Source organism: Pseudolabrys sp. (genome assembly GCF_035943735.1).
Classification (GTDB): Bacteria; Pseudomonadota; Alphaproteobacteria; order Rhizobiales; family Xanthobacteraceae; genus Pseudolabrys.
On record NZ_DASZBV010000005.1, the window covers coordinates 109,967 to 222,494 of the forward strand.

Here is a 112,528-nt window from a genome sequence, read left to right on the forward strand (position 1 = left end):
GGGACGAGCCCGGCCATACAATCGGCAGTTAGTGCGCCGCCGGTGCGTTCACCGCTTCGGGCCCCACGGACCGCCAACGCCACCGCCAAGCGGCGGCTGACCCGGCAGGAACGGCTTGCCGGCGCTTTGCCCGGGCTCTGCGCCCCAGGGCCCTTGCGGCGCATTGCCCTGCTGCGGTTCGGGGCCCCACGGACCTTCCTGCGGGCCGCTTTCGATCTGGCCTTGCGGCGGCGGCGCGTCGAGCGCCAGCGGTCCCGGATCGTGGCCGCCGGCAAATTTCACCAGCGCCGCGCAGCGAGCATCGATCGACGGATGCGTGTCGAAGACGTTGGCGAAGCCGACGCGCGGATTGTCGATGCACATCTCCATGACCGCGGAATTGGCGCGCGCCAGCTCGCCGCGGCCCTCGATCTTGCGCAACGCGGTGATCATGGCGTCCGGGTTCTTGGTCAGCTCGACCGAGCCGGAATCGGCGAGGTATTCGCGCTGCCGCGACAGCGCGAAACGAATGACGATGGCGAGGACCCACGCGACCACGACCAGCGCGATGGCGATGATGATGGCGACGGCCGCGCCGCCGCCTTTGCGGTCGCCATCGTCGCGCGAGCGGCGGCCGCCGAAACCGCCGTAGAAGCTTGCCTGGAAGAACAAGCGGAAGATCATCTCGCCGAAGAAGGAGATGGCGCCGGCCATCACCACGGCGATCACCAGCATGCGCACGTCGCCGTTGCGGATGTGGGTGAGCTCGTGGCCGAGCACGGCCTCGAGCTCCTGATCGTTGAGCGCGTCGATCAGGCCGCGCGTCACCGTGATCGAGTACTGCTTCGGATTGAGGCCGGTGGCGAAGGCGTTGAGCGCGTCGTCGTCGGCAATGCGCAGGGTCGGCATGGTGATGCCGCGCGAGATGCAGAGGTTCTCGAGCAGGTTATAGAGCCGCGGCTCCTCGGTGCGTGTGACCGGATGCGCGCCGGTCACCATGTCGATCATCGCCTGATGGAATTTGTAGGCGATCAAGATCCAGACGATCGCGCCGATCGTGGCGAAAGGCGCCGCCTTGACGAAGTCGTAGACCGCCGCGCGCATGAGGGTGTCGATCGGCGCGTCGGGGATCGAGAACGCTTCCGCCACCAGCGCGCCGGCATAGACCAGCACGTAGACGAGCAGGAACAGCCCGATCAGCAGCGCGACCGAGCGGCGCTTGTTCGACTGGATGTGCGTGTAGAGACCGTAGGCGGCCATGGTTCAGGCTTTCACGAGCGCCCTCATGGTTCGAGACCATGAGGGCTCATGAGAGGAGAACTCATCCTGAGGAGGCCGCGTAGCGGCCGTCTTGAAGGATGAGGTCGTAGCTCATCAGAACTTTACGCTCGGCGCCTGATCGAGCGCGGCGCGCTGCTCGCCGAGATCGAAGAAGGTCTTGGCATGGAAGCCGAACATGCCGGCGAACAGAGCAGCCGGGAACTGCTGGATGCCGGTGTTGTACTCCTGCACGGCGCTGTTGAAGAACCGGCGCGAGGCGGCGAGCTTGTTCTCGATGTCGGTCAATTCCATCTGCAACTGCTGGAAGTTCTGGTTCGCCTTGAGGTCGGGATAGGCCTCGGCGACGGCGAAGAGCTGCCGCAGGGCGCCAGTCAGCATGTTTTCGGCGGCGACCTTCTGCTCGACGCCCGGCGCGGCGACGGCGGCGTTACGCGCCTGCACCACGGCCTCGAGCGTGCCGCGCTCGTGCGCGGCGTAGCCTTTCACCGTCTCCACCAGGTTCGGAATGAGGTCGTGGCGCTGCTTGAGCTGCACGTCGATGTCGGCGAAGGCCTGATCGGTGCGCTGCCGCATGGCGACGAGGCCGTTGTAGACGCTGATCGCCCAGATGACGATCACGACGATGACGCCGAGAACGATCCAGCCGGTGACGGACATGAGAAGGGCTCCCAACTCGCGGGTTCGAGTGACGGAAAGGAACCTAGCTCAGATGAGTGGTAATGCGCTATCGACAAACGATTGCGTGGCGGCCTCCGCAGAAGTCCTTGAACGCACGCAAGAAAAAAGGCCCCGAGCCGAAGCTCGGGGCCCTTTCGCCAGACGGCTATTCGGGGGGTAAGGGGGGAGCCGCCCGACTAACTGATCGTGCGGATAACCCCACCGGGACCCGTTGGTTCCTGCCGGTTCGCAAAAATCCGGAATTATTTTGGCGACTTTTGTCGTGTCGGGAGGCGGGCTTTGGAACCCGCCTCAGCTCGCTTCGCGGAAGCGCACCGCGGCTTCGAGGTCGACCGAGACGAGCTGCGACACGCCGCGTTCGGCCATGGTCACGCCGTAGAGCCGGTTCATGCGCGCCATGGTGATCGGGTTATGAGTAATGATCACGAAGCGCGTCTCGGTCGACCGGGTCATCTCGTCGAGCAGGTCGCAGAAGCGCTCGACGTTGTGGTCGTCGAGCGGCGCGTCCACCTCGTCCAGCACGCAGATCGGCGCCGGGTTGGTGAGGAACACCGCGAAGATGAGCGCCATGGCGGTCAGGGCCTGCTCGCCGCCCGAGAGCAGCGACAGCGTCGCCGGCTTCTTGCCGGGCGGACGGGCGAGGATCTCGAGACCGGCCTCGAGCGGGTCCTCGCTCTCGATCAGCTGCAACTCGGCGGTACCGCCGCCGAACAGCTGCGTGAACAGATGCTGGAAGTGCTTGTTCACCTGCTGGAAGGATTCGAGCAGCCGCTCGCGCGCCTCGCGGTTGAGGCTCTGGATGCCCTGGCGCAGCTTCGAGATCGCCTGCACGAGATCGTCGCGCTCGGCGGTGAGCGAGGTGTGCTGCGCCTCGACTTCCGTCAGCTCTTCCTCGGCGCGCAGGTTGACGGCGCCCAGACGCTCGCGCTCGCGGCGCAGCCGCTCGAGCGTCGCTTCGGTCTCGGCGAGATCGGGCAGGGCGTCTTCGGGTTTCAGCTCGGCCATCTCCGCGACATTGGCCGGCTCGGTCTCCAGCATGTCGTGGATCTCGCGCGCAATGTCGGTGAGGCGGCGCTTGGCGGCCTCGTGCCGCTCCTCGGCGCGCGCCAGCTCCTCGCGCGCATGGCTCGCCGCTTCCAGCGCGGCGCGGGCATCGCGATCGGCCTCGGCCTGGGCGTTCTCCGCCGCCTGCAGCCGGTCGGCGCAGGCGCGGCGGTCGGCTTCGGCCAACTGCACTTCGCTGATCAGTGCGTCGCGCTTCTCGGCGAACTGCTGCGGCGCGTTCTCCAGCTCGGCGCGGGCGGCCCGCGCCTCGGCGCTGCGGCTCTCGAGCGTCGCAATCTGGGCGGTGGCGCCGTCGCGGCGCTGCATCGAGGCGGTCTTGTCGGCCTCGAGCGCCTTGAGGCGGCGGTCGGCGAGCTCGGCCTCACGCACGATCGCCTGCTGTTCGGCGCGCACGTCGGCGAGAACGGCGCGCCTGCCGGTGATGTCCTCGCGGACGGTGGTGAGTTCGGCTTCGAGATCGGCGGCGGGCGCGAGCGCGGCGAGGGCAGCTTCCGCCTCGGCGCGGGCGCCGGCGGCCTCGTCGCGCGTGGTGGTGAGGCGCGTGCGCGCTTCTTCCAGCGCCGACACGCGCGCGGCATTGCGGTTGGCTTCGCGCTCGGCCGCTTCGTGCTTGTCGCGGGCGGCATTGAGCTCGCGCTGGCGCTCGCGCGCAGCATTGCGTGCCTCGGTCTCGGCCGTCGCGGCGGTGCGCAGCGTACCTTCGGCGGCTTCCTTCTGCTGACGCGCGCCATCGAGCTCAGCGCGGGCCAACTGCAACTCGGATTCGATCTCGGCGAGGCGGGCGCGCTCGGCCAGCCGACGGGCAGCCCCCGACGGCGCATGCGCGGCGGCGGCGAAGCCGTCCCAGCGCCACAGATCGCCTTCGGCGGAGACGAGGCGCTGGCCAGGCTTGAGCAGCGGCACCAGCCGCACCGCCTCGGCGCGGTCGACGACGCCGATCTGGCTCAAACGCCGGGTCAGTTCGGCCGGCGCCTGCACGTGCTTCGACAGCGGTTCGACGCCTTCCGGCAGCGCCGGATCGGTGGGATCGATGGCCGAGCCCATCCAGCGCATCGGCGCCGACGGATCGGCCGGCGCGTCGAGATCGTCGCCCAGCGCGGCGCCGAGCGCCTTCTCGTAGCCCTTGCCGACCGAGATGTGGTCCATCACCGGCGGCCACAGGTTCTTGGTTTCGACCGCCAGCACCTTGGACAAGGTCTTGGCTTCGGTCTCGAGCCGCTGTACGCGGCGCTCGGCCTCGGCGAGCGGGTTGCGCGCGGCCTCCAGTTTCGCCCGCGCGGCGGCGTGCGCGATCTCGGCGTCGACCGCCGCAGTCTCGGCGGCAGCGACCGCCTGCTGCACGGCCTCGACCGCGGCGGCGAGCGCCGCGAGGTCGGGACCGTCGGTGCCTTTAAGGCCTTCGAGTTCGCGCTCGATGCCGGCGATCTCGTTGTCGGCGCGGGCGGCGCGCGCGCTGTGATCGCGCACCGCGCCTTCGAGCTGGTTGCGCTGCGCGGTCAGCGCCGCGAGCTTCGACGTGATCTCGGAGAAGATCTTCTCGGCGGCGGTCAGCGCCTGATCGGCTTCCGCCACCTTGACGTCGACGCCGGAGCGGCGGCCGGCATTGGCGTGTGCTTCCGCGCGGATCGTCTCTTCCTCGGCGACGATGCGGGCGATGGCGGCGTCCGCGTCGGCGGCGAGCTGACGCTCGCGCTCGCTGTCGGCGGCGAACTGGATGAGCCGCTTGTCGAGCTCGGCGATACGGTCCCTGGCGCGCTGCTCCTCGCGATCGAGATCGGCGAGCGCCAGATTGAGACGATGCAGCGCGGCGCCGGCGGCGGCTTCGGCCTCGCGCAGCTCCGGCAGGGACGTGGCGGCAAGCGCCTGCCGCTTCGAGGCTTCGACCTCGGCCTCGGTGCGCGCGGCGACCTCGCGCACGCACAGATCCTTGGCCGTCTCGGCCTCGGTGACCTCGATCGCCGCCGCGGTCCACCGCAGGTGATAGAGTGTGGCCTCTGCCTTGCGCACCTGCGCCGATACGGTGCGATAGCGCACCGCCTGCCGCGCCTGCTTCTTCAAGGCGTCCATCTGCGCGGCGAGCTGGCCGATGACGTCCTCGGCGCGCAGCAGGTTGGCTTCCGCAGCCTTGAGCCGCAACTCGGCCTCGTGGCGGCGGGCGTGCAGGCCGGAAATGCCGGCGGCTTCTTCCAGCACGCGGCGGCGCTGCTCGGGCTTGGCCTGGATGATCTCGCCGATGCGGCCCTGATGCACCAGCGCCGGCGAACGCGCGCCGGTCGAGGCGTCGGCGAACAGGATCTGGACGTCGCGGGCGCGCACGTCGCGGCCGTTGATGCGATAGTTGGAGCCTGACTCGCGCTCGATGCGGCGCGCGATCTCCAGCATATCGGTGTCGTTGAAGGCCGCCGGCGCGCCGCGATCGGCATTGTCGATCGTCATTGCAACTTCGGCGTTGTTGCGCGCCGGGCGCGAGGTGTTGCCGGAGAAGATCACGTCGTCCATCGACGATGCGCGCATGGACTTGTAGGACGACTCGCCCATGACCCAGCGCAGCGCTTCGACGAGATTGGACTTGCCGCAGCCGTTCGGACCCACCACGCCGGTGAGGCCGGGCTCGATCAGGAAATCGGTCGGTTCCACGAACGACTTGAAGCCGAGGAGGCGCAGCCGGGTGAGCTTCATACGTCTACTTCTCTTGAATCGTCTGGCGGGCTCCGGCGGGAAACGGCCGGAGGCGGTGCCGCACGTCGCAGTGAACAGAAGTGCGTGCTTTTCCGGCCTTGGCCGGTTGCACGGCTATCGCTGTACCGCATTGCCCGGGAGAATGAACAGCCCGCAGGCCGTCGGCAACAGCGGCGCACGAATCGCACGTGGTTTTCCAGATATTTCCGGGAGAGAGGCGGCGAAATTGCGGCGGTAGCGGGCGGGGGCGCTTGAAAACGCTGGAAAATGGGCGAAAACGCGTACCGCGGGCGGCTGCCCAGGCTAATTGCAAATCGCGACGGGAATAATGCTTGGGATAGCGCTCCGGCCGGCTTGCGTTGGCCGACACCAGGAGCCTCGGTGCGAGTCGATCACCGTGCCTGTCCGACGCGAAGATCTGCCACAGGCACTGCCGACTCCCTCTCCCCGTTGGGGAGAGGGTTGGGGTGAGGGGGGTCCGACTCTTGTGCTTTGTAACCCCTCACCCGCCGCACTTCGTGCGGCGGCCTCTCCCAATGGGAGAGGCGAAGCGAGTGTGCGGAGACGCCGGAAGCGACTCAGCCCTTCTTCGCGACCAGCGGGTCGATGATCTTGGCCATGTCGTCGATCGTGACGGCGCCGACCGTGCGCTTGCCGTTGATGAAGAAGGTCGGCGTCGAGTCGACCTGGAATTCCTTGATGCCGCGCTGGCGCACGTCCTCGATGCCGGTCAGGAGCTTCTGGTTCGCGAGGCACTCGTCGAATGACTTCTCGGTGAAGCCGGCCTGCTTGGCGATCGCCATCAGCGGCGGGATCGGCTTCTCGACCGCCCATGTCTGCTGCTGCGCGAACATCGTGTCGATCATCGCGTAATACTTCGCCGAGTCGAGTTCGCCGGCGCAGCGCGCCAGCATGAAGGCGGCGGCGGCGAGATTGTCGAGCGGGAATTCGCGGAAGATGTAGCGCACCTTGCCGGTGTCGATGTAGCGCTTCTTCAGTTCCGGGAACGTGGTCTCCTGGAAATGGGCGCAATGCGGGCAGGTCATCGAGGCGTATTCGACGATGGTCACCGGCGCGTCGGCCTTGCCCATGACCATGTCGGGCAGCGCGCCCGGCTTCATCAGGTCCGACATCGGCACCTGCTCCGGCGGCGCCGCGGCGGCGAAGGAGAACGGGATGGCGCTGAGCATCGTCGAGGCCAGCATCACCGCGGCGGTATGCCGGCAGAAGTCGCGTCGGTTGATCTGCAAGGAGAACTCCTGAAATACGGGGCCCGGTTCCGGTCGCCTTTGCCCTAGCTGGACTGGACAATTGTGGCAATGGCGGGCCGCTCCGCCAAGGTGGCCGGCCGCCTCACTTTCGTTTGATGGCGGCGCCGAGCCGGCCGAGCGCCTCGCGCAGCGGCTCGTCCTTGATGTCGGGCAAGGTTTCGGCGACCTGCGCGACGGCCACCGGATCGAGCGTAGGACGCCGGGCAGGCGCAACGCGCCGGCGCAGCGGCGCCTGGCGGAGCGCGATGCGGCCGATCGCCTGCCAGCCGAAGAAGCGGTTCACCCGTTCCAGGATGACGGCCGATTGATGCTGGATTTCCAGCGCCGCCGGACCTTCGACCCGGAGGATGAGGGTGGCGGGGTCCGGCTGCTCCTCGCGTCCGGTCGGGCGCGGCCAGTTGATCTTCAAGGGCTCGCTCGAGGCGGCGATCTCACGCCCGACGATGTCGGCCCAGCGCGACAGGATCTCGGCCGAGGCGAAACCTTGCGTCTTCAGCACGCCCGATAGGGTTGGTGCCAGAAGTTCGGACAGCGGCCGGGGAAAACTGCGGGCGGGCTTGCTCATGCTGGGGCCAATCGTGTCATCGTCGGCGCATGACCGTAGCAGCCCGTTCGTCTGCGCGAAAGAAAGGCCTCGACGCGCCCGATCCCGCGGCGCTGCTCGCCTGGTACGACCGTCACGCGCGCGTGCTGCCGTGGCGGGCGCGGCGTGGCGCGCGCACCGCGCCGTACCGCGTCTGGCTGTCGGAGATCATGCTGCAGCAGACGACCGTGAAGGCGGTTGCACCCTATTACGCGCGGTTCCTCGACAAGTGGCCGACGGTCGAAGCGCTCGCCGCCGCCACGCTCGACGACGTGCTGCGCGCCTGGGCCGGGCTCGGCTATTACGCCCGTGCGCGCAATCTGCACGCCTGCGCGATAGCAGTGGTCGAACGGCACGGCGGCGTGTTCCCTGAAACGCTCGACGATCTGCGGGCGCTGCCCGGTATCGGCGACTACACCGCGGCGGCGGTCGCCGCGATTGCCTTCGACGCGCCGGCGGTGCCGGTCGATGGCAATGTCGAGCGCGTGGTGACGCGGCTCTACGCCGTCGAAGAGGAATTGCCGGCGGCGAAGCCGCGTATCAAGGAACTGGCGGCGTCGCTGCTGCCGCCGCGCCGCGCCGGCGATTTCGCGCAGGCCTTGATGGATCTCGGCGCCACCATCTGTACGCCGAAGAAGCCCGCCTGCGTACTGTGCCCGTGGAGCGAGGCCTGTGTTGCCCGCGCGCGCGGCGGGCAGGAGCTTTACCCGCGCAAGGCGCCGAAGCGGGAAGGGCGGCTGCGCCGCGGCTGCGCCTTCGTTGCGCTGCGCGCCGATGGCTCGGTGCTGCTGCGCACGCGGCCGGACAAGGGCCTGCTGGCAAAGATGACGGAAGTGCCGGGTAGCGCCTGGACGCACGATTTCAATGTTGCGGACGCGGAGGACGCTGCGCCGCTCGCGGCCAAATGGCGCCGCCTGCGCGGCGTGGTGCGCCACGTGTTCACGCATTTCCCGCTGGAGCTGACCGTATTCGTGGCGCAAGTGCCACGCGCGACGAAAGCGCCAAAGGGCGCGCGCTGGGTCAAGCTCGACGCCGCCGGCGACGAGGCGCTGCCGAACGTCATGCGCAAGGTGCTTGCGCATGCGCTCGACAGCGCGCCGTCAGAGTAAGTCTCAGATCGCCGGGATGCCGGCCGCGGCGACGAGCACCGCGTTCTCCGCCTGCTCGATACGGCCGGGCCGCTTCGCCTGGCGCTTCTTCTGCGCGGCCAGCGCCTTTTTGTTGATCTTGCGCACCGCGATGCCGCTGAGCTTCTTGTCGGTCGCCTTCTCCTCCTTGAGGTTCATGGCGAGCAGCTTGGCGACCGAGGTGTGCCCGAGCAGCTTCGCCCAGGCGACCAAAGTGCCGTATCGCGTCATCTCGTAGTGTTCGACCGCCTGCGCCGCCGCGATCAGCGCCGCGTTGAGCACCACCTTGTCGTCGATCTCGCCGGCGATCTCGTTGGCCTCGTCGATGATGCCGTCGATGGCCGGGCACTTCGTGCCCTGCGGCTTCTGCTTCAGCGCCTTGAAGGCGCGGTCGAGGCGTTTGATCTGCCCCTTGGTCTGGCGCAGGTGCATGTTGAAGCTCTTCTTGAGCTCGGCATCGGACGCCTTTGCCACCATGTCCGGCAGCGCCTTCGCGATCTGATGTTCGGCGTAATAGATGTCCTGCAGTGTGTGCAGGAACAGGTCGTCGATGCTCTGGATGTCGGGTGAGAACCAGCCCATGTGTCGCCTCCTGGAAGTTCCGCTGCAGCTTTAAGCCGGAAGCCCGGCACGGGTTCCCAAGGGGCGCGAAGATCGCTAGGGAAATGACGACCCGTTTGTCTTTCGACACAGAGGAAACGCATGAGCATCCAGCGGATCGAGCCCGGCGCCCGCATGAGCAAGGCCGTGGTGCATGGCGACACCGTCTATCTCGCCGGTATCGTCGCCGACGCCGCCAAGGGCAAGAGCGTCACCGAGCAGACCAGGGACATTCTCGGCCAGATCGACGGCCTGCTGGCCAAGGCCGGCAGCGACAAGTCGAAGGTGCTGACGGCCACCATCTACATCACCGACATGGCGAATTTCGCCGAGATGAACGCGGTGTGGGACAAGTGGGTGTCGGCCGGCAATACGCCGGCGCGCGCCACCGTCGAGGCCGGCCTCGCCGCCGCCGACTACAAGGTCGAGATCATGGTGGTGGCGGCCAAGTGACCGCTTGCGGTCATCCCCGCGAAAGCGGGGATGACGATAGCTGTTGACGCGGAGCGGGTATCTCCATGACGTTCGATTTTGCCCCGCTGGTGCCGGCCGGCGCACCGCCGCCGGCGGCGCGCTGGACCGGCTCGGCGAAGTTCAACTTCACCGGCGGCAACAACGATGCCGACGCCGTGCCGCTCGACGGCCTGATGGCGGCGGCACAGGCGGTGCTGGCGCGCGAGGGCCGCTCGCTGTCGCATTACGGCCTGGCGAGCGGGCCGCAGGGCTATCGGCCGCTGCGCGACTTCCTCGCCGCGAAGTTGAAGCGCGACGCCGGCATGGCGTGCACGGCCGACGATATCCTCATCGTCTCCGGCTCGCTGCAGGCGCTCGACCTGGTCAACGGCGCGCTGTTGGGGCGCGGCGACACGGTGATCTGCGAGCGCGACAATTATCAGGGCACGCTGACGCGCTATCAGCGTCTCGGCGTCACCGCCGTCGGCATCCCGCTCGATGAGCACGGGATGCGCATCGACGCGCTGGAAGCGGCGCTTGCCGAATTGAAGCGCCAGGGCGTGCGGCCGAAGTTCATCTACACCATCCCGACGGTGCAGAACCCGACCGGGACGATCCTGCCCAAGGAGCGCCGCGTCGCGCTGCTGAAGCTCGCCGACGAGTACGGCGTGCCGATCGTCGAGGACGACTGCTACGCCGACCTGATCTGGAGCGGCAACCGGCCGCCCGCGCTCTACGCCATGGGCAAATCCGAAAACGTGATCCACATCGGTTCGTTCTCGAAGTCGATCGCGCCGGCGCTGCGCGTCGGCTTCATCGTCGCGCCGTGGAGCATCATGTCGCGCATGCTGGCGCTGAAGACCGACGCCGGCTCCGGCGCGCTCGAACAGATGGTGCTCGCCGAATACTGCCGCGACAATTTCGCGACGCACGTGCCACAGCTGCGCGTCGCGCTGCGCAAGAAGCTCGACACCTTGATGGAGGCGCTGAACGAGCAGTTCGGCACCGCGGCCGAGTTCGCCGAACCGGAAGGCGGCATCTTCCTGTGGGTGAAACTGCCGGACCAGGTCGACACGCTGGCGCTCTATCAGAAGGCGCTCGCCGCCGGCGTCGCCATTAATCCCGGCCCGGAATGGTCGACGGACAGGGTGCATTCGAAGAGCCGCATGCGGCTGTGCTTCGCCAGCCCCTCGCAGGCCGAGATCCGCGAGGGCATCGCCGTGCTCGCCGACATCTGCCGCAAGGAATTCGGCGTGCCGGAGCGCAGCGCCAACGTCGCACGGGCAAAGGGCTGACCCATGACCGCGCAGCCGGGCATTCTCGCGATCTGGAACGACGTCAATCCCGGCCGCGAGGCCGATTTCGATCGCTGGTTTCAGACCGAGCATCTGGTCGAGCGGCTCGGCGTGCCGGGCTTCCTCTACGGCAGGCGCCATGAGGCGATTTCGGGCGCCAATCGTTATTTCAATTTGTATGTCGTCGAAGGCCCCGAGGTGCTGACCTCGAAGGCCTATCTCGAACGCCTCGACAATCCGACGCCGATGACGCGGATGGTCATGTCCGAGGTGTTCATCAACATGAACCGCACCATCTGCCGGCGCGTGGCGCGACGTGGCGACTTCCGCGGCAGCTACGCCGTGACGGTGCGCTTCAACGAAGCGGCGGACGAAGCCGCGTTGGTGGCGTTGATGGACGATCTGGTCAGGGACCCCGCTATCGCGTCTGCTGAATTGTGGGTCGCTGCCGAGGCGGGCGGCCCGGTGTCGATGGAAGAGAAGCTGCGCGGCGGCGACAGGAAGATCAAAGCCTGCCTGATGATCGACACGCTGCGGCAGCAGCCGGCGGAAGCGCTCGGCGCGCGCATGGCGAAGGTCTTCCCGCAGGCCGAGGTCGGCGTCTACCGCGTGCTGTGCCAACTCGGCCGCGGTCTGGGAGACTGAGGTATGGATGAGCTCAAGCCGTTCGCCGAGCGGATCGCCGCGTGTCTGATCGCGCGGAAGGAGACGATCGCCATCGCCGAGTCCTCCACCGGCGGCCTGATCGCGGCGGCGCTGCTGGCGCTGCCTGGCGCGTCCGCGTTCTTCCTCGGCGGCGCCGTCGTCTACACCAAGGCGTCGCGTTCGGCGCTGCTCGGCATCGGCGACGCCGAGATGCAGGGGCTGCGGCCGTCGACGGAAGCCTATTCCTTGCTGATCGCGGGCCGCATCCGTGAGCGGCTTGGCGCCAGCTGGGGCATCGGCGAGACCGGCGCGGCGGGGCCGACCGGCAACCGTTACGGCGATGCGGTGGGCCACACCTGCATCGCGGTGTCAGGTCCCATCCAGCGCGCCATCACGCTCGAGACCGGCAGCGCCGACCGCCGCGCCAACATGGATGCGTTTGCGAAAAGGGCGCTGGAGCTGATCGCCGAGGTGGTGGCCAGATAGAGCTTCAGGCCTCTTGCGACCATTCAAGGAAGCCGTGCTCGTCCCATATGGTCAGTTGCTGCTGCAACTTCGGCAGCTTGGATGGGCGGAATACAACTATTTCAAAACTTCGATCGTCGGTGCCCGGATTGACCAGTCCGTAGGCGGCGATGCCCGACACCATTGACGCGACACTCGTTGAAGGCACGTGATCTTTGAATTGAACGATGAGGCGCAAGGCGGCCTCCTCACGAATTTCTAGCTACTCCGCCGCCTCGCTCATCTCCGAGCGCACCTGGGCGCGGAAGGCGTCGATGGGCGTGAGACCCTTGTCGGTCTCGACGTGCCAGAAGGTCCAGCCGTTGCAGGCGTCCAGGCCTTGAGCCAGCGCGCCAATGCGGTGGATCGAGCCGACCTTCTCGCCGAATGACAGCGCGCCGTCGGCGCGCACCAGCGCCTTGTGGCGCTTCTTGGCATCGGTCAGCCGCGCGCCGGGCGTCACCAGCCCGCGTTCGATCAGCGCCGAGAACGGAACGCGCGGCGCCTCGCGCGCGGTGACGAAGGGCGCGATCGACGGCGCTTCGAGCTGTTGCGTCGCGTCGATGCGCTTCTGCGCCTCTCTGGCGTATTTCGTCTCGCGCTCGAAGCCGATGAAGCGCCGGCCGAGATGCTTGGCGACCGATCCGGTGGTGCCGGTCCCGGAGAAGGGATCGAGCACGAGGTCATCGACGCGCGACGACGACAGGATGACGCGGGCGAGCAGCGCTTCCGGCTTCTGCGTCGGATGCAGCTTCTTGCCGTCGCCGCCCTTGAGCCGCTCGTCGCCGGTGCACAAGGGAAGCGTCCAGTCGGAACGGACCTGGATGTCCTCGTTGCCGGCCTTGAGCAGTTCGTAGTTGAACGTGTAGCCCTTGCCGCCCGGCTCGCGCGACGCCCAGATCAGGGTCTCGTGCGCATTGGTGAAGCGGCGGCCGCGGAAATTCGGCATCGGGTTGGTCTTGCGCCAGATGACGTCGTTGAGGATCCAGAAGCCGAGATCCTGCATCATCGCGCCGACGCGGAAGATGTTGTGATAGCTGCCGATCACCCAGATCGTGCCGGATGGCTTGAGCACACGCCGGGCGGCCAGCAACCAGGCGCGGGTGAAGTCATCGTAATCCTTGAAGCTCGCGAACTTGTCCCAGTCGTCGGTGACGGCGTCGACGTGCGAATCGTCGGGGCGCTTGAGATCGCTGGCGAGCTGGAGATTGTAGGGCGGGTCGGCGAAGACGAGATCGACGCTCGCCGCCGGCAATTTCGACATCTCGGCGACGCAATCGCCGACGACGATGCGATGCGAGGGAGTGCTGGAAACTCCACGGGGCGCCCGTGAGGGCGCCCCGCGACGCGACACAACCATGACTCAGAACTCTGACTCACAGACGACGCGGTCGGCGACGCGGGACCTACAACCGACAGGCCTGCATCATGCGCGCGGACAATGAAAAAACGGTTTATGAAAAGTGCTTTCGAGTGGGCAAATTCTGCCGATTTAACGAGAGGTTAGCGGTGGTAGCATGCGCCCGTTCTGCGTCAAATTGGGACGCTGAAGCGCTGCGTGCTTCCAAGCGCCGAGTGGAATGACCATATTGGCGCCACGGGTGACGGAGGAATTTGCATGCGTTGGGACGATTTCCGCCGCAGCGACAACATCGAGGACGATCGCGGCGGCGGCGGATTCGGGGGCGGCGGCTTCGGCCTGCCGTTCGGCGGCGGCGGGCTTGGCATCGGCACCATCGTGGTGCTCGGCATCATCGGCTATGCGCTCGGCATCGATCCGAGCGTGCTGATCGGCGGCGCCGAGATGATGAATCGCGGCGGCTCTTATCAGCAGCCCTATCAGCAGACGACTCACCGCACTGGTACGCCGACCGACCGCACCGGCAATTTCGTCGCCGCCGTGCTCGGCAACACCGAGGACGTGTGGACCGTCGTGTTCAAGGACAGCGGCAAAACCTACCAGGCGCCGCGGCTGCGTCTCTATACCGGCGGCGAGCAGGGCGGTTGCGGCATGGCGCAATCGGCGATGGGGCCGTTCTATTGCCCGAACGATCGCCGCATCTACCTCGACACGTCGTTCTTCCGCGACATACAGGTGCGTTTCCACGGTTGCTCGGGCAAGGCCTGCGAATTTGCCGAGGCCTACGTGATCGCGCACGAGGTTGGCCATCACGTGCAGAACCTGCTCGGCATCCTGCCCAAGGCGGAAAGCATGCAGCGCGCCGCTGGCAGCAAGGCGGCCTCGAACCGCATCCAGGTGCGCATCGAACTGCAGGCCGACTGCCTCGCCGGCGTCTGGGCCAACCGTTCCAATGCGCGCTGGAAGTCGCTCGATCCCAGCGACATCGCGGCTGCGCTGCAGACGGCGTCCGCCATCGGCGACGACCGGCTGCAGATGCAGGCGAAGGGCTATGCGGTGCGGGATTCGTTCACGCACGGCACCTCGGCGCAGCGTCAGCACTGGTTCTCGACCGGCTTCAAGGAAGGCAAGGTGTCGGCGTGCAATACGTTCGCGGCGGCGGAACTGTAAAAGGATAAAGCCATGCCCGGCATCGATGAGACGAAAAAATTCGTCCCCTTGCGCATCGCGGTGCTCACCGTCTCGGACACGCGCGAATTCGCCGACGACAAATCGGGTTCGACTCTGGTCGAACGTATCGAGAAGGCCGGCCACGTGCTGGCCGACCGCAAGATCGTCAAGGACGAGGTCGAGGCGATCCGCGCGCAGGTGAAGGCGTGGATCGCCGACAAGGGTATCGACGTCGTCATTTCGACCGGAGGCACCGGCTTCACCGGCCGCGACGTCACACCGGAGGCCGTCGAGCCTTTGTTCGAAAAAAGGATGGACGGCTTCGCCACGCTCTTCCTGATGGTCAGCTACCAGAAGATCGGCACCTCGGCGATCCAGACGCGCGCCACCGCCGGCGTCGCCAACGCCACTTACGTCTTTTGCCTGCCGGGCTCGCCCGGCGCCTGCAAGGACGCCTGGGACGAGATCCTGGTGCACCAGCTCGACTATCGCTATCGCCCGTGCAACTTCGTCGAGATCCTGCCGCGGCTCGACGAGCACCTGCGTCGCGCGAAGGCGCAGGGCGCGACGGCGTAATCAGTGAATGGTGAGGCGTCGCGGTGTCCACTCATTCTTCGATCGAGGCACCGAGAGTTGAATTTGCATTTCGTGACCCGAAAGAGCGGATGTCTCCAAATGAACGGTGTTGGTGCGGGTCGGGGAAAAAATGGAAGAAATGTCATAAAGACCGCGAACAACAGGCGCCACTGAACATTTGGAAGCATGTTGCAGAAACGCGTGAGAAATTCCGCGCCGGACGGTGCAGTCATCCAGAGGCCGCGCCGAACAAATGCGAAGGTACGCCGATCAAGTCGCATACGGTGCAACGGGCGGGTGGACTGTCAGCAATCGCGGAAGGTGGTCACGTAATTTCAATTAAGTTGGCTTTCGAAAATATTTTCAAAAATAGCGCGAAATTAATTCCAGAAAAGATCGGTGTGCGCTTTGCGTCAACTTTTTCCGGATTCTGTGGTCGGCATGATTCCGAATTGTTCAGGCCGCTCGAGCATGGATCGGTCGATTTTACGGCAGAAAATTTCTTTTTGCTCTCTCTTAGGTCGATCGCATACGAGCTAATAACGAAAGAATGTGCGCTTGCTGTAATCTCAGCGCAGCGTGAAATGGACCGCGGAACTCCGTTTTCAACTCAAGCTGCGATTCAGAATCAGCTTGCTATCTACGAGCAGGGGACGCTTATCGGACTGAATGACGCTAAGCTTTGGAAGAATCGATACGACGAGATATTTCGGGCGAGGTCGTTTGAAGAATTTCATTACTACGCCGTAGTTTTTGACGGCATAATGCCGATCGTCGGCAGTGGCGCCTTTTATCCAGAGGTCGATTTTGACGGCGAGGAGCTGCAACGGCTTGGCCGGGAGAATCAGGCTTATGAACACATTGCAATTAATCTGACGTCACTTGAAAACAAGACAATTGTGGTCGCCGGTTGGCTGGGAGATGATGGTGGTCCCGCCTCTGTGTTTGCTAAGTCGCTTCGGAAGGCGATTGGTCGGGAGGGAGTCGAGGCCGTCGTTCGCCTATGTTTTGAGCATCTTGAGAATATTTATTTCAAGCCGACTTGGTGGAGTTCTTTAGGATCAAAGCAAGATTGGTTATTGGAGCGCTGCTTTAGCGGTGGGCCGTCCAAGCTGCGCGATAATCGGTGTTTAATTTCTGATGGACACGAGTTTGTATCCCCACTTGTCGTAAGGGGAGAGTATTGGTCGTCTCTCTGAGCGGGGATTACGTAGATACCAGAAGTTTGAATGTGAATCACAAATCCAGATCCCAATATTCCGCCACGACATCCTTGCCCCAGGTGTGGCGTTTCTCGCTCGAGGTCAGCGTGAAGCCAGCCTTCTCGTAGATGCGGCGTGCGGCGGCGAGGATGCTGTGCGTCCACAAGGTGACGCGCTTGTAGCCGGCCTCGCGCGCGAAGGTGACGCACTCCTCGACCAGCCGCGCGCCGAGCCCGAGCCCGCGCGCCTTGGGATCGACCAGCAGCAGGCGCACGCGGGCAACCTCGTCGTTGTCCTTCGCCAGCATGACGCAGCCGACATTTTCGCCGTTCATCTCGGCGATCCAGCAGCGCTCGCGATTTGGATCGTTCTTGTTGGCGAAGTCGGCGACGATACCGGCGCACAGGCCCTCGAATGGCTCGCTCCAGCCGTATTCCTGTGCGTAAAGCTCGGCATGGCGGCTGACGATCCAGCCGAAGTCGCCGAATGTCGGTGAGCGCAAGGTGTAGGTTTTCGGCGCCGGCCCCGCCTTGTCGAGCAGCGACTCGATCTCGCCCATGGCGTTGACCAGTCGCGCGCGCTCGTCCGGCGCGAGCGCGGCCAACATGTCGGCGACCTGCTGCTGCGAGCGGTCTTCAAATGGCGCGAAAGCCTTGTGACCGCGGGCCGTCAGCGCCAGTTCGCTGGCGCGCGCGTCGGTCTTCGAGGTCTTGCGCGAGAGGAAGCCGCGCTTCTCGAAATTGCGCAGCGTGCGACTGAGGTAACCGGCGTCGAGGTCGAGGGCGCGGCCGATGTCACGCGCGGTCGTGGCGCCGTGCGCGATCTCGTAGAGAACGCGCATCTCGCCGAGCGAGTAGGGGCTGTCGAGGTAGTTGCGGCGCAGGACGCCGATCTGGCGGGTGTAGAAGCGATTGAAGCGGCGCACCGCCGCGATCTGCTCTTGTCCGGGCATAGCGTCAGCCTCGGACGGTTAGTTGACAAAGTCAAGTATGTGGCCGGGGCGGCCGCGCCGCCGCGGCGAGCAGGGCGATGCGCCTGCGGCCGAGCCGCGAAAGCAGCGCGGCCTCGCCCTCGGCGGAGGCGGGATGGCCGCCGAGGCGGTCGTAGAAGCGGCGCGCAATCAACAGCCCTTGGTCCGGCCCGATCGGCGTGCCGACCAGCGCCACTTTCAGCGTGCCGAAGAAAGCGATGAGGCCCGGCCGCTCGATCTCGTCCGGCCGGCGCTGGAAGGCAGCGGCGCACTCGCTCGTCTCGCGGCCCGCCATGAACGCTTCGGCCGCCTCGATCCAGCCCGGCTCCGGCACAGTGCCCGGGCGCAGGAACAGGAACCACGGCGTGCGCGCGGCGGCTGCGGCGTCCTTGAGACGCGCGCCGGACGGGGCATCGGAGACGCGGTAGGTGCAGCCCGCCAGATCCGCGACTTCGGCCGTGGCGTCGCACGAGCCCGCATCCGCCACGATGACTTCGGTGATCAGCCCCGCCGTGGCGCCGGAAACGAGCGGCGCCAGCGTCTGCACCAGCGACCGTTCCGATTCGAGGGTGGGGATGATGACGGTGATCATGGAACCCAGGTGGTATTCGGCGGATTTACCTCCATATCAAGTAGCGGTGCGTTCGACAGGCACAAAATCGAGGCAATGCCGCCTTGTCGCTCCGGCTTCCGAAAATGTTCTTGTTTCGTTCACATCGCCTCGATAGGGTGAGGTCATGGCTCGTTCGATGAACACAGCCCCGCGACGCCCGCCGGTTGAGGAGCTGCCCTCCGCACCGGCGGGCGGCAAAGGCGGTCGCTACCAGGAGGTGAGCGATCTGCTCGGCGTCGTCGTCGAGCACGAGCGCCGCCGCGGCCGCGGCGCGCAGTCGAACGCCGTGGGCCGTTACGAGCCGCTGGCACGCATCGCCTTCGACGACGGCTGGCGCAGCCTCGACGAACTGCCGCCGTTCAAGACCACGGTGCAGGCCGATGCCACGCGCAAGATCATCACCCGCAACGATTCCCCCGACATCGGCTTCGACCGCTCGATCAATCCCTATCGCGGCTGCGAGCACGGCTGCGTCTACTGCTTTGCGCGCCCGACGCACGCCTATCTCGGGCTGTCGCCCGGGCTCGACTTCGAATCCAAATTGTTCGTCAAGCCGGACGCGCCGGAGCTGCTGGAGAAAGAGCTCGCCGCGCCGACCTATCAGCCGAAGGTCATCGCCATCGGCACCAACACCGACCCGTACCAGCCGATCGAGCGCAAATACGGAGTGATGCGCCGCATCCTCGAAGTGCTCGAGCGCGCCGGACACCCGGTCGGCATCGTCACCAAGTCGGCGCTGGTCACACGCGACATCGACATCCTGGCGCGCATGGCCGAGCGCAAGCTGGCCAAGGTGGCGCTGTCGGTGACGACGCTCGATCCCGAGCTGGCGCGCACGATGGAGCCACGCGCGGCGACGCCGATGCGGCGGCTGGAAGCGCTGCGCCGCCTGTCGGAGGCGGGGGTGCCGACGACGGTGATGGTGGCGCCGGTCATCCCGGCGCTCAACGACAGCGAGATCGAGCGCATCCTGGAGGCGGCGCAGGTCGCCGGCGTCAGGGAAGCCGGCTACGTGCTGCTGCGCCTGCCGCTCGAAGTGCGGGACCTGTTCCGCGAATGGCTGATGGCGAACTATCCGGACCGCTATCGCCACGTGATGAAGCTCGTGCGCGACACGCGCGACGGCAAGGACTACGACTCGCAGTGGGGCACGCGCATGAAGGGCACCGGGCCTTACGCCTGGATGCTCGGCCGCCGCTTCGAGGTCGCCTGCGAGCGCCTCGGCCTCAACGTCGCGCGCACGACGCTGACGACGCAGCACTTCCGCAAGCCGAAACCGAACGACGCGCAGCTCAGCCTGTTTTGAGCGGCGGCGCATCTGCTCTTCACCTCTCCCACAGGGAGAGGTCGCCGCGCGAATGCGCGGCGGGTGAGGGGTTACAAAATCGAGAGTCAGGAACCCTCTCACCCCAACCCTCTCCGCGCAGGGGGAGAGGCGCGCCGTGCTTGTGGCACGCCGCCCGCATCCCGCGGTATCGCCGCGCTCCGGCATCGCCCCGGTCCCCGGATTTCACAAGCGGATCAATCGAATCGTTGACAGGGACGGGCGCGCGAGGGCTGATCGGGCCCATGCCGCGTCTTGCCAAACCAACCCCGCGCCTGCCGCTGAAGGAGTCGGTGCTGCGCCCGAGCTTCCGGCGCGAGCGGCGGCTGATGGCCAAGGGCGTCTGGCCGATCGCCGGCTGCGACGAGGCCGGGCGCGGTCCGCTCGCCGGCCCGGTGGTCGCCGCCGCGGTCATCCTCGACCCCGAGCGCATCCCGCGCGGCCTCAACGATTCCAAGAAGCTCGACGCCGAGGAGCGCGCGAAGCTCTACCTGAAGATATGCGCCACCGCGCAGGTCTCGGTCGCCTTCGGCTCGACCGAGCGCATCGACCGCGACAACATCCTGCGCGCCTCGCTGTGGGCGCTGGGGCGCGCGGTCAAGGCGCTGCCGATGAAGCCGCAGAAGGTGTTCGTCGACGGCAACATCAAGATCGACTGCGGCTGCGACTGCGAGGCGGTCGTCTCCGGCGACGCGCTGATGTTGTCGATCGCCGCCGCCTCGATCGTCGCCAAGGTGACACGCGACCGGCTGATGCAGCGCATCGGCCTGGCGCATCCCGGCTACGGCTTCGAGCGGCATATGGGCTACAGCGTGCCGGAGCATTTCAGGGCGCTGCAGGCGCTCGGGCCGTGCGTGCACCATCGCCGCTCGTTCGCGCCGGTGGCCGAGAAGCTGTTGAGTGGCGCCGCCGACGAAACGGTCGCCGCGTTGTTGCCTCTTTAGTCCGCGTTCTTTATTCCTGCGCTTATCCCTCCCCCGCTTGCGGGGGAGGGTGGCGAGCGCCAGCGAGCCGGGTGGGGGCGGTCGTCAATTGCAACGTGACCCCACCCCCGGCGCTGGCGCGCCGGACCCTCCCCTTGCAGGGGAGGGATAAAAAGCCAGCGCGCGGGCCGATGCATTACGTTTCCCTGCTCATCGAATTCCTGCGCGGGCGACCGCGGTTCGTGTTCTGGACCGCGGCGCTGACGCAAGCCGTGCTGTGGACGGTGCTGCCGGCGCTGTTCTATGCGGCGCCGCCGGGCGACGTGCCCCTGCTCCTGGCCATCGGTCATGAATACCTGCTCGGCAGCTACCAGGGGCCGCCGCTCGCCTTCTGGCTCGGCGAGACCGCCTTCCGCATCGGCGGCCTGTTCGGCCTCTACGCGCTGGCGCAGGCCTGCATCGTCACCGCCTACTGGGCGGTGTTCATGCTCGGCCGCGCCATCGTCGGCATGCGCCACGCGGTGCTGGCGGTGCTGCTGATGGCCGGCATCTCCGCGTTCACTGTGCCGAGCATCAATTTCGGTCCGGCCATTTTGGCGGCGCCGCTGTGGGCGCTGGCGCTGCTGCATTACTGGCGCGCCGCCGGCGAACAGCGGCGCGGCTACTGGTTCCTGCTGGCGATCGACCTCGGCCTCTTGATGCTGGCGAGCTATGTCGGCGTGATCCTGATCGTGCTCATCGCCGCCTTCACGCTCGGCACGTCGGTGCGCCGCCAGCTCATGCACCTCGAGCCGTGGATCGCGCTGCTCCTGTTCGTCATCGTCGTCTTCCCGCACGCGCTGTGGCTTGTGCAGTCGCACGCGCTGGCGCTCGAGGGACTGCTCGACACCGCCTCGCTCGCCGGCAAGCCGCACCCGGCGCTATGGCTGGCGAGCGCCATCATCGCCACGCATTTCGGCGCCGTGTTGCTGGTGTTCATCGCCAGCGGCTATCCGCGCCGGCGCAAGGAGCGCGCGCCGGAGATCGACCGCACCACGCCGGTGTCGCCGCTTGCGCGCAACTTCATCTACGTGCAGGCGATCCTGCCGTCGCTGATCGCCGTCGGCATCGCGCTCGACAGCGGCCGCCTCGGCCCGCTCGAGCGCGTCACGCCGTTGCTCGTGCTCACGGCGCTGGCGGTGGTGGTGGCCGCCGGCGATCGCCTGCGCATCTATCGCGAAGGGTTGGTCTCGACTGCGTGGCTCGGCCTGCTCGTCGCGCCGCCGCTGCTTTCGGTCCTCAGCATCGCCGCGTTGCCGTGGGTCAGCACGTCCGAGCCCGCCATCGCCCAGCCGGCGAGAGAGGAGGCCCGCTTTTTTGCCGAGAGCTTCCAGCGCCGCACCGGCAAGCCGCTCGCCTACGTCACCGGCGATCCGCGGCTGGCACCGCTGATCGCGATGGCGGCGCCGAGCCGGCCGCACGTCTATTTCGACTGGGCGCCGGCGCTCAGCCCGTGGGCGACGCCGGCTGACCTGCGCCGCGACGGCGGCGTGCTGGTGTGGCCGGCGCCGGGCACCACGCGCAATCCGCCGCCCGAGTTGAAAACGCAGTTTCCCGAGATGGTGCCGGAGGTGCCGCATACCTTCGCGCGGCCGGTGCAGGGCTTCCTGCCGCTGCTGCGCTTCGGCTGGGCGGTCTTGCGGCCGGCGGCGACCCCCTGAGACGCTGCAAATATCGGTGCATCGGCGCGAAATTCGTTTTGCCGAGCCCCATCCCTTCAATGGATAACTGAACGCCGGATAACCGGCGTCGCCGTTGAGGGCGGCGGGGAGAGGATGGGGGAGCGCCGATGGCGGACCAGGCGAATGTGCAGAAGGCATCGGGAAGCGGCTTTTCCGGCTGGGCCGAGCGCTATTTCGGTTTGGCCGAGCAGGGCACCAATGTCCGCACCGAGTTCATCGCCGGCCTGACCACCTTCCTGACGATGGTCTACATCGTCTTCGTCAACCCGGCGATCCTCGGCAAGACCGGCATGGATACCGGCGCGGTGTTCGTCGCCACCTGCGTCGCTGCCGCCGTGTCGACCATGGTGATGGCGCTCTATGCCAATTACCCGATCGCGCTCGCGCCGGGCATGGGCATCAACGCCTTCTTCGCCTTCACCGTCGTCCTCACTTACAAATATACATGGCAGCAGGCGCTGGCCGCCGTGTTCTGCTCCGGCGTCATCTTCTTCCTGATCTCGGTCTTCCGCATTCGCCAATACGTGATCGAGTCGATCCCGCACAATTTGAAGCTCGCGGTCGCCGCCGGCGTCGGCCTGTTCCTCGGCATCATCGCGCTCGAGGAGGCGAAAGTCGTGGTGGCGCAGCCGGCGACACTGGTCACGCTCGGCGATCTACGCCACTGGGAGCCGGTGCTGATGCTGCTCGGCTTTGTGCTCATCGCCGCGCTCAATCATCGCCGCGTCATGGGCGGCACGCTGATCGGCATCATCGTCGTCACTTTGATCGGCCTGCCGCTCGGGCTCACGCACTACACCGGCGTCGTCTCCATGCCGCCGTCGATCGCACCGACCTTGTTCAAGCTCGACTTCTCGCGCGTCGCCGAAGGCACCTTCCTGATCGTCGTCTTCTCGATCCTGTTCATCGACGTGTTCGACAACGCCGGCACCCTGATCGGCGTCACGCACCGCACCGGCCTGATGAAGGACGGCAAGCTGGCGCGCATGAAGGAGGCGCTGATCTCCGACTCTTTCGCGGCGATGTTCGGCTCGCTCATCGGCACCTCGACGACGACGAGCTACATCGAGAGCGCGGCGGGCGTGTCCGCCGGCGGCCGTACGGGATTGACCGCCGTCTTCGTCGCGATCTTCTTCCTGCTGGCGCTGTTCTTCTCACCGCTCGCCGGCATGATCCCGGCCTACGCCACCTCGGCGGCGCTGTTTTACGTGGCCTGCGTCATGGTGCGCGGGCTCGCCGAGATCGACTGGGACGACATCACCGAATACGGACCGGCGGTGGTCGCCGCCGTGACCATGCCGCTGACCTATTCGATCGCTACGGGCATTGGTCTCGGCTTCATTACTTATGCGCTGTTGAAGATCCTGACCGGCAAGATCCGCGAGGCCTCGCCCGCGGTGATCGTGCTGGCGGTGATCTTCGCCGCCAAATTCGCCGTGACCGGATGAACCTGACGTCCTCCTGGCTGCCCTGGGCGCTGCTGTCGGCAGCCTTCGCGGCGCTGACCGCGATTTTCGCCAAGGTCGGCGTGGAGAACATCGGCTCCGATCTCGCCACCTTCATCCGCACCATCGTCGTCGTGGTGACGCTCGGCCTGTTGCTGGCGGCGACGGGGCAGTTCCAGCCGCCGGGATCGATCTCGCCGCGCAGCTATCTGTTCCTGGTGCTGTCCGGACTTGGCACCGGCGCTTCGTGGCTCTGCTATTTCCGTGCGCTCAAGCTCGGCGAGGCCGCGAAAGTGGCGCCGATCGACAAGTTGTCGGTCGTGCTGGTCGCCGTGTTCGGCGTGCTCTTCCTCGGCGAGCGGCTGTCTGCGCCGAACTGGCTCGGCATCGCGCTGATCGCGGCCGGCGCCATCCTTGTCGCGTATCGGTGAGCCGTCAGTTCAGCGGCTTGCTCAGCGTCAGGCCGAGATAGTTCGGCAGGACGGTCGACTGCTGTTTCTGGATATCGCCGAGTTGCGTCGGGTTGACCGCCTCGATGCCGACCTTGTTCGTCGGTTCCTTGCGGCCGGCGTCGAACTTGAGCGTCGATGAGCCGAGATCGACGCGGTTGGGCAGGTTGAAGCCGGACGCCGGATCCGACGGCGGATCGTACCGGAACTTGCTCATGTCGTAAGCCGACGGCGGCAGCGTGAACGTGCCCGGCTTCAGCGCCGGCGCGGAATTATCCGCCGGTTTGGTCGCGTCCTGCGCCCAGACCGGTGCGATCGCGTATGCCAAAAGCACGGCAGCGGAGAGGATCGTTCGCATCACGCAAGACCTAGCAAAGCGCGCGGCAGCGCGCCACACACCGCGACATTCAGCCGCCGAGCGCCTTTTTTATGGCAAGGAAATCGCGCCAGGCGAATCGCTTCTGCAGCGGACTGCGCAACAGAAACGCCGGATGGAACGTCGGCATCGCACGGATTTCGCGCGTCCCGGTCGTATAGTTGAACCAGCGTCCGCGAATCTTGGTGATGCCGCTCTGTCCGAGCAAGGTCTGCGCCGACGGACCGCCGAGACAGACGAGGATGTCGGGATCGGCGAGCTCGATCTGCCGCGTGATGAAGGGCAGGCAGATCTGCGTCTCCTGCGGCGTCGGCGTGCGGTTTCCCGGCGGCCGCCACGGCACGACATTGGCGATGTAGACCGACGAGCGATCGAGCCCGACCGCCGCCAGCATGAGGTCGAGCAGTTTTCCCGAGCGGCCGACGAAGGGCACGCCCTCGATGTCCTCGTCGCGGCCGGGCGCCTCGCCGACCAGCATGACGCGCGCGTCCGGGTTGCCGTCGGAGAAGACGAGCCGGCTGGCGGTCGCCTTCAGCGCGCAGCCATCGAAACGTTCGAGGATGGCGCGCAGTTCGTCGAGCGTCCGGGCGCTGCGCGCCGCCTCGCGGGCCTCCGTCGCCGCCGCGTCCGGCGCGGCCGGGGCGGGGGCCGCGGCCGGAACCAGTGGAACGCGATCCGGTTTGCTCGGGGCCGGCGCGGCCGGAACGGTGCGTGACACCGGCGCCGGCTCGGCGAAACGGTCGACCGGTTCTTCGCCGATGAGCGCGTCGGCCCCGGCTTCCAGATAGAAGTCGAGCAACTGGCGTGCGGATGCGGGGGCGTCGGCCATCGTGCGTCCTTTCTAGCACGTTGTTGCCGCCGCGGCGCAAAAGTGGACAATGACCGCACAAGGAGACACGCGAATGGCCGAACTGCCCGCCCGCGAGGCGATGGATTTCGACGTGGTGATCGTCGGCGCCGGCCCGGCCGGCCTTGCCGCCGCGATCCGCCTCAAGCAGGTCAACGCCGACATCAACGTCGTCGTCGTGGAGAAGGGCTCGGAAGTCGGCGCCCACATCCTCTCGGGTGCGGTGGTCGATCCGGTCGGCCTCGACCTCCTGCTGCCGGACTGGCGCGGCGAGGCCTCACCCTTGCGCACGGCGGTCAGCGACGACCGCTTCTATTACCTCAGCGGCAGCGGCGGTCTGCGGCTGCCCAACGTCCTGATGCCGCCGCTGATGGGCAATCACGGCAACTACATCGTCTCGCTCGGCGAGGTGTGCCGCTGGCTCGGGCAGAAGGCGGAGGCGCTCGGCGTCGAGATCTACCCGGGCTTCGCCGCGGCGGAAGTGCTTTACGACGACAACGGCGCCGTCGCCGGCGTCGCCACCGGCGACATGGGTATCGGCAAGAACAACGAGCCGAAGGATGGTTTCACGCGCGGCATGGAGTTGCGCGCCAAGTACACGTTGTTCGCGGAAGGCGCGCGCGGCAATCTCGGCAAGCAGCTGATCGCAAAGTTCGCGCTCGGCGAGGGGCGCGAGCCGCAGAAGTTCGGCATCGGCTTGAAGGAGCTCTGGCAGGTCAAGCCGGAGAAACACCGCAAGGGCATGGTGCAGCATTCCTTCGGCTGGCCGCTCGATAACGCGACCGGGGGCGGCTCCTTCCTCTATCACTTCGACGACAACCTCGTGTCGGTCGGCTTCGTCGTGCACCTGAACTACACGAACCCGTATCTGTCGCCGTTCGAGGAATTCCAGCGCTTCAAGACGCATCCTCTGGTGCGCGACACCTTCGAGGGTGGCAAGCGGCTTTCTTACGGCGCGCGCGCCTTGACCGAAGGCGGCTATCAGTCGGTGCCGAAGCTGACCTTCCCCGGCGGCGCGCTGATCGGCTGCGACGCCGGCTTCATGAACGTGCCGCGCATCAAGGGCAGCCACAACGCGATGCTGTCCGGCATCATGGCGGCGGAGACGGTGGCCCGCGCGCTCGAAGCGGGGCGCACCAATGACGAGCTCGCCGATTACGACGCCCGCTGGCGCGCCTCGCCGATCGGCAAGGATCTCTGGCGCGTGCGCAACGCCAAGCCGTTGTGGTCGAAGTTCGGCACGACGCTCGGCATCGCGCTCGGCGGTCTCGACATGTGGACGAACACGCTCGGCTTTTCGCTGTTCGGCACCGTCGGTCACGGCAAGCCGGACTACGCGTCGCTGAAGCCGGCGTCGCAATGCACGCCGATCGCCTATCCGAAGCCTGACGGCAATCTCACGTTCGACCGGCTCTCCTCGGTGTTCCTGTCGAACACCAATCACGAGGAAGACCAGCCGCCGCACCTGAAGGTCAAGGACATGGACCTGCAGAAGCGTTCCGAGCACGACGTCTTCGCCGGTCCGTCGGCGCGCTATTGCCCTGCCGGCGTCTACGAATGGGTGGAGGAAGCGGGCAATCCGAAGTTCGTCATCAACGCCCAGAACTGCGTTCACTGCAAAACGTGCGACATCAAGGACCCGAATCAGAACATCACATGGGTGCCGCCCGAGGGCGGCGGCGGTCCGAACTATCCGAACATGTGAGGCGCGCGGCGCGCGGCGGCCACGATCCTGCCACACGGCAGTCTTCAGGCTTCCGCCGCAAACGGTGCGGTGGCCGTTCTTGCGGGGGCACGGCAAAAAGGCCATTCTCGGCTTTAACCTGAGCGGTTCGCGTGCGCCGGCGCAGCAGCCGCATACCTGGAGCGTCGCCAGTGAATTTTTCGAGCCTTGCCCGGGCGGTCGCGGGCACCGCGCTTGCCTGCTTGTTTTTCGTGGCGCCCATCGAGATATCCGCGCAGCCGGGCAACACCAACGGCCCCGACTTCTCCGGCTTCACCGCCGCCGGCAGTTATCTCGCCGCGCGTCATGCCGGCCTGCAGCGCGACGCGCTCGCCGCCGCCGGTTTCTACCGTGACGCGCTCCGCCGCGACCCGCGCAATGGCGAACTGCTCGACCGCACCTTCCTCTCGCTGCTGGTCGGCGGCGACGTCGACGGTGCGGCCAATTATGCCGAGCGCGTGGTGCAGGCCGACAAGACCGACCGCGTCTCGCGGCTGGTGCTCGGCGTCAGCAATCTCAAGCGCAAGCGTTACGTGGCGGCGCGGCGCGATCTCGCGCAATCGGTGCGCGGACCGATCACCGATCTGACCGCCACCCTGCTCACGGCGTGGGGCGAGTTCGGCGCCAAGGACAGCAAGGCCGCCATCGCCGCCATCGACAAGCTGCAGGGCCCGGACTGGTACGCCATCTTCAAGGACCTGCACGCCGGCATGATCCTCGACGCGGCCAACCGCGAGAAGGATGCCGGCAAGCGGCTGGAGGATGCCTATAAGCTCGATTCGTCGGCACTGCGCGTGGTCGAGGCCTGGGGCAGCTGGGTCTCGCGCAACCGCTCGCCGCAGGAAGCGCTGACGGTGTTCGAGACCTTCGACAAGGCGGTGCCGCGGCATCCGCTGGTCGTCGAGGCGATGGCCAAGCTCAAGAAGGGCGAGAAGCTGCCGCTGCTGGTCAACAACGCGCAGTCCGGCGCCGCCGAAGCGCTCTACGGCCTCGGCGCCTCGCTCGGCCGCCGCGGCGGCGAGGATCTCGGCCTCGTCTATCTGCAGCTCGCGCTCTATTTGCAGCCGGATCATCCGCTGGCGCTGCTGTCGCTCGCCGATCTCTACGAGTCGCTGAAGAAGCCCGACCTCGCCATCAAGGCCTACGAGCGCATTCCGGCGTCCTCGCCGCTGCATCGCAACGCCGCCATCCAGATGGCCACCGATCTCGATGCGCTCGACCGTAGCGCCGAGGCGGAGAAGCATCTCGCCGATCTGGTCAAGGAATACCCGGACGATCTCGAGGCGCTGATGGCGCTCGGCAACGTCCAGCGCGGGCACAAGGAGTTCGCCGCCTGCGCCGACACCTACAGTAAGGCCGTCAAGGCGGTCGGCACGCCGGACAAGGCGAATTGGGTGCTGTTCTATTTTCGCGGCATCTGCTTCGAGCGTTCGCACGACTGGCCGAAGGCCGAAGCTGATCTGAAGAAGGCGCTGCAGCTCTTCCCCGATCAGCCGCAGGTGCTCAACTATCTCGGCTATTCCTGGATCGACCAGGGCGTGCATCTCGACGACGGCATGGCCATGATCAAGAAGGCCGTGGCGCAGCGCCCGGACGACGGCTACATCGTCGATTCGCTCGGCTGGGCCTATTACAAGCTCGGCAATTACGAGGACGCGACCAAGCAGCTCGAGCGCGCGATCGAGCTCAAGCCGGAAGACCCGACCATCAACGACCATCTCGGCGACGCCTACTGGCGCATCGGGCGCAAGCTCGAGGCGCAATTCCAGTGGACGCATGCGCGCGACATGAAGCCCGATCCGGAGGACCTGCCGAAGATCGAGGCCAAGCTGAAGAACGGTCTGCCGGACGAGAGCTCCTCGCAGGCCGACAAGACGCCGCCGAAGAAGGACGGCAGCGGCGGTTAGCGTTCTTACCCTCCCCCCGCGAAGTGGTGGGGAGGGTCGGTCGTCTGAGCGAAGCGAGGACGACCGGGGTGGGGGGCTTTTTCAAATCAGCCTTGCCAAGATATCCCCCACCTCCGACCCCTCCCCGCCACTCGCAAAAGCTCGCGGGGGGAGGGGAGATCGAGGGCGCTTCGCCCGGCCATTGATTGCACGAGCCTTTCGCTTGACAGCCGCCACCGACTTCGCCCCCGCCAAGATCAACCTGACTCTGCGCGTGATCGGGCGGCGCGCCGACGGCTATCACGAGCTGGAAAGCCTCGTCGCCTTTGCCGACATCGGCGACAGGCTGAGCTTCCACCCGGCCGACGACACCGCGCTCGGCGTCGGCGGCCGCTTCGGCGCGGTCATCGGCGCGACGGCCGACAATCTCGTGCTCAAGGCCAGGGATGCGCTCGGCGCGCGCGTGCCGAACCTGCGCGGCGGCCATTTCACGCTCGACAAGAGCCTGCCGGTCGCCGCCGGCATCGGCGGCGGCTCGTCCGACGCGGCGGCGGCGCTGCGGCTGCTCGCCCGCGCCAACGGCATCGCGCTCGACGATCCGCGCCTGATGGCGGCGGCGCTTGCGGTCGGCGCCGACGTGCCGGTGTGCGTGGCGGCGCAGGCGCGCGTCATGCGCGGCGTCGGCGAGATCCTCTCGACGCCGCTCGACCTGCCGCCGCTGCCGGCGGTGCTGGTCAATCCGGGCGTCGCGACCGCGACACGCGACGTGTTCCGCGCCTTCGCCGGCATGAGCGGCAGCGCCACGCCGCTCGGCGACGTGCCGCGCGACAATCTCGTCGACTTCCTGCACGCGCACGGCAACGATCTGACGCCGGCGGCGATCGTCTGCGTGCCGTTGATCGGCGAGGTGCTCGATACGCTGGCGGCGCTGCCGGGCATGCGGCTCGCGCGCATGTCGGGCTCCGGCTCGACCTGCTTCGCGCTGTTCGACAGCCGCAAGGCGGCCGCGAGGGCGGCGAAGCACCTCACGGAGGCGCGGCCGGACTGGTGGGTCGCCGCCACCACGCTGCGCTGAATTCATGCCGCGGCCAGGCGCGCCGCCTTGCAAATGGCGCGATTTCGCGCGAATTCTCAGATCGGCGGTCCGCCCGTCGGCCCATTCGGAGAATGCCATGAAGATCGGTTGGCTGGTCCTCGCATCCGCAGCCGTGGCGCTGGTCGCGAGCAATCCGGCACTGGCGCGCAAGCGCCATCATCGCGCGGCCGTGCCGCCGCAGTGCCACGATCAGCCCTATGCCTTCTCCTGGGGCGGCCTGCTGACCAACGGCGCGCCGCGGCCGAACGGCTGCGCGCCCGCCGTCTACCAGTACGGCTACTACATCGGTCAGGATCCCGATCCGAACATCCGCATGCAACTGCTGCGCGATCCGGCAACCGGCTATCCGTCCGGCCAGCTCCAATAAGGAGCGTGCGCGCGGCTCAGAACGCCCGCGCGATCGAGAAGTCGACGGCTTCTTCCAAAGCCTGCTTGACGGCCGAATCCGGCGCCAGCGCCAGCGCGTCCTTGGCGATGGCGCCGTAGTGGCGTGCGCGGCCGAGCGTGTCCTCGATGGCGTGATGCTTGGCCATCAGAGCCATCGCCGTGTCGAGATCGCCGTCGTCGACCTTGCCTTCGCCCAGCGTGCGATTCCAGAAGGCGCGCTCGCTCTCGCTGCCGCGGCGGAACGACAGCACGACCGGCAGCGTGATCTTGCCTTCGCGGAAATCGTCGCCGGTGTTCTTGCCGAGCTTCGCCGACTTGCCGCCGTAGTCGAGCGCATCGTCGACGAGCTGAAAGGCGATGCCGAGATTCATGCCGAACGAGCGGCAGGCGGCCTGCTCGGCCTTTTCCTTGTTGGCGAGCGCCGGACCGACCTCGCAGGCGGCGGCGAACAGTTCCGCCGTCTTGCCGCGGATGACCGCGAGGTATTCGTCCTCGTTGGTCGCGGTGTTCTTCGCCGTGCCGAGCTGCATCACCTCGCCTTCGGCGATCACCGCCGCGGCGGAGGAGAGGATGTCGAGCGCGTGCAGGTTGCCGACCTCGACCATCATCTTGAATGCCTGGCCGAGCAGGAAATCGCCGACCAGCACGCTCGCTTCGTTGCCCCACAGCATGCGGGCGGCGAGCTTGCCGCGGCGCATGTCGCTCTCGTCGACGACGTCGTCGTGCAGCAGCGTTGCTGTGTGCATGAACTCGACCGCGGCGGCGAGCTTGATGTGGCCGTCGCCCGAGTAGCCGGCGAGCTGCGCCATCGCGAGCGTCAGCATCGGCCGCAGCCGTTTGCCGCCCGAGGAGATCAAATGGTTGGCGACCTCCGGGATCATGGCGACCTCGGAGCCGGTGCGGGCAATGATGGCCGTATTGACCCGCTCCATGTCCGCCGCGACGAGATCGACGAGGCGGTTGAGCGTTGCGGAACGAGGATTTTCAAAGGGGACGACGACGGCCAAAATCGGACTCCGGTTCACAAAGGCTCGCGAGCATAGAAACGGCATGGTAAGCCGGCAAGTGCGGTAGTTCCCGTAAATGGCTGCCCCGCGCGGCGGCCCGGGGGTGGGGATGAAGCCCGAAATGGCTGCAATCAGCGCGAGCGATACCTCCCGGCTCGCCGGGTACCGTATTGCCGTTCTGGTGCCGTGCTTCAACGAAGCGATCGCCGTCGCACAGGTCGTGCACGATTTCCGCGCCGCGCTGCCCGAAGCGACCGTTTTCGTCTACGACAACAACTCCACCGACGATACGGTTGCGGTGGCGCGCGCCGCCGGGGCCGAAGTTTTCCGCGAGACCCGGCAGGGCAAAGGCTTCGTCGTGCGCCGCATGTTCGCCGACGTCGAAGCCGACATCTACGTGCTGGTCGATGGCGACGCCACCTATCACGCGGGGAGCGTCCGCAGCATGATCGGTCGGCTCGTCGAATCGCGCTGCGACATGGTCGTCGGCAGCCGCGTCGACCAGGTTCAGGCCGCCTACCGCGCCGGGCACCGCACCGGCAACCGGCTGCTCACCGGCTGCGTCTCCGCCGTGTTCGGCCGCAGCTTCAGCGACATGCTATCCGGCTACCGCGTGTTCTCGCGCCGCTTCGTGAAGTCGTTTCCGCTGCTGTCGGCCGGCTTCGAGATCGAGACCGAGCTGACGATCCATGCGCTCGAGCTGGGTCTTGCGGTCGCGGAGATAGAAACGCCCTATTACGCGCGGCCGGAAGGGTCGGAATCCAAACTCAGCACCTGGGGCGACGGCTTCCGCATCCTGTGGACCATCATCGAGCTCTATCGATCGGAACGGCCGCTGCGCTTCTTCGGCGCCATCGCCATCCTGCTCGCCGTCGCCTCGATTGTCTTCGCGGTGCCGATCTTCATTACCTTCGCCGAGACCGGGCTGGTGCCGCGCCTGCCGACGGCGGTGCTGTCCACCGGGCTGATGGTGATGGCCTTCCTCTCGCTCGCGGCCGGACTGGTGCTCGACACGGTCAGCCGCGGCCGTCGCGAGATGAAGCTGCTCGCTTATCTGTCGCACCGCGCGCCGGGCGAGGAGCGCCGCAGGCAGGATTAGCCGGCGTGCAGCCCGCACAAGCACTCCCGCCCGCCGGTGCGGACAATGGGCTTCACCCGATTGCATGTCGTCGGGCTGCCTGAGATGGTTTAATCGTAAGTCGACAACAGCGGGCTGCCGCGCCCGGCATTCCGCGCCGGCCGGTCATGGGAGGGTTCGTCAATGCGTGAGATCGTGCGCACCAACGACGCCGTGCTGGTGTCGGCGATCGGCGCGCTGTTCGACGCCGCGCGCATCCACCACATGGTGCTCGATCAGAACATGAGCGTGCTCGAAGGCTCGCTCGGCGTGCTGCCCCGGCGCATCCTGGTGAGCGACGAGCAGGAACGCTCGGCCCGCCGCCTGCTCGAGGACGCGGGGCTCGCCCACGAATTGCGTCCGGAAGCCTGAGCGCGTGCAGACCACCGACGATGCCGTGCTCGGCGGCCGGTTGACGCTGCGGCAGCCGCTCAAGGGTCACAGGGTCGGTCACGATGCGATCCTGCTCGCGGCGGCGACCGGCGCGCGTGCCGGTGAGCAGGCGGTCGAGTTGGGCGCCGGCGTCGGCGCCGCGGGCCTGGCGCTGGCGCAGCGCGTGCCGGACCTGCGCGTGACGCTCGCCGAGATCGATGGCGAACTGTGCGCGCTTGCCGCCCACAATGCGGAAGCCAACGGGCTGGCCGCGCGCGTCCGCGCCGTTGCGGTCGATGTCGAGGATCAGGCGGCGCTCGCCGCCGCCGGGTTGCGGCCGGGCGAGGCCGGCCGCGTGCTGATGAACCCGCCGTTCAACGATCCGGCGCGCCACAACGTCTCGCCGGACGCGCGGCGGCAGCGGGCGCATGTGGCGCCGCCGGGCCTGCTGCCGCGCTGGGTCGCCAGCGCGGCGGCGCTGCTGAAGGCGCAGGGCGTACTGACTTTGATCTGGCGCGCCGATGCGCTCGACGACGTGCTGGCGGCGCTGACGCCCGCCTTCGGCGCAGCCGCCGTGCTGCCGGTGCTGCCGCGCGAGGCGGCGGAGCCGATCCGCGTTCTGGTGCGGGCGGTGAAGGGGGTGGCGCCGGGCCGGCGCGATTATGCGCCGCTGGTGCTCAACGCGGCCTCCGGCCGCCCGACGGCGGCGGCCGAAGCCATTCTACGCGGCGGCGATGTGTTGCCGCTGGCGACGATTGCCTAGGTTCTGCGCCAGCCGGGCACAAATTGACGCCAGCGCCGGGCGACACTCGCCCGCCGCACGCGGCCGAAGCCGCCCTGGCTGGCATGCGAAAGCGTGACAATCGTGCCGATCAACACGAACAGGATCGTGAGTTTGGGATCCATGGTTCTCCTCCGGCGCGACTCGCCGTCTTGCCCTACGGCGTGCACTGCAATATCCATTCCAATCGTTAAAACGCGGCAAATTTCAGGATCTTGCGCTCACGACTGTGTGACTATGTTGCGGCGCATAAACGCTGCGTAACCGCGGTAACGCAACGCAGGGGTTTTTTGACTCCACCCATATTCGTTGCGTAACTGCGCCGCTCCACGTCCGGTGTGTCCCATGGCTCTGATCGACATCGTCCATCGCCTGCTGCCGCCGTTCCTGCGGCCGGACATTCCGGTGGTGCCGGTGGTGCGCCTGTCCGGCACGATCGGCATGGCGACGCCGCTGCGGCCGGGGCTGATGCTGTCGACCACGGCGCGCACGCTCGAGCGCGCCTTCGCCGTGCGCGGCGCGCGCGCGGTGGCGCTGCTGATCAATTCGCCGGGCGGCTCGCCGTCGCAGTCGCACCTGATCTTCCGCCGCATCCGCGAACTCGCCGACGAGAAGAAGCTGCCGGTCTACGCCTTCGTCGAGGATGTCGGCGCCTCCGGCGGCTACATGCTCGCCTGCGCCGCCGACGAGATCGTCTGCGATCCCTATTCGATCGTCGGCTCGATCGGCGTGGTCGGGGGCACGTTCGGCTTCGTCGATCTGATGCACAAGCTCGGCATCGAGCGCCGCGTCTACACCGCCGGCGAGCGCAAGGTGATGCTCGATCCGTTCCAGCCTGAGAAGCCGGAGGACGTCGCCCGCATCAAGGCCATCCAGCAGGACATGCACGCGAACTTCATCGCGCTGGTGAAGGCGCGCCGCGGCACGCGGCTGAACGGCGCCGACGAGACCTTGTTCTCCGGCGAGTTCTGGACGGCCGCCAAGGCCATCGACCTCGGGCTGGCCGACCGCATCGGCGAATTGCGCGGCGCGATGCGCGAGCGCTTCGGAGCGAAGGTGAAGCTGCCGCTGATCGAGGTAGAGCGCAGCTTCCTCGGCCGGCGCCTCTCCGGCGTCGGCTTTTCGCGCGCGCTCACCGGCGAGGGCCTCGCCGACGATTTCATCTCGGCGGCGGAAGCCCGCGCGCTGTGGTCGCGCTACGGGTTGTAGGGCGGAGCCGATCGCGTTCGAAACGGAACGAGTCGCAATTTCCGCCTATTCCCTCCCCCCTTGTGGGGGAGGGTTAGGGAGGGGGGTCGGAGTGATGGCTCCGCTCGTCGCAAGTGACGACCCCCACCCCCGACCCCTCCCCACAAGGGGGAGGGGAGCAGGAAACGCCCGCGTCACTGCACCGGCTTGTTGCCGAACAGCTTGGCGACCGCCGCCACCTGCGCTTTCTGCTTGTCGATCGACGCGGCGAATTCCTTGCCGTCGCCGGGCATCATGATCTGCCCGGTGGCGGTCATCTTCGCCACGATCGCGGAATCCTTGGCGACCACGCCCACGTCCCTGGCGATGCGTGCGCGCGCCGCGGCGGGCAGTTCCGGCGAGCCGAAGATGCCGACCAGCCCGTCGAAATCGAGCGAGGGATAGCCGGCCTGTGACGCGGTCGGCGTGTCCGGCAAAGCCGGCGCGCGCGAATGATTGGTCACCGCCAGCACCTTCACCTTGCCGGCCGCGACCTGCGGCCGGACGATGGCGTAGGCGGGCATGTAGACCTGGATGACGCCGGCGGCGAGATCGTTGGCCGCGCCGGCCGGATTCTTGTACGGCACCTTTTCCATCTTCAGGCCGACGGTGTGCAGGAAACCGGCGAAGACGAAGTCGGTGAAGCCGGTCGCGGTCGTCCAGTTGAGCTTGCCCGGCTCTTTCTTCGCCAGCGCCACCAGGTCCTTCAGCGAATTGAGGTTGAGCGCGGCCGGCACCGCCACGGCGACCACGGTGCTGGAGATGCGCGCGACGGGGATCATGTCCTTCGGATTGTAGGGCAGCTTGTCGTGGAAGTAGGGATGGGCGGTGAACGAGCTCACCGGCGACACCAGCAAAGTGTGATCGTCGTGCGCGCCGAGGAAACTGGTGATGGCGACGATGCCGTCGCCGCCGGGGCGGTTCTCGACGATGACCGGCTGGTGCCACATCGCCGAGAGCTTGTCGGCGAACAGGCGGGCGCTGATGTCGACGCCGCTGCCGGGCCCGAGCGTGACGATGAGATGCACCGGTCGCGTCGGCCAGGCGTCGGCGGCGAGGCCGGGCTTTGTCGCCAGACCGGCGATGGCGAGCGTGGCGGCGAGCAGCAGGGCGCGGCGGCCCGGAACGAGTCGTGTCATGAAATCCTCCCCTCCCGGTCCGGCTTTCTCGTTTGATGTCGGTTGCGGGTGCGTGCGTTGGTCGCGGCAGCGTAGCGTATCTGCTATACTGGCTGCCACCATACGCGGCGCCGCACCTGGGTAACGCCGCGAAATCGCCGTCTTCGCCACCCACCTTGGGTTGGTGAATATCTCCCGGAGATACCGATGCCGCACATCCTGTTGTCGCCGCTCGTCAAATGGTCGTTCGCCGCGCTCGGCGGCGCCATGGTGGTGCAGTGGGTGGTGACCGAGGTGAAGCGCGTGAACGAGGAGCTCGACGCCCGCCGCGCCCGCGTGCGGATCCGCGACCAGGAGCGCCGGCCGACCTTGCGCCGCGATCCGGTCAGCGGCGAGTTTCGCCTTTAGGCTCCACTCGCTTGTCATGGCCGGGCTTGTCCCGGCCATCGCGCTTAGGAGGGCACATTGCCCGGCTTATCGGGGTCACCGGGACAAGCCCGGTCGACGGTGCCCTTGCTTGACCCCCCAGACCCCCGCCGATAGGGTCCGCCACCTTTCAAAGCGCCGAAGAAACTTAAAGCGATGGCTGAAGCCGACCTTCTCGCCAAACCCGCGGCGCGTGCGGCCAATCTCGACCCCGCGCGCTCGTTCCAGGGACTGATCCTCACGCTGCAGCAGTACTGGGCGGGGCAGGGCTGCGTCCTGCTGCAGCCCTACGACATGGAAGTCGGCGCCGGCACCTTCCATCCGGCGACCACGCTGCGCGCGCTCGGCCCGAAGCCGTGGAACGCCGCCTACGTGCAGCCGTCGCGCCGGCCGAAGGATGGCCGCTACGGCGAAAACCCGAACCGCCTCCAGCACTATTATCAATTCCAGGTCATCCTGAAGCCGTCGCCCGCCGACATCCAGGACCTGTATCTCAATTCGCTGAAGGCGATCGGCATCGATCCGCGCGTGCACGACATTCGCTTCGTCGAGGACGACTGGGAGAGCCCGACTTTGGGCGCCTGGGGTCTCGGCTGGGAGTGCTGGTGCGACGGCATGGAAGTGTCGCAGTTCACGTACTTCCAGCAGGTCGCCGGCTTCGAGTGCAATCCGGTGGCCGGCGAATTGACCTACGGCCTCGAGCGCCTGGCCATGTACGTGCAGGGCGTCGAGCGCGTCTACGATCTCAACTTCAACGGTCTCGACGGCGACAAGAAGGTGACCTACGGCGACGTCTTCCTGCAGGCCGAGCAGGAATATTCGCGGCACAATTTCGAATTCGCCGACACGGCGATGCTGTTCGAGCAGTTCAAGATGGCCGAGGGCGCCTGCAAGAAGTATCTCGCCGACGGCTGGAACGCCGAACATACGCGGCACGCGATGGCGCTGCCGGCCTACGATCAGTGCATCAAGGCGAGCCACGTGTTCAACCTGCTCGACGCCCGCGGCGTCATCTCGGTCACCGAGCGGCAGAGCTACATTTTGCGTGTGCGCGAGCTGGCGAAAGCCTGCGGCGAAGCCTGGCTCGCCACCGACGGCGGCGGGGCTGGCTAAACGGCCGTAACCTTGTACGCTTCACCCTCGTGAGGGCCTGTTCCCCTCCCCCTTGTGGGGAGGGGTTAGGGGTGGGGGTCGTGCATAAAGTGACTCCATCAGACCGAGACGAGCAGCGAGCGTGGGCGAGCACCGATCGTGCGATGGCGCCGCCGCAACGTGCGTTCGCGCGACGGATGCGCGAAGAACCGACTGAGGCGGAACGGAAACTTTGGTGGCACTTGCGGCACAGACTGCCTCTGGAGAGCTCTCATTTCCGGCGGCAAGTGCAAATCGGGCCCTATATCGCTGACTTCGCATGCCACCAGCTCAAGCTCGTCGTCGAACTCGATGGCGGGCAGCACGGTTTGCGAGTGGCCGAAGACGAAAAGCGGGCTCAACGCTTACAGCGTGATGGTTATCGCGTGCTGCGCTTTTGGAACAACGACGTGCTTTCAAATATCGATGGTGTCATGGGCGCTATTCTGGACGCCATTGCGGCGACCCCCACCCCCGACCCCTCCCCACAAGGGGGAGGGGAGAAGAAAGCGCGCCGACCCTCCCCCTCCAGGGGAGGGTGAAGCGGAGTTGCATTTCAACCTTCCCATCTCGGCGGACGACCAACCCCCATGTTGACCTGGCTGATCATCCTGATCGTCGTTGTCGTCGTGGCCTACGTGGCCGTCGTCTTCAACAGGCTCGTGCGCACGCGCCAGATGGCCGACGAGGCCTGGAGCGGCATCGACGTGCAACTCAAGCGTCGCTCCGATCTCGTCCCCAATCTGGTCGAGGCCGTCAAAGGCTACGCCGCTCACGAGCGCAATGTGCTCGACGAGGTGACGCAATTGCGCGGCGCCGCGCAGGCGGTGCCGATCAATGACGTTGCCGCCCGCGCACAGGCGGAAGGCGCGCTGTCGGCCGGGCTCGGCCGCCTGATCGCCTTGTCGGAGAACTATCCCGACCTGAAAGCCAGCGCCAACTTCCTCGCGCTGCAGCAGCAGCTCAGCGCGCTCGAAGACGACCTGCAGATGGCGCGGCGCTACTACAACGGCGCGGCGCGCAACATGAACGTCATGGTGCAGTCGTTCCCGAGCAATCTGATCGCGGGCATGTTCGGCTTCGCCGCGCGCCCCTTCTTCGAACTGGCGGACGCCGCCGAACGCGCGGTGCCCACCGTCGATCTCACGGCAGCGCGATGAGCCGTATGTTTCGCGTCGCGATGCTGCTCGCCGCGGTCATTGTCGCGGGCCGCGCGAACGCCGCCGAAGTCATCCACTCGTTGGTCTCGGATGTCACGCTCGCCAAAGACGGCGAGCTCACCGTCACCGAGACGCTGCGCGTGCGCGCCGAAGGCGCCGCGATGCGCCACGGCATTTATCGCGACTTCCCGCTGCTGTTCCGTGACGCCGATGGCCACGTGCGCGAAGTCTTCTTCTCGCTCGTCAGCGTCGCGCGCGACGGCAGGGCCGAGCCCTATCACACCGAGCGGCAGCACGGTTTTATCCGCATCTACGCCGGCTCCAAGGACGCGCTGATCGCGCAAGGCGAGCACACTTACGTGTTCGTCTATCGCACCTCGCGGCAGGTGCGATGGTTCGACGGCAAGCCGGAATTGAACTGGAACGTCACCGGCAATTTCTGGCGCTTCCCCGTCGAGCAGGCGAGCTATCGACTTCATCTCGCCGACGGCCTCGCGCCGCTGCGCTGGATCGCCTTTACCGGTCGGATCGGTGTGCGCGGCCGCGACTTTCAGGGCGGCATAGGCGCCGACGGCACGCTCGCCGTGTCGACGACGCGACAGTTGGCGCCGGGGGAGGGGCTCACCGTCGTCGCGGCGCTGCCGGCGGGCGCGGTCGATCCGCCGAGCGCCAATACGCTGCTCTGGTATCGCCTCTACGACAACCGCAACTGGATCGTCGGCGGCATCGGTTTCCTCGTCGTGCTCGGCTACTACGCAATGGCGTGGGGCAGGGTGGGTCGCGATCCGAAGCGCGGCATCGTCATCCCGCTGTTTCATCCGCCGCAAGGCATCTCGCCGGCGCTCGCCAATTACGTCCACAACTGGGGACTGTGGCGCGCGAAATGGCGCGCCTTCACCGCCGCGGCCCTGTCGCTGGCCGTGAAGGGCCTTCTGCGGCTCGATCAGGCCGGCAAGACGCTGACGCTGACGGCGACCGACGGCGATCCGCAGGGCCGCGTGCCGCTGTCGTCGGAAGAGCGCGCCATCCTCGCCAAGGTGAAGACCAGCAGCGGCAGCATCACCATCAGTTCCGCCTTCAGCGCGACGGTCGCCGATCTCGCCAAGAAATTCACGACGGCGGTCGAGACCGAGAACGCCAACCGCTTCTTCCGCCGTAACCTCGGCTACGTCGTGTTCGGCGCCGTGCTGACGGTCGGCGTCGTCGCCTGGGAGATCGCCTTCGGCGGCCTGCGCGACCAGGACATCGTCATCCTCATCGGCCTCGGCGTCGCCGCGTTCTTCATCGGCATGTTCGTCATGCCGATCGTGCAGTCGATCCACGCCGGCACCGGCAAGGTCGCCGCCTTCGTCTGGATCGCCTTCCTGCTGGTCTTCGTCACGTTCTTCGTCAACGTGTTGCACGGGGCTGTCGAAATCCTGAGCAAAGGCTGGCCGGCGCTGCGCGACTTCGTGTCCGACGATCCGTTTCCCTTCGTGCTGGTGTCGAGCTTCGCCGCGGTGAACGGGCTGTTCCTCTATCTGATGAAGGCGCCGACCGCGCTCGGCCGCCCGGTCATGGACCAGCTCGACGGCCTCAAGCTCTACCTCGAGACCGCCGAGAAGGACCGGCTCAACATGCAGGCGCCGGAGATTACCCCCGACCATTTCGAGGCGCTGTTGCCTTATGCCGTCGCGCTCGACGTCGAGAAGCCGTGGGCCGACGCCTTCGCCGCGGCGCTCAAGCGCGCGCATCCGGACGATCCCGATCCGATGCGCAGCTACCAGCCGGGCTGGTCGAGCGGCGGCGCATGGTCGAGCGGCAATTTCGGCGGCGCGGTCGCCGCGACGGTCAACGGCATGTCGAGCGCGCTGGCGAGCGCCGCGACGGTCTCGTCCGGTTCCTCCGGCTTCGGCGGCGGTGGCGGCTCCGGCGGCGGCGGCGGTGGAGGCGGCGGCGGCGGCTGGTAGGCCGATTGCGGCTGGACGCCCTCTGTCCGGCCCTTTATGGCTCTGCCAACCCCGAAACGCGTTGAGGCCCATGCCCGACCTTCTGCTCGAACTGTTCTCCGAAGAGATCCCGGCGCGCATGCAGGCGCGCGCGGCCGACGACCTCAAGAAGATGGTCACCGACCGCCTGGTCGCCGCCGGCCTCGTCTACGAGGGCGCCAGGGCCTTCGTCACGCCGCGCCGCCTGGCGCTGACCGTGCACGGCGTGCCGGCGCAGCAGCCGGACGTGAAGGAGGAGCGCAAGGGTCCGAAGGTCGGCGCGCCCGAGCAGGCGATCGCCGGCTTCCTCCGTGCCGCGGGGCTCGCCTCCATCGATCAGGCGAAAGTCCAGGCCGACAAGAAGGGCGACTTCTACGTCGCCGTCACCGAGAAGAAGGGCAGGCCGGCGATTCAAGTGATCGCCGACATCGTGCCCGAGGTGGTGCGCGGCTTCCCGTGGCCGAAGTCGATGCGCTGGGGTTCGGGCAGGCTCAACTGGGTGCGGCCGCTGCACTCGATCGTCGCGACGTTCGGTCCGGAGACGGAAGAGCCGGAGGTCGTTCGCTTCGAGATCGACGGCATCGCGTCCGGCAACACGACGCGCGGCCACCGCTTCATGGCGCCGGCGCCGTTCACGGTGCGGCGCTTCGATGACTACGTCGCCAAGCTGCACGATGCCAAGGTCGTGCTCGATCCGGCGCGCCGCGCCGACACGATCCTGCACGACGCCAGGAACCTCGCTTTCGCGCAAGGCTTCGAACTGGTCGAGGACGAAGGCCTGCTGGCGGAAGTCTCCGGCCTGGTCGAATGGCCGGTCGTGCTGATGGGCTCGTTCGACAAGGCCTTCCTCGCCATTCCCGACGAGGTCATCCGCGCCACCATCCGCGCCAACCAGAAATGCTTCGTGCTGCGCGATCCGCAGACGGCGAAGCTGGTCAACAAATTCATCCTCGTCGCCAATGAAGAAGCGACCGACGGCGGCAGATCAATCGTCGCCGGCAACGAGCGCGTCATCCGCGCGCGGCTGTCGGACGCCAAGTTCTTCTACGACACCGACCTGAAGACGCGGCTGGAAGAGCGGCTGCCGAAATTTTCGCAGATCGTGTTCCACGAGAAGCTCGGCACGCAGGAAGAGCGCATCGCGCGCATCGTCGCGCTCGCCGGCGAACTCGCGCCTTTGGTCGATGCCGACCGCGCTAAGGCCGAGCGCGCGGCGCAACTCTGCAAGGCGGATTTGCTGACGGAGGTCGTCGGCGAATTCCCCGAATTGCAGGGCCTGATGGGCAAGTATTACGCCGAGGCCCAGAACGAGGACGAGGCGGTCGCACACGCCTGCGAGGACCACTACAAGCCGAAGGGCCCGGACGATCTGGTGCCGGCCGATCCGGTGTCGATTGCGGTGGCGCTCGCCGACAAGATCGATACGCTGGTCGGTTTCTGGGCGATCGACGAGAAGCCGACGGGCTCGAAGGACCCGTATGCGCTGCGGAGAGCGGCGTTGGGGGTTATTCGAATCATTCTTGAAAGTGAGCTGAAGTTCAATTTGGAGCTTGTCCTACGTGATCAATTCGACAAATCGAAGATACGCACTGACTCGGTAATAAAAGCGAGCGAACTAAACGATTTCCTCAATGAGCGCCTAAAGGTTCAGTTGCGTGAAAATGGCGCTCGCCACGATCTTGTCGACGCCGTCATCGCTGCGGGCCATATGGTCTATCACGGCGACAAGGGCGACTTGCAGGATAGCGGCAAGGTCTCGACGCAGTTGTTTCGTGCGTACTCGAATAGTTCGCATCTGCTGATCGTCCGCCGCGTCGAGGCGCTCGGCAAATTCCTCGACACCGATGACGGCAAGAACCTCTTGGCTGGCGTCAAGCGCGCCTCGAACATCCTCGGCATCGAGGAGAAGAAGGACAAGCGCAGCTATAGCGGCGCGCCGGACGCAAGTCTGCTGGTCGAGGCGGAAGAGAAGGCGCTGGCTTCCGCCGTCGCCGCCGCCAAGGCGGAGGCGAGCGCCGCCGTCGCCAAGGAAGATTTCGCCGGCGCGATGACGGCAATCGCCAAGCTGCGGCCGACGGTCGACGCCTTCTTCGACAAGGTGAAGGTCAACGCCGACGACAAGGCCGTGCGCGAGAACCGGCTCAAGCTCCTGAACGAAATCCGCGAGGCGACGCGCGCGGTGGCGGACTTCTCGAAGATCGAGGGTTAGGAACGGCTCAATCCCTCCCCTGAAAGGGGAGGGTGGCTCCGCGCGCAGCGCGGAGCCGGGTGGGGTGTCCGCCAAAATTGAGATTTCCCCCACCCGGCGCGCTGGCGCGCGCCACCCTCCCCCGCAAGCGGGGGAGGGATAAGCAAGCATCGCAGCACAAATTCTTTTAATTAGGACTATTGACCGGTCCTATCCGTTGGCCTATGATCCCATCGTCCGCTTCAGCCGGGGGCGTCGTCGCGAGGCGTCTCGATTGACGGGAGCGGATGCGGTGCCCGCAGGTTCGGCAAAACGCATGTCGGACTTCCGGGCGGCGACGGGGCTCCACTCGCAGGCACTACGACCTGCCGCCAGGAGCTGGCTGACAGGCGTGGCTGGTCCACGTTCTCGAAAGCGTGGCCCGTACGCCGTGACACGACACCGCTGTGGCGCGCCGAGAGGCGCCCGTGCTTCTCGAGAGAGGAGTACGGCACAAGGCAAGAGTGTCGCGCCCATCGGCGCGCCACACCCTCGGCTTTCTTGCCGGGGAAGGACTCCCCGAGCCCCTGCGGGTCGGGGGACCAAGGGGAAGGCCGGCTCACCCGGGGCCGTTCAAACAACACGGGCGATTTCCCATGGCTGTTTGACATTCGAATCGGTGCGGTGGCCTGTTGCTTACCTCTCCCCGCATTGCGGGGAGAGGTCGACGCGTCATAGCGCGTCGCGCTATGGCGCGTCGGGTGAGGGGCTGTGCATTGCCCCTCACCCGGCTCGGACCTGCCGGTCCTCGCCACCCTCTCCCCGCAATGCGGGGAGAGGGAAGACAAAGATGGAACTCATCCGCCGCCGCACCCGTTCTGACCCCGGACCTCCCCGCCAAGGACTTTTCCATGATCAATCTCGCGCATCTGCAGCCGATCGTCGCGCTCATCGCCGGCGTCTTGATCCTGATCATCCCGCGGCTGCTGAATTTCATCGTAGCTGCGTACCTGATCGTCGTCGGCCTGATCGGCCTCGGCATCATCCACTAAGGTTCACCCTCGGAGGGCTTGCGCCGCCCCGCTCCGGGTGCTTCTAGAGCGGAACCCGCCCTTCCAACGCATTTTTGAGCCATGGCCAAACGCAAAAAAACCTCGCGCGCTCAGTCGAAGTCGAAGAAGCCGGCTGCCCGCAAGGTCGCCCGGAAGATCCCGTCGAAGAAGCCTGCGCCCAAGGCGGCCAAGACGTCGGCTCCGAAAAGCTCCACGCGCAAGCGCGTCGCGCTGATCGGCGGCGGTCTGGCCGGCGCCATCGCCGGGACTTTGGCGCGGCAGGCGGTGCGCTCCGCCGCGCGCTCGATCGTGCGCTCGGTCGCGAAGTCGCTGGAGAAGCCGGCAAAGCCGGCCGCCTCGGCGCCGCGGAAGGGCAAGTGGGTCTATTCGTTCGGCGACGGCCGCGCCGAGGGCAAGGCCAATATGCGTGAACTGCTCGGCGGCAAGGGCGCGGGCCTCGCCGAAATGGCCAATCTCGGCCTGCCGGTGCCCCCCGGCTTCACCATCACGACCGAGGTCTGCACCTACTATTACGCCAACGGCAAGCAGTACCCGAAGGATCTCGAGGCGCAGGTCGACAAGGCCCTGGCGCAGGTCGGCAAGATCACCGGCAAGCTGTTCGGCGACAAGTCGAACCCGCTGCTCGTCTCGGTGCGTTCCGGCGCCCGCGCTTCCATGCCCGGCATGATGGACACGGTGCTCAACCTCGGCCTCAACGACGAGACGGTCGAGGCGCTGGCCAAGAAGTCCGGCGACCGCCGCTTCGCCTATGACAGCTACCGCCGCTTCATCACCATGTATTCCGACGTCGTGCTCGGCGTCGGCCACGAGCACTTCGAGGAACTGCTCGACCACCACAAGGAGCGACAGGGCTATTCGCTCGACACCGACCTGACCGCCGACGACTGGGCGGAATTGGTCGTGCGCTACAAGAAGCGCGTGCACGACGAACTCGGTCAGCCGTTCCCGCAGGATCCGCACCAGCAGCTCTGGGGCGCCATCGGCGCGGTGTTCTCCTCGTGGATGAACCAGCGCGCCAACACCTATCGCCGTCTCCACAACATTCCGGAAAGCTGGGGCACCGCCGTCAACGTGCAGGCCATGGTGTTCGGCAACATGGGCGAGACGTCGGCGACCGGCGTCGCCTTCACCCGCAATCCGTCGACCGGCGAGAAGAAGCTCTACGGCGAATTCCTCATCAACGCGCAGGGCGAGGACGTCGTCGCCGGCATCCGCACGCCGCAGGAAATCTCCGAGGCCGCGCGTAAGGAAGCCGGATCCGACAAGCCGTCGCTGGAGAAGACGCTGCCCGATGCCTACGGCGAACTGACCAGGATCTACAACACGCTCGAGCAGCACTACCGCGACATGCAGGACCTCGAGTTCACGATCGAGCAGGGCAAGCTGTGGATGCTGCAGACCCGCAACGGCAAGCGCACGGCGAAGGCCGCGCTGCGCATCGCCGTCGAGCTCGCCCACGAGGGCCTGATCACGAAGGACGAAGCGGTGCTGCGCGTCGAGCCCCTGTCGCTCGACCAGCTTTTGCATCCGACCATCGATCCGCGCGCGCACCGCCGCGTCATCGCCACCGGCCTGCCGGCCTCGCCCGGCGCCGCCTCGGGCGAGATCGTGTTCTCCTCCGACGAAGCCGCGCAGCTGAAGGCCGACGGCAAGAAGGTCATCCTCGTGCGCGTCGAGACCTCGCCTGAGGACATCCACGGCATGCATGCGGCCGAGGGCATCCTCACCACGCGCGGCGGCATGACCTCGCACGCGGCCGTGGTCGCGCGCGGCATGGGCAAGCCCTGCGTCTCCGGCGCCGGCTCGCTGCGCGTCGACTACAATGCGCAGACGATGACCGCCGGCAGCCAGACCTTCAAGAAGGGCGACAACATCACCGTCGACGGCTCGACCGGCCAGGTGCTGGCCGGCAAGGTCGACATGGTCGAGCCGCAGCTCTCCGGCGAGTTCGCCACGCTGATCGGCTGGGCCGACAAGGTGCGCAAGCTCGGCGTGCGCGCCAACGCCGACACGCCGGCCGACGCCAAGGCCGCCGTGCGCTTCGGCGCCGAGGGCATCGGCCTGTGCCGCACCGAGCACATGTTCTTCGACGAGGGCCGCATCCAGGCGGTGCGCGAGATGATCCTCGCCGACGACGAAGCCGCGCGCCGCAAGGCGCTCGCCAAATTGTTGCCGATGCAGCGCAACGACTTCATCGAGCTGTTCGAGATCATGGCCGGACGGCCGGTGACGATCCGCCTGCTCGATCCGCCGCTGCACGAATTCCTGCCGCACGGCGAGGAAGAGATCGCCGAAGTGGCGGCCGCGATGGGCACCGATCCGAAGAAGCTCGCGGGGCGCGCGCAGGAGCTCGCCGAGTTCAATCCGATGCTCGGCTTCCGCGGCTGCCGCATCGCCATCGCCTATCCGGAAATCGCCGAGATGCAGGCGCGCGCCATCTTCGAGGCGGCGGTCGAGGTCGAGCGCCGCACCGGCAAGAAGGTGGCGCCGGAAGTGATGGTGCCGCTGATCGCCACCAAGGCCGAGCTCGACATCATCAAGGCGCGCATCGACGCCATGGCCAAGGCGGTCGAGCAGGAGCAGAACGCCAAGCTCGATTACGACGTCGGCACCATGATCGAATTGCCGCGCGCCTGCCTGAAGGCCGACGAGATCGCCGAGACGGCGGAGTTCTTCTCCTTCGGCACCAACGACCTGACGCAGACGACGCTCGGCATTTCCCGCGACGACGCGGCGAGCTTCCTCGGTATCTACACCGCGCGCGGCATCCTGCCGGCCGACCCGTTCGTGTCGATCGATCAGGAAGGCGTCGGCGAGCTCGTGCGGATCGGCGTCGAGCGCGGCCGCTCGGTGCGGCCGAAGCTCAAGGTCGGCATTTGCGGGGAGCACGGCGGCGACCCGGCCTCGGTCGCCTTCTGCCACGAGGCGAAGCTCGACTACGTCTCGTGCTCACCGTTCCGCGTGCCGATCGCGCGGCTTGCCGCGGCGCAGGCGGCGCTCGGCAAGACCGCGGCGAGCCAGGCTTAGGGGGTTACACGGCCACCTGGCCGAGGAAGTTCTCGACCTCGAGGCGAAGATCGGCGACCGCCGTCTCCACCGTCTGCGAGGCGTCGCGCACGACTTGCGCGGAGCCGCGCGTTTCGGTCGCCGCGTGCGCGACGTCGCCCAGCACGCCGACGACGTCGCTGGTGCCCTTCGCCGCACTGGTGACGTTGTGCGAGATCTCGCCGGTCGCGGCGTTCTGCTCTTCCACCGCCGCCGCGAGCGCCACCGTGTTCTGGTTGATCTGCTGCATGCGCATGGCGATGTGGCGGATCGCGTCCACCGCGGCCGCGGTCGAGTCCTGCACCGCCAGAATGTGGCTGGCGATGTCCTCGGTCGCCTTGCCGGTCTGCACCGCAAGCGACTTCACTTCCGAGGCGACGACGGCGAAGCCCTTGCCGGCCTCGCCCGCACGCGCGGCCTCGATGGTGGCGTTGAGTGCGAGCAGGTTGGTCTGTCCGGCAATGTCGCGGATGAGCTTGACCACGTCGCCGATCTTCTGCGCGCCGGCGGCGAGCGCGGCGATCTCGGTGTCGGTTTGCCGCGCCTCGTCGGTCGCCTGCGCGACGATGGTGCCGGTCTGCGTCAGTTGCCGGCTGATTTCGGCGATCGAATGCGACAGTTCGTCGGCGGCGACGGCCGCTCCGTCGACGTTCGTCGACGCTTCGTTGAAGGCGTCCACGGCGCTTTGGGCGCGCGTCGTCGTCTGCTCGGAGAAGCCGAACAGTGCGCCCGCCGTCGAGCGCATGGCGCTGGCGCTGGCGCCGACGCTGTCGAGCAGACGCTCGGCGATCGGCCGGAACGCCGCGATGGCCGCCTCGATCGCCGAGCGGCGGCTCTCCTGCTCGCGGATGGCCGCGCGTTCTTCCTCGGCCTGCCGCCGCTCGGTGATGTCCTCGTGCGTCGACACCCAGCCACCGCCGGGCCGCGGCTCGTTCCTGGCCAGCACGATGCGGCCGTCGCTCGCCTGCACGTAAATCGGCGTGCTCCCGCCCTGTTTCACGCTGTCGATGATGCGCTGGCAATAAGAGTCGACGTCGTCGACGAACAGACCGGTTTGCTTGCGGTGCTCGATGAGCCGCCGCAGCGTGCAGCCGGGCTTCACCACATCGGGCGAGAGCTTGTACATTTCGAGATAGCGGCGGTTGACCACCACGATGCGCGTCTGCGCATCGAACATGCACAGGCCTTGCGACATGTTGTCGATGGCGTCGAGCAGGCGGCGGTTCTGCGCGCGCCCGGTGCGATTCCGGGTGAGCGCGAGCGAGAGGGCGCAGACACCGAGCGCCGCCGCAAGAAGGACGCCGCCGGGAACTTCACCTGCGAAATCCGTCGCTAACATGTTGCCCCGTCGTCTGAAATTTGCGCGATTTTGACGGCGACGGCTTGCAATAGGGTTAACGCCCGGCAACCGGCGGCGGCGTCACGATCGTGGTTAACCGCTTCGCAAGGTTAATCGGGCCATAACGGTGTCAGTCGAACGCCGCGCGTTGCGGCGTTCTCTGTTGTTGTGGTGTGGCGTGAGCGGACGGCATCGAAACGCGCTGGTGCGCCGACGGCCGAGGTGGATTCGTGTCGGGCTTGTCGCCTGGCTCATGATCCTGGTCCCGACCACCGTCGCCTATTCGGATCTCGGTGCGCTGCTCGTGCACCAGCCCGGCGTCGCGCAGCGCTGGCGCGAACATCTCATCGCCTCGCCCTTCGGTACGATCCACGTCGCAATGTTCAGCATGCCGCGCCCGCTCGGCACGCGCATCCCGCATCCGCCGCTCTATGCGCTCGCCAATTTCGATCCGCTCGATCTGACGGCCGCGATCGGCTCGCAGCAGCTCGGCGACGGCAGCGCGCCGTTGCAGTTCCCCGCGGTCAACCGCCGCGACAAGCGCGACGCGCTGGTGCCGCGCAAACGCAGGCCGCTGCCGCCGCTGCCGCCGGCGCTGGCGATCGCGCCGGTGCCGAACGCGCAGGTCGACGCCGCCTTGCACAAGGACGACGACCGTTTCGATCCGTACTCGCAATCCGATTTTCCGCCGCCGACGCCCGATGCGTCGACGACGTTCGACATCGATCTGCATCGCGATTTGGCGCCGCTGCGTCTGACCCGTCCCGATGCCGACAAGCCGACGGGGCGGGAGTCTTCGCGGGTCTTCTTCGGCGCAGCGCCACTCGCGCCATCGGAACAACTGGCGCCCTGGTCTCCGGGCGCGGCGCCGGTGGTGACGCGCGGCGAGGACGAAGGCGAAAGCGTCGCCGCCAAGGGCATCGTCACCGGCGAGGATGCGCGGCCGAAGTCGCCGGCCGAACGTCTGAAGCTCGCCGGCGGCGCCCGCGCCCGCGCCGAGAAGTGCCTCGCCAATGCCGTCTATTTCGAATCGCGCGACGAGCCGGTGCGAGCGCAGATCGCGGTGGCGCAGGTGGTGCTCAACCGTGTTTTCTCGCCGTTCTATCCGAAGGACGTCTGCGGCGTCGTCTATCAGAACGCCGGCCGCCGTCTCGCCTGTCAGTTCACCTTCGCCTGCGACGGCAAGCCGGATGTCGTCACCGAGCCCGATGCCTGGGAGCGCGCCAAGCGCATCGCGCGCGACACGCTCGACGGCAAATTGTGGATGCCCGACGTGGCGAAATCGACGCATTATCACGACTACTGGGCGCATCCGGACTGGGTCGGCGAGATGCGACGGATGGATCGCCTCGGCGGCCTCATCTTCTACCGGCCGCGCAACTGGGGCGACGGCGCGGATGAGCCGCGCTGGGGCGACCCGAAGACCACGGCGCACGAAGCCGCGATCCTGCAAAAGATGTAGCCGCGACGGCGGTTTGTCGGCACCGACCGCTGCCTGTGGTGGCGTCGATCCATGCGCACGCGCGATGGGTTCGATCACGAATATTCGCTTTGTTGATGGGACGGTGCGGGGCTAATGTCCCGCCCCCGCGCCGACAGTCGGTGCGGCAAGGGGCGAGATCACCATGTCAATGCAATCCGCGGTGCGCGCGGCAGGCTGGCGGACGCCGGCGGTGGTCGTCGTGTGCGGCTGCCTGATCGCGATGATCAGTTTCGGCCCGCGCTCGGCGCTGGGCTTCTTCCTGACGCCGATGTCGCAGGAGCATCACTGGGGCCGCGACGTGTTCTCGATGGCACTGGCCATCCAGAACCTGATGTGGGGCGTCGGACAGCCCTTCGCCGGCGGACTGGCGGACCGCTACGGCGCCAACCGCGTGCTCATCGTCGGCGCGCTGTTGTACGCTGGTGGCCTTGCCTTGATGTCGCACGCGACGACCGGCGGCACACTCGACGTATCCGCCGGCCTGCTCATCGGCTTCGGCCTGTCGGGCTGCTCCTTCACCATCGTGCTCGGTGCCTTCGGCCGCTTGCTGCCGGGCGAATGGCGCTCGCTCGCCTTCGGCCTCGGCACCGCCGCCGGCTCATTTGGTCAGTTCCTTTATTCGCCGATCGCGGTGGCGCTGATCGACAAATTCGGCTGGCAGAGCGCGCTCGTGATCTTCGCTGCGGTGACGCTGATCATCGTGCCGTTCGCCGTCGCGCTGGCGACGCCGCGCGCCGAAGCGCCTGTCGTCGCCGCGCCGAAGCAGTCGTTCCGCGAGGCGATCGGCGAGGCCTTCGCACATCGCAGCTACGTGCTGCTGGTGATCGGTTTCTTCACCTGCGGCTTCCAACTCGCCTTCACGACGGTCCACCTGCCGTCCTATCTCGTCGACCGCGGCCTGTCCGCTGAGGTCGGCGGCTGGACGCTGGCGACGATCGGCTTGTTCAACATCATCGGCTCGATCGCGTCCGGCTATCTCGGCTCGCGCATGCCGAAGCGCTACATCCTGTCGATCATCTATTTCGCGCGCGCGCTGTCGATCCTGGTCTTCATCGTGCTGCCGCCGAGCACGCCGGCGACCTTGATCTATGGCGCGGTTACCGGGCTGTTGTGGCTCTCCACCGTGCCGCCGACGTCCGGGCTGGTGGCGACGATGTTCGGCACGCGCTGGCTGGCGATGCTGTTCGGCTTCGCCTTTTTCAGCCACCAGGTCGGCGGCTTCCTCGGCGTCTGGCTCGGCGGCCTGGTCTACGACTATGTCGGCTCGTACAACCCGGTCTGGTATCTCGCGATCTTTTTCGGGGTGATGTCGGCGATCATCAACCTGCCGATCGTCGAGGAGCCGGTGACGCGCACGGCTGCCGCCACGGCCTGACCGCTTGCGCGGGGCCCCCGCGCGCGTCATGAATCCCGGACAAAGCTCAACCGGGACGAGGCGCGCGTGGGACCGTTCAAGGCGATCGTGATCGAGAAGGCGGAGAGCGGCACGCGCTCTTCGCTCACGGACTTCGACGAAGCCAATCTGATGGACGGCGACGTCACCATCCGGGTCGAATACTCCACCGTGAATTACAAGGACGGCCTGGCCGTCACCGGCAAGGTGCCGGTGGTGCGCCGCTTCCCGATGATCGCCGGCATCGATGGCGCCGGCACGGTCGAGAGCTCGACGCATCCGGCGTGGAAGCCGGGCGACAAGGTCATCCTCAATGGCTGGGGCTGCGGCGAGACGCATCTCGGCAGCTATGCCGGGAAAGCGCGCGTGAAAGGCGACTGGCTGGTGCCGCTGCCGGCGACGATGAGCGCGCGCGAGGCGATGGCCATCGGCACCGCCGGCTACACGGCGATGTTGGCGGTGATGGCGCTCGAGCAGCACGGCCTCACGCCTGAACGCGGGCCGATCGCCGTCACCGGCGCCAATGGCGGCGTCGGCTCGGTGGCGATCGCCATTCTGGCGAAGCGCGGCTTCACCGTGCACGCGGTCACCGGCCGGACGCAGGAGGCCGATTACCTCAAGGGTCTCGGCGCGGCCGAGATCATTCCGCGCCAGGAACTCACCGGACCGGCCAAGCCGCTCGCCAAGGAGCGTTGGGCCGGCGCGGTGGACGCCGTCGGTTCGACCACGCTCGCCAACCTCCTGTCGATGACCCGCTACGGCGGCGCGGTGGCCGCCTGCGGCCTCGCCGGCGGCATGGATTTACCAACTTCGGTCGCGCCCTTCATTTTGCGCGGGGTGTGTCTTTACGGCATCGACTCGGTGATGTGCCCGCTGGAGCGGCGAAAAACAGCGTGGAAAAGGCTGGAAAACGAGTTGGACCGCCAAAAACTGGCCGCGATGACTACCGAAATCGGGCTGTCCGATGTGCCCAAGGCTGCCGCGGCCATCCTCAACGGGGAGGTGCGCGGCAGAATCGTGGTCAAGATCGGGTAAACATGTTCAGGATTTGGCGACGAACCTGCGGCATAATCGGATAGGCTCGTCACAACGGGCCGTCTTGTGTGCCGGTGGCGTCAGTTCGGAGTCGTTGCGATGTTGCGTGGGGTAGCGTTGCTGGTCGGCCTTGTGGCCGCCGTCCCGGCGCTTGCGGGGGAAATGTCGGCCGAAGAGGCGCGCCATTTCGTCATCGGCAAGCTGTTCAACTACACCTGTTTCGAAGGCACGCGCGGGCAGGGGCGCATCCTTTCCGATGGCTCGGTCGTCGGCTCCATTCAGTTCCAGGGCGAGGGCGCCGTCCGCTACGCGCGGCTGCCGGCGGGCACGCTGCGCGTGAAGGGCGAGGCGGTCTGCGCCTCGCTGCACGGCCTGCCGTTCCAGCCCTGCTTCAATCTGGAACGCACGAGCGATAAGAGCTTCCGCGGCTCCATCTCCGGCCTCGGCTTCGCCTCTTGCGAATTCACCAAGCACGAAGCGCACGCGGCGCTGTCGCATGCGGCCGAGCACCATGAGCGCCGTCATTCGGCGCAGCCGCTCGGCCTGCGGCCATCGATCACCGCGGACAACAAGTAGGCTAGTCCTTCGCCGGAAAGATCATGCAGGTCGTGGTCGCGTGGGCGTAGAGCCTGCCGGCCGCGTCCTTGATATCGCCTTCCGAGGTGGCGACGCTGCGGCCGCGATGGATGACACGGCCTTCGGCGCGCACGACTCCGGTCTCGGTCGTCATCGCGCGCACATAGTTGAGCTTCAATTCCAGCGTCGTCCAGACGTCGCCTTTTTTCATCGTCGTGGCGATGGCGCAGGCGAGCGCCGAATCGAGCAGCGTCGCGGCAAAGCCGCCATGGACGGTGCCGATCGGATTGTAATGGCGGAACTCCGGGGTGCCGGCGAACACGGCGCGACCCGGCTCCGCCTCGACGAGATGGAAGCCGAGCGTCTCACCGATCGGCGGCTGCGGCAGCGTGCCGTCGACGATCGCCTGGAGGAAGCCGAGGCCGTCATAGCTCTTGAGAATGCCCGGCGTGACCACGCCGTATTTGTGCTCGCCCACCTGTCGCCCCCGCTGTCTGCCGGCGGCAATCTAGCGCGAGCGCCTAGTGGAGATCGAGCCGGAACGGATGCCCTTCGGTGGCCGGCTCGCCGGGGCCAAGCGCCTCGACCGCGGCGATCATGCGCCCGTTGCGCTTGAGCAGGCGGTCGGCAACGCCGACGATGCGCGTGTTCGGCTGCGCGGTCGGCGAGGCGTTGCGGATCGCGCGCGCGATCTCGTTCTCGTCGCGCTTCGGATTGAGCGCGCAGGCGGCGACGAAGGCAGCGCCGGTCGAGCGGCTGATGCCGGCGAAGCAGTGCACCACCATCGGCGTCTTGCGGTCCCATTGGTTGGCGAATGCGATCAGTCGGCCGACGTGTTCTTCCGCCGGCACGGTGTAGCCCTCGGCGGCATCGACGATGTCGTCGACCGCGAGGATCAGGTGGTTGTCCGGCACGATATGGTCGGGCCATTGCACGCGGTCGCTCAGGCGCAGCAACGTGACGACGTGACGGGCGCGGGTTTCCTCGACGGTGGCGTAGAGTCGGGCGAGTGAGCAGACGTGGATCATGGCCGCGATCTAGTCCCCAGGTGCGTCATATCTGTGACGTGTGTTTCGCCGGCCCGCCGACGCGCAGCAACGTCTCGACCCGTTCGACGAGTCGCGTTTCGGCGGTGTCGGCCGGCCACGGCGTCAGGTAATCGCGGATCAGCGCGGCGGAATATTTTGGCGGCGCGCCGAAGAACTTGCGCGCCTCATCGTCGGCGAAGCCGGCGAGCCGTGTGGCCTCCAGCCAGGCGGCGTTGCGGTCGGCGGCCTTGATCAGCGCGGTCAGGTCCGCCGGCAGCTTCGCCGGCAGGCCGAAGCGCAGGTGAATGGCGGCGAGCAGGCGATGTTCCACCGCCTTGTAGCTGTCGCCGATGACCGCCTTGAACGGCGAGATCATGTCGCCGACGACGTATTCCGGCGCGTCATGCAAAAGCACCGCCAGCCGTCCGCGCGCATCGAGCCGCGGCGCCTTCGCGCGCGCCAGCGCCTCGACCAGCAGCACGTGTTGCGCCACCGAGAAGATGTGCTCGCCGCGCGTCTGCCCGTTCCAGCGCGCCACGCGCGCCAGCCCGTGCGCGATGTCCTCCATCTCGACGTCGAGCGGCGAGGGGTCGAGCAAATCGAGCCTGCGCCCCGACAGCATGCGCTGCCAGGCGCGGGGGGCGGTCTTTGTCGGCTTGGGCTTCGGCGACCGAGTCATCGGCGCTGTCTAGCACGCCGCGCCGCCGGCAATCAGCCCGCCTGCCTCAACCGGCGTGACGGCGACCAAGCGAGGGCATGGCGGCGCCATGCGCCAGCTCGCGGCCGGCAGCCTGCGGCAACTCCAGCACGAAGGTCGCGCCACGGCCGGCAACATAAGACAGGCGTCCGCCATTGCGCTCGGACAGTTCGCGCGCGATGGCGAGGCCGAAGCCCTGTGCGCCCTGCTCGGGCGTGCGGAAGAGCTTGCTCTTCACTGCCGGCGGCAAGCCCGGGCCGTCATCGGCGATGCGCACGGTGACGCCGGCCGCGCTGCGGCTGACGGAGAAGGTCAGCGTCGTCAGGCGGACGCCGGCGCGCGCTGCGGCGACGGCGTTCTGCGCCAGGTTGAACAGGATGCGGAAGACCTCGGTCTGGTCGCCGAGCACGATTACCGGCCCGTCGCCGGCGACGACGAAGTCGAAGCCGTCCGGCGTGGCCGGGGCGAGCACCGCGACAACCTCGTTGATGGTGCGCACGAGATCGAAGCCGCGCCGGCGGCCGAGCGGGCGCGGACCGGCGGCTTCCGCCAACGCGCCTGTGCACAACGTGCCGCCGCGGCTGATGAGGGCGAGCGCGGCGCTCGCGGCCTTGCTGCCGCCCGGCCCGGACAGCTTCTCCAGCCGCTCCAGGTGCAGGCCGATGGTCGCGAGCAGATTGCGCACGTCATGCGCCCGCTGGTGCGGCGGCATCGGGCCGAGCGTCGGGTTGGAGGCGGCGAGCGTGAGCTGGGTCATGGCGGGCAGTCCCGGTGAATGTGCGAACGGCGCCGGCCCGGCGCATGAAGGGGGCCGGGGCGACAGGTTCGGCTGTCCGAACCGCCGGCATTAAGACCGTTAGCCATGCGCTTCCGCCAATACCGCTTGGCTTTCGTTTTGATGCATAGTGGCTATGGACGGGGGGCGGGGGCGCCATGTGGCCGTCCAGCGGGATGGCCTTTCACGATGGAATTGCACCAGGTCCGGTACTTCCTGGCGGTCTGCGAGGCGTTGAATTTCACGCGCGCCGCCGAGGCCTGCCACGTCGCGCAGCCGTCGCTGACGCGCGCGATCAAGCAGCTCGAGGACGAGCTCGGCGGCCGGCTGTTTCACCGCGACCAGAGCGGCACGGTGCTGACCGAGCTCGGCCGCGCCATGCAGCCTTATCTGTCCGAAGTCGCACGCCAGTCGGCACAGGCGAAGGCCGCGGCGCACGCATACGCGTCGCTCAAACGCACGCCGCTCCGGCTCGGAGTCATGTGCACGATCGGCCCGGGCAATCTGGTCGAGCTCATCTCGGGCATCAACGACGATCATCCCGATATCGAACTGCAGATCGCCGACTCCGATGCCGCCACGCTGCACAAGCGGCTGGTCGACGGCGAGATCGAAGCGGCAATCGCCTGCTTTCCGGAGAGTGCGGACGAGCGGCTGCATCTGATGCCGCTGTTCCGCGAACAGTTCATGATCGCGCTGCCGCAGCGGCACCGGCTCGCCAGTCACAACGCCGTACGCGCGGCTGAGCTCAATGGCGAGCGCTATCTCAACCGCGCCAACTGCGAATACGTCAACGTCGCGCGGGAGTTGTTCGCCGAGGCCGGCACCAAGGTCAATCGCGTCTATCGCAGCGAGCGCGACGACTGGATCCTGGCGATGGTGGCGGCGGGGCTCGGCTTCGGCTTCATGCCGCAATATTGCCTGCCCGAGCGCAGTGACATCGTCATCCGTCCGCTGGTCGAGCCCGAGATCTGGCGCGAGATCGCGCTCGTCACCGTGCGCGGGCGGCCGCATTCGCCGGCGCTTGGCGTGCTGGTGCACCAGGCCATGCAGGCGAAATGGATGGGCGCCGAGGCCATCGCCGTGCAGCGCATGCGCGCCGAGGCGGAGTAGGGCGCACTAGCGGCGTTTCGCCGGTTCGTTGTCCGGATGGCGGAAGCAGGTCGTGAGGTGGTCGTTGACCATGCCGACCGCCTGCATGAAGGCGTAGACGATAGTCGGGCCGACGAATTTGAACCCGCGCGACGACAGCTCCTTCGACAGCTTGCGCGAGACCTCGGTTTCGGTCGGGATCTGCGCCGGCGTCTTGAAGTGGTTGATCTTCGGTTTGCCGTCGACGAAGTCCCACAGCAGCGCCGAGAAGCCGGGCCCCTTCTCCTGGATATCGAGCCAGCCGCGCGCCGAAAGCACCGCGCCCTCGATCTTGGCGCGGTTGCGCACGATGCCGGCGTCGCCCATCAGCTTCTCGATCTTGGCCGGCCGGTAGCGCGCGATCTTTTCCGGTTCGAAGTCGTCGAAGGCTTTGCGGAAGTTGTCGCGCTTGCGCAGGATCGTGATCCACGACAGCCCGGCCTGGAAGCCGTCGAGCACGAGCTTCTCGTAGAGCGCGCGGTCGTCGTATTCCGGCACGCCCCACTCCTCGTCGTGATAGGCGACGTAGAGCGGATCCTGTTTCGGCCAATGGCAGCGTTTGCGGCCGTCCTCGTGCAGCACGGCGCTCACGACGCCGTTCCCTGCGGCCAGTCGAAATGCGCCCAGTCGGGCTTCACCGGGCGCACGGTGATGCCGCCGGCGGTGAGCGGCACGCCGGCCGCCTGCGCATCGGCGACACGGTCGAGGCGCAAAAGCGCCAGGCCGCGGCCGTTGGCGGTCGCGCCCAGCACGCCGATCTCCTTCTCGCCGGCCATGACCGGCAGCCCGTTCATCGGCGCGAAGTCGTCATAGACGACCGGCACGACGCGGCTGCGCGCGCTGGCGCGATGCTGCACCCGCGACACCACTTCCTGGCCGACATAGCAGCCTTTGTCGAAATCGACGCCGGCGAGCTGGTCCATGTCGGCTTCGTGCGGGAAGGCGTCGCCATACATGAAATCCGCGCCGCCGCGCGGTACGCCGAGCGCGATGCGATAGGCTTCATAGGCTTCGGGTTCGGTGAGCGTCGCGCCGAGATCGGCGGCGGCCTCGGCCGCGAGATGCGGCGGCAGCATGAGCCGCGTGCCGAGCGCCGGCAACCGCGGGTCGGCGTAGCAGAGGCCGTACTCGGTCTCGCGCGCGCCATCCCATACAGCCATCACGCCGAGCACTTCGGACAGGTCCTCGACGATCACCTTGGCGCGCAATTTGTAGAAGTTGAGCTTCTCGACGAGCATGCGCGCCAGTGCGCGCGGGCAGTCGAGGAAGAAGCCGCCGCCGTCCTCCTCCGCCGCCTCGGCGATGATGAAGTCGGCGATGATCTTGCCCTGCGGCGTCAGCAGCGCGCCGAAACGGGCAGCGGCGGGGGATACCTTGCCCATATCGCAGGTGACGAGCCCGTTGAGGAACTTTCGCGCATCGTCACCGACGACCTTGATCACGCCGCGGTCGGGAAGGAGAGCTGCCTGCATTGCCAATCCTCTGCAACTTCGCCGTTCTTGCCAGAACCAAGAGGGCAACGTAAGCGCCTCCCCGGCAGCTGCCAGCAGGGAACCCGCTGCCGGCGGGCTTGACCAGAGGTAGTATTTCGCTACCTAACATAGTTGTCCCCAGGCTTCTGCTTGGGGCCGATCTTCTCGAATTGAAAACCACTTACGGTCAACTATCGCGCGTGCTCATTTAGACCCAAGCCCGCGTATGCCGGGTACCGGATCGAGGAAATGACCACGGGAGGCGAACTCCTATCGTTGCGCATGCTCCTGGTCGGAGCGCCCGCCGCCGAGCGCGATCTCTGGCTGCGCGGCGCCGGCGGCATTTCCGTGCCCGTCGACCTGTTCGCCCAGGAACCGGCGGAAGCGCGCACGACCCTGGAGCGGCAAGGGGCAGACATCTGCATCGTCGACGCCGCGTTGCCGGAGCAAACGCGCGCGGCGGTGATCGCGGCGGCGCGCTCCACGCGCCCGGCGCCGCTGGTGTTCGTCTGCGGTACCGCGCCGCAGGGCGGCGACCGTGTCGACGGCGTGCTGCGGCGGCCGACCAATCTCGCGGAAGCGAAGAAGTTCGCGGAGCTCTGCGTGCGCACGCGCCTGCCGACGCGCGTGCTGATCGTCGACGACTCCTCCACAATGCGCAGCATCGTGCGCAAGATCCTCGCCGCCAGCCGCTTCTCGCTGGACATCCATGAGGCGCCGGAAGGCATCGCCGCGCTGAAGGAAGTGCGTTCCGGCCGCTTCGGGCTGGTGTTTCTCGACTACCAGATGCCCGGCTTCAATGGCTTCGAGACCTTGTGGGAGATCAAGCGCGAGCACCCGCAGGTGGCCGTGGTGATGATGACCTCGACCGTCGACAACGCCATCGCCGACCGCGCGCATGCGGCCGGCGTGATGGCCTTTCTGAAGAAGCCGTTCTATCTGACGGATGTCGAAGCCGTGCTGGAGCGCTATTTCGGCTTCTACGGCTGACGGCTTACTGCCGCGCCTGCTCGATGGTGAATTCGCCGTTGCGGATGCGGGCGCCGAGCCCGTCGGCGAAGGTGGCCGCCGCTTCCTCGCCGTAAGTGGTCACGAATTCCGCCATCGCCGCGAACAGGCAAGCCTGCGCCAGGCAGTCGCCATCGATACCGTCGATGCGCGCCTCGGCCCAGGCCTCGTGCAGATAGGCCAAGGCGACCCGCTTCTGTTCATGGTCCGGCAGCGGCTCGCGCGCGTGCACGGAACTTCCGGCGGTGGTCATCCGGTCCTGCTTTCTTCTAAAACCGTGCGTCCGTCCCAGACGCCGTCCCCAAATCTCGAAAGGGACGTTATCACGCGGAAACCGCGGCCCCAGGGCACAATAAAGGAAAGGTTAACGCGGCAGCTGAAGCTGTGGATTAATTCGCGTAGCGCGCGGTGATTTCGCGGGCGATCTTGGCGCCTTCGTCGAGATAACGGCGGATCACCAGGTCGGCGGCGGGGGTGCAGGTGCGGTAGGTCTGCTGAAACCCGCGGTAACCGCGGTTGAAGTTGGCGACGATCTTGCGCCGGCGCTCGCCGTCCGGGGCCTCGGCGTCGAGCAGGGCCTGCATCTGGTCGCGCCATTTCTGCCCGTCATTGGCCTTGCACACCGTGCGCAGGTACTGCAGCGCGCCGAGGATCTCGGCCAGCCGCTGCAGGTCGGCATCGTAGGGCGCGGCCGGGGTGACGGCCGGGGCCGGCTCCGGCGCCTGCTGCTTTTGCTGTTTTTGGGCGTGCCCTGGCGCCGTCAGGCAGAGGATGACGGCGGCGAGCGTGAGAAGCTTCTTCAATTCAGGTAGACCCCCGCGTATCGGTGCTGATATGCGCCCGCTCTGCGGCAGCCGCAAGGCGTGGCCGTTCAGGCGTCCCGCAGCCGGTCCATGGCAGCGGCGACGATCTCGGCGAGGCCCTCGGTGGTCTTGAGCGCCTTGAGCTCGTCGAGGGTGACCCAGCGGAAGTCGTCCAGTTCCTCGTTGAGCACCGGCTCGCCCGCAATCCAGCGCGAGGCGAAGCAGAGGATGACGAAATGCCGTTCGACGCGGCCCTCGGCGTCGCGGATGACCGCCTCGCGGTGCCCGGCCAGCGCGACCGGGGCGATTGTCATCGCGGTCTCCTCCATGACCTCGCGCGTAACCGCCTCGGTCAGGGTCTCGCCGGCTTCGACCACGCCGCCCGGCATGGTGTAGACGCCGAGCGCCGGCTTCCGGGCCCGGCGCACGACCAGAACCTTGCGGTCGCGCAGGATCGCGGCGCTGACGGCGAGGAAAGGGCGGGTGGGATAGAGGCGTTCGTCGGCCACGGAGCGGGTCGTCCGGTGAAGGGCTCGCCGCTCTAGCATGAGCGGCGGCGGCCGGGCCAGCTTGCGCTGCCGGGCGCGAAGGCAGATATCTCTCGCCATGTGCGGCCGCTACGCGATCACATCGGCGCCTGAGGCGCTGCGGGCGCTGTTCGGCTATACCGAGCAGCCGAATTTTCCGGCGCGCTACAACATCGCGCCGACGCAGCCGATCGCCATCGTGCGCCTCGTCGAGGGCAAGCGCGAATTTGCGCTGGTGCGCTGGGGCCTGCTGCCGTCCTGGGTGAAGAACCCGAACGAATTCTCGCTGATCATCAATGCGCGCGGCGAATCGGTCTGCGACAAGCCGGCCTTCCGCGCGGCGATGAAGCGGCGGCGCTGCCTCATCCCCGCCGACGGCTTCTACGAATGGCAGGCGAGCGGCAAAGGGCCGAAGCAGCCGTTCTATATTCATGCCAGGTCGGGAAAGCCCATGGCCTTCGCCGGCCTGTGGGAGACCTGGGAAGGGCCGAACGGCGAGGAAGTCGATACCGCGGCGATCGTGACGACGCGCGCCAATCGCACGCTGTCGCCCTTGCACGACCGCATGCCGGTGATCATCGCGCCGGACGCCTTCGACCTCTGGCTCAATTGCGGCGAGGTCGACGCGCGCACCGCCGAGGCGCTGATTCAGCCTGCGCCGGACGACTTGCTCGAGGCCTGGCCGGTGTCGACGGCGGTGAACCGTACCGCCAACGACAATGCGGCGCTCATTTTGCCGCTCGATCTGTCGGCCGCGCCGGCGCCGATGCCGCCGAAGCCGAAGGCGGTTGCGCGGCCGCGCGTCAAGCATGAGGCGAGTGACGACGGGCAGGGCGCGTTGTTTTGAGCTGCGCCGCAAGATCGTTACAGCAGAAGAGGACGTCCATGAGCGCCGTCACCCGCGCTGCCATGTCATTTGCCACGGCCATCATGTTTGTCTGCCCTCAGGCAGCCGGCGTGCGGGCCGCGCCCGCGCCTGCTCAGGTGGCGACCGCAGTCGATACTGCATTTCGTCCATTGCTGGCGAAGTATGACGTGCCTGGGATCGCCGTCGCGGTGACCGTCGATGGACGCGACTATTTCTTTGCCTACGGCGTTGCTGCGAAGGCGACCGGCGCGCCGGTGACGAAGGATACGCTGTTCGAAATCGGTTCGGTCAGCAAGATCTTCACCGCGACGCTTGCCTGCTACGCGCAGGCGCTAGGCACGCTCTCGCTCGACGATCACGCGAGCAAATATATGCCGCAACTGCGTGGCAGCGCGATCGATGCCGCCAGCCTGCTCAATCTCGGGACATTCACGGCCGGCGGTTTGCCGTTGCAGTTCCCCGACAGCGTGCGCGGCGAGGCGTCGATGGTGACCTACTTCAAGCAATGGAAGCCGTCCGCCGCGCCGGGCACGCAGCGCAAGTATTCAAATCCGAGCATCGGGCTGCTGGGTCATGTGACCGCGCTGGCCATGCGGGGGAAGTTCTCCGACCTGATCGAAAGTAAGGTCTTCCCCGCGCTCGGACTTCGCCACAGCTACATCCACGTGCCTGCGGCCGCGATGGATACCTATGCGTGGGGCTACGACAAAGCAGGAAAGGCGATCCGCGTGCACCCGGGCATGTTCGACGCGGAAGCCTATGGCGTGAAATCGTCGGCCGCAGACATGATCCGGCTGGTCGAGGCCAACGTCAGGCCGGAGACGCTTGCGCCGGCGATCCGCCGAGCGGTCGAGGGCACGCAGGTCGGCTATTTCAAATCCGGCGAGCTGGTGCAGGGGCTCGGCTGGGAGCAATACCCCTATCCGGTCACGCGCGAGCGGCTGCTCGCCGGCAATGCCGACACGATGGCCTACGATGCGCACCCGGCGACGCGGCTCGTGCCTGAGCGCGCCCCGTCGGCGCCCACCTTGTTCAACAAGACCGGATCGACCAACGGCTTTGCCGCCTATGTCGTGTTCGTGCCGCAGAAGAGGATCGGGCTGGTGATGCTGGCGAACCGGAATTTTCCGATCGCCGCGCGCGTGAACGCGGCCTACGCTGTGCTTGATGGACTGGCCGCGGCAACACCGTAAACGCGGGCAGGGGCAGAATGCGGGAACCTTTGGACTTTACCTGCATCCAATGGGGGTTGAACCCGGAGGCCGTCGAATGTCGGTGCGTCCCATGATGCCAGTGCAAACCGTTGCCGGCTCTCTCCTCGATGCGCTCGCCGATGCGGAATTGGTCGAGCTTGCGCGCTTGCGCGACGAGCCGGCGATCCGCACCCTGACGGGGCGCTACAACCGGCGCCTGTTTCGCCTGGCGCGCAGTGTATTGCGCAACGACGCCGAGGCCGAGGACGTCGTGCAGGAAGCCTGGGTGCGCGCCTTCACCGCGCTCGACGGCTTTCGCGGTGACGCGGCCTTCTCAACCTGGCTGACGCGCATCGCGCTCAACGAGGCGCTCGGACGGCGTCGCCGTCAGCGTCCGACGATCGATTGGGACAGCTATGACGGGAACCCCAGCGAGGCCGAGATCATCAACTTCCCGGTGTCGGCGATGACGAGCGATCCGGAGCGAACGATGGCGCGAAGCGAAATCCGAGACGTCCTGGAGCGGTCGATCGACGAATTGCCCGACGGCTTCCGGTCGGTGTTCGTGGCGCGCATCGTCGAAGGGATGAGCGTCGAAGAGACCGCCGAGTTGTTTTCGCTCAAGCCGGAGACCGTGAAGACGCGGCTGCACCGCGCCCGAAGCCTGCTGCGCGAAGCGCTCGACCGGCAGCTCGGCCCGGCTTTGACCGAGACCTTCCCGTTCGGCGGCAGCCGCTGCGAGCGCATGACCGAGGCGGTCGTCGCCCGGCTATGCCGCTCCTGACGGGAACCTTTGGCGCGCTGCTGCATCTAATGAGTACCGATGTAGCACAAGGAGGTTTCCATGCGTATTTCCGTTTACGCGGCGCTCGCCGCACTGTGTCTGTCGCCGCTTCCGGCGCTGGCGCAAAGTGCCAAGCCCACCGACGCGCAGATCGCGCACATCGCCTACACCGCGGGCGTGCTCGATATCGACGCCGCCAAGCAGGCGCTGAAGAAATCGAAGAACAAGGAGGTGCGCGCCTTCGCCGAGAACATGGTCAAGGACCACACCGCGGTGAACAAGCAGGCGCTCGCCCTCGTCAAGAAGCTCAAGGTCACGCCGCAGGACAACCCGACCAGCCAGGCGCTCGCCAAGCAGGCGAAGGCCAAGCGCGACGAGCTTGCCAAGCTCAAGGGTGCGGCCTTCGATAAGGCTTACGTCGACAACGAGGTCGCCTATCACAAGACCGTCGACAATGCGCTCGAGACCACGCTCATCCCGTCGGCGAGCAATGCCGAGCTCAAGAGCCTGCTCGAGACCGGCCTCAAGATCTTCCAGGGCCACGAGCAGCACGCCGAGCACGTCGACGCGATGCTCAAGTAAACGGGAGTGAAGCCATGCGACCGGGACGAACTGCTCTTCTTGCCATTGCGCTCTGCGGCTTCGCAGCCGTCCCGGCGCAGGCGGCGACGATCGACGTCGTGATGCAGAATCTGGTGGTCAAGCCGGTGGAGGTGACCGCCAAAGTCGGCGACACGATCCGATGGGACAACAAGGATTTCGTGGCTCATACCGCGACCGCGACCGACAAGTCGTTCGACGTGATGCTGCCGCCGGGCAAGACCGGCAGCACGGTCGTCACGAAGGTCGGCACCTTCGACTATTTCTGCAAGTTTCACCCGAACATGAAGGGGAAGGTGACGGTGACGCCGTAACGCGTCACGGCGTTGGCTCGCGGCCGTCGAGCCATTTGGCGAAGACCGCGCGCGGCTGCTCGAAATAGCCGGCGGCCTTGTAGAAGTCGTACACGGCAGTGTTCTCCGCGCGCACCATCAGCATCACCTTCTCGCAGCCGCGCGCTTGCAGCCATTGCTCGCCGGCCTGCGTCATGGCGCGGCCAAAGCCCTGGCCCCGCCGCGCCGGATCGACGCCGAGATAATAGAACCAGCCACGATGGCCGTCGTCGCCAACCATCACCGTGGCGACGATCGCGCCGTTCTCCCGGCCGACGAGAACGGCCGCACAACCGCTCTGCTTCGCTCGAAGAATGTCGGCGCGGGCGTCGTTCCAGGGCCGCACCAGGCCGCAGCGCGTCCACAATTCGACGAGCGTCTCGGTGTCGGCGTCGTTCGCCTCGGCGATCGACAGCATATCGGCCTAGAGCACCTTGCCGGGATTGAGGATGCCGTTCGGATCGAGCAGGTGCTTGATCTTGTGCATGAGATCGATCGCCACCGGGTCCTTGTAGTCGGCCAGGATGTCGCGCTTCATCACGCCGACGCCATGCTCGGCCGAGATCGAGCCGTTGTATTTCTTCACCACCGCGAACACGACCTTGTTCACGTCGCCCCAGCGCGACAGGAACTGCGCCTTGTCGGCGCCTTCCGGCTGGTTGATGTTGTAGTGGATGTTGCCGTCGCCGACATGGCCGAACGGCATCGGCCGCGCGCCGGGGATGAGCTTGATCACCGCGGCGTTGGCTTCCTCGATAAAGGCCGGGATCGCGGCGATCGGCACCGAGATGTCGTGCTTGATCGAGCCGCCGAGGTGGCGCTGCACCTCGCCGAACATCTCGCGAATGCGCCAGAACGCCTTCGCCTGGTCGAGGCTCTCGGCGATGGTCGCGTCGGTGACGAGGCCGCGCTCCATGCCTTCGGTGAGGATCTCCTCCATCTGCTCGCGCAGGCCTGCGCGTGCCTGCGACGACAGTTCGACAAGCACGTACCAGGGCGAAGGCGTGGCCAGCGGATTGCGGCTCACGGAGTCGAACTTCACGACCGCGTCGATGCCCTCGCGCAGCATCATCTCGAAGGAGGTGACGTTGCCGCCCGAGCGGCCCATGGCGACGCCGAGCAGGTCGACCGCGGCCTGCGGCGAGGTCACTGAAGCAAACGCCGTCTCCACCGAGCGCGGGCGCGGCACCAGCTTCAAGACCGCGGCGGTGATGACGCCGAGCGTGCCTTCGGCGCCGATGAACAGATTGCGCAGGTCGTAGCCGGTGTTGTCCTTCTTCAGTTTGTTGAGGACGTTGAGCACGCGGCCGTCGGCGAGCACGACCTCCAGGCCCATCGCGTGCTGGCGCGTGATGCCGTGCGCGACCGCGGCGACGCCGCCGGCATTGGTCGAGAGATTGCCGCCGATGGTGCAGGTGCCTTCCGACGGCAGCAACTGCGGATAGAGCCGGTCGGCCGCGGCCGCCGCCTCGCGCGCGCGCTGCAGCGTGACGCCGGCTTCCACGGTCATCGTGTTTGAGACCGCATCGACCTCGCGGATCCTGTCGAGGCGGGTCAGCGACAGCACGACCTCGTTGTGATGCGGCACCTGGCCGCCGACCAGGCCGGTGTTGCCGCCCTGCGGCACGATCGCGGTTTTCGTCTCGTTGGCGAGCTTGACGATCGCGGCCACCTCCGCGACCGAACCGGGGCGCAGGATGACCGGCGTCTGTCCGTGAAAGAGGTCGCGCATCTCGACCAGATACGGCTCCTGCATCTGCGGATCGGTGATGGCGTACTTCTCGCCGACGATGGCGACGAAGCGCTTGAGCAGGTCGGGTGCGAGCGTGCGCTTGGGCTCATTCTTGACGAGGATGTTCATTGGCGAACCTCTAGGGTTTTGGTGCGGCAGCGCGCGCGAGCCGGTCGTTGATCGCTTCGCCGAGGCCTTCGTGCGGAATGGTCATTACCGCGATGTGGCGCGTACCGGAAGCATCCAGCGCGCGCAGATGCGAGAACAAATTGGCGGCGGCTTCGACCAGATCGCCGCGCGGCGACAGGTTGAGCGTCAGGCCTCGATGCGCCGGTGCTTGGCCGAAGGCGAGCAGCGCCTCGTCCGCGCGTGCGTCCTGCGCGTCCAGGCGGACGTCGGCGCGCGGCGCGTAGTGCGAACTCAGCATGCCGGGCGCGAGCGGTGCATCGTCCTCCGGCACAGCGGCGAGCGCCAGCGGCCGGCCGAGCACGCGCTCAATGGCCTCGCGCGGCAGCCCGCCGGGCCGCAGCAGCGTCGGCGCGCCGAGGCACGAGACGATGGTCGACTCGACGCCGACCGTGCACGGGCCGCCGTCGATGACCAGATCGATGCGGCCGCGCAAGTCGCCGAGCACGTGCGCGGCGCTGGTCGGCGAGACGTGGCCGGAGCGGTTGGCCGACGGCGCCACCACCGGACGCCCGAAGGCCGCGAGCAGCGCCCGCGCGGTTCGGTGCGCAGGGACGCGGATGGCGACGCTGTCGAGCCCGGCCAGCGCCAGGTCGGAGACGCCGCAGTCCTTCTGCTTCGGCAGCACCAGAGTGAGCGGCCCCGGCCAGAAGGCGGCCGCCAGTCGCTCGGCATCCGGGTTGAAGATACCGACCTGCAGCGCCGCCGCAGAATCCACCACATGCGCGATCAGCGGGTTGAAGGCCGGGCGGCCCTTTGCGGCATAGAGGCGGGCCACCGCCTCGCCATTACCGGCGTCGGCCCCGAGCCCGTAGACGGTCTCGGTCGGAAAGGCGGCGAGCCCGCCGGCCGTGAGGCAGCGGGCGGCGGCGGCGATGCCGGCGGCATCGGCGGTAAGGAGCTGTGTTGCCAATTCGACGGTCACGGTTTTCCGGTGGTCGCGCTTGCGTTTAAGGGCGCGGCGGTTATAAGACCGCGGCCAGTCGGAGTGTAGCGCAGTCTGGTAGCGCACCACGTTCGGGACGTGGGGGTCGCAGGTTCAAATCCTGCCACTCCGACCATTTCCTCCAGACATCCTCGATAGTTAGGCCCAATCCGGTGCGGCGCACCTCCGTGCGGACGAGCCATGCACGCAGCGCGGGCAGGGAGCCCGTTACCCTTGTGCGCGGGCGCGGGCCGCGCGTAACGTCGGGGGCTCAAAAAACGACAGGCCGGCTTTAGTCCGGTACTTGCGACTAGGTCCAGTCCGCGGGGCCGCTACGTGCGCCTATCGTTAGCGTGAGGATCGCGGGTTCTGTCGTTGTTCCGAGCCGTCGACCCAACGCGGTCCTTGGCTCAATCGTAGCGGGCGGTCCAGTTTGCTAGCCTCTCCCGCTTCATCAGAGCGAATTCTTCTCTTCGACCTTTTTGGCCTTTCGGAAGCTCTCGCGAAGAGGCTTATATTCGTAGATCACGATATAAAAGTCGGTCATAAGATTTGCTCTGATGCCCAATTGAACGTACACGCTGGCCGTTTCAAAATCTGAAAACCAAGAATTCTGGCCTGCCTCGATACCGCTTACGAAGTACTTATCTTGCGAGTACAAAGAGCCCCCGAGCTTTTCGACGGAATGGGGCCTGCCGTATTTTTCCGTTAGTAGAGATTTTAATTCGTCATATCTTCGACGGACATGATATCCGGTCGGATCGCCGTCGGCGCCTTTTCCCTTAATGAACAAACGCCAAAGATGCCCGTCTTGATCGAATGACAAGGATGGCTCCCTCTTGGTCCGCTAACGCCGCGGGTAGTCCGCTCGCTGCGAACGAGCTTCCATATTGGCGATCCGGTATGGCGACCAGTTTAGCCCCTGCTGCCTTGACTTCTTCAGTAGTCTCTCCCCACTTCAATCCCAGTGGCGCATTCGGTTGCTCGGCGTTCGCGAAAGCTGCCGCAAAGAGATAAATCGAAACTGAAATTATCAGCCTCGCAATGCTCATAATGCGTCCTTGTCTTTCACTATCGTGCCTTGCGGCGGCTCTGCGCTGGTTCGGGGCTTGGATGCGGCGAATACGGGGAGGCCGTAATGCAAGGAATAATATTTCATCCGCAGTTGATTGAGGGTCAATTCCTCGGTCGCAACATTTAATTGCGACATTACAAGCAACAAGCCGCCACTATATAAAGAGCGTTTTGCTTGTGCTTCCGAAAGTTTCTTTTCCTCATTCTTGATGTCGGCTAGGGCTGCGGTCTGCGCTGCTTGTGAAGCCGCAGGTCGTTCCTCGCCAGAAACAACATACTTTAGGTCTATGAAACGCAGGAGAGAATAGCGCTTTTGCTCAAGCATGGCCTGCGTATTCTGCAATGTTTGTAGGCGAGCGTCAGCCAACACCTTCAGCAATCCACCAAGCCGTACTGTATCGCCCTGAGCATCAACGATCTGCTTTCTGACCGCTGTGAGATCGTGGTCCAATTGGTCAGCAGTGGGCGGCGTGATTGTAACGAGCACAACAACCGAAGCAGCTAGGACAGCGACCAAACCAACCAAAGCGATCACTCCGACTTTGTGTGCCGTCATTTGTAATTTCCTCAGCCATTCAATGCTATCGTCTCTACTCTTGCTTGCAGACGGTCAAAATACCAGACGGATTCCGACGGCTTTCAGCAATCGATTGATCTTTCTAATGAATCATCTGAACGGAGACTTCGACCACTCCGCAATCATCCAATCCATTGAGGGTGAGAGGCCACCCCACTCCGACCATTTCCTCCAGACATCCTCGATAGTTAGGCCCAATCCGGTGCGGCGTACCTCCGTGCGGACGAGCCATGCACGCAGCGCGGGCAGGGAGCCCGTTACCCTTGTGCGCGGGCGCGGGCCGCGCGTAACGTCGGGGGCTCAAAAAACGACAGGCCGGCGCAGGCCGGCCCCCTGGGGGAACGTCCATGCACTTGAAAACCAGCATCGTCCTGCGGCTCGTCGCTGCCTTGCTCTGCGTGTCGTCGCTGGCGGCGGCGACCGCCCGCGCCGCCGATTATCCGACCCGGCCGGTGCACATCATCGTCGGCTATCCGGCCGGCGGCTCGACCGACATCGTCGCGCGCATCATCGGCGCCTGGCTCAGCCAGCGGCTCGGGCAGCAGTTCATCGTCGAGAACAAGCCCGGCGCCGGCAACAATATCGGCACCGAGCAGGTCACCAAGGCGGCGCCCGACGGCTACACGATGCTGCTGATCAATCCGGCCAACGCCATCAACACCTCGCTCTACAAGCACCTCAATTTCGTCTTCCTGCGCGACATCGATCCGGTGGCCAACGTCATCCAGGTGCCGAACGTGATGGAGGTGAATCCGAAGGTGCCGGCGAAGACGGTGGCCGAGTTCATCGCCTACGTGAAAGCCAACCCCGACAAGATCAACATTGCTTCATCCGGCAACGGCACCTCGATCCATCTGTCCGGCGAACTGTTCAAGATGATGACGGGGCTCAAGATGACGCACGTGCCCTACAAGGGCTCGGCCCCGATGCTCACCGATCTGCTCGCCGGCCAGGTGCAGGTGACGTTCGACAATCTGCCGTCATCGATCGGCCACATCAAGGCCGGCAAATTGCGTGCGCTTGCCGTGACCACCGCGAAGCGCTCGCCGGAACTGCCGGACGTGCCGACCGTCGCCGAGACCGTGCCGGGCTACGAGGCGAGCGCCTTCTTCGGCTTCGGCGTGCCGCACGGAACGCCGAAACCGATCGTCGACAAGCTCAACGCCGAGATAAATGCCGCGCTCAAGGATCCGGCCATGCTCAAGAAGCTCGCCGACCTCGGCGGCATCCCGGCGCCGGGCACTGCGGACGACTTCAAGACCTTCCTCGCCAACGAGACCGCGAAGTGGGAGAAGGTCGTCCACGCCGCCAATCTGTCGATCAATTGAGTGCATTTTGATATCTGCATCCCGGGCGGCGACGCCCGGGATGATTTTGTGAAGGCCTTGCCATGACACCGAAGAAACGCCCTGAAGACCTGCGCAGTCACCGCTGGCTCGGCGTCGAGGACATGCGCTCGTTCGGCCACCGCTCGCGCCTGCGCGGCGTCGGCTATGACGCGACCGATTGGACGGGCAAGCCGGTGATCGGCATCATCAACACCTGGAGCGATATCAACCCCTGCCACGCGCATCTGCGCTCGCGCGCGGAGAACGTGAAGCGCGGCGTGCTGCAGGCGGGCGGCTTCCCCATCGAACTGCCGGCGCTGTCGCTGGCCGAAACCTTCGTCAAGCCGACCACCATGCTCTATCGCAACATGCTGGCGATGGAGACGGAGGAATTGCTGCGCAGCCATCCGATCGACGGCGCCGTGCTGATGGGCGGCTGCGACAAGACCACGCCCGGCCTCGTCATGGGCGCGATCAGCATGGGCATTCCGGCGATCTACGTGCCGGCCGGGCCGATGCTGCGCGGGAACTGGCGCGGCGAATATCTCGGTTCCGGCTCCGACGTGTGGAAGTACTGGACCGAGAAGCGCGCCGGCAACATCTCCGACGAGGAGTGGAATGAGATCGAAGGCGGCATCGCCCGCTCGTTCGGCACCTGCATGGTGATGGGCACGGCGGCGACCATGATGGCGATCGCCGAGGCGCTCGGCCTGTCATTGCCCGGCGCGTCGTCGATCCCGGCCGCGGACTCGAACCACCCGCGCATGTGCACGGTGGCCGGCCGGCGCATCGTCGACATGGTGTGGGAGGACCTGACGCCGTCGCAGATCCTGACGCCGGCCGCCTTCGACAACGCCATCAAGGTGCACATGGCGATGGGCGGCTCGACCAACGCCATCATCCATGTCGTGGCCATGGCGCGGCGCGCCGGCATCGACGTCGACATGGACACGTTCGACCGGCTGTCGCGGCAGATCCCGGTGCTCGCCAACGTGCGGCCGTCGGGCAAATATCTGATGGAGGACTTCTTCTACGCTGGCGGGCTGCGCGCGCTGATGCAGAACCTGCGCGAAAAGCTCGACCTCTCCTGCCTCACCGTCACCGGCAAGACGATGGCTGAGAACATCGAAGGTGCGATGGTCTACAAGCCGGACGTCATCCACTCGCTCAACGATCCGGTCTACGCCGAAGGCGCCACCGCCGTGCTCAAGGGCAATCTTGCGCCGAACGGCTGCGTCATCAAGCCGGCGGCGGCCGATCCGCGTTTCCTCAAGCACCGCGGCAAGGCCATCGCCTTCGAGGACTACAACCACATGATGCGCGAGATAGAGCGCGACGATCTCGACGTCACGCCCGACCATATCCTGGTGTTGAAGAACGCCGGCCCGAAGGGCGGTCCCGGCATGCCGGAGTGGGGCATGCTGCCGATCCCGAAGCGGCTGCTGGGGCAGGGCGTGCGCGACATGATCCGCATCTCCGATGGCCGCATGAGCGGCACGTCCTACGGTGCCTGCATCCTGCACGTCGCGCCGGAAAGCTATATCGGCGGGCCGCTCGCGCTGGTGCAGACCGGCGACGAGATCGAGATCGACGTCGACAAGCGGCTGATCCATCTGCACGTGTCGGACGAGGAACTGGCGCGGCGCAAGGCGGCGTGGCAGAAGCCGGCTCCGCGCTATCCCCGCGGCTACGGTGCGCTTTATTCCGACCACATCGGACAGGCGGATTCCGGCTGCGACTTCGACTTCCTGGCGCCGCTCGGGCCCATTCCGGAGCCGGAAATCCACTGATCGCCGCCGCGCGTCGCCACATTGGAAGAATTAAAAAGACGGAGATTGGAAACGCTCCGATCTAGAATCTTCTAATGTTGGCCCGCATGGATTGACTCTTCCTCGACGATCTTTTGAAAGTGCGACCACGCCGCGCGAGGTCGCGCGGCGTCCGGCCGCCGGGCCTTGAACCCGGCCGACGAGGAAGGTCTGATGTCCATCATGCGTTATGCAGGCGCCGCTATCGGCGCCGCGCTTGCGATCTCGACCGTCGCCGCCCGCGCGCAGGACGCGGCCGATTGGCGCGACATCGAGACGAAATACGTGTTCGGCTTCACCGAAGGTTCGGGCATCGGGCTCGAAGGCGAGAAGGAGTTCTCGGTCGACACCGAAGCGCGCATGGGCAAGCGCGACGGGCGCTACTTCGCCAGCGAGAGCAAGCTCGAATTCGAGTTCACGCCGAACCAGTACGTACAGTTCGAGATGGGGCCGTTCGTCTCGGCGCATGCGATCTCCGGCGTCAGCGGTCTCGACGATCGTCATCAGCTCGGCATCGGCGGTCTGTTCGGCGAGATGCGTTACCTGCTGCTCGACCGCGGGCCATCCTCGCCGCTCGCACTGACATTGTCGGCGGAGCCGGAATGGCGGCGCCTCGACGAGACCAGCGGCGCCAGGGTCAACAATCTCGAGCTCGAGCTGAAGCTCAACGCCGACCTCGAGCTGATCAAGAACCGGCTCTATCTCGGCAGCAATCTCCTGTACGAGCCGGAGGGCACGCACGACCCGGACGGGGTCGGCGCCGGCTGGGCGATGGAGTCCAAGACCGGCATCTCGGGCGCGCTGGCGCTGCGCGTTGCACCGTCGACGCTCATCGGCGCCGAGGTTTGGTATCTGCGTCATTATAATGGCGCCTGGATGAACGACTACACGGGTGACGCCGTTTACGTCGGGCCGACCTTGTTCGTGCAGCTGAACAACAAGATGTTCGTGACGGCCGCCTGGAACGTTCAGGTCGCCGGCAGTGAGACCGATAATCCCGGCGTGTCGCTCAATCTGGCAGAATTTTCACGCCAGCGCGCCAAACTGAAGGTCGCCGTCGAGTTTTAGCGCTCGCCGGCCAAGGAGGATGACATGACGATCCGCGCATTTGCCGCCATCGTGCTGGTGGCCGCCCTCGGCACCGCCGCCCAGGCGCAGGACGCCTCGCTCTCGATCAGCGTCAAGAACCACCGCTTCGAGCCGGCCGAACTCACCGCGCCGGCCAACAAGCCAATCGTGCTCAAGGTCAAGAACCTCGATCCGACGCCGATGGAATTCGAGAGCGTGACCTTGCGGGTCGAGAAGGTCGTCGTCGGCAACGGCGAAGGCATCGTCCGGCTGCGGCCGCTGTCGCCCGGGCGCTACAAGTTCTTCGACGACTTCCACCAGGCGACGAACGGCGTCCTCGTGGTGAAATGACCAGACGACCTCGTCGTCAAGTGATCGGACGACGAAGGGCAGCAGCGCTTTCACCTTTGTATTGCAGCATAGACCTCGCCGAATTGTCGTATCGCTGTATAAGATGTGGTATTTTCCCACTACCAGCGGCTAACCGTTGTCGCGTCCCCTGGATGCATTTGACACAGGTCATAGGCGCGCAGCGCTCCGAATGATGGAGATGGCGGCATGCGTCCGCACGCCACATCCATTGTCGTTGCCCTGCTTGTTGCGCTTGCCTCGTTGGAACAAGCTTCGGCTGCCGACGCCATTCGAGTCGGCGGTACCGGCACCGCGATCGGAGCTCTACAGCAGGTGGCGACCAAATTCGCCGCCGACACCGGCGGCAAGGTTGTCGTCGTACCTGCCCTTGGCAGCTCCGGGTCGTTGCGCGCTTTGATTGACGGAAAGCTCGAGCTTGCGGTCATCGCACGACCGCTGACAAGTGACGAGACCGCCGCCGGCCTGCGGCCGTCGCTCGTGCTGCGGACGCCCTACGTGATGGCGACGCCGCATCGCGGTGCCGGCGATCTCAAGGCCGCCGACATCGCGAAGATTTACGCTGCCAATAATCCAGTTTGGCCGGACGGCACGCCGATCCGCATCATCCTCCGCCCGCGCAGCGACACCGACACCGAACTGCTGGGCGCTTTGTTTCCGGGCATGCGTGATGCGATGGAAGCGGCGCGCCGCCGGAAGGAAGTGCCGATCGCGGCCACCGACCAGGACAACGCCGACGAGGCCGAGCATCTGACCGGCTCGCTGATCGGCGCGACGACCACGCAGATCAAGACCGAGGGCCGCCAGCTCCACGTGCTGTCGATCGACGGCATCGAGCCGACGCTGGCGAATTTCGAAAACGGCTCGTACCCGTACGCCAAGAAGCTGTACGTCATCGTCAAGGGCGACGCCAATCCCGGCGTCGCCGGGTTTGTCGCGTTTCTCCGCAGCCCCACGGGCCTGGCTCTGCTGCGTGACGCGGAGGTGCTGCCGGAGGCCAAATAATGCCTGTGCTTCCGTTGCGAGGTCTCGTCAATGCGCTGGCGCTCGCCGTTGCGATCGTCATCGCAGTCGGTGTGCCGACCGGCAATTTCCTGATCGACTACTCGAACGCCGCGGCGACGCTGGCTTTCAAGGCCCGGCTCAATGCAGGGCGTGTCGCCCAATACATCTACACTCACGACGCCCTCTGGCAGTACCAGCAATTGCGTCTGTCCGAGCTGATCCAGTTGCCCGAGGCTGGCGAACAGCCGATATCGCAGACGATCTTTGACAAGGCCGGCGCATTGGTCACGCGTGAGGGGCCTGCTCCGCCGACGCCAACCATCGAGCGAGGCAGTCCGATCGTGGTGTCGGGTACGTCCGTTGGTACGCTGGTGGTCGCGACGAGCCTTGACGAGACGATCGCGCAAACCCTGTTTGTAGGGCTTCTGAGCGCGGGAGTAGGTGCGTTCGCCTATTTTGCGGTTCGATGGCTGCCGCTGCGCGCGCTCGACCGGGCCCTCGAGGATCTGCGCGTCAGCGAGCGCGCCCTGGCCGCGCAAAACCTGCGGCTCGATGCTGCGTTGACCAATATGGTGCAAGGGCTGTGCATGTACGATGCGGAGGGCCGGCTCGTGATCTCCAATGCGCGCTTTGCCGAGATCTACGGGTTGCCGCCGGCCATGATTGCGCCCGGCTTGACTGCACGCGAGTTGGCGGCGGTTCTGGTCAAGTATGGCAAGGTTTCGGCCGCCGAACCGGAGGCGACCCTTGCGCTGCGCGACAACCTTGGCGGTAAGCGTAAAGTCGGTGCCTTCATCCAGAAACTGACCGACGGGCGCAGCATTTCCGTCTCATACGCTCCCGATCCGCACGACGGCTTCGTCGTGACTTTTGAAGATATTACGGCGCGGTTGGCGGCGGAGGAGCGTGTGCGGCACCTTGCGCATTATGACACGCTGACCGATCTGCCGAATCGCGTCACCTTCTACGAACAGATGGAGTCCATCTTGAGCGGGCTCCGGCGCGGTGAGACGTTCGGAATCCTCAGCCTCGATCTCGACCATTTCAAGACCGTCAACGACACGCTTGGGCATCCGATTGGGGACCTGATGCTGAAAACGGTGGCCGATCGGATGCGCGGGTGTATGCGCGAGCGCGATTTCGTGGCGCGGCTCGGCGGCGATGAATTTGTGGTCGTGCAGGTCCCCGCGGACGGACCGACGAGCCTGCCGCGGCTCGCATCCCGGTTGATCGAATCCGTCGGTGCGCCTTACGAGTTGGAAGGCCACCAGATCGTCATCGGCTTGAGCATCGGAATTGCGTTGTCGCCGGCCGACGGCGTGGAGCCGGACGTTCTGCTCAAGAACGCTGATCTTGCGCTGTACCGCGCCAAGGCCGACGGCGGCGGCACCTACCGTTTCTTCGAGGCCGAAATGGACGCGCGCATGCAGGCACGCCGCGCGCTCGAGATGGATCTGCGCAAGGCCGTCCTGAAAAACGAGTTCGAGCTGAACTATCAGCCGATCATAGACGTGAAATCCGGCGCCATCACGAGTTGCGAGGCGCTGATCCGCTGGCGGCATCCGGAGCGGGGTATGATTCCTCCGATGGAGTTCATCCCGGTCGCTGAAGAAACCGGCATGATCGTGCCGATCGGCGAATGGGTTCTGGCGCAAGCTTGTATCGAAGCGATGCGCTGGCCGAAGCACATCGGCGTCTCCGTCAATCTGTCCCCCGCTCAATTCAAGAGCCGAAACCTGGTGCAGGCGATCAAGAATGCGATCGCGGATTCCGGCCTGCCGGCGCAGCGGCTGGAATTGGAAATCACCGAGCTGGTCCTCTTGCAGGAGACCGAAGGGGCTTTCGCCATTCTGCATCAGCTGCGCGATTTGGGCATCAAGATCGCGATGGACGATTTCGGCACCGGCTATTCGTCGCTCGGCTACTTGCGCAGCTTCCCGTTCAACAAGATCAAGATCGACCAGTCCTTCATCCGCGATCTATCGTCCAAGGAGGACAGCCTCGCCATCGTCCGTGCCGTGGTCGGATTGAGCAGCAGCCTCGGCATCACCACGACGGCGGAAGGCGTCGAGACCAAGGAGCAGCTCGCCCGCTTGACGACCGAGGGCTGCGACGAGGCGCAGGGCTTTCTCTTCAGTGAGCCACGCTCGGCGTCGGAGGTTGAGAAGCTCCTGCACGAACTGCCGGCGAAGGCGGAGAGTGTCGGCTGACCGGTCAGACGACGAAAGGCACCAGCGCCTTCACTCTGCCGCGGTAGCGCTCATACGCATCGCCGAATTTCGCGCGCATGAAGCGCTCCTCGACGCCGATCTTGTACACGATGCCGGCGATGAGCAGCGGCAGCGCGACGAGCGCGCGCCAGCGGTCGATCGCCACAACGGTGCCGGCGAGCGCGAGCAGCAAGCCGGTGTAGATCGGATGCCGCACCAGCGCGTAGGGGCCGCTCTGGATCAATTCGTGGTCCTTCTTCAGCGTCACCCGCCCGCTCCAGTTGCGGCCGAGCCACATGCGCGCCGCCGCGGAAAAGCCGAGCCCGAGCACGACCAGCCCCAGGCCGACCAGGAACCAGCCGAATGTGTGCGCATGGAAGCGCCCTTCCATCCTCGTTCCGAGCATGTGTGGGGAGGCGAGCAGCGCGCCGGCGGCAATAAGCGGCGCAGCGTGCAGGAGCCGCGAGCCTGTACCCTCCTGGCGCGCGTTTTCCTTCGCTTTCCGCGCGGCCAGGACCCAGAACGCCAGCCAGACGAGCCACAGGGCAGGTATGAGGGCCTGGAAAAAGGTTTTCATTGCGCCTTGTCTAGGGACCAAGTATGGCCGAAATCGCAAGGGCCGCCTCACGCCGCGCGCAGGAGCCGCATGAGCGAAGACATCCCGTTCAACAAGACCCTCGATCTCGCCCCCGACACGGTCGACGAGCCGGTGCCCGGCGTCCGCAGGGTAATGGCCAACAATCCAGGGCCATTCACCTTCAAGGGCACGCTGAGCTACATCGTCGGCCACGGTAATGTGGCGATCGTCGATCCCGGTCCCGACGATCCGGCGCATATCGGCGCGCTGCTCGACGCGGTGCGTGGCGAAACTGTGACGCATATCTTCGTCACGCATACGCATCGCGACCATTCGCCGGCCGTGCCGGCGGTGAAGGCCGCGACCGGCGCTACCGTCTATGCCGAGGGGCCGCATCGTGCGGCGCGGCCGCTGCACATCGGCGAACACAATCCGCTCGACTCGAGCGGCGACCGCGACTTCCGTCCCGACGTGCAGCTCAAGGACGGTGAAGTCGTCGAGGGCGACGGCTGGGCGATCGAAGGCGTGACGACACCGGGCCACACCGCCAATCACATGTCCTTTGCGCTGAAGGGCCGCAACATTCTCTTCGCCGGCGATCACGTGATGGGCTGGTCGACCTCGACCGTCGCGCCGCCGGACGGCGCCATGAGCGACTACATGGCCTCGCTCGCCAAGCTCGCGCGCCGCGACGAGGATCTCTATTTCGCCGGGCACGGTCCGGCCATTCCCGACGCCAAGCGCTTCGTCAGCTACTACATGCTCCATCGCAAGGCGCGCGAGGATTCGATCCTGCATCGGCTCGGCAAGGGCGCCACCGACATCCCCACCATCGTGCGCGCGATTTATATCGGCATCGACCCGCGCCTGACCGGCGCCGCCGGCATGTCGGTTCTGGCGCACATGGAGGATCTGGTGGCGCGCGGCGTGGTCGAAACCGACGGCGCGCCGGCGATCGACGGCGTCTACCGCTTGGCCGGCTGACGCCGCGGCGGCGCCTTCGGCGTCGGCGTCTCGTCGCTGGAATCCGGCGCGTTGCTGACCGCGTCGTCGATGTCGGCGAGCAGTGCGGTCACCCGCCGCGCATTGGCGCCGAAATCGTGCAGGCCGTAGCGCGAGGCCGAGCGCACGTCGACGCGCGAGCCGTCGCTCAAAGGCGTGACACGCACCACGACGTCGTCGCGGAAGCCCATGATCGTCGTGCGCGCGACCGCCTCGATGACGCCCTGGCGATGGGTGGGCGAGGGCGTCCGCGCATCGACCACCAGCCACTTGCGCTTGGTGACGACCTTCAGCGCCTGGTCGTAGGCCTGCCGCACCGGCATATCGACCTGCAGCGGCACCACATCGGGATAGGCCTTGCGCTGCAGTTCGGCATAGCGTGGCGGGTAGTCGACACGGCCGGGCGGCCGCAGCCGCGCCAGCACGTCGAAGCGCGGCGGGTTGGAGAAATCGGTGGTGACGTCGTTGATCTCCGGCAGCTTGATGGCGCGGGCGGCGAGGTAGGCGGGGTAGGCGAGCAGGGCGGCGCCGAGCAGCAGCCCGCCGAGCGCGCGGCCGAGCCCCGGAGAACCGTTGCGCCAGATCGCCACGAAGCTCGCCAGCGCCAGCAGGATCGCCGCCGCGGCGAAGGCCAACGCGGCGCCGAAGGTGGCCAGCGCCGGCCCGATGTCGAGCAGGCCGGAGCGCACGATGATCACCGACAGGGCCGCAACGGCCACCGCGAACAGCGCCAGCCGCGCCGACCAGACGGCCAGCGGCGTGATCGGCTCATCGAGAAAGGGACGGCGCACGGTGACTGATCCTCTAATCCTTGCAGATGCGGCGCAGCGCCGACCATTCCTCGGCCGTCAGCATAGCGCGGTTCGCGCCGGCCGGCGAAAGCCGCTCGATCGTCGCAACTCGCGCCTTTGTATCCGGATGATCGCGCAAAATCTTCATGCCCGGCTCGGTTGCGCCGCCGATGCGCGCCAGTATCGCCCCCAGCGCCCGGCCGTCGCCGCCGGCCCTGCGCATCAGGTCGACGCCGTAGACGTCGGCCGCGGCCTCGACCTCGCGCGAATAGGAGGATTGCAGCACCGACTTGGCGGCGATCACCACGGCGCCGCCGCCGACGAAGTCGCCGAGCAGCATGCCGAACAGAAACGACAGGCCGGCGCCCTGCAGCACGGCGCGGGTACCGTCGCGATGGGCGACGTGGCCGACCTCGTGCGCCAGCACGCCGGCGAGTTCATCGGCGCCGGTGGCCGCGTCGATCAGGCCCTCGAACACGTAGATGTGGCCGCCCGGGATGGCGAAGGCGTTCGCCTCCGGCCGGTGCACGATCGTGAAGGTCAGCGGCATGCCGAGCGCGGCCGCGCCCTGCAATTCGCCGGTGAGACGCGCGAATGCGGTGCGCGCGGCGGCTTTGTCGGCGCCGGTGCCGCATTCGAACGCCGCGCCGGCGCGGCGCGTGTCGAGGGTGTTGCGCACCTGCAGGTCGACTGCGGCGCCGAGCTTCTGTTCGAGCGCGACCGGCAACAGCGGCGCCACGCGTCCGGCGATGCGTGGCACGCCGAGCCAGGCGACGGCGACGAGTGCTGCGACCGCGATCACGCTCCAGCCGATGGCTATGGCGCGCTGCCGATGCTGCAGGCCGCCGGTGCGGTCCACATTGGCGGCGCGCGCGTCGATGGCCGCGGCAAAGGCGGGATCGAAGATCTCCAGCCGCTCCAGCCGCGCATTGCCGTGCCGGCCGAGCCGCAACACATTCGCCGGCGCGGACAGGCCCTCGATCTCCGTATAGGGCCATTCGGCGAGCAGGCGGCCGTCAGCATCGTCGATCTGCAGCGCGGCGGACGTGAGCATGACTTGCACGCGCCGGCGCGTGCTAATGCGGCCGTCGAAGAAGATGCCGGCGCCGGAGGTCATGCCTTGCTGCGAGTCGCCGGCCATCAGTATCCACCCACGTTCAGCGCATCAGCCAGACCTTCGCCGAGCGGCGAGCTGGCGCCGCCTGTCGCATCGACGTGTTCGAGCACCGCGAGCCCCGACAATTGCAGCGCCTCTGCGCCGAGCTGCCACAGCGACAACAGCACAGTTGCGCGATAGATCATCGAATAACCGAGCGCGGCGATCACATAGCCGCCGAGCCCGACGAGCGAGGCCGCGATGTCGCCGAGGCCGCTGTCCGGCATCTTGCCGGCGAGCACGCCGATCAGGATGAGAAGCGGGATCGCCGCCGCGGTGAGCGCCAGCGTGAACAGACCGCCCCACCACAGGAAGCGCATATAGGCGCCGTACACATGCCGGATGCGCAGCTTTGAATGCGCTTCGATCTCGCCGAAGCGCAGGCCGGACGTCCACCAGCGCAGCACCACCGTCTGGAACACCGGATAAAGCAGGGCCGCCATCAGCGCCGACAGCGCCGTCATCAGCATGGCGAACACGATCGCTTCGCCGAGCGCCGGATTGCCGCCCTCGACGCGGCCCATGACGTCGTCGCCGCCTTGGCCAACTGCGTCGGCGAGCGCGTTCCAGTCGACCGAGTCCACGAAGACGACGACGGTCAACGCCAGCGGGCCGATGACCAGCAACCACATCGGCAACCCGCGCAGCAGCAGGCCGAAGCCGGAGCCGGTGAAGCGGCCGGGCAGGGTGCCGTACTGCGTATGGCGCATCTTGTAGCGTTCGAGGCTGGCGAGCTGGAACGGATAAGCGAGGCCGCAGGTCAGCGCCGTGAGGATCCACCAGCCGACCGCGCGCAAGGCATAGATCCAGGCCGAGCCGCTCTGCGTGAAGCGCAGGCCGCGGAAAATGGTGCGGGTCAGGCGATAGCGGCGCGCGCGGTAGATCGCGAACTGTCCGAGCACGGCGAGGCCGAGGAAAGCGCCGATACCGGTCAGTTCGCCGAGCAGGCCGATATTGAGCGCGGCAAGGAAGAAGCCGGCATAGACCGGCACCAGGATGGCGATCGCGACCAGAAAGCCGGTCAGCAGTTCGAGCGGCGTGCCGGCGTATTCGAGCGTCTCGCCGTCGATCTCGGTGTTCGCCCAGAGGAAACGGCGCACGTCGGTCATCAGCCAGAAGCGATAGAGGCCGAGCGTCACGATCAGCAGCACGGCGCCGCGCGCGAGCAGCCGTCCATAGGCGCCGCGTCCGCCGAGGAACCGCACCCCGCCCGTCGTGCCGGTCCCGCTCGCCTCGAGGCTCGTCATGCCCGCACAGGGATACTGTCTGACGTCGGCGCGGGCAACGTCCCGGCGGCGGCTGAGGGCGTCGTCGCCCTGCCACACATATTAAATTTCGGTTCCTCGCGGGGCCCGCAGCCCGGCGCCGGCCGCGAAACTTACGGCACTTTGGGGCGTTGAGTGTCGTGCAACGCGCATCGCGCGGCGCGAGGTTATTTCTTGTGCAGGAAAAGGGAGCCCGCCCGTGCGGAAAGTCATTGGATCGGCAGCGTTGATGGCCTGTGTGGCTGCGATCGGCGCGGCCGGCCCGGCGCACGCGCAGAGCCCCACGCAATATTGGCACCAGCAGTGGCAGCAGCAGCAACGCGCCCCGCAGCCGTCCTTCGACGGCGATGACTGGTTCGGCGGGCGCGGGCGCTTCGGCCGCAGTGTCTCCGGCTACGCCGATTGGTCCGACGACGGTGGACACCAGCGTTCGCGGCCGACCGGCCCGATGCCGCAGGTGCACATGAACAATCCCACCTTCTACGAATACCGGCCCGACACGCTGAAGACGGTGACCTTCGACAAGCTCTGCCAGGTCGAGGTGGCGTCGAACGCGCAGCCCGCCCCGATCCCGGCGGCAAATGCGGACGGTGCGGCGGCTCAGCCGGCAGCCGACACGACCGCTGCGCCACCCGCGCCGGCGGCACAGTCGCCGTTCGCGCAGGCCTGCGCCGCCTCGCAGCCCGTCAGCATGCGCGTCCTGCCGCAGGTCGGCGACGCGCTGACCGCCTGGTACTCCGCGCATCCGCAATTCGTCTGGGTCGACGACGGCAAGGTGAGCGCCAAGGCGCTCGCCGCGATGGCCGCCCTCAATGCCAGCGACAAGGTCGGCCTCGCGCCCGCCGATTACCGCGTCGACACGCCCAATCTCGACGGCGCCGCGCGTCAGAGCGCGCTGCTGCGCTTCGAACTGAGCCTGTCGGCCAAGGCACTCACTTACGTGCTCGACGCCACGCGCGGCCGTATCGATCCCGACCGGCTGTCCGGCTACCACGATCTGCCGCGCAAGACCGTCGATCTCGGCAAGGCCATGGACGCGATGGCGCAGCAAGCCGATGTCGCCGCCTGGCTCGACGCGCGCAATCCCGACAATCCGCAATTCCGCGCGCTGGTCGCCGAACTCGCGCGGTTGCGGGCGGCGTCGAAGAAGCCGACGGTGCAGCTCAGCGCCGACATCCGCATCGTGCCCGGCGACGTCGACCTGCATCTCGCCGACGTGCTCACCGCGATCGGCCAGGCGGCGCCGGCAGTGAAGCAGGCCTATCCCAATGTCTTCGCCAACACCGACACCGACCAATACAAGGGGGACGCGGTCGCCGCGGTGAAGGCGTTCCAGAAGGCCAAGGGCCTGGCGCCGGACGGCATGATCGGCCGCAGCACCATCCGTGCGCTCATGGGGCGTAACGACAATGCCGGCAAGATCGCCAAGGTCGAAATGGCGCTCGAGGAGCTGCGCTGGCTGCCGCGCGAATTTGGCAACCGCTATGTCTTTCTCAACCAGCCGGCGTTCGAGGTAAGTTATTTCGACGGCAGCAACAAGCCTTTGACCATGCGGGCCGTCGTCGGCCGGCCCGACGCGCAGACCTACTTCTTCGTCGATCACATCAAGGACGTCGAGTACAACCCGTACTGGAACGTGCCGCGCTCGATCGTGGTCAACGAGATGCTGCCGAAGCTCTATCGCGACGCCTCGTATCTCGATGAGAAGGGTTACGAGGTGCTGAATCAGCGCGGCCGCAAGATCGCGTCGGAATCCGTGAACTGGGCCGCCTTCGCCCGCAACGCGCAGAGCGTCGACGTGCGGCAGCCGCCGGGCCGCCGCAACGCGCTCGGCCTGCTCAAGATCGAGTTCCCGAACAAGCATGCGATCTACATGCACGACACCAACGAGAAGTCGTTCTTCACGCGCGACATGCGCGCGCTGAGCCACGGCTGCGTGCGGCTGCAGCATCCGAAGCAGATGGCGGCGGCGCTGCTGGGCAAGAATGTCGAGTACGTCGAGAAGAAGATTGCGCGCGGCGACAATGCCTTCGAGCACGTCGCCGGCGACATACCGGTTTATCTCGCCTACTTTACAGCCTGGCCGGACCAGAATGGCGCCGTGCATTACTACAACGACATCTATACCCGTGACGCTCACCTCAAGACGGCGCTCGAGAAGACTAAAGCGGCGCGCAAAAACGGCTAGGCCTTCAGCCGCGACAGCGCCAGTCGGTAGAGGAACCAGGACAGCCGCACGGACTCCGGATCGAGCCCGGCGGCGGCGATCGTCGGTCGCCAGTCCACCCGGGCGAGCGCGCGCGTCACCGAAATACGGCCGTCCTTAATCACCATGGGATGAATGCCTGTCAGCCGCCCGGTCGCGCCGATGGCGTAGTAGGGGACAGGGTGGCGCTCGAGATCGCAGATTAGCCAGCCGCGCTGCGCAGTCGCTTCCATCCAGCGCACGAAGGCGCAGATGCGATCGTCGGTGAAATGATGCACCAGCAGGCTGCTGACCACGAAGTCGATGCGGATTCCCGGCCGCAGATTGAATACGTCGGCGGCGAGATACTCGATTCCGTCGTCGGGGGCGGTCGCTTCCTGCGCAATCGCGACGGTGTCGGCTTCGACATCGACGCCGATCAGCCGCAACGGCACGCCGCGGGCGCGCGACCAGCGGCGGATCGCGCGCAACAGATCGCCGTGGCCGCAGCCGACATCCATCAGCGTCAGCGGCTCGGACGCGCCGCGCGCGACAGCTTTCAGCCAGGACAGGATCGGCCGATGGCCGAGCATCATGCCGTTAAACCAGGCGAGGCTTTCGAGATAGGCGGCGCGTTCGCGCCGCTCGGGCGCGGCGGTATCAAGCCATTCCGCCACCTGGCTGCGGCGCGAGAAATCCGGCACCTCACGCGCTCCGGAACGCCATGATCTCGGCCGACAGGCCGGGGCCGAACGACATGGCGCAGCCTTTGGCGCCGCGCGCGCCCGCGCGCAGCAATTCGTCGAGCACGAACATCACCGTCGCGGAGGACATGTTGCCGTAGTCGCGCAGCACCGCGCGCGAAGCAGCCAATGCCTCTTCGTCGAGCCCGAACGCACGCTCGACGGCATCGAGTACGGTACGGCCGCCGGGATGCACCGCCCACAGGTCGATGGCGCGCGCCGGGGCGCCGCCGACGATATCCGCGGCGTGCGCATGCAGGCCGGTCTGGATCGCGTTCGGCACGCCGCCGGACAGAACCATGTCGAAACCGGACTCACGGATCGTCCAGGTGATGAGGTCACGCGTCTCCGGGATCAGCAGCGTGCGGAAGCCGTCGAGCGCGACGCCGTCCGCCTCGCCGGTCACCAAAGCGGCGGCGCAGCCGTCGGCGAAGATGAGGAACGACAGCATCTGCTCGAGATCGCCCGTTTCCTGGAAGTGCAGCGTGCACAGTTCGATGTTGAGGATGAGCACGCGGGCGTCCGGCTCAGAGCGCACGATGTGACGCGCCAGCTTCAGTGCATTGATCGCGGCATAGCAGCCCATGAAGCCGACCATCGTGCGCTCGATGCCGCGCGGCAGGCCGCACTGTTCGATGACGTCCTGGTCGAGACCGGGGGCGGAGAAGCCGGTGCAGCACGTGGTCAGCAGATGCGTGACGCGCCGGCGCTCGCCGTGGTCCAGCAGTCGTTCGACCGCGGTGCGGGCCAGCGCCGGCGCGTATCTCTCGAAGGCGCGCATCCGCGCGGCGGTGTCGGGGAAGCCACCTGGCGCGTAGAAGCCGCCGGCCGAGAGATGGTCGGGAGCGAGGAACGAATAGCGATGCGCGATGCCACAACGCTGGATCATGCGCTCGAACAGCCGCGCCCTGCGCGGTTCGTCGGCGAGCGCGGTGCGCGCGTGGCGCGCGAAATGGTGATGGATATCGTGCGCCGGCACGGCGGTCGCGATGCGATTGAGGTAAGCGGTTGTCAAAGGCGTATCCCGGGTGATGCCCCGAAAGGCAAACCCCGGCTTCGCGCCTAACATCCGCGCCGCACGCGTTTTCGCTTCAAATGGACGTGATGTCGCGGACCTCGGCCCGCCTTATTCGTAACGCAGCGCCTCGATCGGATCGAGGCGCGCCGCCTTGCGCGCCGGGTAGTAGCCGAAAAAGATGCCCACCGCGGCGGAGAACACGAAGCCGCCGATGACGGCCGCGCCAGAAATCGGCGCCGACCAGCCCGAGATGATCGGGATCGCCAGCGAGAAGGCGACGCCCATGACGATGCCGGCGACGCCGCCGGTGACGCTGAGCAGCACCGCCTCGGCGAGAAACTGCAGCAGCACGTGGGTGCGCCGCGCGCCGATCGCCATGCGCAGGCCGATTTCGCGCGTGCGCTCGGTGACCGAGACGAGCAGGATGTTCATGATGCCGATACCGCCGACGACGAGCGAGATCGACGCGACGGCGGCGAGCAGCAGCGCCATGATACGGCTCGAGCTTTCCGCCGTTTCGGCGATCTGACTGAGATTGCGCACCGAGAAGTCGTCGTTAGCGCCGGGCGTGATGCGGTGCCGTCGCTTGAGGACCTCGGTGATCTGGCTGATGGCAGGCTGCACGCTGGCGGCGTCGTCCGCCTGCACGAAGATCTGGTTCACAAAGCCGGCGAGGTGCGGGGTCAGGCCGTAGGGGTTCGGAGCCGTCGGATAGACCCAGTTGAGCTGTGTCTGCGCCTGGGTCGGCGCGGCGACGCCGAGCACCTTGCGCTCCGCCGTGGTGAACGGGACCATGACCAGGTCGTCCTGGTCCTGTCCAAATGGCGTCTGCCCCTTGGAGGCGAGGGTGCCGATGACGCGCATCGGCACGCCCTTGACCTGGATGAGCGCGCCGATCGGATCGACCGACTCGCCGAACAGCTGCTTCGCCACCGTCTGTCCGATGACGACGACGAGCGCCGCGGACGCGTCGTCCTCGTCGGTGATTTCGCGGCCCTCCGCAATGCGCCAGTTGGTCATCGGCGGATAGTTCGTGCTGACGCCCTGGATGCCGGTGGCCCAGTTCTGATTGCCGTACTGGATCTGGCCGGACTGGCGGATCAGGTAGCCAACCTCGTTCGCCGCCATCGCCTCACGGCGGATCGCCTGCGCATCGGTGGTGGTCAGCGTCGAGGCGCTGCCGAAGCCGCCGCGCATGCCGCCGGCGGTGCGCGCGCCCGGCAGCACGACGACAAGGTTGGTACCGAGGCTCTCGATCTGCTTGCGCACGGCGTCGTTCGCGCCTTGGCCGACGGCGACCATGGCGATCAGCGCCGCGACGCCGATGAACACGCCAAGCGTGGTGAGTGCCGAGCGCATCATGTTGCGGCGGATCGCCTGCACCGCGGCGGCGAGGATCATGCGGCCGAAAGCCCACACGGCGCCCGGGCGCTGCGACGCGGCGGTGCGCGCCGGCGCCATCGCCGGCGCGGCGCGCGGCCCGTCGGCCTTCGGCTTCTTGACATCGGCGACGATCTCGCCGTCGCGCATCGTGAGCACGCGGTCGGCATAGACCGCAATGTCGGCCTCGTGCGTCACCACGACGATGGTGACGCCCTGCTTGCGGTTGAGCGTGGTCAGCGTCTCCATGATCTCGTGCGAGGTACGGGTGTCGAGATTGCCGGTCGGCTCGTCGGCGAGCAGCAGCCCGGGCTCGTTGATCAGCGCGCGGGCGATCGCGACACGTTGCTGCTGGCCACCGGAGAGCTGGCCCGGCGTGCTTCGTTCGCGCGTCGCCAGGCCGAGCAGCGACAAGGCCGCGCGCGCCCGCGTCAGTCGCGCCCCGGCGCTCGCCGGTCCCGAGGCGGCGTAGAACAGAGGCAGCGCCACATTCTCCAGCGCACTGGTACGCGCGAGCAGGTTGAAGCTCTGGAACACGAAGCCGAGCCGCTCGCTGCGCAGGCCGGCGCGCTCGGGCTCGGTGAGCTGCGCCACGTCGAGGCCTTCGAACAGATACCGCCCGCCCGACGGCCGGTCGAGGCAGCCGATCACGTTCATCAGCGTCGACTTGCCGGAGCCGGACGCCCCCATGATGGCGACGAATTCGCCCGCTTCGATCGTCAGGTTGACGTCGCGCAGCGCATGCACGTCGACGTCGCCGACGTGATAGGTGCGCGACACGCGCTCGAGGCGGATGATGGGTTCGGCCACCGCGGCCACCGGTCAGAGCCGCGGGCGCGGCAGCGCGGACTTGGCGGCGGCGCGCTGTTCGGAGGTGATGACGAGATCGCCAGCCTTGAGATCGCCGGACACGATCTCGGCGTAGCTGTCGTCGTCTAGTCCGGTGACGACCGGCACGGCGATGGGCGCGCCGTCGCGCAGCACGTAGACGCGCGCCTGCACATCGGCGCCGCGCGTGCGGCGGGCGCCGCCGGCGGGCACGCCGGCGGAGGGCGGCGCGTAACGCAAGGCCTGGCTCGGCACGCGCAGCACGTCGCGGCGCTGGTCGACGACGATGCGCGTCGCCGCCGTCATGCCCGGCTTGAGCGCGAGATCCTTGTTGTCGACGCCCACCACGACGTCATAGGTGACGACGTTCTGAACCGTCTGCGGCGACTGCCGCACCTGCGAGACCTGGCCGCGGAAGCTGCGCTTCGGGAAGGCATCGACGGTGAAGGTGGCGCGGTTGCCCTCCTTGATGCCGCCGATGTCGCTCTCGCTGACATTGGTATCGACCTGCATCTGCGTCAGGTCGGTGGCGATGAGGAACAAGGTCGGGGTCTGGAAGCTCGCCGCTACCGTCTGGCCGACAGTAACGTTGCGCGACACCACGGTGCCGTTCACCGGCGAGACGATATCGGTATAGCTGAGATTGACATCGGCCGCGTCGAGCTGCGCCTGGCGCTGCATGATCGTGGCCTCGTCGACGCCGATCTGGGCGCGGGCCTGATCGAGAGCGTTCCTGGCGACGTCGAGCGTATCCTTGGAGATGGCGTTCGTTTGTGCAAGCCGCGCGTTGCGGCCGTAGTTGATCTCGGCGTAGTCGAAGTTGGCCTGGTCCTTGGTCAGCTGCGCCTTGGACACCGCGAGATTGGCGCGGTTCTGATCGACGACGCTCTGGTACGGGCGCGGATCGATCTTGGCGCAGACCTGACCGGTCTTGACTTCGGTGTTGTAGTCGCAGTGAATTTGCTGGATCACGCCGGAGACGTAGCTGCCGACGATGATGGTGAGCACCGGGTTGACCGTGCCGGTGGCGGTCACCGCGCGGGTGATGTCGCCTCGCGCCGCGGGCACAGTTGTGTAGCGCACCGTCTCGCCGTTGGAGGACAGCCACCAGGCGACGAGACCGACGATCGCCACCGCGGCCAATGCCGCCGCGGCGATGCGGCCGCGCGTCAGACGACGGGCGGATGGTTTCGGCGCGCCGGGCAAAGGGACATGATCGGCCGGGCGTTCGGTGTTGATGTTCTCTGACTTGATGGGCTGGTTCATGGGTCGCCGCTGTTCGCGCGCGCCGGGAACCCCAGCACCGGCCGCAGCCGGCGGCGATACCTAAGTCTCGCCGCTGCCGCGACCGGCCACCCCCGCTGGTGGTGTCGTACGCGTCGCCTGTGTCGCGGTATTTGTCGCGCGACAGGGCCCTGGCGGCATTGACTTATCGCAAGCCGGCGGCTTGCCGGCCGCCGAGCTGGCGGTTCAGCGGCGTTTTTTGCGGCCCTTGGTCCGCGTCGCCGCTTTCTTGCGTGACGCTTTCTTCGCGCTCGGGCGCGCCGCCTTTTTCGCTGCGGAGCGCACCGCTTTTTTCGCCGCCTTGCGGCCGCGCGCCGGCGCCGCCTTCTTCGCCGTCTTCTTGCGCCCGCCGCGCGTCTTCAGCATGCGGTCGATCGGCTTGACCAACCGCGCTCTCACGGCCCCTTCGAACTGCGGCAGCGCCTTGTTGGCGCGGTCCTCGACGCGCGCCGCCGTGTTGGCGACGGTCTCGGCGATCACGCGCCGCGCTTCCGCCGCCGCCGCGTCGAGCGCCGCTTCCGCGACGGTCCGCACGACGCCGACGGCTTCGTTCACGATCGTCTTCTTGGCCATGATGGTTCCGCCCTCCTGAGTTCCGGTTCCCTTTATGACGAAACCGGCTGCCCGCCGGTTCCATCCGCGGAGTACTTTTTTACTTGCGAAGGGGAAGGGTGCGCACGCCGGGAACGGGTTAGACGTCGACGCGTACCGATGCGTTGTTGCCGCAGCCAGAAACCGGCAAAATCAGCTGCGTCCGTCAGTCCTCGTTGCGGCCGGTTGTCACCCGGCGTGCGCGTGTGGTGAAGAACGCCAAAGGCCGCGCCGCGTTCCGCCTTATTTGCTGCTATCTGCCGGCCATAGCCACGCCGCGCCACGCACGCCGCTCGAATCGCCGTGCCGGGCGCGTTCGACGCGGGTCGCGAGCGCATCCGAGAAGGCGTAGCTTGCGATGCGTTCGAGCAGGCCCTCGTAGATCGCGTCGATGTTGGACAGGCCACCGCCGAGCACGATCACGTCCGGGTCGACGATGTTGACGACGGAGGCGAGGCCGCGGGCCAGCCGGTCCTGATAAGTGGCGAGCGTCGCGCGCGCGTCGGCCTCGCGGGTTGCCGCCGCCGCGATATCGTGGGCCGCGAGCGTGCGTTGCGTCAGTGCGGCGTAGGCGCGGGCAAGTCCGGCGCCGCTGAGAAACGTCTCGATGCAGCCCGTCTTGCCGCAATAGCAGGCAGGACCGGGCAGTTCGTCCGGCTGCGGCCAGGGCAGGGGATTGTGACCCCATTCGCCGGCGATGCGGTTGCGGCCGGTCACGACCTTGCCGTCGACAACGAGGCCGCCGCCGACGCCGGTGCCGAGGATCACGGCGAACACGACGGACGCGCCCGCCGCCGCACCGTCGACCGCCTCCGACAGCGCCAGGCAGTTGGCGTCGTTCTCCATGCGCACGGCCCAGCCGAGATGCGCTTCGATGTCGCGGTCGAGCGGCCTGCCGTTGAGCACGACGCTGTTGGCGTTCTTGACGAGGCCGGTCCGCGCCGAGAAAGCGCCCGGCATGGCGATGCCGATCGTGCCGGCGCGGCCGAGCCTGCCTTCGACGCCGCGCACCAGACCGCCGATGGCGCGGATCGTGCCGTCATAGTCGCCGACGGGGGTCGACACGCGCTCGCGCGCGAGCGTTGTGCTGTCATCGTCGAGCGCGATGATCTCGATCTTGGTGCCGCCGAGGTCGATGCCGAGGCGCATGTTGGAGCAAGGACGGTCCGCTTACTTCACCGCCAGTAATTCGACGTCGAACATCAAGGTCGCGTTGGGCGGGATGATGCCGCCGGCGCCGTGCGCGCCATAGCCGAGCGCGGGCGGAATGATCAAGGTGCGCTTGCCGCCGACCTTCATGCTGGCGACGCCCTCGTCCCAGCCCTTGATGACGTGGCCTTCGCCGATCGGAAACTCGAACGGTTCGTGGCGGTCGACGGAACTATCGAATTTCTTGCCCTTCTCGCCGTTGACGTAGAGCCAGCCGGTGTAGTGCACGACGACGGTCTGCCCGCGGTGGGGCGAGGCGCCGGTGCCGACCTTCTCGTCGGTGTATTTCAGGCCTGAGGCTGTGGTCATGACTTTCTTTCCGGCAGTTTGCGCGGCGGCGGGGTGGATGGAGACAACGGGAGCGGCGACCGCGAAGGCGGCGGCGAGGGCCGTGACCGTGATGGCGCGGGCAACAGCACGCATGAGGAACTCCGTGTGGGCGGCGGACGCGGCCCGCGTCATACACCGCCGCGGTGGCGCCTGTCTCGGTCGGGGGCGCTTTTTGCCCGCGGACGGCATTGGACATTGACGGCCAGGCGCTTAATGTCCGGTAGGGTGCCGCAGACCGCTGTTCGCAACTCCGATTTGTCTCGATCATCGGCGGCAGGCCTATAATACGATTGTGAGCAGCTGCCTCGATTCGGGGCTCATCTGCATCCAGATACGGACGGCAGTCGTCCATTCCGCCGCGTTCGGTGTGCGAGCGCGAGTTTCCCGCACTGGGCAGGAGCAGAATGCGGCGGATTGTGGTCACCGGATACGGCATCGTTTCTCCACTTGGGTGTGGGACGAGCGTGGTCTGGCGGCGGCTTCTTGCCGGCCAATCCGGGATACGGCGGCTGTCTGACAATCTCGTCCACGACGTACCCGCAAAGATTGCGGGGGTTGTGCCCACCGTCGACGAGGATGCCGAAGGCGGTTTCGATCTCGATCGCGTCGTCAACCACAAAGATCACAAGCGGATGGACCGCTTCATCCAGTTCGCTTTGGCGGCCGCGGATGAGGCCATCGAGCAATCGGGCTGGGCTCCCGGTTGCGATGCCGAACGCGCTCGCACCGCCACCATCATCGGCTCGGGGATAGGCGGCTTCGCCACGATGAAGCAGGCCGTGCACACCACCGATCAGCGCGGGCCGCGCAAGCTTTCGCCGTTCACGGTACCGTCGTTCCTGGTCAACCTCGCCGCCGGGCAGGTGTCGATCCGCCACGGCTTCCGCGGCGCGATTGGCGCGCCGGTCACGGCCTGCGCTGCCGGCCTGCAGGCGATCGGCGACGGCGCGCGCATGATCCGCGCCGGCGAGGTCGACGTCGCGGTCTGCGGCGGCGCTGAAAGCTGCATCGAACGTGTCAGTCTCGGCAGCTTCGCAGCGGCGCGCGCCCTGTCCACGCATTTCAGCGAAACGCCGGAACGCGCCTCGCGCCCGTTCGACACCGGACGCGACGGCTTTGTCATGAGCGAGGGCGCGGCGGTGATCGTCGTTGAAGCTCTTGACCACGCGCTGGCGCGCGGCGCGACGCCACTCGCCGAGCTGGTCGGCTACGGCACCACGTCCGACGCCTATCATATGGTGGCGGCGCCATCGGACGGCGAGGGTCTCAAGCGCTGCATGCAGCTCGCCGTCGATGCGGCCGGCATCGAACCCGGGGACGTCGGCTACATCAACGCGCACGCCACCTCGACGCCGCTCGGTGATGCCGCCGAACTGACGGCGATCCGCAGCGTGTTCAACGGCGCGCGCGTCCCCGTGTCCTCGACGAAATCTTCGACCGGCCATCTGCTCGGCGCGGCGGCCGCGCTCGGCGCGATTTTCGCGATTCGTGCCCTGCAGTCCGGCGTCCTGCCGCCGACGATCAATCTGGAGCAGGCGGACGAAGAGTTCGACGATCTCGATCTGATCGGCCCCGAACCGCGTACGCGCGCGATCGATTACGCTATGGCCAACGGCTTCGGCTTCGGCGGCGTCAACGCCTCGCTGTTGCTGAAGCGCTGGACGATGTAATTCAGCCGGCGCCGTAACGCTCCGTTGCCGTCACTCCGCCGCCTGCACCGTCGGCAGCCGGTAGTCGTGGAACTGCTCGCGCAGCCGCGTCTTCAGGATCTTGCCCGTGGCCGTATGCGGGATCTCGTCAACGAAGACGACGTCGTCCGGCATCCACCACTTGGCGATCTTGCCCTGCATGAAGCCGAGGATGTCGTCCTTGGTGGCGGTCTCGCCCTTCTTGAGCACGATCACCAGCAGCGGCCGTTCGTCCCATTTCGGATGCGAGACGCCGATCACCGCGGCCTCCGCCACCTTCGGATGGCCGACCGCGAGATTCTCCAGATCGATCGACGAGATCCATTCGCCGCCCGACTTGATCACGTCCTTGGAGCGGTCGGTGACCTGCATGTAGCCGTATTGGTCCATCGTCGCGACGTCGCCGGTGTCGAACCAGCCTTCCTTGTCGAAAGCCTCGCCGCCTTCGCCCTTGAAATAGCTCTTCGCCACCGCCGGCCCGCGCACCTTGAGCCGGCCGAAGGTCTTGCCGTCCCAAGGCAGCTCTTTGTTGTTGTCGTCGGTGATCTTCATCTCGACGCCGAACGGCGGATGCCCCTGCTTCATCTGCACGTCGAGCCGCGCGTCGCCGGTGAGTGCGGCGTATTCCGGCTTGAGCGAGCAGAGCGAGCCGAGCGGGCTCATCTCGGTCATGCCCCAGGCGTGGATGACCTCGACGCCGTAGACATCCTGGAAGGTCTTGGTCATGGCGCGCGGGCAGGCGGAGCCGCCGATCACCACGCGTTTGAGGTAGGGCAGTTTCGCCCCTGTCTTCTCCAGGTCCTGCAGCAGCATCAGCCACACCGTCGGCACTGCGGCGGTGAATGTCACCTTGTAGGTATCGAGCAATTCGTAGATCGAGGCGCCGTCCATCCTGGCGCCGGGCAGCACCAAAGTGGCGCCGACCATCGGCGTCGAGAAGGCGAGCGACCAGCCATTGGCGTGGAACATCGGCACCACCGGCATGCAGACGTCGCGGGCGCCGAGGTTCTTGGAATCCGGCAGCGCCGCCATGAAGGCGTGCAGGATGTTGGAGCGATGCGAGTAGAGCACGCCCTTGGGATGACCGGTGGTGCCGGAGGTGTAGCACATGCCGGCGGCGGTGTTCTCGTCGAACTGCTTCCAGGCGAAGTCGCCGTCGACTTCTCCGATCCAGTCCTCGTAGGCGACCGCGTTCTTCAACGTCGTCTGCGGCATGTGCGCGGCGTCGGTGAGGACGATATAGCGCTCGATGGTCGGTAGTCTGTCGGCGATCTTCTCCAGCAGCGGCACGAAGGTGAGATCGACGAACATCATGCGGTCTTCCGCATGGTTGACGATCCAGATGATCTGGTCGGGGAAGAGGCGCGGATTGACGGTGTGATAGACGGCGCCGATGCCGAGGATGCCGTACCAGGTCTCGAGATGCCGCCAGGTATTCCAGGCGAGCGTGGCGACGCGGTCGCCGAGTTTGATGCCGTCCTTCTCCAGCCTCTGCGCCACCTTGAGCGCGCGTGCGCGGATCTGACGATAATTGGTCTCGACGATCGGCCCTTCGACCGAGCGCGTGATCACCTTGCGCTCGCCGTGGAAGGTCGCGGCGTGGTCGATGATGCGGTGCAGCAGCAGCGGCCAGTCCTGCATCAGCCCGAGCATTGAACGTTCCCTCTCGCGATGACGCGCTTGGCGGCCGTTAACCAGCGGCCGTTGCGCTCTGTTGGGCCGGCCCCTCGCCAGCCGGGTTCAAGGTTATCCGCAAGGCAGGCCAGTGCAACGGTTTTGCCGCCTGCCGCGTTATCCCCGGCTGCCGTCGTCCTGGGCTGGGGGATCGCGCCATGGCATTGCTGACCGCCGCTTTCGTGATTGCCAGTCTCGGCCATGGCTTGCCGGCCGATGCCGTCGGCGTGCCTTTGCCGCGGCCGCGGCCGCCGATTGTGGCGCCGTCGCCCGTCGCGGTCGTCTCCGACCATGGGCCACCGACCGATTGTGACAAGCGGCTCGCGCCGATGGCCGTCTTCAAGCCGAAGCCGACCCTGACCGGGCCGGGCGCCTGCGGCGGGCCCGACCTCATCGAGCTCGACGCGGTGCTGCTGCCGGACGGCGCTCGCGTCGCGGTGACACCCGCCGCCACCCTGCAGTGCGGCATGGCCGAATCCTTCGCATCCTGGATTCGCGACGAGGTCGTAGAACGCCTGGCGCCGCTGAAATCGCCGCTGCGCGCGGTGATCAACGAGGATTCCTACGAATGCCGCGGCCGCAACCGCGTCGTCGGCGCCAAGGTCAGCGAACACGGCAAGGGCAACGCCATCGACGTGCGCGCCTTCGTGCTGGCCGACGGCCGCAAGTTCGTGCTCACCGACGTCAACGCGCCGCAGGACCTGCGCCTGTCGCTGCAGGAGAGCGCGTGCGGCCGCTTCACCACCGTGCTCGGTCCCGGCTCCGACCCCTATCACGAGCAGCACGTCCATCTCGACGTGCTCGAGCGCCACAACGGCTATCGCATCTGCGAGTGGGCCGTGCGGGAACCGGCGCCGGAGGCGCCGGCCGTCGCCAAGGCTCAAATCCCGCCGCCGCTGCCGCCGCCGCGCCCGCCATTACCGGCGATAGCCCGTAAATTATGAGATCGCGTCCACCGTCCGTTCACCGTTCCGGGCTACACAGCGCCGCATGATTGTCAGCGAGCGCCTGACCTTTGCCGGGCCGGAACCGGGCCTGACCCGCCGCCGCGTGCTGCGCGCCGGACTGGGCCTTGCCGGCGCCGGCGCGCTGGTCCTGCCCGGAACCGGGGCCTATGCCGCGCTGGAAGCGGCCCACGACCTCGTCATCACCGACTACCGGCTGACGCCGCCCGGCTGGCGCAAGGGCCAGCGCCTGACCATCACCGTCATCGCCGACATCCACGCCGGCGGCCCCAACATGGGTCTCGCGCGGGTGCAGCAGGTGGTCGACGCCGGCAACGCGCTCGGCTCGGATCTGGTCGTGCTCATGGGCGACTACTTCGCCACGCATCGCTTCATCACCGAGCACGTACCGAACGCCGCCTGGGCGGCGGAACTGGCGCGGCTGAAGGCGCCGCTCGGCGTCTATGCCATCCTCGGCAATCACGACTGGTGGTACGACGTCAAAGGCGTGCGCAAGGCGCTCGCCGCCGAGCGCATTCCGCTCATGGAAAACGATGTCGTGCACCTCGGCGCGCCGGGGCAGCGCTTCTGGCTCGCCGGCCTCGGCGACCAGATCGCGCATTTCATCGGACCGAGCCGCTTCCGCGGCGAGGACGATCTGCCCGGCACGCTCGCTCAGATCCAAACCTCCGACCCCGTGATCCTGCTCGCGCACGAGCCCGATATTTTCGTCGACGTGCCGGAGCGCGTGTCGCTCACCGTCGCCGGTCACACCCACGGCGGGCAGGTGCGCGTACCCTTCGTGCCGCCGGTGTGGACGCCGTCGGCGTTCGGCGCGCGCTTCGCCTATGGCCATATCGTCGAAGCCGGCCGCCATCTCATCGTCTCGGGCGGGCTCGGCTGCTCGAAGGTGCCGCTGCGCCTCGGCGTGCCGCCGGAGATCGTCCGCATCACGCTGGGCTAACGGCGGTCAGGCTTCGATCGGCGCCATCTGCTGAAGATCGAATTTCAGCCAGAGTGTGTCGCCCACCTCGAAGACCTGCGATGGTGTTGCCGCGACCTTCAAACGAACGTCACTACCGACCGGCGAGACGACATAATCCCAATATTCGCCGAGATAGGCGCGTTCGACGAGTTGCGCCTGCACCGCGATGTGCTGGTCCGATGTACCCGCCTCGCGATGCAGCGAGATGCTGTGCGGCCGGACGGAGAACACGACCGCGCCGCTCGTGGCAAGCTCGTGAGCCTGAAACACCCCGCGCGGCAGGTCGAAATGATCGAAGGCAATTCGATCTCCGGCAATCCGCCCTTCGAGAAGGTTGGTTCTGCCGATGAAGCCGGCGACAAACCGCGTCTTCGGCCGGGTGTACAGCGCGTGCGGCGCCTCGATCTGCTCGAGACGGCCCTGATTCATCACCGCAATGCGGTCGGACGTGACCATCGCTTCGCCCTGGTCGTGCGTCACATAAACGGTGGTGAAGTGAAACGCATCGTGCAGCCGCCTGATCTCGAACCGCATCTCCTCCCGCAGATTCGCGTCGAGGTTGGACAACGGTTCGTCGAGGAGCAGCACGCGCGGCTCGATCACCATGGCGCGGGCGAGCGCGACGCGCTGCTGCTGGCCGCCCGACAGCTCCGCCGGGTAGCGGTCGGCGAGGCCGCCGAGACGAACCGTATCGAGCATCGCCTGGACCTTGGTGCGGATCGACGCGCGGTCGAAGTGGCGCAGCTTCAGGCCGAAGGCGACGTTTTCCGCGACCGTCATGTTCGGCCAAATGGCGTAGCTCTGGAAAATCATCGACATCTGCCGTTTCTCGGGCGGCAGCGAGCCCTCGGGCGATGAGATAATCTCGCCGTCCATGGTGATTGTGCCGCCGGTCGGCCGTATGAAGCCTGCGATCATGCGCAATGTCGTCGTCTTGCCGCAGCCCGAGGGGCCCAGCAGCGAGATAAACTCGCCCGGAGCAATGTCCATGCTGAGATGATCGACGGCCGCCACCTTGCCGTAGACGCAGCTCAGCCCGTTCAGGGACAGGCGCGAATGGCCGCTCGTCTCGCGCTCGCTCATGACCGCCTCAACATGAAATCGCGTCCTATGATCTTGTAACCGATCAGTACGATCAGGATCGTCGCGCCGAGCAGGAAGAAGCCGAGCGCGGCCAGGATCTCGAAGCTGCCGTTTTCACTCAGATCGAGCATCATGACCGAGATGACGCGCGTCTGCGCGCCGACGAGGAAGATCGCGGTGCTCAACTCGCGCGTCGCGGGAATGAAGACCAGGAGCCATGTGCCGAGCAGGCTTTTCTTAAGCATCGGCACGATCACGCGCGCGATCGCGCGCAGACGGCTGCCGCCAAGGATGCGGACGGCTTCTTCCATCTCCGGGTTGAGCGAGCGCAGGCTCGCTGCGCAGTTGACATAGGCGATCGGCAGGAACCGCGTGCTGTAGCCGAGGATGAGGATCGCCGCCGTGCCGTAGAGCGCGACCGGCGGTGAAGCGAATGCGGCATAGAACCCGATGCCGAGTACGATGCCGGGAATGACCAGCGGCGCCATGCAAAGCAATGTCAGAATATTGCCGCCCGGCATCAGCTTGCGGCTGACGACATAGGCCGTAAGCAGCGCGAGGGCGACGGCGACACAGCCGGCGCCGGCCGAATAGGTGAAGCTATGGACGATGGTCTGCCGCGCACCCTCTTCGGTCAGAAGGCGATAGAAGTTATCGAGCGTCAGATTGGCGAGCGTGAAGCCGAGGCCCCAAGCCTTGCTGAAGGCCGCCTTGCCCAACGCCGCGTAGGGCAAGATCACCGCGAGCGCGACGACGAACAATGAATAGCCAAGAATGAGCCACCGCCACGGTCCGAGCGGCGTCAGCGTGCGGCTGCCGCCCTTGCCGGTCAGCGCCACGTAGCTCCGGCGGCCGAGGATTGCCCGCTGCAGGGCGAACAGTGCGACCGTGATCACGATCAACGGAATGGCATAGGCCGCCGCCACCTCCGCCCGTACCGGAAATTCGAAATACTGCCAAATCTGCAGGGTCATGATCCGGATGCGGGCCGGCAGGGCGATGATCGCGGGGGTGCCGAACAAGGCCACGGTGTCGAGGAACACGACGATGGCGCCGCCGAGGATCGCGGGCGTCACCAGAGGAAACGTGATGCGAAAGACCGTGTGGAAACTGCCGGCGCCCAGGATGTTAGCCGCCTCTTCCATTTCCGAGGAGACGCGATCGAGCGCATCCGAGGTGAACACGAAGATATAGGGAAAGGCGTACAGCGCCGTGACGAGGGACAGGACGCTGAAGCTATAGACATTGATGAAGCCGCTGTGGCTGCCGGTGATCGCCATCCACGCGCGATTGAGCCAGCCGGCATTGGGGCCGGCGAGCAGGATCCAGCCGATCGCGCCGAGATAGGGCGGCGTTATGAAGGCGCCGAGGATCAAAGCCCGGATCAGGCTCTTGGCCGGCATGTCGGTGCGCGACACGCCCCAGGCGATCGGCACCGCCATCAAGGCCGACATCACGGTCACCTCGAGGGCGTAGAGCAGCGAGTTCCCGAGCGCCTCCAGATTGCGAAGGTGGCCGTAGGCGCTGATGTAATTGTGTAGCGTCCAGGTGCCGGTGTCGGTCGTCTGCAGACTGGAGATCAGCAGCCGCACCATCGGCGTCGCGACGAGAAACAGCAGCGCGGCCGCCGCCAGCAGCCAAATCAGACTGGCCGGCTCGAAACGACGAAGACGCCCGAGCCGGCCGCGGTGCAGGGGCGCTCCCTGCACCGGCCGCATTGGTTCAACAGACATGGGATCTGTTCTCGTACAGCGCTCAGTTGCCGAACGTGTCGCGCCACTTTTCCTTGATCTTCGGCAGTTCCTTCTCGATGTCCGCCAATTTCGGCGACAGCACCTTCATGTCGGACAGTGACTTGGCTCCCGGCGGCGGCGGCACGTCGTCCCGCAGCGGTTGCTCGAAGTTTTTCGCAAGGATCTTCGAATATTCCGGCCCCGCCAGGAATTCCATGAACAGCTTCGCCGCGTTGGGATGGTGCGCGCCCTTGAGGATGGCGGACGGTGAAGGATCGATCAAAGTGCCGGAGGTCGGATAATTCACCGCCAGCGGATTGCCGCGCGCCGCGCTGCGGAAGGCGGACGCCGGGTTGCCCGGAGCGACCTGCCGTTCGCCCGAGTTCAGCGTCGTGATCGGATCGTCGACCGAACGTCCGATCAGTGGATTAAGCTTGTTGAGCTTTTCGAAATAGTCCCAGCCGTAGGCGTTCTGCATCGCGACCGTCCACACGCCGATCAGGCCGCTGTAGTTGGGGCTGCCGAAGCCGATCTGGTTCTTCCATTTCGGGTTGGTCAGATCCGGCCAGTCCTTCGGCGCGTCCGCGGCGCTGACCTTGCTCTTGTTGTAGACGAGCGCGACGATGCCGACCCAGCTCACATGGTAATAGCCGTTCGGATCGAGGCCGCGCAGCACCTTCGACATGCCCTTCTCGTTCTCGGGGACGTACTTGGTCAGCAGGTCCTTCTTCTCGAGATAGGCCACATGGCTTTCATCCGTGGTGGTGAACACGTCCGAGAGCACGTCGCCGGCCTTGATATCCTGCAGCAGGCGCTGGAACGCGACCTGCGACGTCGTCTTGATCGTGTGCACGCTGACGCCGGGAAATTTCTTGCTGAACGCCTGCCCGACCTCATCGCAAATTTGCTGATTGAGGACACCGGAATACCAGGTGAGCTGGCCTTCCTTCTTGGCAGCCTCGTAGAGTTGCTTTTCCTGGCTGCTCTGAGCCATTGCCGCCGGGGTGAGCGCGACAATGCCGGCCACGGCCAGAAGCGGAACCGCACAGCGTAGAATCGTTTTCATCGAATCCTCCCAGGATCACATTGTTGGTTTTTGCGACGCGGCGAAATGCAGTTCGTGCCTCGGCGAGGCTGTAAAGCTCGCGCGTACAATGAGGTCTGTCAACCATGGAGCGACACCGCGACATGGCTGACTTTGCCTCTGAGGATGGGTGCCCTCGGCAGGTGTGCTGCGAAATGGGAGCCGCGCTCGAAGCTGCGCGGCAGTAAAGTACCGTCTATCCTGACGGCATCTTTGGCATAGGCAGGCTGCCCGCTACTCCACGGCTTTTGTCAGCCATCGCACGGAATGGATCACGCACGCGGACAAAATAAAAACGGCGCCCGCAGGCGCCGCTTTCTTGTTCCAGCTTTGGCAGCCGCTCAGTTGAACAGGCTGCCGCTGGAGGCGACGCGCGGGTTGAACGGCGAGTCGCCCTGGTGTGGCGCCAGCACGACCACGACGGTGCCCGGCTTGACCCGGTTGTAGAGGTCGATGACGTCCTCGTTGGTCATGCGGATGCATCCGGACGAGATCGCCTGGCCGATATATTCCGGCTGGTTGGTGCCGTGGATGCGATAGAGCGTGTCTTTGTTGCCCTCGTAGAGGTACATCGCGCGCGCGCCCATCGGGTTCTGCGGGCCGGGGCTGACATAGGCCGGCACGTCCATGCGCTGGCGCTCGCCCGCCGTCGGATTCCACGCCGGCCATTCGGCCTTGCGCTCGACCTTGGCGACGCCCGACCAGGCCATCGCCTCTTCGCCGACGGTCACGCCGTAGCGGATCGCCTTGCCGCCCGGCAGCACGTAGTAGAGGAAGCGCGCATCGGAATCGATGACGATCGTGCCGGGCTCTTCCTTGCGGTGATAGGCGACCATGTGGCGCCGATAGGGCTCCGGAATAACGGCCTTCTCGTACGGGGCCGCGGCCAGCAATTTCTTGTCGCGGGGGGTCAGGTTCGCCTCCGGCGACGGCGAAAGGGTCGACTGCATGCAGCCCCCAAGCATCACACCCAGACCCAACAGAGCGACCAACCCCCTGATCGACATTTTCGTCCTCTTTCGCCTCTTTTTCGGCCGCCCCCGCGTTGCGGCCGTGCATGAATTTCAATGTTGGAATTAACCGGAATCGTTAAGCCAGTGCCATGGATTCCCGTATGCCGGCAGAACTGATTGTGAATGTGTGGCAGGAATGCCGCACCCGTTTATGCGGCGTTCCGTGAGCCTGTTCACAGGTTCCCCGGCGGCTGCCATCCTGCGCCAAAGAAATTAAGAGAAGGTTTACCATAACCAACTGTAAATATGGATGAATTAGGCCTCGTTGGGTACGGCGATCAAAGGTCACGATAGCACACGATTTGCCACCCAAAATCGCCCCAGTCGTTTGCCTAAATCGAGGGCAGAGGGACACCAAGGAAATGGGAGACGGACCCATGGAGAAACAGAAGGACAAGGACCAGCGCCAGAACGACAGGCGCGAACGTCCGACACTGGATTCCTGCTACGGCAAGATCGGCATTTCGGCGGTCGCCGGAGCGCTCAGCCACAAGCAGGACGAGCCGCGGCAGCCTCGCGAACCGCGTTTTCCGAGCTACGACCGCGACTGATCGGGCGCCCCGGCGCCTGGCTGGACCATCGGACAACCGTAGCGCGCGGCTGCCCAAGGCGGACGCGCGTTCGATTTTGACGCTTGCGCCGGCGGCCCGCCCCGGGCGATGACACCAGCGCGCGTGGTCGCGCATGTCCCGGACGGAAGACGCAAAGCCCCATGATCTTCGCCTTCGTCCCCCGCGACGGGACGCTCGAACGCCTGACCATCGAACCCGGCGAACCGCTGCCCGAGCATGCGGTGTGGATCGATCTCATCGCCCCGACCGTGCAGGAAGACCGCATGGTCGAGCAGTACCTCGGCATTTCCGTGCCGACGCGCGAGGAGATGCAGGAGATCGAGGTGTCGAGCCGTCTCTATCTCGAGAACGGCGCCCGCTACATGACGGCGACGTTGATGTGCCAGTCGGAGACGGCGTCGCCGATCACCACCCCGGTCACCTTCATCCTGTCCCATCACCGGCTGGCGACCGTGCGCTACGACGATCCGCGCCCCTTCGCCATTGTCACCAACAAGCTCGGCCGCGCCTGCTCGCCGAAGGTCGCCGGCGACACCGTGATGATGGATCTGCTCGACGCGGTGATCGACCGTTCCGCCGACATCCTCGAGCGAATCGGCGCCGAGATCGACCAGGTGTCGCACACGATCTTCGAGCCGGAGGCGGACGCGACGCCGTCCTACAACGAAGTCCTCAAGGCGCTCGGCCGCAAGGGCGACCTGACCTCGAAAGTGCGCGAGAGCCTCGTTTCGATCGGCCGGCTGCTGCTCTTCCTCGCCAACGAGGCGGAGACGATGAAGTGGGCGAAGGACGCGCGCATGCAGGTGCAGTCGATGCAGCGAGACGTCGTCTCGCTCACCGACCACGCGAGCTACATCTCCAACAAGGTCACCTTCCTGCTCGACGCCATGCTCGGCGTCGTCAACATCCAGCAGAACGCCATCATCAAGATCTTCTCGGTCGCCGCGGTGGTCTTGATGCCGCCGACTTTGGTCGCTTCGATCTACGGCATGAACTTCAAGCACATGCCGGAATTGGACTTCGAGTACGGCTATCCGCTGGCGATCGTCGTGATGATCCTCGCTGCCGTGCTGCCGTACATGTGGTTCAAGTGGAAGAAGTGGCTGTAACGCGCGGCACGGCAGAATGGTCAGCGCCGATCGAGCGCTTCGATGCTGAGGATGGTCGGCAGATGCCGCGCAACCTCCTGCCAGCTGTCGCCGTCGTCGATGCTGGCAAAAACCGAGCCGCTGTTCGTGCCGAAGTAGACTCCCACCGGCTTGCGTTCGTCACGCGCCATGGCCTGGCGCAGCACGGTGAAGTAGCAGGCGGTTTGCGGCAATCCCTCGCGCATCGCCTGCCAGGTCTCGCCGCCATCGCGTGAGCGCCACACCGCCGCGGCGGCATCGGGCGGAAAACGTCCGGCCATGTCGCCATTGAGCGGTATGGTCCAGAGGGTGTCCGGGTCGCGTGGGTGAACGCAGACCGGAAAACCGAATGTCGAGGGCAGGCCGCGCGTGATGTCATCCCAGCTGCGGCCGCCGTCGGCCGAGCGCCAGACGCCGTAATGGTTCTGCTGATAGAGCACGTCGGCGGTGCCCGGCGCCCGCGTCATGTTGTGCACGCAATGGCCGATCTCGCCGTCGCGGGGCCCCGCGGGATGGGTGGGCTCGGCGCTGGGCTGCGTGTTCGACAGCCGGTTGCGACGGTCCCAGCTGCTGCCGCCGTCCTCGGTCGCGAAGACGCCGGCCGCCGAAATGCCGACCCAGATTTTGTCGGCATCGGCCGGGTCGAACAGGATCGTATGCAGGACCAATCCGGCGCCGCCGGGATTCCAGCTGCCGGACGACGGATGGTCGCGCAGCCCTTGAACTTCCTGCCAGGTCTTGCCGCCGTCCTGACTCGACAGCAGCCTTGCCGGCTTGGTGCCGGCATAGAGCGTGCCGTGCGCGTAGCCGAGCGACCAGATCTGTGCGAACTGGTCCGCGAACGGCAGCGGTTGGTAAGTCCAGTTCATCATGGCGGCGAACTGCGGGTCCTTGGCCGCCCAATCGTCGACCGTGCCCTTCGTGAGCTTGGCCAGTTGCCAGGTCGCGCCGTCATCTTCCGAGCGCCAGATGCCGGCGCCTTGCCACTCGCCGCCGCCGCCGGCCCAGAGAACGCCGGTCGCCGGATCGCCGATGATGTGATTGATGGGCCAGCCGTCGCAGAATGGACCCTTGACGGTCCAGCCCTGCCTGTCAGGACCGCCGGCGATCAGGAAGGCACCCTTTGTCGTGCCGACCAGTATCGTGACCGCATCCTGGCTCATCGTCGTTCTCCGCTTCCTGAACCGCAGGCTGCGATATCGAGAGATTGAGGCAGGGCCTAAACGTGCTGCCCGCCGTTGATGTGGATCTCGGCGCCGTTCACGTAGGAACTCGTCTCCGTACACAGCACGTAGACGATCTTGGCCACCTCGTCCGGCGTGCCGAGCCGCTGCATCGGGATCTGCTCGACGATCTTCTCGGTGCCAGGCGACAAAATCGCCGTGTCGATTTCGCCCGGCGCGATGGCGTTGACGCGGATGCCGAGGCGGCCGAAGTCCGACGCCATCTCGCGTGTCAGCGACGCCAGCGCGGCCTTCGAGGTCGCGTAGGCCGCGCCGGCAAAGGGATGCACGCGCGAGCCGGCGATCGAGGTGACGTTCACCACCGCGCCCTTCGCCGCCTTGAGTTCTTCGACGAGCCCGCGCGCCAGCATGATCGGCGCGAAGAAGTTGACGCGGAACACCTGCCGCCACACCTCGGTCGCGGTGTCGAGCGAACCGAGCCTCTTGCCGCCTTCGGCCTTGGGTGAGATTGCCGCGTTGTTGACCAGCGCGTGCAGTTCGTGCGTGTCGAGCCGCCGCTTGATCTCGGCGATCGCCTCATTGGTATTGCCTTCGTCGGCAAGGTCGACCTGGATGTGGTCTTCCGGCCCGGCATCCCAAGGGCAGTTCTCGGGGAAGGGATGCCGCGAGCAGGTGATGACGCGCCAGCCGGCGGCGGAGAAACGCTTCACCGTCGCATGCCCGATGCCGCGGCTTGCTCCGGTGAGCAGCAGCGTGCGGCGCGGTTGGTTCGATTGCGGGTTCGGCATCGGCGTTCTTTAAGCGTCCTCAGCGGGTGGAACGGCAATCGTAGCTCAAGGGTAGAGCCGCGTCTTGCTCCACGGGGCGTCCAGCGCGGTGCGGCGGAAATCGATGCGGTCGTGCAGGCGGAACGGCCGGTCCTGCCAGAACTCCATCGCCAGCGGCACGACGCGGTAGCCGGACCAGTAGGGCGGGCGCGGCACGGTGCCGAGCGCGTATTTCGCCGCGTAGACGGCGATCGCCTTCTCGAAGGCGAGGCGGCTCTCCAGCGGCCGCGACTGCTGGCTCGCCCAGGCGCCGATCTGCGCTTGCTTCGGACGGGTGGCGAAATAGGCGTCGGCGTCGGCCTCGGAGACGCGTTCCACCGGCCCACGCACGCGCACCTGCTTGTTCAGCGACTTCCAATGAAAAACCAGCGCTGCCCTCGGCTGCGCGTCCAACTGCCGCCCTTTTTGGCTGTCCATGTTGGTGAAGAACACGAAGCCGCGTGAATCGACGCCCTTGAGCAGCACCATCCGGGCGTCCGGCATCCCGTCCGCATCGACCGTGGCCAGGGTCATCGCCGTAGGATCGCGCGGCTCCGATGCCGCCGCCTGCTCCAGCCAGGCGGCAAACAGCACGAATGGGTCCTCGGCCGCCGTGAAATCACCAGTCGTTAACCAGCTCGGGTGTTTGATCGGAGACGTGTCGGACATCGTTCGGGGCGTTTCCGGGTGACCGTGCTTATGTTCCATCAGTTCCGCCGGCGACCTTATAGTGGATGCAGCCGCTCGCGCCTACGGCGCGCGGCCCCGCTTGCCGCATTGCTGGTGTTCGCGGTGGCCGGGGGCGGCTGCAGCATGTCCTACCAGCTCGAATCCTATTTCGCCGACAAGACGCCGACGGGCTCGATCACGGTTCCGAAGACGGCCGACGTCCTGCCGCCCGAGCACGATCTCGCCTACGCCAAGGCCGCCGCCACCGAGGTGCTCCGCCGCAACGAGAAGGACGCGAGCCTCGACTGGGAAAATCCCAAGACCGGCGCCCGCGGAACCGTCACCCCGATCGCCTCGGCCTTCAGCGACGAGGGCCAGACCTGCCGCAACTTCCTCGCCAGCTACGTCAACGACACGGTGCAGTCCTGGCTGCAGGGCGAGGCCTGCGAGGAGCAGAAGGGCGCCTGGCGGGTGCGCACGATCAAGCCCTGGAAGAGCTCCTGAAGCCCGCGCTTTGCCGGCCGGCGCGTTGCATCTGCGCCGCCGGAACCCCACATTGAGCCCATGAATCGCCGGCAATGCCGGCGGCCTGGGGCTGAAACCGTTTCACGGAGAGTGGATGAATGCGCGACCCCTATGAGGTCCTGGGGGTTTCCAAAAGTGCGGGCGAGGCGGAGGTCAAGAGCGCCTTCCGCAAGCTCGCCAAGAAGCTGCACCCGGACGCCAACAAACACGATCCCAAGGCCGCGACGCACTTTGCGGAGCTGAACGCGGCGTACGAGATCGTGGGCGACGCCGACAAGCGCAAGGCGTTCGACCGCGGCGAGATCGACGCCGAGGGCAAGCCGCGATTCACCGGATACGAGGGCTTCGGCGGGCATTCCGGCGCGGGCTCGGGCGCGCGCGGGCCGGGCGGCGCGCATTTCGAGAGCTTCTCGTTCGGTCCGGACGGCTTCCAGCGTCCCGGCAGCGGCGGCGGAGCGGGCGGCGGATTCGAGGATCTGCTGCGCGGCATGTTCGGCGGCGGCTCGGCTGGCGCCGGCGCGCGCACGCGCGGTTTCAATCGCACCGCTTTCGAGCCGGAGGATTTCGGCGCGCCGACGACCGGCCAGGATCTGCATGCGACGCTGACCGTCGGCCTTGCCGATGCAGCGAAGGGCACCAAGGCGCGCGTGCATCTGCCGACCGGCAAGGAGATCGAAGTCAAGATTCCCGCCGGCATCGCCGACGGTCAGCAGATCAGGCTGAAAGGGCAGGGATGGCCGAGCAATTCCGGCAAGTTCGGCGATGCGTTGATCACGGTGAACGTGGCGCCGCACCCGCTGTTCAAGCCGGACGGCGCCGACCTGCGCCTCGAACTGCCGATCACGCTTTACGAAGCGGTGCTCGGCGGCAAGGTGCGCGTGCCGACCCTCGACGGCGCCGTCGAACTGGCGATCCCCGCCGGCACCAATTCCGGCCGCACCTTCCGCCTCAAGGGCAAGGGCCTGAAGGCCAAGGGCGCGACCGGCGACCTGCTCGCCACCGTGCGCATCACGCTGCCGTCGGACAAGGACGACGAACTCGCCGCGCTGATGAAGACGTGGCGGGACAGCAAGCCGTACGATCCGCGCAGCGATCTCGAGTCGTAAGCTCGGGACTAGACGTTCTCGCGCTCGCGCCGGCGCGCGATGTGGCGATGGTCGCTGCGCAGACGCTCGATCGTCTCGGCGACCTCACTCCATACCGCGCTGCCCGGCATGTCGCCGGCGTCCTTCAGGTGCGCTGCTGTGTGGCGCGCCCGCACCGCTGCGCCGCTCCTGTGCCGCGCTTCGAAATGACGCGCGAACATGTCGATGGCCTCGGAACCCGTCGGTCTCCACATGGAACTCTCCGCACATTTTCGAGCTTACTGTTTCGACTAAACCCCGGCAGTGTGGTCGCTTCGTTAAATTCGTTTCTGTACGGTCCGTTACCGCACCGCCGATAGTCCATTGCGCTTGTGTCCGCGCAGCGCGCCTTCCGCCAGCGCGTGCCGCAGGAAACTCTGTTCCCTCATATAAGTCAGCCGCGCGATCGCCTTCTTCGGGCTGAGCCAGCGAACCTCGCGGATGTCGGAGGCGGGATCGCGGATGGCGTCGCCGCGCGCCTCCATGCGCCAGAACTGCACGATCTTGGAGCGACCGCTGCTCTCATAGGCGAGCGTGCCGATGAACTCGTGCACCAGCACCTTGTGCCCGGTCTCCTCGCATACCTCGCGCCTGGCGGCGCGGCGCGACTTCTCGTTCCGCTTCAATTTGCCCTTCGGCAGCACCCAGTGCGGCGTCTTGCGCAACTGCACGACGGCGACTTCCAGCTTCCCGTTGTGCCGGAACACCAGTCCCCCCGCCGCCAAGACCGTTCGTCGTGTCATTTCCCGCCCGCCAACAATCGCTTGTCCCGTATCCGTTCCCAACTCACGCCGCCACGCCGCTCAACGGGAGCGGCGGCGCGTTCGATTCCGGGATCGGCGGCGGCGTCGCGGACAGCTTCCAGAACGGCTTCGCCGTCAGGATCGCCTTCCACGCCTTGGCGGCCTTCTTCTCCAGCGTCGGCGTCTCGTGCTCCTGCGAGCCGAGAGCCGGCCGGCGGCGAAGGCGCGGTCGGTGGCGCCCGCCGTCTTCGCGTCCAGCAGCTTGGCGAACAGCGCGCGCCGGATAACGAGGTCGTTGAGCGCGCCGAGCGAGTCCTGCAGCTTCTGGCAGGCGCGCAAGATCTCGCTTTTGCGCTTGTGACCGGATCGCGAGCCGTAGAGGCTCGCGAAGAAATCGACCGTGTAGCGCAGCTTTTTGACGGCGATGCGGACGCGGTGCCGCTCGGCGTCGGTGAGCGCGTCGAGATCGCGGCCGATGCGCCGGCACTGCTTGCGCCGCCTGGCGATCTGCTGCGCGGCGTGCACGGCGACCGGCTGCTGGCGCAACAGCACGCGCCCCGCATCCATGTCTGTCGTCCATGGCCCGGATTCGATCCAGGCGGCGCAGGTGATGACGAATTTGCGGAACTCGCCGGAGTCGATGGCGCGCGCCGCGTCCTCGTAGGCCTTCGTCCGCTTGCGATTGAACGACCGGATCAGTGACGCCGCGCCCTTGTCCTTCGGGTGTTGCGTCCGGAACGGCTTGAGCACGTCGTCGATCAGCACGTCGAGGTCGCGCGCCGGCCCGAGCGCTTGCGCGAAATGCTTCAGCCCGGTCTCGATGCCTTCGACCTCGGCGTCGGCGACCACCCGGGAGAAGGCGGAGATCGCGACGCGGAAGCGGCGCAGCGCCACGCGCGTCTGATGCACGGCCCTGGCGTCGTGCGCCAGCACCAGTGCGTGGTTGGCGATCAGGTGGCGCAGGCAGGAGCGGGTGATGTGCCTGAATGCCTCGGCGGTCGTCATTGCCGGCTCGAGCTCGATCGGCGGCGCCAGGCTGGCGGCCGTCGCCTGCTTCACGAACAGCCGGTAGCCGGTCTCCGACTTGCTTTGTAGCATCAGCTCGACAGGCACGATGGCGTTGATCGTCTTCGCCAGCAGGAACAATTGCTCGAGATCGCCGCGCTTCAACTCCAACTCAATCTCGGACACCGGCGCGGCCGAGCCGGCGGCGACGATCTCGCCGGTGTCGACGGCGAATTCGATCTCGGCGCCGTTCTGCTCGATGCGGAACGCCTTGCGATGGATCTTGGTCTCGAACATCGGCCGCAGCGGATTATGCCCTTGCTCCGCCAGGATCGGGCTCAAAGGCGACGCGTGCAACGTGCCGAGATCGGGCAAGTCGCCGCTGATCTCGTTCTCGAACTCGGTACGCTCGGCGAGCGGCGAGCCGTCGCCGGCGACCGACTTGAGAGTCTGCATGCGGTGCGGGCCGACCTGGCGCACGCGCAGGCTCAGGCCGTGCCGCCGCAGCGAGAGATTGTCGAAGTCGTAATAGGTCGAGACGAGCGTCTGATCGATGATTGGCGCCCGCAGCATCGCTTCGAACTCGGGATGCGAGCGAAGCTGATCGAGGCAATCCGCCGGAGCCGAAAATTTAAGCTCCACCTCTTTGGGGGCAATGGACATGGCACGCGTCCGCGACAAGCCAAAACGCAAGCGGCTAAAATAGCCGGAACCGCGGCGTTTGTGTCGCCGCAGTGACAAGTTATCCCGACAATTCATGCGAGAGAAGCCGTCACAATTGTCATTAAATCGTCATGACGGGCGGCACCTGGAATCGCTTACCGTCGCGATGCAGATCGAACAGACGGCGGCTGGCCGTAATTCTTGATCGCCGTCATATGTTTGAGACGCGACGTCTGTAGTCTGGGAAATTCAATCGCGTTCGGAACCGCACGTGTGCGGCGCGCGTCAGATTCGCTGATCCGTCGGCATCGCAGCCCGGCCGGCGAGCGGAAGGGCGACAACAATGGTGGAAAAACACGTCTGGAAAGCCTTCGACCGCGATCTCGAGGAGATCGGCCGGATGATTCTGGAGATGGGCGGCATCGTCGAGCGCCAGGCCTGGCGCTGCGTCGAGAGTCTTTCCCGCCACGACAGCGAACTGGCCAAGGGCGTGCTCATCGACGACGACCAGGTCGATCAATTGCAGGCGGAGGTCGAGCGCAAATCCATTTCCACCATCGCGCTGCGCCAGCCGGTTGCCGGCGATCTGCGCGAACTGGTCGGCGCCATGCGCATCGCCAACGATCTCGAACGGATCGGCGACCTCGCCAAGAACATCGCCAAGCGCGTGATCGCGATGGACGGCGAGCCGCCGCCGGCGAAATTGATCCGCGGCATCGAGCATCAGAATGAACTCGTGCTCGGCCAGCTCAAGGCCGTGCTCGACGCCTATGCGCGGCGCAGCCTGTCACTGGCGATGGCGGTATGGGCCGCGGACGAGGAGGTCGACGCGATCTGCACGTCGGTGTTCCGCGAGCTGCTCACCTACATGATGGAAGATCCGCGCAACATCTCGTTCTGTATTCATCTCTTGTTCTGCGCGAAGAACATCGAGCGCATGGGTGATCACGCGACCAACATCGCCGAGACGATCCACTATGTCGTCGAGGGTCACCCGGTCGCCGATGCGCGGCCGAAAGGCGACACGGCGACCGGCCTGGCGCAATCGCTGCAGCACCACTGAGCCGCGCCGCAGCGCGCGGCTCACGACTTCTTCCAGCCGTCCTTGTTGACCTGGTCGTAGATCGCCTTGGTGACCTGCTCGAGGCGGGCGCGCTCGGCCGGTCCCGACACCACATAGGCGGCCTTTTCGCTGACCCAGGTGACCGCCGCGAAGCGGTCGCCGGCGGCTTCGCGGAAGCGCAACGCGCTTTCCGGCGTCGTCGTCTTGGCGCAGTAGAGCGTGAAGCGTTCGCCGGTCGGGCCCTCGTACATGTACATCGCCGCGGCCCCGGTCGGCCCCGGCAGCAGGCGGCCGCCGATGAGCTTCAGCCCGAGCGTCTGCAGGTCGGGAATGCGCTGCGCGTAACCGAGCCGCTTCGACAGCCATTGCGTCATGTGATCGCGTTCGTTGCCCGGTACCTCGACCGGATGCCGCACCTCGACGACGTAAAGCTCATGCGCTTCGAGCGCGTCGGCCGTGATCGAGCCGGTGGTCGTCGGCACCGCCGCGGTGGCGCCGCGCGCCATCCAGCCGGCGCCGCCGCCGACGACGAAGGCGGCGATCACCGCCGCTGCGGCCATTGTCCGCCACGGCCGCCGCGCGCGGGTGCCGCTGTCGCGCATCAGTTGGTCGAGATTGAACCGAGTCGGCAACGCTTCGCCGGCGACCGCGCCATAGCGGGCGCGGATCGCTTCGGCCTGTGCCTGCCACGCGGCCACTTCGGCCGCCTGCTCAGGATGCTCCGCAAGCCAGGCGGCGACCGCCTCGCGGCGGTCCGCCGGCAACTGGCCGTCGACGAAGGCGTGCAATTCGTCTTCGTGAACGGGTGAATTGGGATCGATCATGGCTCCACCTTCATTTCACGCGGCGCAGCGTCGGGCGCTCGCCGTCGAGATAGGACTTGATTTGTGCGCGTGCGCGCGCGAGACGCGACATCACCGTACCGATCGGAATCGCCTGCACCTCCGCCACCTCGCGGTAGGAGAGGCCTTCGAGCACCACCAGCAGCAGCGCCTCGCGCTGCTCGTCGACCAAAGTGGCGAGCGCCCGCGCGATGTCGCGGCCGCCGCCTTCCGGCCCGGCGAGGTCCGGCGCGTCGTTGTCGTCGATCGACGACAGGATCGGCCGGCGCGCCAGCGACCGCAGCCGGTTGCGGTTCAGGTTGGTCAGGATCGTGTACATCCAGCTGCGCAACTCGCCGCCGTGGAACAAATGCTCCGACCGCAACGCGCGTAGAAGCGTGTCCTGCACCAGATCGTCGGCGACATCGCCGTCGCGCGTCAGTGCCCGCGCGTAGCGCCGCAGCGCCGGAATGGTCGCTTCAACCTGCTGCCGGAACGTCGCCAAGCCGCCCCCCATAATCCCGATCCTCGACGTCCGAAACCGCGTTCGCCCGCCCGATTAACCCCGCGATTCCGCTTCATATTCCCCGTTTACAATTGAATTCACGCTGGCGGCAGACAAACGGGCAGGTTTGCTTGATGGCATTGCCCCCCTATGCCATAGGGTGACTTGAGGCCCTGCGGGGTCGAAACGGGGACCAAAATGCCGGAAACCTCGGGTCTGATGCGCGGCAAGCGCGGCCTGATCATGGGCGTAGCGAACAACCGCTCCATTGCCTGGGGCATCGCGCGCGCCTGCCGCGAACACGGCGCGGACCTTGCCTTTACCTATCAGGGCGACGCGCTGAAGAAACGCGTCGAGCCGCTGGCCGAGGAGGTGGATGGGCTGGTCGTCGGCCATTGCGACGTCACCGATCCCAAGACCGTCGACAACGTTTTCTCTGCGGTGGAGTCCGCCTGGGGCTCGCTCGACTTCGTGCTGCATGCCATCGCCTTCTCGGACAAGGACCAGCTCGACGGTCGCTACGTCGATACCACGGAAGAGAACTTCAGCAAAACCATGCTGATCAGCTGCTATTCCTTCACGGCCATCGCGCAGCGCGCCGAGAAGCTGATGACGAATGGCGGCTCGCTGCTGACGCTGACCTATTACGGCGCCGAGAAGTGGATGCCGCACTACAACGTCATGGGTCTGGCCAAGGCGGCGCTCGAATGCTCGGTGCGCTACATGGCGGCCGACCTCGGCGTGAAGAACATCCGCGTCAACGCCATCTCCGCCGGTCCGCTGAAGACGCTGGCCGCTTCGGGCATCGGCGACTTCCGCTACATTCTCAAGTGGAACGAGTTCAACACGCCGCTGCGGCGTAACGTGACGCTCGAGGACGTCGGCAAGACCGGCGTCTATTTCCTCTCCGACCTGTCGAGCGGCGTCACCGGCGAGGTGCAGCACGTCGACGCCGGCTATCACATCGTCGGCATGAAGCATCCGGACGCGCCGGACATCGCCGTCGGCAAGGA

The 112,528-nt window shown here is 66.5% G+C and carries 110 protein-coding genes, 1 tRNA gene and 1 pseudogene (1 of these 112 only partly in view); 58 read left to right on the top strand and 54 right to left on the bottom strand.

Annotation, left to right across the window (positions count from 1 at the left end; genetic code table 11):
* Positions 1-48: 48 nt before the first annotated feature.
* The 5 genes from VGV41_RS02405 to VGV41_RS02425 all read right to left on the bottom strand — a co-directional run bounded on the left by VGV41_RS02405 (position 49) and on the right by VGV41_RS02425 (position 7,518).
* On the bottom strand, positions 49-1,239 hold the full coding sequence (locus VGV41_RS02405; RefSeq protein ID WP_326862048.1) for a M48 family metalloprotease: 1,191 nt from the start codon (positions 1,237-1,239) through the stop codon (positions 49-51).
* 114 nt (positions 1,240-1,353) lie between these two features.
* Positions 1,354-1,917: a LemA family protein gene (locus VGV41_RS02410; RefSeq protein ID WP_326862049.1), complete on the bottom strand. Its 564-nt coding sequence runs from the start codon at positions 1,915-1,917 to the stop codon at positions 1,354-1,356.
* A gap of 312 nt (positions 1,918-2,229) precedes the next feature.
* The gene (gene smc / locus VGV41_RS02415; protein WP_326862050.1) at positions 2,230-5,682 is read right to left on the bottom strand and encodes a chromosome segregation protein SMC; all 3,453 of its coding nucleotides are present in this window, start codon (positions 5,680-5,682) and stop codon (positions 2,230-2,232) included.
* A gap of 578 nt (positions 5,683-6,260) precedes the next feature.
* Positions 6,261-6,932: a DsbA family protein gene (locus VGV41_RS02420; RefSeq protein ID WP_326862051.1), complete on the bottom strand. Its 672-nt coding sequence runs from the start codon at positions 6,930-6,932 to the stop codon at positions 6,261-6,263.
* A 103-nt stretch (positions 6,933-7,035) separates the two neighbouring features.
* The gene (locus VGV41_RS02425; RefSeq protein ID WP_326862052.1) at positions 7,036-7,518 is read right to left on the bottom strand and encodes a DUF721 domain-containing protein; all 483 of its coding nucleotides are present in this window, start codon (positions 7,516-7,518) and stop codon (positions 7,036-7,038) included.
* 29 nt (positions 7,519-7,547) lie between these two features.
* On the opposite strand from VGV41_RS02425, the gene mutY reads away from it, so the two are divergent.
* A complete protein-coding gene (gene mutY / locus VGV41_RS02430; RefSeq protein WP_326862053.1) occupies positions 7,548-8,645 on the top strand; it encodes an A/G-specific adenine glycosylase in 1,098 nt (365 codons plus the stop codon).
* 102 nt (positions 8,646-8,747) lie between these two features.
* On the opposite strand, the pseudogene VGV41_RS02435 reads toward mutY, so the two are convergent.
* Positions 8,748-9,245: pseudogene (locus VGV41_RS02435) on the bottom strand (ferritin-like domain-containing protein); the annotation flags it as partial.
* 120 nt (positions 9,246-9,365) lie between these two features.
* On the opposite strand from VGV41_RS02435, the gene VGV41_RS02440 reads away from it, so the two are divergent.
* From VGV41_RS02440 to VGV41_RS02455, 4 genes are read left to right on the top strand one after another with little or no spacing between them, the layout of a single operon-like run.
* Complete coding sequence (locus tag VGV41_RS02440; protein ID WP_326862054.1) at positions 9,366-9,716, top strand: RidA family protein; 351 nt, start codon at positions 9,366-9,368, stop codon at positions 9,714-9,716.
* Between the two features lie 59 nt (positions 9,717-9,775).
* On the top strand, positions 9,776-11,011 hold the full coding sequence (locus VGV41_RS02445; protein ID WP_326862182.1) for a PLP-dependent aminotransferase family protein: 1,236 nt from the start codon (positions 9,776-9,778) through the stop codon (positions 11,009-11,011).
* A 3-nt stretch (positions 11,012-11,014) separates the two neighbouring features.
* On the top strand, positions 11,015-11,656 hold the full coding sequence (locus tag VGV41_RS02450) for a hypothetical protein (RefSeq protein WP_326862055.1): 642 nt from the start codon (positions 11,015-11,017) through the stop codon (positions 11,654-11,656).
* A 3-nt stretch (positions 11,657-11,659) separates the two neighbouring features.
* Positions 11,660-12,142: a CinA family protein gene (locus VGV41_RS02455; RefSeq protein WP_326862056.1), complete on the top strand. Its 483-nt coding sequence runs from the start codon at positions 11,660-11,662 to the stop codon at positions 12,140-12,142.
* Positions 12,143-12,146: 4 nt separating this feature from the next.
* On the opposite strand, the gene VGV41_RS02460 is transcribed toward VGV41_RS02455, so the two are convergent.
* A complete protein-coding gene (locus VGV41_RS02460; RefSeq protein ID WP_326862057.1) occupies positions 12,147-12,359 on the bottom strand; it encodes a hypothetical protein in 213 nt (70 codons plus the stop codon).
* Positions 12,360-12,383: 24 nt separating this feature from the next.
* Positions 12,384-13,520, bottom strand: a complete 1,137-nt coding sequence (locus tag VGV41_RS02465; protein WP_326862058.1) for a site-specific DNA-methyltransferase — start codon at positions 13,518-13,520, stop codon at positions 12,384-12,386.
* Between the two features lie 258 nt (positions 13,521-13,778).
* Between VGV41_RS02465 and ypfJ the strand changes: the two genes are divergently transcribed.
* Genes ypfJ through VGV41_RS02480 form a run of 3 tightly spaced genes read left to right on the top strand, consistent with a single transcriptional unit; the run spans position 13,779 to position 16,465 of the window.
* On the top strand, positions 13,779-14,690 hold the full coding sequence (ypfJ, locus tag VGV41_RS02470; RefSeq protein WP_326862059.1) for a KPN_02809 family neutral zinc metallopeptidase: 912 nt from the start codon (positions 13,779-13,781) through the stop codon (positions 14,688-14,690).
* A 12-nt stretch (positions 14,691-14,702) separates the two neighbouring features.
* Positions 14,703-15,266 carry a molybdenum cofactor biosynthesis protein B gene (moaB, locus tag VGV41_RS02475; protein WP_326862060.1) on the top strand — a complete coding sequence of 188 codons (564 nt, stop codon included), beginning with the start codon at positions 14,703-14,705 and terminating at the stop codon, positions 15,264-15,266.
* 23 nt (positions 15,267-15,289) lie between these two features.
* A complete protein-coding gene (locus tag VGV41_RS02480) occupies positions 15,290-16,465 on the top strand; it encodes an SEC-C domain-containing protein (protein ID WP_326862061.1) in 1,176 nt (391 codons plus the stop codon).
* A gap of 37 nt (positions 16,466-16,502) precedes the next feature.
* Here the strand turns inward: VGV41_RS02480 and VGV41_RS02485 are convergent, their stop codons facing one another.
* Together VGV41_RS02485 and VGV41_RS02490 are read right to left on the bottom strand one after the other, a co-directional pair.
* On the bottom strand, positions 16,503-17,420 hold the full coding sequence (locus VGV41_RS02485; RefSeq protein WP_326862062.1) for a helix-turn-helix domain-containing GNAT family N-acetyltransferase: 918 nt from the start codon (positions 17,418-17,420) through the stop codon (positions 16,503-16,505).
* A gap of 31 nt (positions 17,421-17,451) precedes the next feature.
* Positions 17,452-18,030 (bottom strand): glycosyltransferase, encoded by a 579-nt coding sequence (locus VGV41_RS02490; protein ID WP_326862063.1) that lies wholly within the window; start codon positions 18,028-18,030, stop codon positions 17,452-17,454.
* A 157-nt stretch (positions 18,031-18,187) separates the two neighbouring features.
* On the opposite strand from VGV41_RS02490, the gene VGV41_RS02495 reads away from it, so the two are divergent.
* The 5 genes from VGV41_RS02495 (at position 18,188) to VGV41_RS02515 (ending at position 23,895) form a co-directional block, all read left to right on the top strand.
* The gene (locus VGV41_RS02495) at positions 18,188-19,357 is read left to right on the top strand and encodes a PA0069 family radical SAM protein (RefSeq protein WP_414705046.1); all 1,170 of its coding nucleotides are present in this window, start codon (positions 18,188-18,190) and stop codon (positions 19,355-19,357) included.
* A 263-nt stretch (positions 19,358-19,620) separates the two neighbouring features.
* Positions 19,621-20,319, top strand: a complete 699-nt coding sequence (locus tag VGV41_RS02500; RefSeq protein WP_326862065.1) for a ribonuclease HII — start codon at positions 19,621-19,623, stop codon at positions 20,317-20,319.
* Positions 20,320-20,489: 170 nt separating this feature from the next.
* On the top strand, positions 20,490-21,998 hold the full coding sequence (locus VGV41_RS02505; protein ID WP_326862066.1) for a glycosyltransferase family 39 protein: 1,509 nt from the start codon (positions 20,490-20,492) through the stop codon (positions 21,996-21,998).
* A gap of 128 nt (positions 21,999-22,126) precedes the next feature.
* Entirely contained in the window at positions 22,127-23,467 is a 1,341-nt protein-coding gene (locus VGV41_RS02510) for an NCS2 family permease (protein ID WP_326862067.1), read from the top strand.
* Entirely contained in the window at positions 23,464-23,895 is a 432-nt protein-coding gene (locus VGV41_RS02515) for an EamA family transporter (protein WP_326862068.1), read from the top strand. The genes VGV41_RS02510 and VGV41_RS02515 overlap by 4 nt, the downstream gene beginning before the upstream one ends.
* 4 nt (positions 23,896-23,899) lie before the next feature.
* On the opposite strand, the gene VGV41_RS02520 is transcribed toward VGV41_RS02515, so the two are convergent.
* Positions 23,900-24,271 carry a hypothetical protein gene (locus tag VGV41_RS02520; RefSeq protein WP_326862069.1) on the bottom strand — a complete coding sequence of 124 codons (372 nt, stop codon included), beginning with the start codon at positions 24,269-24,271 and terminating at the stop codon, positions 23,900-23,902.
* A 49-nt stretch (positions 24,272-24,320) separates the two neighbouring features.
* Complete coding sequence (locus VGV41_RS02525; RefSeq protein ID WP_326862071.1) at positions 24,321-25,118, bottom strand: uracil-DNA glycosylase; 798 nt, start codon at positions 25,116-25,118, stop codon at positions 24,321-24,323.
* Positions 25,119-25,167: 49 nt separating this feature from the next.
* Here VGV41_RS02525 and VGV41_RS02530 point away from each other — a divergent pair, with 49 nt between their 5' ends.
* The 4 genes from VGV41_RS02530 (at position 25,168) to VGV41_RS02545 (ending at position 30,208) form a co-directional block, all read left to right on the top strand.
* Positions 25,168-26,841 carry an electron transfer flavoprotein-ubiquinone oxidoreductase gene (locus tag VGV41_RS02530; RefSeq protein ID WP_414705047.1) on the top strand — a complete coding sequence of 558 codons (1,674 nt, stop codon included), beginning with the start codon at positions 25,168-25,170 and terminating at the stop codon, positions 26,839-26,841.
* Between the two features lie 170 nt (positions 26,842-27,011).
* Positions 27,012-28,766, top strand: coding sequence for a tetratricopeptide repeat protein (locus tag VGV41_RS02535; RefSeq protein WP_326862073.1), 1,755 nt, complete (start codon positions 27,012-27,014; stop codon positions 28,764-28,766).
* A gap of 202 nt (positions 28,767-28,968) precedes the next feature.
* Positions 28,969-29,820, top strand: a complete 852-nt coding sequence (locus tag VGV41_RS02540; RefSeq protein ID WP_326862075.1) for a 4-(cytidine 5'-diphospho)-2-C-methyl-D-erythritol kinase — start codon at positions 28,969-28,971, stop codon at positions 29,818-29,820.
* 97 nt (positions 29,821-29,917) lie between these two features.
* Positions 29,918-30,208 (top strand): hypothetical protein, encoded by a 291-nt coding sequence (locus VGV41_RS02545; RefSeq protein WP_326862077.1) that lies wholly within the window; start codon positions 29,918-29,920, stop codon positions 30,206-30,208.
* Positions 30,209-30,224: 16 nt separating this feature from the next.
* Here the strand turns inward: VGV41_RS02545 and VGV41_RS02550 are convergent, their stop codons facing one another.
* A complete protein-coding gene (locus VGV41_RS02550; protein ID WP_326862078.1) occupies positions 30,225-31,235 on the bottom strand; it encodes a polyprenyl synthetase family protein in 1,011 nt (336 codons plus the stop codon).
* Between the two features lie 121 nt (positions 31,236-31,356).
* Between VGV41_RS02550 and VGV41_RS02555 the strand changes: the two genes are divergently transcribed.
* From VGV41_RS02555 to VGV41_RS02565, 3 genes are all read left to right on the top strand, one after another.
* Positions 31,357-32,334, top strand: a complete 978-nt coding sequence (locus VGV41_RS02555; RefSeq protein ID WP_326862079.1) for a glycosyltransferase family 2 protein — start codon at positions 31,357-31,359, stop codon at positions 32,332-32,334.
* 162 nt (positions 32,335-32,496) lie between these two features.
* Positions 32,497-32,724 (top strand): DUF2007 domain-containing protein, encoded by a 228-nt coding sequence (locus VGV41_RS02560; protein ID WP_326862080.1) that lies wholly within the window; start codon positions 32,497-32,499, stop codon positions 32,722-32,724.
* A 4-nt stretch (positions 32,725-32,728) separates the two neighbouring features.
* Positions 32,729-33,487 carry a tRNA1(Val) (adenine(37)-N6)-methyltransferase gene (locus tag VGV41_RS02565; RefSeq protein WP_326862081.1) on the top strand — a complete coding sequence of 253 codons (759 nt, stop codon included), beginning with the start codon at positions 32,729-32,731 and terminating at the stop codon, positions 33,485-33,487.
* Here the strand turns inward: VGV41_RS02565 and VGV41_RS02570 are convergent.
* Positions 33,484-33,630, bottom strand: coding sequence for a hypothetical protein (locus VGV41_RS02570; protein ID WP_326862082.1), 147 nt, complete (start codon positions 33,628-33,630; stop codon positions 33,484-33,486). The two genes, VGV41_RS02565 and VGV41_RS02570, sit on opposite strands and share 4 nt — an antisense overlap.
* 220 nt (positions 33,631-33,850) lie before the next feature.
* On the opposite strand from VGV41_RS02570, the gene VGV41_RS02575 reads away from it, so the two are divergent.
* Positions 33,851-34,714, top strand: coding sequence for a S49 family peptidase (locus VGV41_RS02575; protein WP_326862083.1), 864 nt, complete (start codon positions 33,851-33,853; stop codon positions 34,712-34,714).
* Between the two features lie 173 nt (positions 34,715-34,887).
* Here the strand turns inward: VGV41_RS02575 and VGV41_RS02580 are convergent, their stop codons facing one another.
* Positions 34,888-35,871, bottom strand: coding sequence for a tripartite tricarboxylate transporter substrate binding protein (locus tag VGV41_RS02580; RefSeq protein WP_326862084.1), 984 nt, complete (start codon positions 35,869-35,871; stop codon positions 34,888-34,890).
* Between the two features lie 186 nt (positions 35,872-36,057).
* Between VGV41_RS02580 and VGV41_RS02585 the strand changes: the two genes are divergently transcribed.
* The 8 genes from VGV41_RS02585 to ppdK all read left to right on the top strand — a co-directional run bounded on the left by VGV41_RS02585 (position 36,058) and on the right by ppdK (position 46,801).
* A complete protein-coding gene (locus tag VGV41_RS02585; protein WP_326862085.1) occupies positions 36,058-36,258 on the top strand; it encodes a hypothetical protein in 201 nt (66 codons plus the stop codon).
* A gap of 174 nt (positions 36,259-36,432) precedes the next feature.
* The gene (locus tag VGV41_RS02590) at positions 36,433-37,389 is read left to right on the top strand and encodes a glycine--tRNA ligase subunit alpha (protein WP_326862086.1); all 957 of its coding nucleotides are present in this window, start codon (positions 36,433-36,435) and stop codon (positions 37,387-37,389) included.
* Positions 37,390-37,532: 143 nt separating this feature from the next.
* Positions 37,533-37,949 (top strand): endonuclease domain-containing protein, encoded by a 417-nt coding sequence (locus VGV41_RS02595; RefSeq protein WP_326862087.1) that lies wholly within the window; start codon positions 37,533-37,535, stop codon positions 37,947-37,949.
* A 48-nt stretch (positions 37,950-37,997) separates the two neighbouring features.
* Positions 37,998-38,567, top strand: a complete 570-nt coding sequence (locus VGV41_RS02600; protein ID WP_326862088.1) for a LemA family protein — start codon at positions 37,998-38,000, stop codon at positions 38,565-38,567.
* Positions 38,568-38,572: 5 nt separating this feature from the next.
* Complete coding sequence (locus VGV41_RS02605) at positions 38,573-40,516, top strand: DUF2207 domain-containing protein (RefSeq protein ID WP_326862089.1); 1,944 nt, start codon at positions 38,573-38,575, stop codon at positions 40,514-40,516.
* Between the two features lie 70 nt (positions 40,517-40,586).
* Positions 40,587-42,743 (top strand): glycine--tRNA ligase subunit beta, encoded by a 2,157-nt coding sequence (glyS, locus tag VGV41_RS02610; protein ID WP_326862090.1) that lies wholly within the window; start codon positions 40,587-40,589, stop codon positions 42,741-42,743.
* A gap of 869 nt (positions 42,744-43,612) precedes the next feature.
* Positions 43,613-43,753 (top strand): DUF3096 domain-containing protein, encoded by a 141-nt coding sequence (locus VGV41_RS02615; RefSeq protein WP_326862091.1) that lies wholly within the window; start codon positions 43,613-43,615, stop codon positions 43,751-43,753.
* A gap of 81 nt (positions 43,754-43,834) precedes the next feature.
* The gene (ppdK, locus tag VGV41_RS02620) at positions 43,835-46,801 is read left to right on the top strand and encodes a pyruvate, phosphate dikinase (RefSeq protein ID WP_326862092.1); all 2,967 of its coding nucleotides are present in this window, start codon (positions 43,835-43,837) and stop codon (positions 46,799-46,801) included.
* 4 nt (positions 46,802-46,805) lie between these two features.
* On the opposite strand, the gene VGV41_RS02625 is transcribed toward ppdK, so the two are convergent.
* Complete coding sequence (locus tag VGV41_RS02625; protein WP_326862093.1) at positions 46,806-48,158, bottom strand: PAS-domain containing protein; 1,353 nt, start codon at positions 48,156-48,158, stop codon at positions 46,806-46,808.
* A 253-nt stretch (positions 48,159-48,411) separates the two neighbouring features.
* Between VGV41_RS02625 and VGV41_RS02630 the strand changes: the two genes are divergently transcribed.
* The 4 genes from VGV41_RS02630 to VGV41_RS02645 all read left to right on the top strand — a co-directional run bounded on the left by VGV41_RS02630 (position 48,412) and on the right by VGV41_RS02645 (position 52,645).
* On the top strand, positions 48,412-49,620 hold the full coding sequence (locus VGV41_RS02630; protein ID WP_326862094.1) for a cell wall hydrolase: 1,209 nt from the start codon (positions 48,412-48,414) through the stop codon (positions 49,618-49,620).
* A 163-nt stretch (positions 49,621-49,783) separates the two neighbouring features.
* Entirely contained in the window at positions 49,784-51,016 is a 1,233-nt protein-coding gene (locus tag VGV41_RS02635; RefSeq protein ID WP_326862095.1) for an MFS transporter, read from the top strand.
* Between the two features lie 66 nt (positions 51,017-51,082).
* Positions 51,083-52,069, top strand: coding sequence for an MDR family oxidoreductase (locus VGV41_RS02640; protein WP_326862096.1), 987 nt, complete (start codon positions 51,083-51,085; stop codon positions 52,067-52,069).
* A gap of 99 nt (positions 52,070-52,168) precedes the next feature.
* Entirely contained in the window at positions 52,169-52,645 is a 477-nt protein-coding gene (locus tag VGV41_RS02645; RefSeq protein ID WP_326862097.1) for a hypothetical protein, read from the top strand.
* A gap of 1 nt (position 52,646) precedes the next feature.
* Here VGV41_RS02645 and VGV41_RS02650 read toward each other — a convergent pair whose 3' ends face one another.
* From VGV41_RS02650 to VGV41_RS02665, 4 genes are read right to left on the bottom strand one after another with little or no spacing between them, the layout of a single operon-like run.
* Complete coding sequence (locus VGV41_RS02650; RefSeq protein ID WP_326862098.1) at positions 52,647-53,123, bottom strand: PaaI family thioesterase; 477 nt, start codon at positions 53,121-53,123, stop codon at positions 52,647-52,649.
* Positions 53,124-53,166: 43 nt separating this feature from the next.
* A complete protein-coding gene (locus tag VGV41_RS02655; RefSeq protein ID WP_326862099.1) occupies positions 53,167-53,673 on the bottom strand; it encodes a tyrosine phosphatase family protein in 507 nt (168 codons plus the stop codon).
* Between the two features lie 25 nt (positions 53,674-53,698).
* Positions 53,699-54,352: an HD family hydrolase gene (locus tag VGV41_RS02660; RefSeq protein WP_326862100.1), complete on the bottom strand. Its 654-nt coding sequence runs from the start codon at positions 54,350-54,352 to the stop codon at positions 53,699-53,701.
* A gap of 46 nt (positions 54,353-54,398) precedes the next feature.
* Complete coding sequence (locus VGV41_RS02665; RefSeq protein WP_326862101.1) at positions 54,399-55,127, bottom strand: HAMP domain-containing sensor histidine kinase; 729 nt, start codon at positions 55,125-55,127, stop codon at positions 54,399-54,401.
* Positions 55,128-55,334: 207 nt separating this feature from the next.
* On the opposite strand from VGV41_RS02665, the gene VGV41_RS02670 reads away from it, so the two are divergent.
* Positions 55,335-56,258, top strand: coding sequence for a LysR family transcriptional regulator (locus VGV41_RS02670; RefSeq protein ID WP_326862102.1), 924 nt, complete (start codon positions 55,335-55,337; stop codon positions 56,256-56,258).
* A 6-nt stretch (positions 56,259-56,264) separates the two neighbouring features.
* On the opposite strand, the gene VGV41_RS02675 is transcribed toward VGV41_RS02670, so the two are convergent.
* Positions 56,265-56,867: a DNA-3-methyladenine glycosylase I gene (locus tag VGV41_RS02675; RefSeq protein WP_326862103.1), complete on the bottom strand. Its 603-nt coding sequence runs from the start codon at positions 56,865-56,867 to the stop codon at positions 56,265-56,267.
* A complete protein-coding gene (locus tag VGV41_RS02680; RefSeq protein ID WP_326862104.1) occupies positions 56,864-57,748 on the bottom strand; it encodes a folate-binding protein in 885 nt (294 codons plus the stop codon). Before VGV41_RS02680 ends, VGV41_RS02675 begins: the two co-directional genes overlap by 4 nt.
* 249 nt (positions 57,749-57,997) lie before the next feature.
* Between VGV41_RS02680 and VGV41_RS02685 the strand changes: the two genes are divergently transcribed.
* The gene (locus VGV41_RS02685; protein ID WP_326862105.1) at positions 57,998-58,738 is read left to right on the top strand and encodes a response regulator; all 741 of its coding nucleotides are present in this window, start codon (positions 57,998-58,000) and stop codon (positions 58,736-58,738) included.
* A gap of 4 nt (positions 58,739-58,742) precedes the next feature.
* Here VGV41_RS02685 and VGV41_RS02690 read toward each other — a convergent pair whose 3' ends face one another.
* From VGV41_RS02690 to VGV41_RS02700, 3 genes are all read right to left on the bottom strand, one after another.
* Positions 58,743-59,009, bottom strand: a complete 267-nt coding sequence (locus tag VGV41_RS02690; protein ID WP_326862106.1) for a hypothetical protein — start codon at positions 59,007-59,009, stop codon at positions 58,743-58,745.
* Positions 59,010-59,145: 136 nt separating this feature from the next.
* Positions 59,146-59,520, bottom strand: coding sequence for a TIGR02301 family protein (locus VGV41_RS02695; protein WP_414705049.1), 375 nt, complete (start codon positions 59,518-59,520; stop codon positions 59,146-59,148).
* A 107-nt stretch (positions 59,521-59,627) separates the two neighbouring features.
* Complete coding sequence (locus tag VGV41_RS02700; protein ID WP_326862108.1) at positions 59,628-60,068, bottom strand: NUDIX hydrolase; 441 nt, start codon at positions 60,066-60,068, stop codon at positions 59,628-59,630.
* Between the two features lie 97 nt (positions 60,069-60,165).
* On the opposite strand from VGV41_RS02700, the gene VGV41_RS02705 reads away from it, so the two are divergent.
* From VGV41_RS02705 to VGV41_RS02725, 5 genes are all read left to right on the top strand, one after another.
* Positions 60,166-60,933 carry an SOS response-associated peptidase gene (locus tag VGV41_RS02705; RefSeq protein ID WP_326862109.1) on the top strand — a complete coding sequence of 256 codons (768 nt, stop codon included), beginning with the start codon at positions 60,166-60,168 and terminating at the stop codon, positions 60,931-60,933.
* Positions 60,934-60,995: 62 nt separating this feature from the next.
* A complete protein-coding gene (gene ampC, locus VGV41_RS02710; RefSeq protein ID WP_414705050.1) occupies positions 60,996-62,147 on the top strand; it encodes a class C beta-lactamase in 1,152 nt (383 codons plus the stop codon).
* A gap of 94 nt (positions 62,148-62,241) precedes the next feature.
* On the top strand, positions 62,242-62,931 hold the full coding sequence (locus tag VGV41_RS02715; RefSeq protein ID WP_326862183.1) for an RNA polymerase sigma factor: 690 nt from the start codon (positions 62,242-62,244) through the stop codon (positions 62,929-62,931).
* A 60-nt stretch (positions 62,932-62,991) separates the two neighbouring features.
* On the top strand, positions 62,992-63,513 hold the full coding sequence (locus tag VGV41_RS02720; RefSeq protein ID WP_326862111.1) for a DUF4142 domain-containing protein: 522 nt from the start codon (positions 62,992-62,994) through the stop codon (positions 63,511-63,513).
* A gap of 14 nt (positions 63,514-63,527) precedes the next feature.
* On the top strand, positions 63,528-63,845 hold the full coding sequence (locus VGV41_RS02725) for a cupredoxin domain-containing protein (RefSeq protein ID WP_326862112.1): 318 nt from the start codon (positions 63,528-63,530) through the stop codon (positions 63,843-63,845).
* Positions 63,846-63,849: 4 nt separating this feature from the next.
* Here the strand turns inward: VGV41_RS02725 and VGV41_RS02730 are convergent, their stop codons facing one another.
* The 3 genes from VGV41_RS02730 to VGV41_RS02740 are packed head-to-tail and all read right to left on the bottom strand — an operon-like array spanning position 63,850 to position 66,706.
* Entirely contained in the window at positions 63,850-64,281 is a 432-nt protein-coding gene (locus VGV41_RS02730; protein ID WP_326862113.1) for a GNAT family acetyltransferase, read from the bottom strand.
* A 6-nt stretch (positions 64,282-64,287) separates the two neighbouring features.
* Positions 64,288-65,724, bottom strand: coding sequence for an FAD-binding oxidoreductase (locus VGV41_RS02735; protein WP_326862114.1), 1,437 nt, complete (start codon positions 65,722-65,724; stop codon positions 64,288-64,290).
* A 10-nt stretch (positions 65,725-65,734) separates the two neighbouring features.
* Positions 65,735-66,706 carry an L-threonylcarbamoyladenylate synthase gene (locus VGV41_RS02740; protein WP_326862115.1) on the bottom strand — a complete coding sequence of 324 codons (972 nt, stop codon included), beginning with the start codon at positions 66,704-66,706 and terminating at the stop codon, positions 65,735-65,737.
* A 59-nt stretch (positions 66,707-66,765) separates the two neighbouring features.
* Between VGV41_RS02740 and VGV41_RS02745 the strand changes: the two genes are divergently transcribed.
* A tRNA-Pro gene (locus tag VGV41_RS02745) sits at positions 66,766-66,842 on the top strand.
* A gap of 318 nt (positions 66,843-67,160) precedes the next feature.
* On the opposite strand, the gene VGV41_RS02750 is transcribed toward VGV41_RS02745, so the two are convergent.
* On the bottom strand, positions 67,161-67,532 hold the full coding sequence (locus tag VGV41_RS02750; RefSeq protein WP_326862116.1) for a hypothetical protein: 372 nt from the start codon (positions 67,530-67,532) through the stop codon (positions 67,161-67,163).
* A 222-nt stretch (positions 67,533-67,754) separates the two neighbouring features.
* A complete protein-coding gene (locus tag VGV41_RS02755; RefSeq protein WP_326862117.1) occupies positions 67,755-68,336 on the bottom strand; it encodes a hypothetical protein in 582 nt (193 codons plus the stop codon).
* Positions 68,337-68,704: 368 nt separating this feature from the next.
* Here VGV41_RS02755 and VGV41_RS02760 point away from each other — a divergent pair, with 368 nt between their 5' ends.
* The 6 genes from VGV41_RS02760 to VGV41_RS02785 all read left to right on the top strand — a co-directional run bounded on the left by VGV41_RS02760 (position 68,705) and on the right by VGV41_RS02785 (position 76,145).
* Positions 68,705-69,685 carry a tripartite tricarboxylate transporter substrate binding protein gene (locus tag VGV41_RS02760; protein ID WP_326862118.1) on the top strand — a complete coding sequence of 327 codons (981 nt, stop codon included), beginning with the start codon at positions 68,705-68,707 and terminating at the stop codon, positions 69,683-69,685.
* Positions 69,686-69,747: 62 nt separating this feature from the next.
* Positions 69,748-71,475, top strand: coding sequence for an L-arabinonate dehydratase (gene araD / locus VGV41_RS02765; RefSeq protein WP_326862119.1), 1,728 nt, complete (start codon positions 69,748-69,750; stop codon positions 71,473-71,475).
* 192 nt (positions 71,476-71,667) lie between these two features.
* Entirely contained in the window at positions 71,668-72,561 is an 894-nt protein-coding gene (locus VGV41_RS02770; protein ID WP_326862120.1) for a hypothetical protein, read from the top strand.
* A gap of 24 nt (positions 72,562-72,585) precedes the next feature.
* Positions 72,586-72,912 carry a cupredoxin domain-containing protein gene (locus VGV41_RS02775; RefSeq protein ID WP_326862121.1) on the top strand — a complete coding sequence of 109 codons (327 nt, stop codon included), beginning with the start codon at positions 72,586-72,588 and terminating at the stop codon, positions 72,910-72,912.
* 207 nt (positions 72,913-73,119) lie between these two features.
* Entirely contained in the window at positions 73,120-73,935 is an 816-nt protein-coding gene (locus VGV41_RS02780; protein WP_326862122.1) for a substrate-binding domain-containing protein, read from the top strand.
* Positions 73,935-76,145 carry a putative bifunctional diguanylate cyclase/phosphodiesterase gene (locus VGV41_RS02785; protein WP_326862123.1) on the top strand — a complete coding sequence of 737 codons (2,211 nt, stop codon included), beginning with the start codon at positions 73,935-73,937 and terminating at the stop codon, positions 76,143-76,145. The genes VGV41_RS02780 and VGV41_RS02785 overlap by 1 nt, the downstream gene beginning before the upstream one ends.
* Positions 76,146-76,149: 4 nt before the next feature.
* Here VGV41_RS02785 and VGV41_RS02790 read toward each other — a convergent pair whose 3' ends face one another.
* The gene (locus VGV41_RS02790) at positions 76,150-76,722 is read right to left on the bottom strand and encodes an isoprenylcysteine carboxylmethyltransferase family protein (RefSeq protein ID WP_326862124.1); all 573 of its coding nucleotides are present in this window, start codon (positions 76,720-76,722) and stop codon (positions 76,150-76,152) included.
* Positions 76,723-76,791: 69 nt separating this feature from the next.
* Between VGV41_RS02790 and VGV41_RS02795 the strand changes: the two genes are divergently transcribed.
* On the top strand, positions 76,792-77,706 hold the full coding sequence (locus tag VGV41_RS02795) for an MBL fold metallo-hydrolase (protein ID WP_326862125.1): 915 nt from the start codon (positions 76,792-76,794) through the stop codon (positions 77,704-77,706).
* On the opposite strand, the gene VGV41_RS02800 is transcribed toward VGV41_RS02795, so the two are convergent.
* From VGV41_RS02800 to VGV41_RS02810, 3 genes are read right to left on the bottom strand one after another with little or no spacing between them, the layout of a single operon-like run.
* Positions 77,688-78,515, bottom strand: a complete 828-nt coding sequence (locus VGV41_RS02800; protein WP_326862126.1) for a DUF1499 domain-containing protein — start codon at positions 78,513-78,515, stop codon at positions 77,688-77,690. The two genes, VGV41_RS02795 and VGV41_RS02800, sit on opposite strands and share 19 nt — an antisense overlap.
* Before the next feature lie 13 nt (positions 78,516-78,528).
* Complete coding sequence (locus tag VGV41_RS02805; protein ID WP_326862127.1) at positions 78,529-79,656, bottom strand: M48 family metallopeptidase; 1,128 nt, start codon at positions 79,654-79,656, stop codon at positions 78,529-78,531.
* On the bottom strand, positions 79,656-80,918 hold the full coding sequence (locus VGV41_RS02810) for a DUF898 family protein (RefSeq protein WP_326862128.1): 1,263 nt from the start codon (positions 80,916-80,918) through the stop codon (positions 79,656-79,658). The genes VGV41_RS02805 and VGV41_RS02810 overlap by 1 nt, the downstream gene beginning before the upstream one ends.
* Positions 80,919-81,135: 217 nt before the next feature.
* Between VGV41_RS02810 and VGV41_RS02815 the strand changes: the two genes are divergently transcribed.
* Positions 81,136-83,124 (top strand): L,D-transpeptidase family protein, encoded by a 1,989-nt coding sequence (locus VGV41_RS02815; RefSeq protein ID WP_326862129.1) that lies wholly within the window; start codon positions 81,136-81,138, stop codon positions 83,122-83,124.
* Here the strand turns inward: VGV41_RS02815 and VGV41_RS02820 are convergent.
* From VGV41_RS02820 to VGV41_RS02850, 7 genes are all read right to left on the bottom strand, one after another.
* Positions 83,121-83,825, bottom strand: a complete 705-nt coding sequence (locus VGV41_RS02820; RefSeq protein ID WP_326862130.1) for a methyltransferase domain-containing protein — start codon at positions 83,823-83,825, stop codon at positions 83,121-83,123. The genes VGV41_RS02815 and VGV41_RS02820 overlap by 4 nt on opposite strands.
* Before the next feature lies 1 nt (position 83,826).
* Positions 83,827-84,879 carry a type III polyketide synthase gene (locus VGV41_RS02825; protein ID WP_326862131.1) on the bottom strand — a complete coding sequence of 351 codons (1,053 nt, stop codon included), beginning with the start codon at positions 84,877-84,879 and terminating at the stop codon, positions 83,827-83,829.
* Positions 84,880-84,990: 111 nt separating this feature from the next.
* Positions 84,991-87,072: an ABC transporter permease gene (locus tag VGV41_RS02830; protein ID WP_326862132.1), complete on the bottom strand. Its 2,082-nt coding sequence runs from the start codon at positions 87,070-87,072 to the stop codon at positions 84,991-84,993.
* A 12-nt stretch (positions 87,073-87,084) separates the two neighbouring features.
* Positions 87,085-88,356, bottom strand: a complete 1,272-nt coding sequence (locus VGV41_RS02835; protein ID WP_326862133.1) for an efflux RND transporter periplasmic adaptor subunit — start codon at positions 88,354-88,356, stop codon at positions 87,085-87,087.
* A 204-nt stretch (positions 88,357-88,560) separates the two neighbouring features.
* Positions 88,561-88,947, bottom strand: a complete 387-nt coding sequence (locus tag VGV41_RS02840; protein ID WP_326862135.1) for a hypothetical protein — start codon at positions 88,945-88,947, stop codon at positions 88,561-88,563.
* Positions 88,948-89,208: 261 nt separating this feature from the next.
* On the bottom strand, positions 89,209-90,114 hold the full coding sequence (locus tag VGV41_RS02845; RefSeq protein WP_326862136.1) for an ROK family protein: 906 nt from the start codon (positions 90,112-90,114) through the stop codon (positions 89,209-89,211).
* A 21-nt stretch (positions 90,115-90,135) separates the two neighbouring features.
* Positions 90,136-90,597 carry an FKBP-type peptidyl-prolyl cis-trans isomerase gene (locus tag VGV41_RS02850; protein ID WP_326862137.1) on the bottom strand — a complete coding sequence of 154 codons (462 nt, stop codon included), beginning with the start codon at positions 90,595-90,597 and terminating at the stop codon, positions 90,136-90,138.
* Between the two features lie 311 nt (positions 90,598-90,908).
* On the opposite strand from VGV41_RS02850, the gene fabF reads away from it, so the two are divergent.
* Positions 90,909-92,174, top strand: a complete 1,266-nt coding sequence (gene fabF, locus VGV41_RS02855) for a beta-ketoacyl-ACP synthase II (RefSeq protein WP_326862138.1) — start codon at positions 90,909-90,911, stop codon at positions 92,172-92,174.
* 30 nt (positions 92,175-92,204) lie between these two features.
* On the opposite strand, the gene VGV41_RS02860 is transcribed toward fabF, so the two are convergent.
* On the bottom strand, positions 92,205-93,845 hold the full coding sequence (locus VGV41_RS02860; protein ID WP_326862139.1) for a 3-(methylthio)propionyl-CoA ligase: 1,641 nt from the start codon (positions 93,843-93,845) through the stop codon (positions 92,205-92,207).
* 179 nt (positions 93,846-94,024) lie between these two features.
* On the opposite strand from VGV41_RS02860, the gene VGV41_RS02865 reads away from it, so the two are divergent.
* Positions 94,025-94,810: an extensin family protein gene (locus tag VGV41_RS02865; protein WP_326862140.1), complete on the top strand. Its 786-nt coding sequence runs from the start codon at positions 94,025-94,027 to the stop codon at positions 94,808-94,810.
* Positions 94,811-94,856: 46 nt separating this feature from the next.
* Positions 94,857-95,774: a metallophosphoesterase gene (locus VGV41_RS02870; RefSeq protein WP_326862141.1), complete on the top strand. Its 918-nt coding sequence runs from the start codon at positions 94,857-94,859 to the stop codon at positions 95,772-95,774.
* Positions 95,775-95,780: 6 nt separating this feature from the next.
* Here VGV41_RS02870 and VGV41_RS02875 read toward each other — a convergent pair whose 3' ends face one another.
* From VGV41_RS02875 to VGV41_RS02890, 4 genes are all read right to left on the bottom strand, one after another.
* Positions 95,781-96,878, bottom strand: a complete 1,098-nt coding sequence (locus VGV41_RS02875) for an ABC transporter ATP-binding protein (RefSeq protein WP_326862142.1) — start codon at positions 96,876-96,878, stop codon at positions 95,781-95,783.
* Positions 96,875-98,611, bottom strand: a complete 1,737-nt coding sequence (locus VGV41_RS02880) for an iron ABC transporter permease (protein ID WP_326862143.1) — start codon at positions 98,609-98,611, stop codon at positions 96,875-96,877. Before VGV41_RS02880 ends, VGV41_RS02875 begins: the two co-directional genes overlap by 4 nt.
* A 22-nt stretch (positions 98,612-98,633) precedes the next feature.
* Positions 98,634-99,677: an ABC transporter substrate-binding protein gene (locus VGV41_RS02885; RefSeq protein ID WP_326862144.1), complete on the bottom strand. Its 1,044-nt coding sequence runs from the start codon at positions 99,675-99,677 to the stop codon at positions 98,634-98,636.
* Between the two features lie 359 nt (positions 99,678-100,036).
* Positions 100,037-100,702 carry a L,D-transpeptidase gene (locus tag VGV41_RS02890; protein ID WP_326862145.1) on the bottom strand — a complete coding sequence of 222 codons (666 nt, stop codon included), beginning with the start codon at positions 100,700-100,702 and terminating at the stop codon, positions 100,037-100,039.
* 383 nt (positions 100,703-101,085) lie between these two features.
* Here VGV41_RS02890 and VGV41_RS02895 point away from each other — a divergent pair, with 383 nt between their 5' ends.
* Positions 101,086-101,259 (top strand): hypothetical protein, encoded by a 174-nt coding sequence (locus VGV41_RS02895; protein ID WP_326862146.1) that lies wholly within the window; start codon positions 101,086-101,088, stop codon positions 101,257-101,259.
* 161 nt (positions 101,260-101,420) lie between these two features.
* Positions 101,421-102,389, top strand: coding sequence for a magnesium/cobalt transporter CorA (gene corA / locus VGV41_RS02900; protein WP_326862147.1), 969 nt, complete (start codon positions 101,421-101,423; stop codon positions 102,387-102,389).
* A 20-nt stretch (positions 102,390-102,409) separates the two neighbouring features.
* On the opposite strand, the gene VGV41_RS02905 is transcribed toward corA, so the two are convergent.
* From VGV41_RS02905 to pdxH, 3 genes are read right to left on the bottom strand one after another with little or no spacing between them, the layout of a single operon-like run.
* On the bottom strand, positions 102,410-103,570 hold the full coding sequence (locus tag VGV41_RS02905) for a sialidase family protein (RefSeq protein ID WP_326862148.1): 1,161 nt from the start codon (positions 103,568-103,570) through the stop codon (positions 102,410-102,412).
* A gap of 56 nt (positions 103,571-103,626) precedes the next feature.
* On the bottom strand, positions 103,627-104,379 hold the full coding sequence (locus VGV41_RS02910) for an SDR family oxidoreductase (RefSeq protein ID WP_326862149.1): 753 nt from the start codon (positions 104,377-104,379) through the stop codon (positions 103,627-103,629).
* A gap of 45 nt (positions 104,380-104,424) precedes the next feature.
* On the bottom strand, positions 104,425-105,066 hold the full coding sequence (gene pdxH, locus VGV41_RS02915; RefSeq protein WP_326862150.1) for a pyridoxamine 5'-phosphate oxidase: 642 nt from the start codon (positions 105,064-105,066) through the stop codon (positions 104,425-104,427).
* A gap of 144 nt (positions 105,067-105,210) precedes the next feature.
* Here pdxH and VGV41_RS02920 point away from each other — a divergent pair, with 144 nt between their 5' ends.
* Positions 105,211-105,570: an RT0821/Lpp0805 family surface protein gene (locus VGV41_RS02920; protein WP_326862151.1), complete on the top strand. Its 360-nt coding sequence runs from the start codon at positions 105,211-105,213 to the stop codon at positions 105,568-105,570.
* Positions 105,571-105,689: 119 nt separating this feature from the next.
* A complete protein-coding gene (locus VGV41_RS02925) occupies positions 105,690-106,697 on the top strand; it encodes a J domain-containing protein (protein WP_326862152.1) in 1,008 nt (335 codons plus the stop codon).
* Positions 106,698-106,705: 8 nt separating this feature from the next.
* Here the strand turns inward: VGV41_RS02925 and VGV41_RS02930 are convergent, their stop codons facing one another.
* From VGV41_RS02930 to VGV41_RS02940, 3 genes are all read right to left on the bottom strand, one after another.
* A complete protein-coding gene (locus VGV41_RS02930; RefSeq protein WP_326862153.1) occupies positions 106,706-106,930 on the bottom strand; it encodes a hypothetical protein in 225 nt (74 codons plus the stop codon).
* An 87-nt stretch (positions 106,931-107,017) separates the two neighbouring features.
* Positions 107,018-107,458, bottom strand: coding sequence for an NUDIX hydrolase (locus tag VGV41_RS02935; protein WP_326862154.1), 441 nt, complete (start codon positions 107,456-107,458; stop codon positions 107,018-107,020).
* A 135-nt stretch (positions 107,459-107,593) separates the two neighbouring features.
* A complete protein-coding gene (locus VGV41_RS02940) occupies positions 107,594-109,126 on the bottom strand; it encodes a CHAD domain-containing protein (protein ID WP_326862155.1) in 1,533 nt (510 codons plus the stop codon).
* A gap of 343 nt (positions 109,127-109,469) precedes the next feature.
* On the opposite strand from VGV41_RS02940, the gene phoU reads away from it, so the two are divergent.
* A complete protein-coding gene (gene phoU, locus VGV41_RS02945) occupies positions 109,470-110,189 on the top strand; it encodes a phosphate signaling complex protein PhoU (RefSeq protein ID WP_326862156.1) in 720 nt (239 codons plus the stop codon).
* A gap of 20 nt (positions 110,190-110,209) precedes the next feature.
* On the opposite strand, the gene VGV41_RS02950 is transcribed toward phoU, so the two are convergent.
* Positions 110,210-111,013: an anti-sigma factor gene (locus VGV41_RS02950; protein WP_326862157.1), complete on the bottom strand. Its 804-nt coding sequence runs from the start codon at positions 111,011-111,013 to the stop codon at positions 110,210-110,212.
* 10 nt (positions 111,014-111,023) lie between these two features.
* Entirely contained in the window at positions 111,024-111,515 is a 492-nt protein-coding gene (locus VGV41_RS02955) for a sigma-70 family RNA polymerase sigma factor (protein ID WP_326862158.1), read from the bottom strand.
* A gap of 198 nt (positions 111,516-111,713) precedes the next feature.
* Here VGV41_RS02955 and fabI point away from each other — a divergent pair, with 198 nt between their 5' ends.
* On the top strand, positions 111,714-112,528 hold the 5' portion of the coding sequence (fabI, locus tag VGV41_RS02960) for an enoyl-ACP reductase FabI (protein WP_326862159.1). The gene runs 13 nt beyond the window's last position; only the first 815 of its 828 coding nucleotides appear in the window; its start codon is at positions 111,714-111,716; its stop codon lies beyond the right edge, outside the window.

Coding starts and splice junctions, on each gene's coding strand:
- VGV41_RS02405 (WP_326862048.1), bottom strand. CDS start 1,239: ATGGCCGCCTACGGTCTCTACACGCACATCCAGTCGAACAAGCGCCGC.
- VGV41_RS02410 (WP_326862049.1), bottom strand. CDS start 1,917: ATGTCCGTCACCGGCTGGATCGTTCTCGGCGTCATCGTCGTGATCGTC.
- smc (WP_326862050.1), bottom strand. CDS start 5,682: ATGAAGCTCACCCGGCTGCGCCTCCTCGGCTTCAAGTCGTTCGTGGAA.
- VGV41_RS02425 (WP_326862052.1), bottom strand. CDS start 7,518: ATGAGCAAGCCCGCCCGCAGTTTTCCCCGGCCGCTGTCCGAACTTCTG.
- mutY (WP_326862053.1), top strand. CDS start 7,548: ATGACCGTAGCAGCCCGTTCGTCTGCGCGAAAGAAAGGCCTCGACGCG.
- VGV41_RS02440 (WP_326862054.1), top strand. CDS start 9,366: ATGAGCATCCAGCGGATCGAGCCCGGCGCCCGCATGAGCAAGGCCGTG.
- VGV41_RS02450 (WP_326862055.1), top strand. CDS start 11,015: ATGACCGCGCAGCCGGGCATTCTCGCGATCTGGAACGACGTCAATCCC.
- VGV41_RS02455 (WP_326862056.1), top strand. CDS start 11,660: ATGGATGAGCTCAAGCCGTTCGCCGAGCGGATCGCCGCGTGTCTGATC.
- VGV41_RS02465 (WP_326862058.1), bottom strand. CDS start 13,520: ATGGTTGTGTCGCGTCGCGGGGCGCCCTCACGGGCGCCCCGTGGAGTT.
- ypfJ (WP_326862059.1), top strand. CDS start 13,779: ATGCGTTGGGACGATTTCCGCCGCAGCGACAACATCGAGGACGATCGC.
- moaB (WP_326862060.1), top strand. CDS start 14,703: ATGCCCGGCATCGATGAGACGAAAAAATTCGTCCCCTTGCGCATCGCG.
- VGV41_RS02485 (WP_326862062.1), bottom strand. CDS start 17,420: ATGCCCGGACAAGAGCAGATCGCGGCGGTGCGCCGCTTCAATCGCTTC.
- VGV41_RS02490 (WP_326862063.1), bottom strand. CDS start 18,030: ATGATCACCGTCATCATCCCCACCCTCGAATCGGAACGGTCGCTGGTG.
- VGV41_RS02495 (WP_414705046.1), top strand. CDS start 18,188: ATGAACACAGCCCCGCGACGCCCGCCGGTTGAGGAGCTGCCCTCCGCA.
- VGV41_RS02500 (WP_326862065.1), top strand. CDS start 19,621: ATGCCGCGTCTTGCCAAACCAACCCCGCGCCTGCCGCTGAAGGAGTCG.
- VGV41_RS02505 (WP_326862066.1), top strand. CDS start 20,490: ATGCATTACGTTTCCCTGCTCATCGAATTCCTGCGCGGGCGACCGCGG.
- VGV41_RS02510 (WP_326862067.1), top strand. CDS start 22,127: ATGGCGGACCAGGCGAATGTGCAGAAGGCATCGGGAAGCGGCTTTTCC.
- VGV41_RS02515 (WP_326862068.1), top strand. CDS start 23,464: ATGAACCTGACGTCCTCCTGGCTGCCCTGGGCGCTGCTGTCGGCAGCC.
- VGV41_RS02520 (WP_326862069.1), bottom strand. CDS start 24,271: ATGCGAACGATCCTCTCCGCTGCCGTGCTTTTGGCATACGCGATCGCA.
- VGV41_RS02525 (WP_326862071.1), bottom strand. CDS start 25,118: ATGGCCGACGCCCCCGCATCCGCACGCCAGTTGCTCGACTTCTATCTG.
- VGV41_RS02530 (WP_414705047.1), top strand. CDS start 25,168: ATGACCGCACAAGGAGACACGCGAATGGCCGAACTGCCCGCCCGCGAG.
- VGV41_RS02545 (WP_326862077.1), top strand. CDS start 29,918: ATGAAGATCGGTTGGCTGGTCCTCGCATCCGCAGCCGTGGCGCTGGTC.
- VGV41_RS02555 (WP_326862079.1), top strand. CDS start 31,357: ATGGCTGCAATCAGCGCGAGCGATACCTCCCGGCTCGCCGGGTACCGT.
- VGV41_RS02560 (WP_326862080.1), top strand. CDS start 32,497: ATGCGTGAGATCGTGCGCACCAACGACGCCGTGCTGGTGTCGGCGATC.
- VGV41_RS02570 (WP_326862082.1), bottom strand. CDS start 33,630: ATGGATCCCAAACTCACGATCCTGTTCGTGTTGATCGGCACGATTGTC.
- VGV41_RS02575 (WP_326862083.1), top strand. CDS start 33,851: ATGGCTCTGATCGACATCGTCCATCGCCTGCTGCCGCCGTTCCTGCGG.
- VGV41_RS02580 (WP_326862084.1), bottom strand. CDS start 35,871: ATGACACGACTCGTTCCGGGCCGCCGCGCCCTGCTGCTCGCCGCCACG.
- VGV41_RS02585 (WP_326862085.1), top strand. CDS start 36,058: ATGCCGCACATCCTGTTGTCGCCGCTCGTCAAATGGTCGTTCGCCGCG.
- VGV41_RS02590 (WP_326862086.1), top strand. CDS start 36,433: ATGGCTGAAGCCGACCTTCTCGCCAAACCCGCGGCGCGTGCGGCCAAT.
- VGV41_RS02595 (WP_326862087.1), top strand. CDS start 37,533: ATGGCGCCGCCGCAACGTGCGTTCGCGCGACGGATGCGCGAAGAACCG.
- VGV41_RS02600 (WP_326862088.1), top strand. CDS start 37,998: ATGTTGACCTGGCTGATCATCCTGATCGTCGTTGTCGTCGTGGCCTAC.
- VGV41_RS02605 (WP_326862089.1), top strand. CDS start 38,573: ATGTTTCGCGTCGCGATGCTGCTCGCCGCGGTCATTGTCGCGGGCCGC.
- glyS (WP_326862090.1), top strand. CDS start 40,587: ATGCCCGACCTTCTGCTCGAACTGTTCTCCGAAGAGATCCCGGCGCGC.
- VGV41_RS02615 (WP_326862091.1), top strand. CDS start 43,613: ATGATCAATCTCGCGCATCTGCAGCCGATCGTCGCGCTCATCGCCGGC.
- ppdK (WP_326862092.1), top strand. CDS start 43,835: ATGGCCAAACGCAAAAAAACCTCGCGCGCTCAGTCGAAGTCGAAGAAG.
- VGV41_RS02625 (WP_326862093.1), bottom strand. CDS start 48,158: ATGTTAGCGACGGATTTCGCAGGTGAAGTTCCCGGCGGCGTCCTTCTT.
- VGV41_RS02630 (WP_326862094.1), top strand. CDS start 48,412: ATGATCCTGGTCCCGACCACCGTCGCCTATTCGGATCTCGGTGCGCTG.
- VGV41_RS02635 (WP_326862095.1), top strand. CDS start 49,784: ATGTCAATGCAATCCGCGGTGCGCGCGGCAGGCTGGCGGACGCCGGCG.
- VGV41_RS02645 (WP_326862097.1), top strand. CDS start 52,169: ATGTTGCGTGGGGTAGCGTTGCTGGTCGGCCTTGTGGCCGCCGTCCCG.
- VGV41_RS02655 (WP_326862099.1), bottom strand. CDS start 53,673: ATGATCCACGTCTGCTCACTCGCCCGACTCTACGCCACCGTCGAGGAA.
- VGV41_RS02660 (WP_326862100.1), bottom strand. CDS start 54,352: ATGACTCGGTCGCCGAAGCCCAAGCCGACAAAGACCGCCCCCCGCGCC.
- VGV41_RS02665 (WP_326862101.1), bottom strand. CDS start 55,127: ATGACCCAGCTCACGCTCGCCGCCTCCAACCCGACGCTCGGCCCGATG.
- VGV41_RS02670 (WP_326862102.1), top strand. CDS start 55,335: ATGGAATTGCACCAGGTCCGGTACTTCCTGGCGGTCTGCGAGGCGTTG.
- VGV41_RS02680 (WP_326862104.1), bottom strand. CDS start 57,748: ATGCAGGCAGCTCTCCTTCCCGACCGCGGCGTGATCAAGGTCGTCGGT.
- VGV41_RS02685 (WP_326862105.1), top strand. CDS start 57,998: ATGACCACGGGAGGCGAACTCCTATCGTTGCGCATGCTCCTGGTCGGA.
- VGV41_RS02690 (WP_326862106.1), bottom strand. CDS start 59,009: ATGACCACCGCCGGAAGTTCCGTGCACGCGCGCGAGCCGCTGCCGGAC.
- VGV41_RS02705 (WP_326862109.1), top strand. CDS start 60,166: ATGTGCGGCCGCTACGCGATCACATCGGCGCCTGAGGCGCTGCGGGCG.
- ampC (WP_414705050.1), top strand. CDS start 60,996: ATGTCATTTGCCACGGCCATCATGTTTGTCTGCCCTCAGGCAGCCGGC.
- VGV41_RS02715 (WP_326862183.1), top strand. CDS start 62,242: ATGCCAGTGCAAACCGTTGCCGGCTCTCTCCTCGATGCGCTCGCCGAT.
- VGV41_RS02720 (WP_326862111.1), top strand. CDS start 62,992: ATGCGTATTTCCGTTTACGCGGCGCTCGCCGCACTGTGTCTGTCGCCG.
- VGV41_RS02725 (WP_326862112.1), top strand. CDS start 63,528: ATGCGACCGGGACGAACTGCTCTTCTTGCCATTGCGCTCTGCGGCTTC.
- VGV41_RS02730 (WP_326862113.1), bottom strand. CDS start 64,281: ATGCTGTCGATCGCCGAGGCGAACGACGCCGACACCGAGACGCTCGTC.
- VGV41_RS02735 (WP_326862114.1), bottom strand. CDS start 65,724: ATGAACATCCTCGTCAAGAATGAGCCCAAGCGCACGCTCGCACCCGAC.
- VGV41_RS02755 (WP_326862117.1), bottom strand. CDS start 68,336: ATGACGGCACACAAAGTCGGAGTGATCGCTTTGGTTGGTTTGGTCGCT.
- VGV41_RS02760 (WP_326862118.1), top strand. CDS start 68,705: ATGCACTTGAAAACCAGCATCGTCCTGCGGCTCGTCGCTGCCTTGCTC.
- araD (WP_326862119.1), top strand. CDS start 69,748: ATGACACCGAAGAAACGCCCTGAAGACCTGCGCAGTCACCGCTGGCTC.
- VGV41_RS02770 (WP_326862120.1), top strand. CDS start 71,668: ATGTCCATCATGCGTTATGCAGGCGCCGCTATCGGCGCCGCGCTTGCG.
- VGV41_RS02775 (WP_326862121.1), top strand. CDS start 72,586: ATGACGATCCGCGCATTTGCCGCCATCGTGCTGGTGGCCGCCCTCGGC.
- VGV41_RS02780 (WP_326862122.1), top strand. CDS start 73,120: ATGCGTCCGCACGCCACATCCATTGTCGTTGCCCTGCTTGTTGCGCTT.
- VGV41_RS02785 (WP_326862123.1), top strand. CDS start 73,935: ATGCCTGTGCTTCCGTTGCGAGGTCTCGTCAATGCGCTGGCGCTCGCC.
- VGV41_RS02790 (WP_326862124.1), bottom strand. CDS start 76,722: ATGAAAACCTTTTTCCAGGCCCTCATACCTGCCCTGTGGCTCGTCTGG.
- VGV41_RS02795 (WP_326862125.1), top strand. CDS start 76,792: ATGAGCGAAGACATCCCGTTCAACAAGACCCTCGATCTCGCCCCCGAC.
- VGV41_RS02805 (WP_326862127.1), bottom strand. CDS start 79,656: ATGGCCGGCGACTCGCAGCAAGGCATGACCTCCGGCGCCGGCATCTTC.
- VGV41_RS02810 (WP_326862128.1), bottom strand. CDS start 80,918: ATGACGAGCCTCGAGGCGAGCGGGACCGGCACGACGGGCGGGGTGCGG.
- VGV41_RS02835 (WP_326862133.1), bottom strand. CDS start 88,356: ATGAACCAGCCCATCAAGTCAGAGAACATCAACACCGAACGCCCGGCC.
- VGV41_RS02840 (WP_326862135.1), bottom strand. CDS start 88,947: ATGGCCAAGAAGACGATCGTGAACGAAGCCGTCGGCGTCGTGCGGACC.
- VGV41_RS02845 (WP_326862136.1), bottom strand. CDS start 90,114: ATGCGCCTCGGCATCGACCTCGGCGGCACCAAGATCGAGATCATCGCG.
- VGV41_RS02850 (WP_326862137.1), bottom strand. CDS start 90,597: ATGCGTGCTGTTGCCCGCGCCATCACGGTCACGGCCCTCGCCGCCGCC.
- fabF (WP_326862138.1), top strand. CDS start 90,909: ATGCGGCGGATTGTGGTCACCGGATACGGCATCGTTTCTCCACTTGGG.
- VGV41_RS02860 (WP_326862139.1), bottom strand. CDS start 93,845: ATGCTCGGGCTGATGCAGGACTGGCCGCTGCTGCTGCACCGCATCATC.
- VGV41_RS02865 (WP_326862140.1), top strand. CDS start 94,025: ATGGCATTGCTGACCGCCGCTTTCGTGATTGCCAGTCTCGGCCATGGC.
- VGV41_RS02870 (WP_326862141.1), top strand. CDS start 94,857: ATGATTGTCAGCGAGCGCCTGACCTTTGCCGGGCCGGAACCGGGCCTG.
- VGV41_RS02875 (WP_326862142.1), bottom strand. CDS start 96,878: ATGAGCGAGCGCGAGACGAGCGGCCATTCGCGCCTGTCCCTGAACGGG.
- VGV41_RS02880 (WP_326862143.1), bottom strand. CDS start 98,611: ATGTCTGTTGAACCAATGCGGCCGGTGCAGGGAGCGCCCCTGCACCGC.
- VGV41_RS02885 (WP_326862144.1), bottom strand. CDS start 99,677: ATGAAAACGATTCTACGCTGTGCGGTTCCGCTTCTGGCCGTGGCCGGC.
- VGV41_RS02890 (WP_326862145.1), bottom strand. CDS start 100,702: ATGTCGATCAGGGGGTTGGTCGCTCTGTTGGGTCTGGGTGTGATGCTT.
- VGV41_RS02895 (WP_326862146.1), top strand. CDS start 101,086: ATGGAGAAACAGAAGGACAAGGACCAGCGCCAGAACGACAGGCGCGAA.
- corA (WP_326862147.1), top strand. CDS start 101,421: ATGATCTTCGCCTTCGTCCCCCGCGACGGGACGCTCGAACGCCTGACC.
- VGV41_RS02905 (WP_326862148.1), bottom strand. CDS start 103,570: ATGAGCCAGGATGCGGTCACGATACTGGTCGGCACGACAAAGGGTGCC.
- VGV41_RS02910 (WP_326862149.1), bottom strand. CDS start 104,379: ATGCCGAACCCGCAATCGAACCAACCGCGCCGCACGCTGCTGCTCACC.
- pdxH (WP_326862150.1), bottom strand. CDS start 105,066: ATGTCCGACACGTCTCCGATCAAACACCCGAGCTGGTTAACGACTGGT.
- VGV41_RS02920 (WP_326862151.1), top strand. CDS start 105,211: ATGTCCTACCAGCTCGAATCCTATTTCGCCGACAAGACGCCGACGGGC.
- VGV41_RS02925 (WP_326862152.1), top strand. CDS start 105,690: ATGCGCGACCCCTATGAGGTCCTGGGGGTTTCCAAAAGTGCGGGCGAG.
- VGV41_RS02930 (WP_326862153.1), bottom strand. CDS start 106,930: ATGTGGAGACCGACGGGTTCCGAGGCCATCGACATGTTCGCGCGTCAT.
- VGV41_RS02935 (WP_326862154.1), bottom strand. CDS start 107,458: ATGACACGACGAACGGTCTTGGCGGCGGGGGGACTGGTGTTCCGGCAC.
- VGV41_RS02940 (WP_326862155.1), bottom strand. CDS start 109,126: ATGTCCATTGCCCCCAAAGAGGTGGAGCTTAAATTTTCGGCTCCGGCG.
- phoU (WP_326862156.1), top strand. CDS start 109,470: ATGGTGGAAAAACACGTCTGGAAAGCCTTCGACCGCGATCTCGAGGAG.
- VGV41_RS02950 (WP_326862157.1), bottom strand. CDS start 111,013: ATGATCGATCCCAATTCACCCGTTCACGAAGACGAATTGCACGCCTTC.